We start from the raw sequence: 115,343 nt of genomic DNA on the forward strand, positions 1-115,343 counted from the left end.
CTTCGCTGAGCGCTGAAGGCTGGTTTGACGCCGACATCGTTCGGGCCCGCTGGAAACAGCATCTGAACGGAGGCCGGGACTCTACCCAGGCCCTGTGGGCGATACTGATGTTCCAGGCGTGGGTGCGTGAGGAACGAACAGACGTCGCAGCGGCAGCGTGAGTACAGCACACGATCGAACCGAACATCCCGTAATAAATGCCGTTCGACGAATGTGGGTCCTGTTGCCTACAAACCACATAGACACGGAGGGTTTTTTGTCCGAAGCGAATTAGGGAAACTTTATTTTGGACCAATTGTTTTCCGTCGGGTCTGGACCAGGAGTGTAGTCGATGCGGGCTTTGCGTTCGAGCGGAGTTGTGGGCGTTCTGGTAGCCGGATCGCTCTTCGTCAGTTCAACGGGTGCCGTTGCCGCTACCAATGTCAGCGCTGCACAAATCAATCCTTGGGGGGCCTTGACCGCGCTCAGCGGCGGTGCGCCTGCCGCTGCCCTGTGCGGCGCCGCGGCTGCGGCCGCGGCTGCCCAAGCGGCTCCGGGCTGCGTGCTTCCGGTCAACGATGCGGCGCCTGTCGCCACGCCGCCGCCTCCGACGCCCGTGCCCGTACCTCCGGTCGAGCCGATTGGTGGCGGTTTCGGCATCAATCCGCTTCTTCTGGCGCTTGGTGCGCTAGCAGCCGGCGCCCTGATCTACTTCCTGGTGCACGACAGTAATAACAATAACGACAATAACGTCAGCGCCGCTTGAACGCTGGTTGTTCTGCTCTGATCGAAAGGGAAGAGGCGTCATGAACTCTCGGTTTGTCACAAGGGCGTGTGTTGGAATGGCCGGGATGCTGGCGTTGCCCGGCATTGCGCTCGCGCAGGGGTGGACCCCCGGGTCCGAAATTGTCGGGCAGCCTCTGCAAGTCACCACCAACGGGGTGACGAACACGGTCTATCTCGACGCTGGCGGTAGCGCTCGAATCATCAGCCCGGGAGGCAATGTCGTTCCCGGAACCTGGACCGCTGCCAATGGTCAGCTCTGCTTGAGCACAGGGACTGCGCAGGAGTGCTGGCCCTATGCGGGACCGTTCCAGGCGGGACAACCGCTGACCCTGACTAGCTCGTGCAATCAGAGCTCGACCTGGCTGGCTTCGTCGACCAATGCCGGTCAGCGACCGGGCGGTGAGCGCGGCCGCTAAGCACCACATTTCCGGAGCTCAGGTGGCGGTCGCATCCTCAGATGTGGCCGCCAGCCTTTTGTGCAGAGCCTCGACGGAGCCTTCATGCGTCAGGTCGAGGTGTAGCGGAGTGACGGATACGTAACCGTCGGCAATCGCCTCCAGGTCCGTGAGGTGTCCGGGGGTTTCAACCATCGGGCCGAGCCCGAACCAGTAATAATCATAGCCCCTGGGGTCCGTCCGCTGGACGATTCGGAGCCGCCCGTAATCGCGGAGCCCCTGCCGGCAGACTCGAACCCCGCGGACGTCCTCCGGCGCCATCGCCGGGAAATTGATGTTGATCAGCGTCCGCGGCTCGGTTTCGAACTCGAGCAGCGGCGCGAGCACGCGCTCGGCCCAAGCTTCCGCAGCCGCGAACGGCACCGTGTCTCCCATTCCCTCGCGCGAATAAGCTTGGCTCAGTGCGATGGATCGCACGCCAGCGAGAGCGCCCTCCATCGCCGCCGACACCGTTCCCGAATAGGTGACGTCCTCCGCCAGATTTGCCCCGCGATTGATCCCGGACAGGATTACGTCTGGAGGCGAATCCTTCATCACATGTGCAAGCGCGAGCATCACTGCGTCTGTCGGCGTCCCGGTGACGGAGAAGCGACGCTCCCCGTGCCGTCGCAGTCGGACCGGCTGGGTGAGCGTCAGCGAGTGGCCAGCTCCGGATTGCTCTTCGGTAGGAGCTACGATCCAGATGTCATCGCTGAGCGTTCGTGCGACCGACTCGAGCAGCTTCAGGCCCCTGGCGTTCACGCCATCGTCGTTGGTGAGAAGGATGCGCATGGCTCCGCTATGCCGTTCGTCCCGCAATGGGGCAATCTGGACCGCGCTTGTGACGCTCTTATGCGCCATATCCGCAACAGCCGGGCGATTTCTTCACTTGCCGTACGTAAGTTCTTGTTCAGCCAACCGCGCGTATTTATAGGCGCGTTTGGGGATAAGCGGCTTTCCCATAAGCTACGGGAAAGTCAGTGCTATTTGCCTCCGGCTGCACCGCTTGCCGGCCGCAGCCAGCGGCAGCGTTTTGGACTGTTTCGCAATGTGGGGCGGACCGGTCCAGTGCGGGGGAGGGATTATGGCTACTGCACTTGTCGACCTTTACGGCGGCGACGATTTCGAACCTTTTGATCGGATCATCCTTCCGGAGGCATATCGGCCTTCGGACGAAGACGAATTCATGTCTTCTAAGCATCGCGCTTACTTCCTCCGAAAGCTGAAGGCTTGGAAGGACGCGATCATCGAGGAGTCGCGGGCAACCATGGCTCAGCTTCAGGTCGATTCACTGCGTGAGCCGGATCTGGCCGATCGCGCTTCCAGCGAAACGGATTGGTCGATCGAATTGCGCACTCGCGATCGTCAGCGCAAGCTTATCGCGAAGATCGATTGTGCGATCCGCCGTCTCTACGAAGGCGAATACGGCTATTGCGAAGTCACCGGGGAGCCGATTTCCTTGGCGCGGCTGGAAGCGCGGCCGATTGCGACCATGACGCTTGAGGCGCAGGAGCGGCACGAGCGGATCGAAAAGGTTTCGCGGGACGACTGAGTCCCGCGACTCGCGGGCTAATGGTGCGTGAAGTGGCCGGCGAGCTCGTCTTTCAGTTTTAGCTTTTCTTTCTTGAGGCGGTGGAGAAGGTCTTCGTCGGGGTGGGCGCGGTGCTCTTCCTCTTCGATCATCGCGTGGAGCGCCGCGTGCTTGGACTCCAATTCCTCGACCTGTGCCTTGTCCATCGGTGCCAATCCTTTCGTGAAAGCTGCTGTCACCAGGGCGTAATAAATCACGATTCGATCCCTTTGTCTTGATCCTTCTCTCGTCTGGTCCGGTGCAGCGAGCGGATCGTCGATGTCTCGGCGTCGGTTCCTCCCAGAAGCCTGCTGCGCTAGAATGGCGTTCGATGAACGACGACGAGCCTGGCGCCGATCTGGAAGCGCTGAAGGCAGAACACCGCAGACTTGATGAGCGGATTCGGGCCCTGTCCGCAGAGCACGGACCAGATCAGCTCGAAATTGCGCGCCTTAAGCGCAACAAACTGCGTCTAAAGGATCAGATTCAGCGGATCTCCGCGGGGAATATACCTGATATCATTGCCTGAATTCTGTCTCAGCGCGGGACAGTTGGGCTCAATATGCGCGGCATTCGCCGAGTCGGCGTTTTCATGAGCATGCAACGGTGGCACTCTTCAGGGCCGATGACCGACTCAGAGCCATTCCAGCCTCAGGTGCGAATCACCTCACGGCTCATCGACTCGCTCTACACCGAGGCGATGCTGCTCGCCGACGAGGCGCGCTCCTACTTCGACGATATCGGGCGCGAGGATCGCCGAACCCTGGAGCCGTTCGCGCGGGTTGGCTTTGCCTGCGAGTCGCTCAAGGTCACAACCCGGATCATGCATATCGTCGCCTGGCTGCTCACCCAGCGCGCAATAGAATCCGGTGAAATCCCGTTCCGCAATGGGCATCGGCCGGAACGGCGGCTCGGTCATGCGCAGGACAGCGACGAAGCGGTAGTTGCACAACTCCCCGATGCGGCGCGCAAGCTCATCCAGGCCAGCTCAGATCTCTATGCACGCGTGAGGCGCATCGACGAGGACGGCCTCGAAGCCGAGGAAGCGCCGCAGAGTCCGGCGCGCGCCTTGATGGGCCGGCTCGAACGCGGGCTTGTCGGAGACAGCCCCGCCTGACTATTCCGCGAGGGTGCGCAGCTTCGCTTTCTACCCTGGTCCAACGCTCCTCGCGGGAAGCGAACGACTCCAAGAATTGATCGACCGGCTGCCGGATGGACCCGTCCTCCTGGTGAGCGATCGTTCGCTCGTGCGATTGGGTCTGCTGGACGGGTGCCGCGAGAAGCTTGCAGCGAGCGGTCGCGACCACATCCTGTTTGACGACGTCGAGGCGGACCCTTCGCGAGCGACTCTCATGAACGCGGTTGACCTGGGTCTATCCACCGGGGCCGTATCGGTTATCGGGTTCGGCGGCGGCAGTCCGATGGATGTCGCCAAGCTCGCTGCTTACCTGCTCGGCTCTGGCGACGAGCTGGATACCATCTGGGGCGTGGATATCGCGAAAGGCCGACGGCTCCCGCTCGCGCTCGTGCCGACGACTGCCGGGACGGGGTCGGAAGCAACACCGATATCGGTGATAACCTGTGAGGGCGGGGTGAAGCTCGCGGTGAATGCCCGGCCTCTTATCGCCGACGTCGCATTGCTCGACCCGGAACTCACGGTGGGTCTGCCGCGCCAGGTCACGGCGGCTACCGGCATCGATGCGATCGTCCATGCGGTTGAGGCCTACACTTCGGCACGGCTGAAAAATCCGATATCGGACGCTCTCGCGCGGGAGGCCTTACGGCTGCTGACCGCGAACCTCGTGCAGGCATGCGATCGACCGGACGGCCGCGATGCGCGGAGTGCGATGTTGCTAGGTGCGCACCTCGCCGGCCTCGCATTCTCGAATGCGCCAGTGGCGGGCGTGCATGCGCTGGCATACCCGCTCGGCGGCCTGCACCATTTGCCTCACGGACTCAGCAATGCGCTGATGCTGAGGCCGGTGCTGGAGCATAACGCCGAAGCCGCGCGCGAGCTCTACGCGGAGCTCGCGCCGATCGTGGATCCATCGTGCGAAGCAGCCGGCACGCAGGGTAAGGTTCGAAGCCTGATCGACGGGCTCGAGCAGCTTTGCGAAGCAACCGGTCTCAAGCTTCGCCTGCGCGACCACGGCATCCCCGAGGACGACATGCCAAGGCTTGCACAAGAGGCCATGAAGCAGATTCGACTCCTCGTAAACAATCCGTGCGAGATCAGCGAAGCCGACGCCCAGCGTCTCTACGAGGCGGCATGGTAACGCGCGAAGCGCCCGCCATCTGGCGTAAGTTCACGACCCGTTGGGCAGACAACGATGTCTACGGGCACGTCAACAACACCGTCTTCTACCAGTGGTTCGACACGGCGGTGAACGCGTGGCTGGTGGAGCAAGGCATTCTCGACGTCCGGAACGGCGATCCTATCGCGCTCGTCGTCGAGACGCGCTGTGCCTATTTCGCACCGCTGGCGTTCCCGCAGGACGTTGAGGTTGGCCTGGCGATTGCCGAGCTCGGTCGCTCCAGCATGCGATATCGGATCGGAGTTTTCGCATCTGGCGATGAGCAAGCCGCGGCGCAGGGCGACTTCGTGCACGTGGCGGTAGATCGGGCAAGTCGTAAGCCGGTTGATCTACCTGCAGAGTGGCGAACGAAGCTGGAGGCGATCCGCGCCTAAGCGCAGATCCGCGCTTTCGCGTCCTCATACTGCTTGGCGAGCATGTCGATATATTCTGCTGCCGGACGAACGCGGTCGATCACCCCGATACCTTGTCCCGAACCCCAAATGTCGCGCCAGGCTTTCGCCTTGCTGCCATCGGCTCCAAACTTCATCGTCGACGGGTCGCTCCGTTCCAGATTATCCGGGTCGAGGCCCGCGGCCACGATCGACGGGCGCAGATAATTGCCGTGCACGCCAGTGAAGAGGTCGGTGTATATGATCTCGGAAGCGCTGCCCGCGACAATCCCCTGCTTATACTCATCGCTTGCGCGCGCTTCATCGGTCGCGATGAACGGCGAGCCGATATAGGCCAGATCAGCTCCAGCAACCGTCGCCGCGAGCACGGCGCCACCAGTCGCGATGGCGCCGGACAGGATCAAAGGCCCGTCGAACCACTGCCGGATTTCCTGGATGAGCGCGAATGGGGACCAGCGCCCGGCGTGGCCTCCGGCACCTGCGGCGACGGCGATGACACCATCGGCGCCCTTTTCCACCGCCTTTCGCGCAAACCGGTCATCGATCACGTCATGCAGTGTGATCCCGCCCCATGAGTGGACGGCCTCATTGAGCTCGACGCGCGCTCCCAGCGAGGTGATGACGATCGGCACCTTCCATTTCGAGCAGACATCCATGTCGTGCTCGAAGCGGTCGTTGGACCGATGGACGATCTGGTTGACTGCGAACGGCGCGGCTGGGCTCTCGGGATGGTCGCGGTCCCAATCTGCAAGAGCCTCCGTAATTTCGTGAAGCCATTCGTCGAGCTGGGAAGCGGGCCGGGCGTTGAGCGCCGGGAAGCTGCCCACGATGCCTGCCGTGCATTGTGCGATGACGAGCTTGGGGGTGGAAACGATGAACAAGGGCGCCCCGATCACGGGAATGCGCAAGCTCGAAAGGATTGGCGGAAGGCTCATTCAGATCCGGTGATAGCTGCGAAACCAGTCGATGAAGAGCGGCACGCCTTCGTCCAGCGTCGTCTTCGGCTCGAACCCGTGATCGCGCTCGATCGCGCTGATGTCCGCGAACGTGTCCTTCAAGTCCCCCGGCTGCATGGGTTGTGGATCGATCAGCGCCTTGCGCCCCGTCGCCTGCTCCAGCAATTCCACCACGCGCATGAGGTCTTCGCTGCGGTTGTTTCCAATATTGTAGATCGCGTGCGGCGCTGTGCTCCCACCTGCTTTGGTCTCGCCGTTATCAGCGGGAGGGGCATCGAGGGACGCGAGAATGCCCGCGACGATATCGTCTATGTAGGTGAAGTCGCGACGCATCTCCCCACGATTGTACAGCGGCAGCGGATCGCCCGCGAACAATGCCTTCGCGAAGATCCACATCGCCATGTCAGGCCGGCCCCACGGACCATAGACCGTGAAAAAGCGAAGCCCCGTTTGCGGCAGCCGATAGAGGCTCGCATATGTCTCGCTCATCAGCTCGTCGGCCTTCTTGGTCGCTGCATAGAGCGAGAGCGGATGGTCGACGCGGTCTTCGACGCGAAAGGGCAGGCTCTTGTTGCCTCCATATACCGATGAGGACGAAGCGTAGACGAAGTGGCTGGAAGCTCGCTGGCGCGCCAGTTCGAGCATGTTCGCATGCCCGACCATGTTCGACTGCACATATGCCTCGGGATGCTGAAGGCTGTATCGGACTCCCACCTGGGCGCCCAGATGGATGATGCGGTCGAAGTCCGCCGCTTCGGAAAAACGAGCGAGCGCGCTTGAATCGGAGAAATCCACCAGATCGAGACGGAAGCCTTCCCCGAAGTCCGCGATCAGTCGGTCGACGCGCGCGCGCTTGAGCCCGGGATCGTAATAATCGTTGAGAATGTCGATGCCGATGACCGTGTCGCCGCGTCCCAGCAGCGCACGCGCGGTCGCGGCGCCGATGAAACCTGCAGCTCCGGTGACGAGAACGGCCATGACCCGGCCTTAGGGGGTGCAGAGGCGCGCCGAAAGGCCCTAGAGGCTTTCTGTGAATCGTAGCTGGACCTTTGCAATAGACCGAGGCGGGACCTTCACCGATGTGGTGGCGCGCTCCTCCGACGGGCTGCTGCGTGTCGAGAAGCTCTTGTCGGAAGATCCAGCCCGATACGAAGATGCCGCCCTCGAGGCGATCGGACGAGTGCTCAGCGCAGAAGGCGGGACCGTTCGCGAAGTTCGAATGGGAACGACGGTGGCTACCAACGCCCTGCTGGAGCGGAAAGGCGAGCGCCTCGCTTTGGCGATCACGCGAGGTTTCGGCGACGCGTTAAGGATCGGATACCAGGCGCGCCCGCAGATCTTTGCGCGACACATAGTGCTGCCTTCGATGCTCTACGAGCGCGTGATCGAGATCGAGGAACGCGTCGGCGTCGAGGGAGATGTGCTGCTTGCACTCAACGAGGAGCGCGCGCGAGAATCACTGGCCGAGGTGCTGGCCTCGGGAATAGACGCGATCGCGATCGTGTTGATGCATGGCTGGAAATTCCCGGCGCATGAGGCCCTTCTGGCGGCCATAGCGCGGGACGTCGGGTTCAAGCAGATCTCGGCCAGCCATGAGGTCGCGCCACTCATCAAGCTGATCGGGCGTGGCGACACGACGGTCGTCGATGCTTATCTGTCGCCCGTCCTTCGCCGCTATGTGGATCGCGTGGCTGCGGGGCTTCCGCCCGAATGCGACCTGCATTTCATGCAGTCGAACGGCGGCCTTGCCGAAGCAACGGCATTCCGCGGCAAGGATGCGATCCTGTCCGGCCCGGCCGGCGGTGTCGTGGGCATGGTCGCCGCCTGTCAGGCGCATGATTCCGAGCATCTCATCGGATTCGACATGGGCGGAACGTCGACCGACGTGTCGCACTATGGCGGACAGTTCGAGCTCGCCGACGAAAGTGTCGTTGCGGGCGTTCGAATCCGCGCGCCAATGATGCAGATCCATACGGTCGCCGCCGGCGGAGGCTCGATCTGCCGCTTCGACGGGATGCGCTTCCGTGTCGGGCCGGAATCCGCCGGCGCGCAGCCCGGGCCGGCTTGCTACCGTAATGGCGGACCACTCACGGTAACGGACTGCAATCTGTTTTTGGGCCGCATCGATCCCGGACATTTTCCGGCGGTGTTCGGGCCGACTGGCGACTTGGCGCTCGATCCGGACGCATCGCGCGCCAGGCTTCAGGAAATCGCTGACCAGCTCGGCGGGCAAAAAAGCCCTGAGCAGATCGCCGAGGGGTTTCTCGAGATCGCCGTCGACAACATGGCCGCCGCGATCCGGAAGATCTCGATCGCGCGAGGCCATGACGTCAGCCGTTATTCCCTGGCTTGCTTCGGCGGGGCAGGGGGCCAGCACGCGTGCCGCGTTGCAGATGCGCTGGCCATGGAGCGAATCCTGATCCATCCGCTTGCCGGCGTTCTTTCCGCCTACGGGATCGGTATCGCCGACGTGAAGGCGATCCGCGAGATCAGCTGGATCAGGGCGCTCTCCGAGGATTTCTCCGCCAAACTCACTGAGCTGGAGCAGCTCGCCCGCGAGGTTCTGTTGGAACAGGCCATTCCGACCGAACGCATCGAATTCGTGCGGCGTGCGCGACTGCGCACGGCCGGGAGCGACACCACGCTCGACATCATGATCGGACCTCCCGAGCGGATGCGGCGCGAGTTCCTCGACCTCCACCGCCGGCGCTTCGGCTATTCCGACGACGAGGCTGAGATCATCGTCGATGCCCTCGTCGTCGAGGCAATCGGCCGGTCCGAAGCATCTTGGCAGGGCTTTTCGAAAGATCACCGCGCAGGCGAAGTCGTCGAGGGACCGGCACTGATCTTCGACCCTTCGTCGACCACAATGGTCGAAGCTGGATGGCGCGCCGAACGGATGGAAGACGGCACGCTTATCCTGGATCGCTCAGTTCCACTCGACCGCGCGAAGGCGATCGGCACCGACGTCGACCCGGTGCGCCTTGAGATTTTCAACAACCTCTTCATGGCGATTGCCGAAGAGATGGGCGTTGCACTCCAGTCCACAGCGACGAGCGTAAATATCAAGGAGCGCCTGGATTTTTCGTGCGCGATCTTTGATGCGTCAGGGGCGCTGATCGCCAACGCGCCCCATATTCCCGTGCACCTGGGCTCGATGGGAGAAAGTATTCGCCGCATCATCGACGTGCGAGGGCAGGGGAGGGATGGCCGCGGCATCCGGCGTGGGGACGCTTATGTACTGAACGATCCCTATCGCGGGGGAACGCACCTTCCCGACATCACGGTGATCGTGCCGGTCTTCTACGGCGAACGCGACGCAGAACCTGCGGCCTTCGTCGCTGCACGAGGACATCATGCCGACATCGGTGGGATCGCGCCCGGCTCCATGCCGCCAGACAGCCGCAGCATCGACGACGAGGGTGTGCTGATCGACAATGCGTTGCTCGTCGACGAAGGTCATTTCCGAGAAAAGGAAATCCGCGAACTGCTGGTCTCGGGCGATTGGCCTGCACGCAACCCCGACCGAAACATTTCCGATCTCAAGGCGCAACTTGCCGCCTGCGTGCGCGGCGCCGAAGTGCTCGCGCAGACGGCAGACGAATATGGTGCCGATGTCGTTGCCGCATACATGGGCCACGTCCTGGCGAATGCAGAGGAATCCGTCCGTCGCCTGCTGGATCGCCTGGACGACGGTGAGTTCAACTATGAGATGGACAATGGCGCTCGGGTTCACGTGCGCATCAGAATCGACAAGGCGACCCGCTCGGCAACGTTCGATTTCACCGGTACGAGCGACCAGCTGCCGGACAATTTCAACGCGCCATATTCGATCGTTCGTGCGGCATCGCTTTACGTGATGCGTACCCTGATCGACGATACGATCCCGATGAACGACGGCTGCCTCCGGCCGATCAGCCTAATTGTGCCCGAAGGGTCGATGTTGAACCCCCGCTATCCAGCGGCGGTGGTCGCCGGCAATGTCGAGACCAGCCAGGTCGTGACCGACGCTTTGTTCGCGGCGACGGGCCGGCTTGCGCCTAGCCAGGGGACGATGAACAACTTCACCTTCGGCAACGACAGGCACCAATATTATGAAACGATCGCGGGCGGCTCTGGAGCGGGACCGGATCATGACGGCACCAGTGCCGTGCAGACGCACATGACCAACAGCCGCCTAACCGATCCCGAGGTGCTGGAGACGCGACTCCCGGTCGTATTGGACCGGTTCGCCATCCGCGCCGGTTCCGGCGGAGCGGGTATGCATCATGGGGGAGATGGGGTCGTTCGCGCGGTGACCTTCCTTGAGCCGATGCGCGCAAACATCCTCGCCAACCGGCGGCGGTTGCCGCCGCGGGGGATAGCTGGAGGCGAAGATGCGCAGCCGGGCCGCAACTGGGTCGAGCGGGTGGATGGATCCGTCGAGATGCTGACGGCCACGGATTCGGCGGACATGCAGCCCGGCGACCGTTTCGTGATCGAGACACCCGGCGGCGGCGGGTTCGGAGCGAAATCGTGAACTATTGGCCGCTGCTGGGTATCGCATTGGTGGTTCTCGGCTTCGCGCTGAAGCTAAACCCAATGCTCGTGGTCACCGTCGCCGCAATCGCCACTGGACTGCTCGCCGGGATGGATGTCTTCGAGGTCATCTCGACTTTCGGGAAGGCGTTCAACGACAACCGCATCATTGCGATCGTGTGGATCGTCCTGCCGGTGATCGGCCTCCTGGAACGCTTCGGCCTCCAGCAGCAAGCCGCGTCCCTCATCCAGCGCCTGCGGAACGCGACCGTGGGGCGGCTGCTCGTCCTCTACCTGCTCTACCGCCAGCTGACGGCAGCGATCGGCCTTCATTCGACTGCCGGCCACCCACAGACCGTGCGCCCGCTGGTCGCGCCGATGGCGCTGGCGGCCGCCGAAAAGGAGCATGGTGAGCTCGACGCCAAGCTCACTGAGAAGGTTAAGGCTTATTCCGCGGCGACTGACAACGTCGGCCTCTTCTTCGGAGAGGATATCTTTTTCGCGATTGGCTCGATCGTACTCATCCAGCAAACGCTGGTGACTTACGGTTACAACCTCACTCCGCTCGACCTAGCCGTGTGGGCCATTCCCACAGCCGCCTGCGCCTTCTTCGTTCACGGCGCCAGGTTGCTGCTGTTCGACCGTTGGCTGCGGAGGACGAAGCATTGATCACGCTTCACTGGCTGTACGCGCTCGCCGGCGCGATGTTCGCGGCCATCGCCTTGCTCTCGGCCCTCGATCGATCGAATCGCAAGCGTTTCGGCAACGCGGCTTTCTGGGGACTGATGGCGATGAGCCTCCTTGCCGGCGACCGGATTGGTGATTTCGGCAACGGCCTGCTTGTGCTCGGTCTGGCCGGTCTGGCAGGCTTCGGCTTCATAGGTCGCAGCAGTCCGGCGACGACGAGTGACGAGGAACGGCAGCGTTGGTCCGACAGGCTCGGCAATCGCCTATTCCTCCCCGCGCTCATCATCCCCGCGACCGCTCTCCTCGGCACGCTCCTCTATAACCACACTTCGTTGGGCGGGCTCGGCTGGATCGAACCGAAGCGCGAAACCTACGTATTCCTCGCCCTTGGCGTGCTGCTGGCGCTCGCCACGATCTTCATCTGGTTGCGCCCTCCAGCCGTCGCGCCCTTGCAGGAGGGCCGGCGGCTCATCGATGCGATTGGCTGGGCGGCAGTGCTTCCGCAGATGCTTGCGGCCCTGGGAGTCTTGTTCGCCGCCGCCGGGGTCGGCGAGATTATCGGCTATGGCGCCCAAATGATCATCCCGGGCGGCAGCCTGTTCCTGACGACCGCCGTGTTCGGCATCGGAATGGCCCTTTTCACGATGATCATGGGCAACGCCTTCGCGGCCTTCCCGGTGATGGCTTCAGCGATCGGAGTGCCTTTGCTGATCAGATATCATGGCGGTGATCCAGCGGTGGTCGGCGCAGTTGGAATGCTCGCCGGCTTCTGCGGGACTTTGATGACCCCCATGGCTGCCAACTTTAACCTGGTGCCCGCGGCGCTCCTGGAGCTCAAGGACCAATATGCGGTGATCAAGGCGCAGGTTGCGACAGCGCTGCCGTTGCTGATCATCAACATCGCCATCATCTATTTCGCGGCTTTCCGATGAAGCTCGACCAGGAACTGGGAGGAGCGTTCGCGCGGATTGCCCTGGGGCATGTCGCGAAGGAATATCCGCACAAGCTGGATCATGTGCTGGGCAGCGACGATGACGCGCTTCCGCCGCGCGTGGTGCATCCGATCTTCTTCGGCAGCTTCGACTGGCACAGTTGCGTGCACGGATGGTGGACGCTGCTGACGGTGCAGCGACTGTTTCCGGAGATCGCCGAGGCCGCCGCCATTACCGACTTGGCGGCGAGGTCGTTCACGGCGGAAAAGGTCGGGGCCGAGCTGGCCTACCTCGACCGCCCTTTAAGCCGAGGGTTCGAGCGTCCTTACGGCTGGGCCTGGCTGCTCGCGCTGCATCTCGAGGCGTCCCGGCATTCCGAAGAGTGGAGCGAACAGCTGGTGCCCCTGGCGCGAGCTTTTGCGGAGCGGCTCCGCGATTACCTCCGCATCCTGACTTACCCAATCCGCGTGGGCACCCATTTCAACACCAGCTTCGCGCTCATTCTTTCATTGGAATGGGCCGATGCGAATGACGCCGACCTCGCCGATGCCATCCGTGATCGCGTCTCGAACTGGTTTTCGAACGACCGGGATTGCCAGGCGTGGGAGCCCGGAGGAGACGAATTCCTCTCGCCGGCCCTGATCGAGGCCTTGTGCATGGCTCGCGCTCATCCCGCATCTTTCGCCGACTGGGTGGGAGCCTTTCTTCCCCGATTGTCCGAGCGCCAGCCTGCGACCTTGTTCGAGCCTGCCTTCGTCGGCGACCGAAGCGACGGAAAGATTGCGCATCTCGACGGCTTGAACCTTAGCCGAGCATGGTGCTGGCGCAGCATCGCGCCATTTTTGGCTGAGCCGGAGCGTTCAGTCGCTCAGGCGGCGGCCGAAGATCACCTCGCGGCCGCGATGCCGCACATCGCGGGCGATTATATGGGCGAGCATTGGCTCACGACGTTCGCGCTGCTCGCGCTGCTCTCGGACGGCAGGGGCTGACAGACCGGGGTCGACTGAAGAAGCGCATCACCACCTACCGCTTCGTAAAGGTCGATGAGGGTTTGCGCAGCCACGAGGCGCGCCTGAACCAGCGTGATCTGTGCCAAATAGTAAGATCGTTGGGCGTCCAGGCTGCTGAGGAAGCTGTCGATGCCCTCCCGATAGCGTGCTTCCGTCAGCAAATAAGTATCCGCCGTGGCCGCCTGCTTCCTTTGGTTGGCGGCGACTTCGTCGTTGATGGTTCCGCGCCGTGCGAGTGCGTCGGCGACTTCCCGGAATACCGTCTGTACCGTGCGCTGGTATGTCGCGACGGCCGCGGCCTGCTGGGCTTCGCTGAGCCGGACGTTCGCCCGCGACGCTCCCGCATTGAAGATCGGATAGGTGATGCCGCCGGTCAGGCTTCCACCGAAATTACCGCCCGTGAGCAGCTCGCCGAGCGCCGTGCTCGCCACACCGAGAAGGCCGGTGAGCGTGATGCGCGGGAAGAGGGCGGCACGTGCAGCGCCGATTTGGGCGTTCGCAGCGCGCAGCTGATATTCCGCCTGCACCACGTCAGGGCGGCGAAGAAGGACATAGGAGTCCAATCCGGCCGGCAGTTCCGCGATGCTACCCGCCGCTTCCTCTATCGATGCCGGAAGCAATGCCGGGTCGATCTCTGCGCCTACCAGGAGGCGCAACAGATTGACCGTCTGGGCGCGGCCGGTTCGTTGGCGGGCGAGATCCGCCTGCGCCTGCGCAAGGATCTGTTCGGCCTGCCGCAGATCGGTGCGCGGAGCGACCCCGCCTTCGAGCCTTAGACGAGTGAGGCGAACGCTCTTCTCCGCGCTCGCCGCAGTCTGCTCGGATATGCGGAGGAGGCTGACGTCCGCTCCGGCGTTGATCCACGCGCTGGCGACGTCCGCGACAAGCGCGAGCCGAGTTGCGCGGGCGCCGGCTTCCGTCGCGAAATATCGGTTCCGTTCGACGTTCGTGAGGGAGCGCAGGCGGCCGAAGAGGTCGATCTCGAAATTGGGCACACCGACGCCGGCCGAGAAATCGGCGCTTACACCGGAATCATTTTGTCCGCCGCTGACCGTAGTGCCCGCGCGAGCGTCGACTTCCGGAAACTGCTGCGAACGCTGTATTCGATATTGCTCGCGCGCGGCGGCTATGTTGGCGGCCGCGACCGCGAGGTCGCGATTGTTCGCAAGCGCTTGCGCAATCAAAGTCTGCAGGCGGCGATCCTGGAAGATTTGCTGATAGGTGACCGTTGGAAGCGTGGTTTCCGACTGGCGAAGATAAGGATCGCCTGCGGGCCAGGATGCCGGGATCGACGGGTTGGGCTGAACGTAAGCCGGCTCCATCGACGCGCATCCCGCCGTCAGGAGCGACACGAGGACCGCAGAGCGCTTCATGCCTGGGCCTCGTTTCGGCGCTTCATGCGCTCGCGAATAATCACCAGCCCGTCGCGCACGCCGCGGCGTACGAGAACGAAGAACAGCGGGATGTAGAAGACCGCCAGGATCGTCGCCGTCAGCATTCCGCCGATCACCGCCGTCCCGATCGCAAGGCGGCTGTTGGCGCCTGCGCCGGTCGCAAGCGCAAGCGGAAGGACGCCGAAGATGAATGCGAAGCTCGTCATCAGGATGGGCCGTAGTCGAATGCGAGCTGCTTCGATGGCGGCTTCCAGGACGCGCTTCCCCTGGCGCTCTGCGCGCTCGGCAAATTCGACCATCAGGATCGCGTTCTTCGCGGAAAGGCCCATCGTCGTGATCAGGCCCACCTGCAGGTAAACGTCATTCTGCAGGCCGCGCAACGTGACCGCAAAGATCGCGCCGACGAGGCCGACCGGAATGACCAGGATCACCGCGAGCGGGACGGACCAGCTTTCGTACAATGCCGCGAGGCAGAGGAAGACAACGAGAAGCGAGATTGCGTAGAGGAAAGGAGCCTGTCCTGACGACAAGCGCTCCTCGTAGGACTGGCCGGACCAGGCGACACCGACACCCGGGATTTGCGACGCGAGCTTTTCGATCGTGTTCATCGCGTCGCCCGTGCTCTTCCCGGGAGCGGGCTGCCCCTGGAATTCGTACGACTGCAGGCCCTGGAACCGAGAAAGGCTGATCGGGGCAGTCGACCACGACGTTTGCGCGAAGGAGGAGAAGGGCACCATCTCGCCCTGGTCATTCCGGACCGACCATTGGTCGATATCCTCCGGCTTCGACCGGAAGGGAGCGTCCCCCTGAACATAGACGCGCTTGACGCGTCCGCGATCGATGAAGTCGTTGACGTAGCGACCGCCCCAGGCCGAAGCGAGCGTGTTGTTCACGTCCGCCGTGTTCAATCCGAGCGCTGAGATCCGCTGCTGATCCATGTTCACCTTTAGCGTGGACACGTCCGGCAACTCGGCAAGGCGCACCTGCTGAAGGCTCTGCTCGCCTTGTGCCATTTGCAGTAGCCGGTCCCGAGCCTCCTCGAACTTCTCCTGCGGCATGCCGCTCGTATTCTGGAGCTGAAGGTTGAAGCCGCCGGACTGGCCCAGGCCGCGGATCGCGGGCGGGATCAGCGCGAAGACCTGTGCGTCGCGATAGTCGCTGAAGGCAGTACGCGCGCGCTGGACCAGCGCGTCGGCGTTATTCTGCTTGCCATGGCGATCCTCGAACGGCGCCAGGTTGATGAAGGACTGGCCGGCATTTTGGCCGGTCGCCCCCTGGCCGCCGCCGGCAACGATGAAATAATCCTTGAAGTTCTTCTTGTCGGGCCCGTTCATTAGATAGTTCTCTACCGCGAGCTGCATCTCCTTCGTACGCTCGAGCGTCGCGCCCGCGGGAAGCCGGAATTGAATCTGCATCGCACCCTGGTCCTCGGTGGGCAGGAATCCGGTCGGCAGCCTGAAGAACATGAAAGCAAGCGCGGCGCAGACGAATGCGTATCCGCCAAGGAACAGCCATTTGCGCTCAACCACGAAGGTGACGTTGCTGACGTACCAGTCGCGCAGCCGATCGAAGCCCTCGTTGAAGCGGGTTCGCCCTTTCGACAGCAATCCGGCCGGCCCGGGGAAGCGGCGACCGAAGCTGGTGTCGAGCGGGTCGACGTGCGTCCTCCGCAGCACGCTGGCGGCGATCGCCGGGCTGAGCGTCATTGCGACGAACACCGACAACACCATCGCTGAGACGATGGTCGCCGAGAATTGGCGGTAGATGACGCCGGTAGAGCCGCCGAAGAAGATCATGGGCAGGAACACCGCCGAGAGAATGAGCGCGATCGCGACGAGCGCCATTTGGATCTGGCCCATGGAGACCATGGTGGCTTCCCGGGGCGTGAGCTCGGGATTCTCTTCCATGATCCTCTCGACGTTCTCGACGACGACGATCGCATCGTCGACCAGCAGGCCGACGGCGAGCACCAGTCCGAAAAGCGTCATCGTGTTGATCGAGAAGTCGAGCATGTAGAGCACGCCAAACGTCCCCATCAGCACGACTGGTATCGCGATCGCCGGTACCAAAGTTGCCCGCCAGCTCTGCAAAAAGACAAACATGACGATGATGACCAGGATCATCGCCTCCACCAGCGTCTTGACGACCTCTTCGATCGAAAGCTTGATGAAATCCGTCGTGTCGTAGGCGTAGGCGAAGCGGTAGCCGGGCGGAAAGCTCTTTGAGATCTGCTCAACTCGATCCTTGACGAGGTCGGCAGTCTCCAGAGCGTCTGCGCCGGGAGCGAGGAAGATGGCGATACCCGCGCCGGGCTTGCCGTTCAGCCGCCGATCGGAGCTGTAGTTCTCGGCGCCGAGCTCGACCCGGGCGACGTCCGCGACACGGACCCTTGCGCCCGAAGCGTCGGCTTTGACGATGATGTTGCGGAACTGTTCGGGCGTCTGGAATCGCGACGATGCGGTGACGGTCGCATTCAGCATTTGCCCTGGAAGCGCAGGAGTGCCGCCGACTTCTCCGGCAGCCACCTCCACGTTCTGCGCGCTTATCGCGTTGATGACGTCGCCGGGCATCAGCGAAAAGGACCGGAGCTTCGCCGGATCGAGCCAGATGCGCATCGCATAGGGGGCACCGAACACGTTGACGTCGCCAACGCCGGGGAGCCGGGAGATCGTGTCCTGCATGTTGCTGGAAAGCCAGTCCGACACGTCCATGTCTGTCGTACGCCCGGAATCGTCGTAGACACCGATGATCAACAGGAAGTCGGTCGACGACTTGGTGACGCGGATGCCCTGCTGCTGAACCTGCTGGGGAAGGCGGGATAGGGCCGGCTGCACGGCATTCTGGACCTGGACCTGGGCGATGTCCGGATCGACGCCTTTTTCAAAGGTGACGTTGATCGTCGCCTGCCCGCGCGAGCTCGACGAAGACTGGAAGTACATCAGCCCGTCCAGGCCGGTCAGCTGCTGCTCGAGCACCTGAGTGACGCTGTCCTGGAGGGTCTGGGCAGAAGCGCCCGGATAGGTTGCGCGCACGTTCACCTGCGTAGGCGCGACGTCCGGATATTGGGCGATCGGCAGCTTGTTGATCGCGCCAAGACCCAGCATCGTAATGATGATCGCGATCACCCATGCGAAGATCGGGCGATCGATGAATACTCGGGACATGGAGCCGGACTAGCCGCGGGTACCGGTTGGTGCGGGCGGGCCGGCCGGTCTCGTATTTATCCTTTGCGGGGTGCTCGCCGGAACAGGCTTGATCGGAGCCCCGTCCTTGAGATTCCCGAGACCCTGGGTGATCACTTTTTCGCCCGGCGCCAGCCCCTGCGTGACGATCCAGTATGACCCCTCGGTTCGGTCGGCGACCACGATGCGCTGTACTGCGCGATCGCCCGAGCCGACGACGAACAAAGTAGCAGTGCCCTTGGGATCACGCGCGATCGCCTGCTGAGGAACGTAATAAGCAGTTCGGTCGATCGCTTGCGCGAACTGAGCGTTCACGAACATTCCCGGCAGCAGAAGGGCCTGCGAATTGGGGAAGCGGGCGCGGAGGGTCACCGTGCCTGTGTCCTGGTTGACCAGCACCTGGCTGAATTCCACGGTGCCGGTGAAGCCATAATCGGATCCGTCCGGCAGCTTGAGGCGGACCTGCGCGCTAGTCGGCACCGTGCCGCCGCGCGCAAGCGCATTGCGGAGCGCGAGCAGGTCGGCCGCCGATTGCTGGATGTCGACATAGACCGGGTCCAGACGCGTGATCGTGGTTAGCGCTTCAGGCTGGTTGGCTGTCACCAGCGCGCCTTCAGTGAAATTGGACAGCCCGATGCGCCCGCTGATCGGCGCCGGCACGCGGGTGAAGCGCTGGTTGATCTGCGCGCTCCGAAGCGCGGCATTGCTCTGCGCGACAGCGGCATCCGCCTGCCGCGCCTGAGCCACGGCGTCGGTGTAATCCTGCTTGGAGATCGCCTCCATGTCGGCGAGTGGCTTGTAGCGCGACGCCCTTGTCCGCGCCGCGACCGCGCTGGCCCGCGCGCTCTGGAGGTTAGCCTGAGCCTGAGCGGCCTGCGCGTTATAGATGCTAGGGTCGATCTGGTAGAGCGTTTGTCCCTGCTGAACGACCGATCCCTCGCGGAACAGACGCCGCTGGATGACGCCGGAGACCTGCGGGCGCACTTCGGAGACCTGGAAGGCGGCGACGCGACCCGGGAGCTGCTGCTCGATCGGAGCGCTTCCCGGCTGGACGACGACATAACCGACCTTCGTCGGGCCCTTTGGACCGCCGGCCCCGCCTTTGTCGGCACTGCTGCTGCCGCACGCCGCCAGCATCGCCGCTGCAGCGAGCGTTGCGATAGTGAGCGCGGGGCGCCGGCTAAGTGCCCGCATGTACATGAATTCACGATCTCCGACAGACCAGCAGCAGGCCGGCGCATTTGGACAATTCATTGTCGTTTGCAACCCAAGTGTGAAAAACTGAAGACAGCAGTGAGGTCAGCTTCGACAGAATCGCGCAGTCGCTCGACGAACGTGCCGGTCGTGCCGCCAGTGGACCGAATTGAGGCAGGGGTGCCGTCATCGTCGGCTTGACGCGCCCGCGCGAGCGTAGGAAAATGGCCGCGGAACCGAGCCGACGCCTTTCATGGGGGGCAAAGCGGCCGTGCTATCGATTGCGGGGGTCAGCATCGCGAATGGCGAAAGGATGCGCGCGCGCGTCCAGCGCTGGCGCGTGCCCGTCGTCTTCGCCGCCGCAGCGTCTGCCGCAATCGCCATCTCCAACGCTTATGCCCTGGGGCCGAGCACCTCGAACCAAGCGCAGCTCGCGCCACCGGCATCCGACCCGCAGCCCGTTCAATATCTTGGCGCAGCCCTCGATTCGCCCGTAGCGGTGCAGGCGCAGCCCGATGCCGACGCCCATGCCCAGCGCTTTACCGGGCGGGTCGGCGACGACCTCACCGCATCGCTGCAGAAAGCCGGCGTGCCGGAGCGCCAGGGCCGCGAATATGTGGCCATCCTCCGCCGAGCCATCGACCTCAACAACGGCCTCAGTGTCGACGACAAGTTCGACCTTGTGATCGAGCGCGACGACGAAGGCCAGCTTGCGCGCGTCCTCTACATCGGCCTCGACCGCATCGCCCGGGCCGACGTGGCGCTCCTGAAATGGACCGACGGCAAGCAAGTCATCTGGGTCAATGCCGATGGGGTCGGCGGCGAGAATGACGCCAGCATGCGCATGCCTGTCTCAGGTCAGGTGACCTCGCGCTTCGGCAACCGCTTCCACCCGATCCTTGGCCATGAGCGCTTCCACAAAGGCGTGGACCTGCGCGCGGCCGCGGGCACGCCGATCGTCGCCGCGGCGGACGGCAAGGTGGTCAGCGCCGGCTGGCACGGCGGCTACGGCAACCAAGTCCGCGTAATGCACAATGGCGGGCTCGAGACGACCTACGGCCACATGAGCCGCATCGCCGCCTGGGCAGGGGAGGCCGTCCGCCGCGGCCAAGTCATCGGCTATGTCGGCTCGACCGGCCTCTCGACCGGCCCGCACCTCCACTATGAGGTTCTGAAGAACGGGCGCCCGGTGAACCCGCTTGGGGTGAAGATGGCGAGCGGCCCCGCCCAGCTCGAAGGGGCGAAGCTGCACGCCTTCCATGACGAGCTCAGGAAGCTGCTGCTGCTCCCGAGCGCGGGATGATCTGATGGCGAGTAATGCGTCCCCGGTGCCCCGCTTCCGATTCCTGCCAAGGTCGAACGAGACAGCGAGCGATCTCGACTGGATCGTCCCCGGAATCGTCCTGACGGCGGCGCTCAGCGCGTTCAGCCTGACGTTGATGCCGGACCGCTCCGGCGTCCTTCCGGCGCTCATGCTCCTCCCGCTCTGGACCCTCGCGGCGGTCGGCATGGCGGCCTTCGCGATCATGCTCCTCACGCTGAAGATGATGGTCCAAGGAATAGAAGGGCCGCTGAAGATTTTCCGCGCCTATGCCGTCGAGAACCGCAAGGCTCTCGGCATCGCGTTCGTCGGAATCATCCTCACTGGCCTGAACATGATCGCCTTCATGTGGACCAAGCCGCTGCTCAACCATCTGGTCCCCTTTTGGGCGGACCCGCTGCTGGCGCGCATCGACCATAGCCTGTTCTTCACCGATCCGTGGCGGTTGCTCACCTTCCTCAACACGGACCCTTGGGCGATCTTCTATCATCGCGGCTGGTTCGCGCTGATGATCCTCATCCTGCTGAAGGTGCTGATGAGCCCCGCGTCCTCCGCGAAGACAGCGATACTCCTGACGTATTTCTTTCTGTGGTCGGTCTTCGGTCCAGTGGTGCACAGCCTGTTGCCCGCGGGCGGACCCGTCTTCTTCGGCCCGCTCGGCTACGGTCCCCAGTTCCAGGAGCTGCTGATGACTCCCAAAACGCGCGAAGTGGCCGGCTATCTTTGGGATGCCTACACGGGAACGGGCTTCGGCGCCGGCGCGGGCATTTCCGCCATGCCTTCGCTGCACATCGCGACGACCGCCTGGGTCGTGATCGCCACCGCCGTATTCGCCCGGAATTGGCTCGTCGTGGTGAGCATATTGTCGGCGCTCATCTTCCTACTCTCCGTGGCTCTCGGCTGGCACTATGCGGTCGACGGGCTGGTGGGAGGAGCCGCGGCGCTGGGGATATGGCGCATGAGTTTGTGGTTCGTACGGCCGCCACCCGAAGTGCGGCTCTAAGCATCATGCGCTACCTTTTGATTTTTCAGCTCGTTTTCGTCTTGGCTCTGTCATCGGTGAGCTCACGGCCGATTCCTTTTGAGTTTGCGCGGCCGATCTATGCGGCGGTGACGCTTTGGACGGCCGGTCTGGCGTTTCTTATTACGCGGACGGGATTGGGCTCCTTGTCGCACGAACACCCACTCGCGCGGTTTGGGTCTAGCCTGAAGGAAGAGTCCAAGATCGTAATCCGGGCATTTTGGCTGGCGCTTGTTCTCGGTTTTTCGATCGCCCTGCACGGTTGGGCGAAGTCGATGATCCCATACGTCACAACGTACTGGGCGGACCCGATCTTAGCCGACTTCGACAAATGGGTTTTTGGCCAAGACCCATGGCGGCTCTTTCGCTCCGAGTTGTTGGCGCCGGTCTACGCGACGGTCTACACGTCCTGGTTCGTCATCACTTTCGGTACCCTGGGACTCCTAGCGTTCAGCAAACGGGACCAGTCCCGAGTCTTATTCGCTTACTTCGCGACGCTGATAGTTTGCGGAACTTTAGGCCAATACATCCTGCCATCCGCTGGACCGATGTTTTACGAGCGCATCGGATTCGGGACCCGTTTCAATGAGCTAGTCCAGACGAACGATCCCATTTATACGATGTTCGCCGATTTCCTCTGGGACAATTACGCTGCTCATACCGCTAATATCGGAACAGGAATCAGTGCGATGCCTTCCATGCACGTCGGATTGGCCGCTTGGAGCGCGATCGCGCTGACAACCCTTTGGCGACCCCTGATAATCCCGGCTGTGATTTACGTTTTCCTCATCTGGTGCGCTTCAATCGCATCTGGATGGCATTATTCTTCCGATGGAGTTGTCTCCATTCTCGCGAGCATCCTGATTTGGAAGGTCTCTGACCCGCAGTGGTTTCGCATTGGGATTCCTGCGGCAATTTCTTTTCCGCGTCTTGGTCGAAGAGCAGCATTTGACGCTTTTGAGGATTGCTGAGTTAAGATGTCTGGCGCCGCCAACGCACGATCATCAAAAGCTCAATAAAAGGCACGATCCAGACAATTCGGCTTTGGTAGCGATTTTGAACGTCAGAGAGTGCCCCGGCCATTGCTGCATTCGCGAGCAGACTGATCGTGATCGCCCAGAGTAAGACGATGGCCTCAGCATCTCGCCTGCGATGCGCCAGCCAAAGGAACGGCAATAGCAATAGCAACGCCAGCGTCGTCCCAATTCCGACAACGCTGCCGATGAAAGGCTTGTGAAGCGTATCCCGGAGCTGACGTGAATTGTGGATGTTGTCTGCGACAGCAGGGTTAAACGCAATAAAGTTAGGAACCGAGCAATGGCTTGGGCACTTGTCGTTAAGAACAGCATAACTCACAAGCTGTCGCCCTGTCGCCGCGGCTGCGCTCGAAGCGAACCTCAGCGGATGCTCGCGAATGCTTCCCTTCGTCGCGACGCCGAGCATGTCGATCCACCGCCAATATTCTGCTGATGCGATCTGCTTTTGGATGTGTGGATACAATGGCGAGCGTTTCGACCAGAGGAGTTCCTGGCTGTCCTGGGGCAAGCTGTGCCTGATCGCGCACAGGGGGACGGGCGCGTCCGTGCCGCAATGATCTTCCAGCCAGAGCGGAACCAATCCGTCTTCGTTCAATCGTGCGAAAAGGAACCAAGATCCTGTGGGTGATATGGTCCAGCGGTCGAACATCAGGCCATTCGCAGTGATGTGCGCAGTGATGACCGAAGCAAGCATGACGACGGCCGCGAGCGTCTGCTTTGCAATCTCCTTTGGGGACGCTCCCATTAGTTTGGAGCCAAGGATCGTAGTGACTGCCGCGACTGCCGCAACACCCAGAAAGGTGTAATGCGTCAGCGCCATAAAGGCCGTTGCCAACCAAAGAAGAGCAGTGCCGGGTCGGTCGAAGTCGCGAGATGCCGCCAGCCACGTCAGCAATACTAGCGCACCCGCGAACGCGTCCGGCATGAGCTGTGCTGCATGCCAGGGCAGCGATGTTAGTGCACAGCAGAGAAGGACGATTGAGAATATTGCGAGAGGTGAGGCCCTTGGCGCTAGGCGCCTGGCGGTGGCAATTACAACGGCAGCAATGATCGCGCATTGCATCATCGCTATGACCCAGGGGCCAGCGCGGCCCGGCAGAAGGACCACGAAGGGTTTCATGAACAAGCCGTAGAAAGCCGACCGGTCGAGCGTCCACAAGTGCCCGTAGGCGACCTTCATGTAGGCGTCCGTATCCGGGAAAATGAGTGGAAAGCGATTGTAAATGGCGGGGATCATCAGCAGCATCGTTGCGGCGAAAAAGACCTCCGCTTGCGTCGTCCGGATTGTTCGCAGGTGCTGCATTTACTTTTGGACGCCTGCTTCGGTGATTTTTGGGTCCGAATGAACCAAAAGCACGAGGCAGACGATAGCCGCCAGCGGCACGGTATTCGGCCCTGAGTACCAACCGAAATATGTCGTTATTGGAAGGAAGCAGAGCACCCAAATTCCTGCCAGCGTCATCGGATGCGCTCGATCTGATGCGAGTGTCATCATCGGCAAAGCAAGAAAAAGCGAATCATAAGTAAAAATATATGGCGGTATTAGGAGGGCAGCCGCGGCTAGAATGGCAGCCCGGTTGCTCGACCCTTTTTCCCAGGCTCGCCATACAAGGGCGGCCGCGCAAACGGCGACTATCGTGTGGAGTGCGAGTGCGATGCGTTGATCGATTCCGATCGATCGCATCGCGGCGTAAGGGCTGGCGAGCTCGTTCCACGGCCAACGGCTGTCACCTAGGTAGCTAAGGTAGATAGGAATTATGCTCAGAAAGCCGCGATAAGTATCGAACCCGAGGACGACTGCGGCCAAAGCAAGAAGGCAGACAGCTGAAGCGGCACCCGAAAAGGCAGCTTTCCAATGACGTCCTGCGAGCAAAGCTATCGGTACGAGTATGGCAAGCTGCGGCTTCACGACGAGGAAGCCGAGGACGGCTCCGGCGGTCTTGGGCTTGCGGCGAATCAACGCCGTGCCCGCAAACAATATCGAGGAAGTAAGAAAGCCATTTTGTCCGATGAGGGAATTCGCGGCGATAGCTGGATGCGACGCTGCAAACGCGCACCCGCGCCTGCCGCCGGCCAAAATTGCCGACCCGATGAATGTCCCGAAGGTTAGACCGACCCAAAGAGTGAACGAGGGCGCAAAAGCCAAAAATCCGAATGGCGCGACGATAAGCAGGAAAGGGGGCGGATAAGGAAAGGGCAATACCCCTTCCATAGCGACGACACTGGTCTCCAAAGCGCGATGCGACGCAAGGTCGTACGAAAGAGCCGGAGTGCCTTCCACACTTAGTCGACCCGCCGCCCAAAAGCTCAGAAAGTCGATCGGATTGTGTAGGGTGTAGATGCTGAGGCTGGCAGCAATAGCCAGTAGGGCAAATATGACTGACCAAGCTACGGCGGCCGCGCGCAACCACCTCACAATTCAGGTTCCTGCATCAATTTCCCCAAACCCACGCATAGCGTGAGGTCAGCCTTGTCAAAAGTGGGAATGGAACTGGGGGGCTTCCGATCCATTTACCACGGCGTAAGATATTTTGGGGTAGGGCGTGAGTTAGAAAGGCAAAGCCACCCCGATGTTCGAGCAGCTCAGCAATTCAACGAGGGCCCGCTCCGCTGCTTTGCTGGTGGCCATAAACGGCGGCCTTGGCCGCATCCTTATTTACTGGATCGTTATCGCTGGGCTGGCTGCCGCTGCGCGCATCTCGTTTGCGCCTCATCCAATCACCGTCGCAAACGGAACCTTGGTATCGTACGCATTGCTGATCCTGTCCCCCGTAGCTTCGACCTTACTCGCGCTTCGCTGGTTCGCGGATGGCGATCGACTTGAGCAGCCACTGACGCGGTTGGCGCAGATCGGGTCTTGGCAAAAAGTAACAAGTCGCGAAGCCAAGCGGCATCCCCTTTATGGAGCTGGCGGCATCATGGTGTCTTTGCTCGTCGGCATGATGCTGAACGTGCCGGTCCGGGCTGCGGAATATCTCGCGGCGATGCCGCCGCTGCCCTCCGTCACGCCGTCCTGGTTGTCCGCGCTTCACTTCGCGATGACGCTGGATGTGGTCCTGTTCGGCAGCCTCTACATGATCGCCTTTGTCGCGGCGCTGCGCCGCGTGCCCCTGTTCCCCCGGCTGCTGCTGGCGATCTGGCTTGGCGATCTCGCCATGCAGCTGTTCACTGCGCACCTTGTGACGAGCGCGGGCGGACTGCCGACGGGCGTCGCGTCAGCCCTTCACAGCCTGCTAGAAGGCAATGTGAAGAAGGTGCTGATCAGCATGGCGCTGTGGTTGCCGTACCTGCTGCTTTCGACCCGGGTGAACATCACTTACCGGCACCGCCTGCCGGCCTGACCGGCGGGTCCCCGAGTCGGGATTCATCGCAAAAGCGTAACGAAATCCGCCGCTTGAGGGCGCGATTTGTAGTGTCGACTAGGCGACATCGTGTTCAAAAACGATACATTCCTGTTAACTCATCCCGGTTAACGCAACTTGACGGCGCAGAAAAAATCACAGCTAAATCAATCATTTGCTATTCATTCTTCACCTAACTTTCGTTAACCGTCTGTCAAAATGTTTAGTTGACAATTCGTTAATCGAGTCGCAGCCCTTTAGTCAGCTGAGCGCTCGGGGGGCTTAGCCGCGGTTTCTTTTTCTCGGTTCCAACGGCCGCGGCACGAGTTCAGCTGAACCTTCCTCCGATCGACGCGAAGCGTGAAGCCCATGCCGGGGGATTGGCATGGGTTCCTGAGGGAAGGAAATTAGTTATGAAGACGTTCATTAACATGCTGCGCGACGACGCCGGTGCGTCTGCCGCGGAATATGCGCTCATTCTCGCGATCGTCGGCTCGGCTCTCGCCATTGCCGCCATCGGCCTGGGTAACACCATTGCCGGCGCGATGAACAACGCAGCAAGCAAGATCAATTCCTGCCAGAGCGGTACCTGCTCGTAAGCAATTGATCGGGATGTGTTCGGCGGAGGTTTGATCCCTCCGCCGAGCCTTCTTCTCGGAGGGCGCCGATGCGATTTGTTCGGAACACTCGAGGCGCAACCGCCGCCGAGTATGCTCTCATTCTTGGAATCGTCGGGGCCGCAATCGCCGTCGCATCTCTATCGCTGGGCGGCGCGATTTCGGGCTCCATGAATATGGCAAGCGGCAGGATCCAAAACTGCGGAGGCAGTTGTTAATCAGCCACTTACGCCCGAGTCCAATCTGCGATAATAATACGGCCGGGGGGTCGGAACATGTTGTCACGACAAACGATCATCGCATTGGGGGTTGCAGTCGTCCTCGGGATTTTGGCGGTGTTTCTCGCCAACTCGTATCTGGTCGGCTCGCAGAGGAAGGCTGAGCTGGCCGGAACGACCAAGGTCGCGGTGGCGACTTCGCCGCTGACATACGGTACAGACGTGACGGCGGATAAGGTCCGCTTCGTCGACTATCCAAACACCGCAATTCCGCCGGGCGCATTCACCAATGCCGCCCAGCTGATGCCTGCGGGCAAGAAAAGGGTCGCCCTGATGGCGATCGGCGTAAACGAGCCGATTCTCGCTTCAAAGATCTCCGGGACGGGACAGGGCGCGTCGATCGCGGCCTTGCTGCCCGAAGGCATGCGCGCCGCGAGCGTACGCATCAACGACGTGTCCGGCGTCGCCGGCTTCGTCCAGCCGAACGACAGCGTCGATGTTCTCATCACGCGCGACGTTCCTGGCGGTGACCGCAAGACGCAAATGACGGACGTTCTGCTCCAAAACGTCCGCGTGATCGCTATCGATCAGCGCGCGAAGAATGCGGATGGTTCCGCCAAGGTCGCAAAGACCGCGACGCTGGAAGTCTCTCCGCTCGATGCGCAGAAGCTTGCGCTGGCCCAAGAGGTCGGCAGCCTGAGTCTCGTCCTTCGCAAACCCGGCGAGCAGAACAATCCCGTCGTGGAGACCATCAGCCTCAACGACCTTCGCTACAATATTTACGGCGGTGCCCGATATCCGGCACCCGCGGTGGTCGGCGCTTATGGCGGCGGGCTCGGCGGAGCGATCGCGGGCTCGATGAGCTCGGCGAGCAACCGCATCGCAAGCGCGACGGTCTCGCGGCCGGCTCGCAAGGCTCCGAGCAGGCCCGCCGCGCCTGCTCCAAAGAGCGTCCAGATCTATCGTGGCGTTGAAGGCAACGAAGTGAAGGTGGGGGGAAATGGGGCCTAAGGCATTGAGGGGGGCGGCATTAGCCGCGGCCGCACTCGCGGCCATCGTCGTCGCTCAACCCGCGGCGGCTCAGATCAGCGTTGCATCGGGCGTCAGTGCCGGTGAGCTGAACGTTCCAATCAACAAGAGCCAGGTGATTCGTGCCGACCGCGCTTATTCCAAGGCGCTGATTGGCAATCCGGAAATCGCCGACATCGTGCCGATCAGCGACACGTCGGTCTACGTGCTCGGCAAGAAGTATGGCACCACCAGCCTGACGCTCTACGATCGCGCAAACCGCCTGATCGCCGTGGTCGACGTCGTCGTCGGTCCGGATGTCATGACGCTGAAGCGCCAGCTGTCCGACCTGATGGTTGGGGACCAAGTGTCCGCCCGCATGTCGAACGACAGCGTGATCCTGGAAGGCATGGTGTCCAGCGCCGTCGCCGCGGATCGCGCGGTTCAGATTGCCGAGACTTATGCTCCGGGCAAGGTCGTCAACCTTCTCGGAATCGGCTCTTCGCAGCAGGTGATGCTGGAGGTCCGTTTCGCGGAAGTGAAGCGGTCCGCATTGAAGGAATTGGGTGTCGGCTGGTTCGTCAATGGCGACAAGACCAATGGCGTGATCGGCAACGAAGCCAGTTTGACCCCCGGTCCAGATGTTGATGTGGCTGTGCCACTTCCGGGGGGTGGCACAAGCTCGACGTCAATTCCGGGTCCAGGGAGATTCCGGCTAGGCTCAATCATCGACAGCTTCGCGATCATCTCCCGCACATTCAGGGCGTTTGGCGCGGACTTCAACGTCACGCTCGACGCTCTCGAGCGAAAAGGTGCGATCACGACGCTTGCCGAGCCGACACTGGTCGCACTTTCGGGAGAGACGGCGAGCTTCCTGGCCGGTGGCGAGTTCCCAATCCCCGTTTTGCAGGGCAGTACGACTGGAAATAGCACGAATGGCATCACCATCGAATTCAAGCCGTTTGGCGTCAGCCTTGCCTTCACGCCTACGGTTCTTGCCGATGGCGTAATCAACATGGTCGTCCAGCCGGAGGTCAGCCAGATTGACCCGAGCGCGTCGATCACGGTCAACAACCTCGTGATCCCGGGCCTACAGACCCGGCGCGCCAAGACCGTCGTCGAAATGCGCGACGGCGAATCCTTCGCCATGGCCGGACTCATTCGGAAGGACTTCCAGGACACGGTCAAACAGGTGCCTCTGCTCGGCTCCATTCCGATTATTGGGACGCTGTTCCGGTCGTCGGGCTTCCAGAACGACCAGACGGAACTGGTGATCATCGTGACGCCGCGGCTGGTTGCGCCCGCTCGTGCCGGGACGCTGAAGGATCCGGTCGCTCGGGCTGGCCCGCCTAACGAAGCCGACTTCTTCCTCAATGGCCGGACCGACATGGGCGTGCCACCTGGACCGCGTTCGATGGTTTCGCCGCCACCGCCGCCACCGCCGCCTCCAATCGCGCCGACCACGGGCGGCATGGCGCAGAAGCAGCCGTCAGGCTTCGAGAAGGATTACGGCCATGTCCTATAGGTTGATGCTTCTCGTCGCGACCTCGCTTGCGCTTGGTGGGTGTGCGACCATGTATTCTCACATTGGCGATGAGGATCCGTTGCAGGGCGAAGCGGTGCGCTACAACGCGGCCGTGCAGACTATCAATCCGGACCCGATCTACGCCGAGGGAGGGATGCAGCCCGGTGAGATGGGTGCGAAGGGCGTGGCAGGGGTCAACCGCTACCGCACCGACAAGGTCAACGACCGTCACACCAAGGAAGTGAACGCGGCCAAGGCGAGTACACTCAGCACGACGCAGGGTGTCGGCACGGGTGGCGGCGGCGGCCCACGCTAAGGATGAGGAGTCATGTGGCGCTCGGTTCAAAGGCTATGGAAGCGTACTGACGGCGCCGTCGCGCCTACCGTCGCTCTATCGCTGTTCGGCCTGATCGCCGCCGGTGGGATCGCATTCGATTATGCACGGCTTGCCGGCATGGACACCGAGCTCCAGCAGGCCGCTGACCAGGCCGCGCTCGCCGCAGTTACGCAGCTTGATCGCAGCGACGACGCAATCACGCACGCCGAAGCTTCGATCCAGGACGGGACTGCATCGAACCGCCTGGCACGCAACCTGACCCGCTTCGCGAACGACAGCGACGGCGTGTCTGTCGAGATCGAGAACATCACATTCTGCTCGGACTTCGACGACGGCGTGGCCGATACCGCTACGGCGTGCGATGTGACGACCGATCCCGCCGAAGCCCGCTTCGTATGGGTTCAGACGTCGATGCGAACGGCGAATTATGCGTTCACGCCGATTGTCCAGGCGCTGCGCGGAACATCTCATGCAGAAGCGGTCGCGGGCGTCGAATCTTCGATCTGCAATATCGCTCCGCTTTTCGTTTGCGCGCCGAGCGAGGATTTTCCGACCGAGGACGACATCGGCAAGGGATTGCTGATGAAGACGGGTGCCCAAAACGCCTGGTTCCCCGGAAACTATGGGTTCCTGGATCTCGGACCCGGTAACCCCGGCGTCGTGGACGCATTGCTCGGGCACGGGCTCAACGGCTGCCAGAAGATCGACGAGTCCAATACGGAGCCGGGCAACAAGAACGCGACCGACGCGATCAATACTCGGTTCGACATCTACGCCGGCGTGGGAGCCACCAACAGTCCGTCGATCTGTTCGGATACCGCCGAAGGCTCAGGCTGCCCCGACAAGGACGTCGGCAAGGACCTGTCGATGACCATGACTTATGAGTTCTCGCAGAACAAGAATTTGCCTGCGCCAACGAGCTCCGGAACGTGTGACAGCATAGCGACGGGGAACCAGGGCAATCCCAATCCCAAAATCACTTTCACGCCGTTCGCTCTGAATAGCAATGTCAAGGGAATGCCGCGCGACACGTGCCACTATACGGGCACCTGCGCCGACGGAAACTTCGGGGACAAGGTCTGGAATCGTGACGCATATTTCCTGGCCAATTATGGCTGGAATTCCGCGACCTGGCCAACGAATACCGGCTTGCCGTCGGACGCTACCCGGTACGAAGTGTACCAATGGGAAACCACTGCGTCGCCGTCAAAGCTGGTGTCCTATCAAGTGGGCGCAGATTCGCACCCCGCGACCAACCCCAAGATCACCGGCCAGACGGCAACCTACAGTACGACGCGCACTTGCGCCTATCGGAAGCCCAGGCAAGCCAAGGGCGCGGCCGACGAGGGCCGCCGAATCTTGCCGGTTGTTGCCGCCAATTGTGAGAGCTTGAACGGCAAGGAAACTTTGGATGAATTCCACGCGATCCGCGTGTTCAACGTGTTCCTGACCGAGCCTTCGATGAACCGCGCGGTTCCCGGCGTTACCGACGATAAGGAGATTTACGGCGAGGTCATCGGGCCGGCGGAGACCGTGGCTGGCGGAACAGGCTTCCAATATTATTCCCGTAACCGGCCGTACCTGGTGCGCTGATGCGGGTACTTCGATCCTTCATCCGCAACGATGACGGCGCGGCGGCTGCCGAGATGATGCTCGTCACGCCGATGCTTGTCATCCTGATGTTCGCGTCGGTGGAGATGGGGAACTATTTCCTCACCGAGCATGCGGTGATCAAGCAGGTCCGGGACGGTGCGCGTTATGCTTCGCGCCTGACAGTCGCGGATCCCTACAGCTGCACCGCCGGCTCGGACCTGTCCGGCGTCTTCGCCGACGGCAACGCCAGCACGGATATCATCAACGTCACGAAGACCGGATCGGTCGATGGCACGGCCCCCGGGCGGTTTGGCGATGGGACTTCCGCATTTTGGGCTGCTTGTTCGGGGTCCGCGGCACCGGTCTCAGTATCGGTTCGATGCGTAGACAAGGCCAGCTACGGGGGGATCTACACCACTCTCGACGGAGATATTGCGGTAGTCAAAGTACAGGCAGACGTACGCTATCCATCGTTGTTCGGATCACTCGGCTTCAACGCCGCGGGCCTGTGCATGCACGTTGCGAGCGAATCCGCGGTGTACGGGCTATGAGAAGCGTTCGTCAGCTAGCGGGCTGCCAGCGGGGGGCCAGCGGCGTGGAGTTCGCGCTCGTACTCCCGCTGCTGCTTATACTGCTGTTGGGCACGGTCGACGCGGGACGTTTCCTGTGGGAAGTGAACCGCGCAGAGAAAGCGACCCAGATGGGCGCACGCTACGCGGTGGTCACAAGCCCCGTCTCGACTGGACTCATAAACGCAGACTTTGAAAGCGCCGGACTCTCTGCAGGAGAGCTCATTCCCGCCGACACGATCGGGAAAGTGGAATGCACACGCGCGACGTGCACCTGCACGGATTGCGACGTGACTGTGGGCTCCGGCGTCGACACGACCAGATTCGACGCAATCGTTGCCCGAATGCAGGCAATGGATCCGGCCATCGAAGCTGACAAAGTCAAGGTGACCTATCGCGGCTCGGGCTTTGGCTTCGCTGGCGATAGCGGAGGCGGCGGCAGCGAAACCATGGAGATTTCACCGCTAGTGACGGTCTCCCTGACTGACATGGAATTCCGTCCGATCACGAGCTTGATGCTGGCGAATATTCCGCTGCCTGCTTTTTCGACGACGCTGACCGCTGAGGACGCGTCTGGTGCTTACTCCAACTAGGTAAGGTGATGACGTCCTTGAACCCCAACGAAACCGCGCGCAGCTGGAAGGCGAGCAAGAAGGAGCCCGCAGTGCAGCTGTTTCTGAGCGGCGTCGAAGGCGATGCGGCGTCGCTCGTGGACGCGCGCGTCGCGGGGTTCCCACTGAGCCTAAACATCGTACCTGCGTCGGACTGGATCGATCCGAACGACGTTTTGGATGCTGCGGCCGCGGTCGTGCAGGTCGACCTCGACACGCCGGCCTCGATGAAACGCTTCCAAGAGCTTGCCGACGCGGTGACGACACCGCTGATCGCGGCTGCGTACGAACCGCCGCTTGCTCTCGTCCGGTCGTTAGTTCGCGCCGGTGCGCATGACGTAGTGCCGCTCCCGCTCTCAATGGACGAACTCGAGACGTCCCTGGGTCCGATACGGACTGAGCTGGGGAAGCGCGAACGCGCCGCCGTTGCGAGGAATGCCAAGCTCGTGAGCGTGATAAAAAGTGTTGGCGGCGTGGGCGCCACGGCGTTGATGACGCAGCTGGCTGTCCGTTTCGCGGCGAACGAAAAGAAGCGCGGCCGCGAAGCCTGCCTCATCGACCTGGATGTCCAGTTTGGCGACATCGCGTTCCAGCTGGGCTTGCAGCCGCGCCTTACCCTTGTCGACCTGCTCGAAGCCGGTAAGCGCCTTGATGGCGACCTGTTGCGAGCGACGACCACGGAGCATGCGAGCGGGCTGAAGGTGATCGCAGCGCCGAGCGACATGATGCCGCTGGAAGGACTGTCGGCCGATCACATCCTGCAGATCGTCGACTTCGCGACGCGCGAGTTCGGCACGGTCTTCGTCGACCTTCCTTCGAACTGGACCAACTGGTCATTATCGCTCGTCGCGCGGTCCGACCTCGTCCTCCTGGTAACCGAGCTCACAGTCGCGGGGGTCAACCAAGCCAAGCGCCAGCTCAACCTGCTGAAGTCTCAGGAACTGGACAATGTCGAGGTACGCGTCGTCATCAACCGATACGACAAGGCAATGGCCCGCAGCGTCCGTCCGTCCGACGTTCGCGAGGCGCTCGGCCGCGACATCGCCTACACGATCAGCAACGATTTCACCTTGATGCGCGCCGCGATCGACCGCGGCGTGGCTATCGATGAGATCAAGCGCAAGACCGCGCTTGCAAAGGACCTCGACACCTTGGACGCCGGCGTAGCTGCCGCATTGGGCCTGGAGCGATAAGATGTGGCAGATACGTAAACCCGCGCCGACGCCAGCAGAGGATGCCGCCGAACGCGAACGGGAGCGCGAAGAGCATCGCCTAGTCACGCTCGGGGATGCGGGCGCGTTCAGCAAGCGCGACAAGCACACCGACCTCAAGGTCGAGCTCCACCAGCGCCTGCTGGAGCTGATCAATCTTCAGGCGCTCGAGCAGATGTCGCGCGAGCAGATCGAAGCCGAAGTCGGCGATATCGTCGCCGAGGAGCTGGCGAAGCAGAACCACGCGCTGAACCACGCCGAGCGCAAGCAACTCGTCGGCGATGTGCTGCACGAGCTTCTCGGCCTCGGACCGCTCGAGCCGCTGCTCAAGGACCCGACGATCACCGACATCCTCGTAAACGGATACGACCGCGTGTTCGTGGAGCGCTACGGCGTGCTGGAGATGAGCGCTGTCCGCTTCAAGGACGAGAAGCATCTCTTGCGCATCATCCAGAAGATCGTGTCGGCGGTCGGTCGCAGGATCGACGAATCCTCACCGATGGTGGATGCGCGCCTTGCCGATGGAAGTCGCGTCAACGCAGTGGTCCCGCCGCTGTCGATCGACGGATCGCTACTGTCCATTCGTAAGTTCGCGCGGATCCCGATCAGCCTCGAGCGCCTGATCGAGATCGGCAGCGTCCCCATCCAGGTTGCTGAAGTGCTGAAGGCGATCGTCGGATCACGCAGGAACGTCCTGATTTCAGGGGGCACCGGATCCGGTAAAACGACTTTGCTCAATGCCATGTCCGCTTTCATCGACGGACGTGAGCGTATCGTAACGATCGAGGATTCCGCCGAACTCCAGCTGCAGCAAGATCACGTCGTTCGTCTGGAGACACGCCCGCCAAACATCGAAGGGAAAGGCGAGGTCCCACAGCGAGATCTCGTCAAGAACGCGCTTCGCATGCGTCCCGACCGTATCATCGTGGGCGAGGTACGCGCCGGCGAGGCCTTCGATATGCTCCAGGCCATGAACACCGGTCACGACGGCTCGATGACCACGATCCACGCGAATACGACCCGCGACGCATTGTCTCGCGTAGAGCAGATGATCGGCATGAGCGGGATCGAGATCCCTGCGCGCTCGGCGCGCGCTCAAATCGCTTCCGCGATCAATGTCGTCGTTCAAGTAGCGCGTCTCGCCGATGGCCGCCGCAAGCTCATCAGCATCTCCGAGTTGACCGGAATGGAGGGCGACGTAATCACGATGCAGGAGATCTTCCGCTATCGTCAGACGGGCGTGAGCCAGGACGGCGTCGTGCAGGGGCGGTTCGAGGCCACCGGCATCCGCCCGCGGTTCCTCGACCAGGTCATGGCGCACGGCATTACCCTTTCCGCGGATCTGTTCCGCCCTGACGCGAAGTTCGACGGATGAGCCCGATCTGGATCCGCGCGCTGGTGCTCGCATGCACCTTCGGAGCAGTCGCTCTTGCAGCCGAAGCGCTGTTGCGTTGGTACCTCAGCAACCGCGCCGGCGGTAAAGCGGTCAACCTTCGCCTGCAAATGATCGGCATGGGCAGGACAACCGGCGAGACGATGAACTTGCTGCGCAGACAGAATTCGTCCGTGCCGCAGGGATTGCCCCCGCTCATGGATCGATATGCGCACAAGTTCGAACGCATGCTGATGCAGGCGCAGGTGACCGCGCCGACCGGACGGATAATGCTGACTATTCTGATTGCGCCGGTCGCGATTTTCTTCGTCATGCTGCTGTTGATGGCGACGTGGTGGGGCATTGGCATCAGCTCGGGCCGTATCCTGATCAGCGCGACTTTCGCGCTGCTTCTGGGAGCGATGCTTCCGCTGATGTTCTTCAACTTCAAGGCGACGCGCACTCGCAAGAAGATGGAAGAGCAGTTCCCGGTGGCGCTGGATGTCTTCGTCCGCGGGCTGAGAGCGGGTCACCCGATCGCAGCGGCGCTCGATCTTCTGACCGTTGAGATGCCCGATCCGATCGGTTCGCAATTTGGACTGGCTGTCGACGAAGTGACCTACGGCGCCGAGTTGCGGGATGCCTTGCAGAACATGGCCGAGCGTTGGGACCTGGACGATATGCGAATGTTCGTCGTTTGCCTGTCGGTCCAAAATGAGACCGGTGGAAATCTCGCCGAAATTCTGGAGAATCTTTCGAGAGTTATTCGAGAACGACATTCGATGATGCTCAAGGTTCGGGCGCTTTCAAGCGAAGGACGCATGACCGGTATCATGCTCACGGTACTGCCCGTGCTCACCTTTGTCGGCCTGTTCTTGATGAACTCGCACTTCTTCCTCGATGTCGCAGACGATCCCTGGTTCATTCCCGGCTTCGGGATGCTGATCATATTGTATTTCATTGGGTTCTTCACGATCCGCAAAATGGTGGATTTAAAGGTCTAGGCGATGCTCGAATTGCTAACGGAAAACACGACGCTGAGGATGCTGCTCCTTCTGCTGCTGTTCGCAGCAGTGGCGGTCGTCGCGTACTTTGTCACGGCTGCCGTGGGCGATCAGCAGCATGCGCGCCGCAGGCTCCTTGAGACCGGTTCGGGGACGAGCGGAACCGCCACTCTGGGCTCATTGCGCACGGACCGCGTTCAGAGCGCCTGGTTGAAGCTCGTCAACTCGGTCGAGAAGCACGGGCTCAGCCTCGTGGACACGAAGGATGCCTCGCTTAGGCAGATGCTCGTCGCGGCGGGTTTCACAGCGGATTACGCGCCGCGCGTATACACGCTCGTGCGCCTCGTCTTGGTGATTGTCCTGCCGGTAACGCTGCTGCTCTTTTATTGGGCGACAGGGGCCAGCCCGACCATGTTCAGGCTGTACCTGACGTTGATGATCGCGGCGGCGCTGGGACTTTATATCCCCAATCTGTTCGTGCGGGCGCGCGCAGATCGCCGGCGGCGCGAAATCATCAATGCCTTTCCCGATGCGCTCGACCTGCTCCTAGTTTGCGTAGAGGCGGGGCTGGGACTGGAAGCCGCCTTTGCGCGCGTGGGCATGGAAATGACGACGTCGCACCCGCGGCTTGCCGAGCAGTTCGGCGCCGTGGTCCTGGAGCTTCGGGCCGGTCGAAGCCACGAGGATGCTTTGCGGCGGATGGCGGACAGGGCAGGGGCGGACGAAATCCGCGCCTTTGCGACCCTGCTCATCCAATCGACGAAACTTGGGTCATCGATTGCACAGACGTTGCGGATTTACGCGGCGGAGATGCGCGAGAAGCGCCGCATGCGGGCGGAAGAGAAAGCGCACCGGCTTCCGGTGCTCATCTCGATTCCGCTCGTCGCGTGCATGCTGCCGTGCATGATCGGGGTGCTCATGCTGCCCGCCGCGATTCGCGTCGTTCGAGCGATTCTGCCGGCACTGCAAGGAGGCTGAGGTGCATAGGGGGGGTAAGCTAATCCTGTGTTCGAGCGCGCTGTCGCTGCTGACGGCATGCGTGGCGGACAATGGCCAACTGAACGTCCGCGCCATCGCGGACCCGTTCACCAAGGCCACCAAGAGCGGCAATCCGATGGTCATCGAGGGCCGGAACCTGCTCGCGCTCGGGAGCGTCGGAATCGCGCTGGAGGCCTTTCGGAAGGCCCAGCGCGAACAGCCGGACAATATCGAGGCCATTGCGGGAATTGCCGAATGCTATGAGCGCATGGGCCGCTATGACGTTGCTCGGAGCAAGTATGAGGAGGCGCTCGCGATAGCGCCGAACAATCCGGTGCTCCTGAACACATTTGCGGCATCTCTCGAGCGGCAGGGCCTGCGCGCACAAGCACAGGAATTGCGGGCCGAGGCGAACGAAGCCGAGGCGGCAAGCGTCGCGGCGCTCACGGCCAGCGCAGCTCAGGCCAGCGCGGTTCTTTCACCTCCGCCGCCTCCAAAGCTGGCGAAGGCGATCCCATCGGCTCGGCAGCCGGCCAGCGCAGCGGCTTCGCCGCCGATCGCGAGGGTCGCACAGGTCGCTCCTTCAATGTCGCAACTGGCCACGGCAACTCCGCCACAGGTTGTCGCGAGGGTGGCCCAGGCCGCTCCTCCCATACCGGCAAAGCCAGCTGCTCCGCCGGTGGTCGTGGCGGTCAAGCAGGCCACGCCTGCGGCTCCGAAACCAATAGCTCAGGCGCTGTCCAAAGCCGAGCCGGTTAGCGTGACCACCTGGACGTTCGAACCGTCGCCGGTCTCGATGTCCAGCGCTTCGCCCACTGCCAGGGCACATGCGCTCTCGGCGGACTCAGTGACGATCAAAGTGGCAAGGGATCAGGAACCGACGGCCGTCGCGAAGCCGGTTGCGACCAGCGCCGAGCCCCTTCGCGTTGCGCAGGCGCCGCAGCCTTCGATCACGGCACGGGTGAGGGCGCTTTTGGAAGCAGCACGCGCGGAGCCGCGACTGGAAAGATTGTCGCCGGGCGAGGTGGCGCTGGTCACGAGGGGCGGGCCGATCTGGAGGCCGCAGGTTGTGGCGCAGAGCCGCCAGAGCGTTACCGTGCGTTTCGTTCCGCTTCAGCAGGCTCCCGGTGTTGCGAACATTCGCGTGCTCAATGCTGCGCGGCGCGAAGGCATCGCTGCCCGGACACGGCAAGTCCTTTTGGATCGCGGTTGGCGGAAGATTCAGATCGGCGACGCGCCCGGCGTGCGTGAAAGCAGTCTGGTTCTTTATCCGGCAAATCGTAGGGCGCTGGGCCGCAGTCTCGCAGCGCAATTCGGGTTCCGCAGCGCGGTCAGCAATGAAGCGAAAGAGCTGGTCGTGCTGATCGGGCGGGACGCCGCTGTTGGGTCGAGCGGTCGATCGAAGGCATGATCGCCGCCCTGGTGGCGATCGCGGCAGCGGTCGCCGAGCCTTCTACTCCCGCAGTTCAAGCGCCGCCAAGCCGGCTGGAGGAGGCCTCTCGCGCCCTGGAAGCAGGGAGGCTCGAACAAGCCAGGCTTATGATCCTGCAAGCCGTCGCGAGCGGGCAGAAAGGCGCGGCGATCGATCGGCTTACCGCGGATCTGGCGTTCGCGTCGGGCAAGGACGCGCAGGCGCTCGCCGGCTATGAACAGCTGATCGCTTCCGGCGAGACGCGAGGTCCTATTTTCGAGCGCGCTGGCATAGCCGCGCTGCGCCTTGGCGATGAGCAAAAAGCCCTTCCATTGATTTCGAAGGCCATAGAAGCGCCCAATGCGAGCTGGCGCGCGTGGAATGCGCGTGGGGTCATTGCAGACCGGCAACGGGACTTTGCAGCGGCGGACGATGCTTATCGGCACGCGCTCTCCCTGTCGCCCGATCGCGCTGAGATCGCAAACAACAGGGGCTGGTCGCAGCTGCTCCGTGGCAATTGGAGCGATGCGGTCCAAGATTTTGAGCGAGCCGCGGCAACCATGGGCGGTAGCAACATGCGTGTTGCGAACAATCTCGAGCTGGCTCGGGCCGCTCTCGCAAGCGAACTTCCCCAGCGCCGGCGGAACGAGACTGATTCCGACTGGGCAGCGCGGCTGAACGACGCCGGAGTGGCAGCATCGATCATGGGCGACCAGAAGCGGGCTGTCGCAGCCTTTACGCAGGCACTGGAGGCCAGCGAGCAGTGGTATGTGCGTGCCGCGAATAATCTCGAGGGAATGACAGCCAGCCGATGAACCTAGTTGCGTCGGCCCCCCTGTGGCTTCTCATCATCCTCGCCGCTCTGATCATCGCCGCTGCGGTCGAGGATACGCTGCGCCTTCGTATTTCGAACTTCACCTGTGCCGGGGTCCTAATCCTGGCGATCGTAGCGATGTTCGCTTCGGGGTTCTCCGTTTCGCTTTGGCAAAATGCCGCCGTGTTCGCGGCGCTGCTCATCGTTGGGACTTTAGTGTTCGCCACGGGTCAAATGGGCGGCGGCGACGTAAAGCTTCTGGCCGCACTCGGAGCATGGGTGAACTTGAAGGGCGGCGTGTGGCTGGTGACCACGGTCTTTCTCGCAGGAGGATTGCTCGCTCTCGGCTTCATCGTCGCTCGTGTGATTAGGGGCAAGCCGATCAAGCGCGCTGCGAAGGGCGGTGTTCCTTATGGTCTCGCGATCGCGGCCGGCGCCGGTCTTACTTTCGCCGTCCAGAGGGGCTTACTTTAAGGCCTGAGCCTGCTCGCTCCGGAAGCGCGTTCTATCGCCAATCAGACCAGCTCCACACCGTCGTCCGAAAAGCGGAGCCGCGTAGTCAGCAATGCCCGGAACGCATTGTATCCGCCACTGCCTGGGTGGAAGGCATGGAAGAAGAGTTGCGGATCCCCGTCGAGCCCTTGCGCTACGGAGGCATGACCGGGCGCGGTCCAGTCCTGGGTAGATTTGAGAAGCGGCGCGCCCTGCTTTTGATAGGGACCAAGAACGTGGTCAGCTACGGCTACACCAATCCCGTAGGCGGGCGTTCCGAAGTCATTCCCGGCGTAGAACAGCCAATATTTACCGTTCTGCCTCGTGCAGAACGGTCCCTCGATCAGATGCCCTTCCCAGTCCAGATCGTTGGTCAGCACAACCCTGTCCTTGCCGACGAGCGATCGACCGTCCTGCGCGATCCGCTGCGCTCGTACAGGTGTCGTCATCGCCTCCAGAATGGCGTCGGCGAGGCCATATTCGACAAGCGCACCTTTCAGACGCTGCCAGTTCTCCAGCGAAGCTTCGATTATACCCTGCATGAGGAAGAAGCGTTCCATGGGTCGCCGCGTGTTTGCCCAAGGGACGATGGCTGCGGCAAAAGCGGCGCTGCGTCGGTTTTCTTCCCCTTCGTACAAGCGCTCGATGAGCTGCGGCTGCTCGCGCAACATCATCGCCAGCGGCCTCGGCCAGATACCGTTGCTGTCGTCTTTCCAGAACAAATAGCGACTGCCGTCCGCGTCAGTGAAGATGTGAGAGTCGATCACGCCCCCACTGAGCGCACCATGCGGAACTCCCGTGGTGTTGATTTCCTTGCCGCGAACCAGCGGCTTGCCGTTGTCCGTGAACGGCCCGAACGGCGAAGGTCCCCGCGCGAGCCCGATCGCAAGCGCGTTCGATTTCTGCCGAGCGGTGTAGGCGACCCAATATTCATCGCCGACGCAGGTCATCTCGGGCGCCCAGAAGTCCGCGACATTGCGACCCTTGGCCGTCCATTCGGGTTCCTCACCCCTTGGGAATACAAAGCCCCGGTGCTCCCAATGGATCAGGTCCGTGGAATGAAGGATGGGGAAGGCGTCGGGAGCGTCGTTAGACGTCGCCAGCAGCACATAGCCATCGTCGGTCTTCAGGACTGCGGGATCGCCATAGCCGGCAAGAATCTGAGGGGAGACATTCTCGGTAAGCAGCGGCTGCCAATGCGTGGGAGTGCTGGGGAATTCGGCCGGCGGCGCATAGAAGTGCGGCAGTCGCGTCCCGAAATCCTGATGGAGTTGCCGAAACAGCTCATAATAATGCTCAGCCTCTCGTCCCGGTGTCACATAGGATTTCGATTGGTCGCCCGAGCCGACTGTCATGCGGATGCCCTCGCCTTCGTCCGCAGCGTCGACATCGTAACTTCGTGAGTGAGACCGAAGCATGAGGCTGCGGGATAGGTCGAGCCTCGCTGAGTGGAAACCCTTTTCCCGGCTATTTCAAGATTTTGACGACGCCCTCCAGGGAGTGTGCCGGGGTATTTAGGCTGCGGGACGGCGGAGCGTTCGAACCCTCATCCCCAACTCTTCAGCTCCTAGGCGCGGCGTCTCGCCGTTCGCCGGCTCATGGATATGCATGAGCGAATTCATCAGCGCCTCGTCCGGGCTTGAGCAGACGCCAAGCACTAGCGCTTCGTCGCACTCTTCGGCGGCGACATAGGCATGACCCATCATCGAATCGATGTAGATTGCCTCACCGGCCTTCAGTGTCACCGGATCGTAGAATTCGGTGTGGACGACGATCTCCCCTTCGAGAACGTGGATATATTCTTCGCCTGAGTGCGACACGAGGTCCCCGAACTCGTCGAGGGACTTGGCCCGGATCCGCGTCAGGACCGGAATCATGCGTTTCCGGCGCAGCTCAGTGCAGAGGTAATAATAATCGTAGTTCGGGGTCGTCACGCGAACCGCGTCGTCGACTCGTCCAATGCTCCGGCGCGCAGTGACTGCTTCCGGCGATTCGGTTTCAGCAAACAATTCCGAGATCGGAATATGCAGTTTCTGACTGAGCTGAGCGAGCTTGTCGTAGGTCAGCGTGAGTCGGTCATTTTCGACCTTCGAGAGAGTCGACACCGGAATGCCGCTGCGCTCGCTCATCTCGCGCAGCGTCCAATTCCTGTGACTTCTCAGTTCCTTAAGAATGCGGCCGAGCGTGGGTCGGTCGGTCACTGCACGCGCTCCCGTAATGAATTTGACTTTTTTCCGATCAGGATCATAAGGGCCTCATCCGACACAGATTAGCATGATAAGGCGATTTGGCTCCAATGAGCAAATCGTCTCAAAGGGGAGAGGGAAATGCGTAAACCGGCTGCACTCCTTGCGGCGATTCTTGGGGTGGCGCTTCTGTCTGGCGCTTATGCCCAAAGCGTTCAACCGACGCTTGGGCCGAGCCCGGCTCCGATAGCCGCGCCGGCTTCGGGTGCCGCTCCGGTGGCGCCGATTACAGGCGAGGCGGCGCAGCCGCTCACCGCGGACAACGTCAACGCCTGGCTCGATGGCTACATGCCCATCTCGATCGGCAAGAATGACATTCCGGGTGCGGTCGTAGTGGTCGTCAAGGACGGCCAGATCCTGACCAGCCGTGGCTACGGTTTCGCGGACGTCGCGAAGCGTAAGCCAGTCGATCCGCACACGACTCTCTTCAGGCCTGGGTCCACTTCCAAGCTGTTCACCTGGACGGCGGTCATGCAGCAGGTCGAGCAGGGCAAGCTCAACCTTGACGCAGACGTCAACACGTACCTCGATTTCAAGATTCCGCCGCGCAACGGCAAGCCGATCACGCTCCGCAACATCATGACGCACACGTCGGGGTTCGAAGAGCAGGTGATGGACCTGATCGCACTCGATCAGAAGAAATACGTCCCGTACGACCAGATCCTGAAGCGTTGGGTGCCCAAGCGGGTCTACGATCCGGGCACAACGCCGGCTTACTCCAACTGGGCGACCGCGCTGGCCGGCTACATCGTCAGCCGCGTTTCCGGCGAGCCATTCGAGACTTATATCGAGCGGCACGTCTTTGCTCCGGCCGGCATGAAGCTTGCCACTTTCCGGCAGCCGCTTCCGGCAAATCTCAAGCCTTACATGGCTGAAGGCTATCAGCCCGGTGAGGACAAGCCGTACGGTTACGAATTCGTGGGTGTGGCACCCGCGGGCAGCCTGGCCGCGAGCGGCGACGACATGGGCCGCTTCATGATCGCCCACCTTGCTAATCCGAGTCCGCTGCTGAAGCCCGAGACGAAGGCGCTGATGCATACGACGGCGAACGACCCGATCCCGGGCCTCCAGAAGATGTCCCTCGGTTTCTACCAGACGGACATCAACGGGCATCGCGTGGACTCGCACGGGGGCGATACGGTTGCGTTCCACAGCGACCTTCACTTGTTCCTCAACGACGGCGTTGGCCTCTTCGTGTCGTTCAACAGCGTAGGCAAGGAAGGCGCTGCCCATGCCTTGCGGAACACGCTGTTGGAAGAATTTGCCGACCGCTATTTCCCGGCTCCGGCTGACGCGACGCACAAGCTCGACGCGAAAGAGGCTCGCGCTAACGCAGAGAAGCTGGCCGGCACCTGGTCGACCTCCCGCCGGTCGTTCTCGAGCTTCGTCGGCATCACCGACCTGATCAGCCAGACAAGGGTCGGTGTTGGCGAGGACGGCACGCCGGTGGTTTCGGATGCGCTCTTCAACGGGCTCAATGGCCAGCCGCGCAAATGGGTCGCCGTCGGCCCGATGTTGTGGAAAGACGCCGACAGCCATGAGATGCTCGGCGCCAAGGTCGTGGACGGCCGGGCCGTTCGCTTCAGCCTCGGCAGCGTAGCTCCGATCATCGTGTGGGACCGGACGCCCTGGTACCAGAATTCGTCCTGGCTCCTGCCGCTCCTTTATCTCAGCCTTGCGGTCCTGCTTCTGACGATCGTGTTCTGGCCAGTGCGGGCGATCGTTCGGAAGCGCTACGGCGGAACGCTGGGCCTCGAGGGCCGTGAGCTCAAGGCTTACCGGGCGAGCAGGATCGGCGCCGTTGCGATCCTCGGTACGCTGGTCGCCTGGGCGGTCGCGATCTCGATGATGTTCAGCGACCTCAACCTTCTCAGCAAGGCGTTCCTGCCGGTCGTCATAGTCCTGCAATTGCTCGCCATCGTCTGCTTCATCGGCGGTGCAATCGCGATGCTCTGGTACGCGTCGACCGTCTGGAAACGCGCAGGCGGGTGGAAGGCGACGTGGAAGGCCAAGCTGTGGAGCCTTCTCCTCGTCGTGTCGGCGCTGACGGTCCTTTACGTTGGCGTCATCTACAAGCTCGTAGCGTTCGCGACGAACTACTGATGCTGAAGCTCGACTATCGCGTCGAGACGCATCGTCTCGCTGCGCCCTTCCGCATCTCCGGCTACGTTTTCGAAGAATCCGATGTGGTCGTCGTCGAGTTGGACGACGGCCAGCATCGGGGCCGGGGGGAGGCGGCCGGCGTCTATTATCTCGGCGACGGATCGCCGCAGATCGTCGCCCAGCTGGAATCGAACCGCGCTGCAATCGAAGCGTGCGGGAGCCGGGAGGCGCTCCGGCAGATGCTGCCTCCCGGCGGCGCCCGCAACGCCGTCGACTGCGCGCTGTGGGAGCTGGAGGCGAGCCGCCTCGGCGTTCCGGCACACCGCCTGGCTGGAATTGACGCTCCGCGGCCGCTGGTGACGACGTTCACCCTCGGAGCCGATGAGCCCGAAGTCATGGCTGAGGGCGCGCGGAAGTACGTTCAAGCACGCGCGATCAAGATAAAGCTCACGGGCAGTCTCCAGCTGGACATCGAGCGCGTGCGTGCGGTCCGGACCGCCCGACCCGACGTCTGGATCGGCGTCGATGCGAACCAGGGGTTCGGCATCAACGATTTGCCGGCGCTGGTCCACGCAATGGTTCAGCAGAAGGTCTCGCTGATCGAGCAGCCGCTGCCGCGCGGCAATGAGGCCGACCTGGACGGTTTCAAGAGCGAGATTCCGATCGCCGCCGACGAGAGCGTGCTTGGTCTGAGTGACGTGCCCGGCCTCGTCGGTCGGTTCGATGTCGTGAACATCAAGCTCGACAAGTGCGGCGGCCTGACGGAGGCGCTTCTCATGGCCGCCGAGGGGCGGAGACTGGGTCTCGGCGTCATGGTCGGAAACATGGTCGGGACCAGCTACGCGATGGCGCCGGCTTTCATCCTTGGGCAGCTGTGCGATTTCGTCGATCTCGACGGGCCAACCTTCCTGAAGGAAGATCGCGTACCGGGCGTGGTGTATAAGGACGGGACGATCTTCTGTCCCGACGAGGTCTGGGGCACTTCGGCGGCGGTGGCTGCCGCGTGAGCCAGCCGTCGAACTGGTTCGGTCAGCCGCGCGGACTGACGATCCTGTTCCTCACGAACATGTGGGAGCAATTCTCCTACTTCGGAATGCGGGCGCTGCTCGTCTATTACATGACGACGATGATGTTGTTCGGGCAGGAAAAAGCCTCCAGCATCTACGGCTTCTATACCGCCTTCGCTTATTTCACTCCGATCATCGGCGGGACGATCGCCGACCGTTGGCTCGGCAAGCGCCGTGCGGTCATCATCGGCGCTGCCGTCATGGCGGCAGGCCATTTCATGATGGCCTTTGAGTCGGCCTTCTACTTCGCACTTGCGACCATTGCCCTGGGCAACGGCCTGTTCCTTCCGACGCTGCCGAGCCAGATCAACGATCTCTACAAGGCAGGCGATCCCCGGCGTCCGTGGGCCTACAACGTCTATTATGTCGGCGTGAACGTCGGCGCCTTCCTGGCGCCCCTGGTCTGCGGATATCTCGGCGAAACATACGGCTGGCATTACGGCTTCGGTGCCGCCGGAGTGGGCATGCTCAGCGGATTGCTGATCTATCTCTACGGACAGCGATACTTGCCTGGCGACCAGAGCGCGACCGAGCCGGCGGCTCCAGCGGTTCCCGGCTCGCATCGTGGACGCGACACGTTTCTCCTCCTGCTCGGCATCGGCATTGCCGTGACTATCTTCCGCGGCGCATACGAGCAGATCGGCAACACCTTCGCGCTATGGATGCGCGACGACGTCAATCGCGTGATCGGCGGCGTCGAGATTGGCGCGTCGATGTTCTTCTCGCTGAATCCCTTGCTCGTGATGGTGATGACGCCTCCGCTTCTCGCCATGTGGAAGAGCCAGGCTGAGCGAGGCCGCGAGCTCTCGGTCATGCAGAAAATGGCAACGGGCGCGCTGATCGTCGCGGCGTCCTATCTTCTCGTTGCAGCTGCTGAAGCGGTGAGCGGAGGCGGTCGGGCGCACTGGCTGTGGCTGTTGTCCTATTTCGTGCTGTTTACGCTCGGCGAGCTGTACATCCTGCCGAACGGCCTCGGCATTTTCGCGCGCCTTGCGCCTCCTAAGCTTGGCGCCAGCACCGTGGCGGCCTGGTACCTTGCGATCTTCGCGGGCAGCCTCGCCGCAGGCCAGGTCGGGCGCCTGTGGAGCCGCGTCGGCCACATCCAGTTCTTCATACTGCTCGCCGGCATCGCGAGCGTCGCAGCGGTCCTGCTCTACTGCCTGGACCGGCCGACGAAAAACGTCCTGGCGCGCGCCGCGCCGCAGCCTGACCCAGAGGACCTGACCGACGTCCCGGAAGGGATCGCGAGGCCTCAAAATGTCTGAGCTCCAAACAAATTTCGGCGCCTGCGCGCGCCTCATCCGGCCCGAGGGAAGGGCGGGCCGGTCATCGATCAAAGGGGAGAAGTAATGACGAATATTGCACTTTCATCGCGCACGATCCTGTTCGCGACCGCTGCAACGCTGGCCTTTGGCTTCGCCAGTCCGGCGATCGCTCAGCAGGAGCAGCAGCAGCCGCCGCCGCAAGAAGACCAGAGCGCAACGGATGTGGACCAAAACGCGATCGTGATCACCGCGCAGAAGCGCGAGGAGAAGCAGCAGGACATCCCCATCTCGATCAGCGTTGTAAAAGGCGAGCAGCTGGTCAAAAGTGGCGCGACGCAACTGACGGAGATCGCCGGCTACATTCCCGGCTTCCAAGTCAGCACGCAAGGTGCGCCTGGGCAGGCAATTCTCACCTTGCGCGGAATTCCTCCTCTTGGCGGCAACGCGACCGTTGGCACGTATGTCGATGACGGTCCGGTCGGAGCGAGCACCGCGTATACCGAAAGTGGTGGTTTCACTGTCGACCTCCTGCCGTACGACCTAAACCGCATCGAAGTTCTGCGGGGGCCGCAGGGCACCCTGTACGGTGCCAGCACCCTGGGCGGATTGATCAAATATGTCACCCGTGCGCCTGACCTCGATGAATTCCGGGGCCAGGTGGGAGTCGAAGGCTTCACGATCAACAACGCTGGCGATCTGGGATATGCATTCCAGGGCTTCCTCAACGCGCCGATCGTTATGGATCGCCTTGCGGTCACTGCAAGCTTTGCGCATCGCAGGACGCCCGGTTGGATCGACAACGTGCAGACGGGCGAGAAGGACCAGAACAGCGTCGACCAAACGGGCTATCGCGGAAGCCTGTTGTGGCAGCCGACCGACAACTTCCACATTCGCTTGTCCGCGATGCATCAGAAGATCCATTCTGACAGCAGCGCCATCATCGTCGAGGATGTGGACGGCAATCCAATCGGCAACGGTCATTCCAACTTCAACTTTGTCCCCGAGAGCTTCAAGTCGAAGTTTCTAAATTTGGCCGGAACAGCCGAATATGATTTCGGCTTTGCCGCGCTTTCGTCGACGACCACCTACACCGACACCAAGCGGACGGAAGTGCAGGATGGAACCCGCCTTGTCGGCGTCCTTTTGGGCATTCCGGTAACGCCGTTCCAGAACGTCCTTACGCTGGAGAAGATCACCGAGGAAATCAGGCTGACATCCCCGTCCGGCGAGCGCTTCGAATGGCTGCTCGGCTATTTCTTCACCGATGAGGATGCCGGAAACGATCAAACCCTTCGCAGCTTCGATTCTGACTTGAACCCGCTTCCGGGATTGGATCCGCTTTACGTCGCGGGCCTTCCCTCGACCTATAAGGAGCATGCGCTCTTCGGTAACGCGACCTTCCGCGTCACCGATCAATTCTGGCTAACCGGCGGCCTGCGTTGGGCTCACAATGAACAGACATTCAAGCAGCTCATCACGTCGGACATCATTCCAGATGTGGACGAAGCCGGCACTTCAGATGAAAGCATCGTCACGTATAGCATCAGTCCACAGTTCCACCTGAACGACGACACGATGTTCTACGCACGAGTTGCCACTGGATATCGTCCGGGCGGGCCGAACGTGGCGCTACCGGGAGTTCCGCCAAGCTTCGACCCCGATACGATCACGAACTACGAACTGGGCGCGAAGACGAGCCTTGCCGATCGTACCGTCAACCTCGATGTCGCTCTGTTCCACATGAACTGGAAAGACATCCAGGTTAACAAGGCCTTCGGGGGAACCAGCGGCCTTGCCAACGGCAACGGTGCACGGAGCAACGGCATCGAGGCTGCCGTACTTTGGAGACCGGTGAGTGGGCTCAGCTTTGGTGCAAATGCCGCTTTCACAGACGCCGAATTGACCGACGATGCGCCTGAGATCGGCGGCTTAAAGGGAGATCGGCTGGCCGACGTTCCCAAATTCAGCGGCTCGCTTACGGCGGATTATAATTTCCGCATCGGGGGTCATCTCGCGGAGATTGGTGCGGGTGTCCGGCATACCGGCAAGCGCGTTTCCGATGTCGGCCCTTCCTTCACCGGCGAGCCAGGCGACCCTGCCAACAAGTTGAACATTTCCTCCTACACTGCGCTCGACCTCTTTGGCGCGGTAACCTTCTACGATCGCTTCAAGGTTCGGGCTTATGTCAGGAACCTCACGGACGATGGCGGACCGATTACCCGCGGAGTCGTGAGAAACCTCGCCAATGGACCCGCTTATATCAGCGTTGCTCCGGTGCAGCCGAGAACCGTCGGACTAGCGCTCGACGCCGAGTTCTAGTGGCCGAGATGCTGGGTCTCGGTACAGAGGAGACGTCACGAGATAGGCGGTCGAAAGAAGGCGAGCCGTCTGTCTTGCCTTCGCCCTATCTCCTGTTCCTCGGCGATACGACCGAGCCGGGCTATGCGAAGACTGCTTTCGGTCTTCGCGATTGGGCAAGGGACCGTTGTGTCGGGGAGTTCGTACTCCCCGGCGCGACGGTCACGACCGGCTTGCCTCAACTCACACCTGCGCAGGCGTGGACCGATGGTGCGCGCGCGCTGGTCGTCGGCGTCGCCAATTCGGGCGGTTTCATTGCCGAGAGCTGGATTCCAGCGCTTGAAGAGGCTCTCGAAGCAGGCCTCGACATCATCAGTGGAATGCATGCACGGCTGACGGACATTTCGGCGCTCGTTTACCGTGCCGAGCAGCTGGGGCGGCAGCTGATCGATGTTCGCACGCCACCGCCGGATATTCCAATCGCAAGCGGCCGCAAACGTAGCGGAAAGCGTTTGCTGACGGTCGGAACCGACTGCGCGTTGGGGAAGAAATATTCCGCGCTCGTGATCTCGCGAGCGTTGCGGGAGCGCGGAATCAGCGCGGACTTTCGAGCGACCGGGCAAACCGGGATCATCATTGCTGGGGCAGGCATTCCGATGGATTCGGTGGTGTCCGATTTCGCGGCAGGCGCAGCCGAGATGCTGACGCCTGATGCAGCCGAGGATCATTGGGACGTCATCGAAGGACAGGGATCGCTGCTGCACCCGTCCTACGCCGCCGTATCCCTCGCCCTGCTCCATGGCAGTCAGCCCGACGTGATCGTCGTTTGCCATGAAGCCGGGCGCGAGCGCATCCTTGGCCATGAGGAATTCCGCTTGCCCTCGATTGATGAGACGATCGCAGTGAACTTGTTGCTTGGCAGGAGGACCAATCCCGCGATCCGCTGCGGCGGTGTCTGCCTGAATACGAGCTCACTGAGTGAGGCGGAGGCCAATGCTCTGGTCGCCGCTGAGGAGGCGCGTCTCGGGATCGCTGTCGCCGACCCGATGCGCGGCGGTCCCGCGCTCGACCGTTTGATCGACAGCTGCCTGTCCGCCTGATGGCCGGATCGCGCGAGAGCTGGTTCAAACGGCTGCTCTTGCCGGGCTTAGGTGTCAAAGCCGTCGTAATCGGCGGCGGTTACGCAACGGGCCGCGAGCTTGCGGAGTTCTTCCTGTCTAACGGCCCGTGGGGCGGGCTGTATGCAATCCTGTTTGCCAGCCTCCTGTTCAGCGCCATTTGCGCTCTGACTTTCGTGCTCGCGCGGCGTTTCCAGACATTCGACTACAAAAGCTTCTTCAAGCGCCTGCTCGGGCCGGCCTGGCGCCTTTTCGAATTCGCCTATCTGCTGTTCGTCGTCCTCATTCTCGCCGTTTACGGCGCCGCGGCCGGAGCCATCGGCAACGCGGTCTTCGGGGCACCGGAATGGGCCGGCACCGTCGCGCTGATGGCCGGGATCGCTGCGGTTGTCGCGTTTGGAAACAAGGCTGTCGAACGCCTTTTCCGTGACGTCTCATATTATCTGTACGGGGTGTATGCACTATTCATCGTGCTGGCGCTGTGGAAGTTCGGCGATCGTGTTCCGGGCGGCTTCGAAGCTTTCCCCCAATCATCCGGTTGGGCGCTCTCGGGCCTAACGTACTTCGGATACAATATTGTCGGCGCTGTCGTGATCCTGCCGGTCCTGCGTCATCTGACTAGCGATCGCGACGCTGTGATTGCCGGTGTCATTTCCGGGCCGCTGACCATGCTCCCCGCGCTGCTGTTCTTCGTCCCGATGGTCGCTTTCTATCCGGATGTTCAGAGTGCGACCTTGCCGTCCGACTATCTGCTCGGACGGATCGGCATTCCTGCATTCCATTTGCTGTTCCAGGCCATGATATTTTCCGCTTTGCTCGAAAGCGGGACGAGCTCGGTCCACGCGATCAATGAGCGCATCGATCATGCCTGGAAGGCACGGCGCGGGCACGCTCTGTCGCATCGCGCGCGGCTGGCAATCGCGCTGGTGCTTCTCGTCGGCTGCATGTTCGTCGCCAGTCGCTTCGGGCTCGTTGCGCTGATCGCGAACGGATACCGCGCGCTCGCCTACATCTTGCTTGCGGTCTACGTGGTGCCACTGCTCACCATCGGAGTGTGGCAGCTTCGTCGCCGAGAAGCGACATCATCGTCATCATCATCTGTGGGGGAGTCGGAATGAGCGTTTTCGCAAAATTGCGCCTGGCGGCCGGAGCTTGCCTCCTCACTGTCGCAGCCACGGGCGGATCGGCCGCCGCTGCAGCGGAATATGATGTCGTGGTGAGGGGCGGCACGATCTACGACGGGAGCGGCGGGGCGCCGTACGCTGGGGACGTCGCCATCAAAGGCGATCGAATTGCCTATGTCGGACCCAAGGCTCCGGGAGCCGCCGCCAAATATGTCGATGCAAGCGGGCTGGCTGTCGCGCCCGGCTTCATCAACATGCTGAGCTGGGCCACCGAGTCCTTGATCGTCGATCCACGCGGACAGAGCGACCTGCGGCAAGGGGTCACGCTGGAAGTGATGGGCGAGGGTTGGTCGATGGGCCCCCTAAATGACGAGATGAAGAAGCTCAGCGTCCAGCGGCAAGGGGACATCAAATATCCGATCGAGTGGACGACTCTCGGAGAATATCTGGGCTATCTGGAGAAGAAAGGCATCGCGCTGAACGTCGCATCCTTCGTGGGCGCGACGACCGTCCGGCAGCACGAGCTTGGCGAGCGGGACGTCGATCCAAACGCGGAGCAGCTTCAGCGCATGCGGGCCCTCGTGCACAAAGCCATGGAAGAGGGCGCGTTAGGGGTCGGGACATCGCTCATCTACCCACCTGCCAGCTTCGCAGAGACCGACGAGCTGGTGGCGCTGACGAGCGAAGCAGCGGCGTGTGGTGGGATGTACATCAGCCACATGCGGTCCGAAGGCGATCGCCTGCTCGAGAGCATTGACGAGCTCATCGAGATCTCGCGGCGCTCGGGCGCTCCAGCAGAAATCTATCATCTGAAGCAGGCCGGCAGGGCGAATTGGGACAAGCTCGACCAGGCGATCGCCAAGGTGGAAGCAGCGCGGGCGAGCGGACTTCGCATCACGGCAGACATGTACACTTATACCGCCGGTGGGACGGGCCTCGCAGCGTCGATGCCGCCCTGGGTGCAGGACGGCGGAAACGAAGCCATGCTCGCGCGGCTTCGCGACCCTGAAATTGTCGCTCGAGTGAAGCGCGAGATGCTCCAGCCCGGAAAGGATTGGGAGAATCTCTACCTGCACGCCGGGCCCGAGGGAGTCTTGCTTGCGAATATCACCGAGCCCTCGCTCAAGCCTTTGATCGGGAAAACCGTGGCGGAGGCCGCCAAAATTCGCGGCGTGAGCCCCGAGCAGGCTGTCATCGACATCGTGATGGCCGATGAAGGGCGCACTGGAGCACTCTACTTCCTGATGAAGGAGGACAATGTCCGCAGGCAGACGGCGCTGCCGTGGATGAGCTTCGGCTCCGATGCCGAGGCTGCTGCGCCGGAGGGCGTCTTCCTGAAGTCGAGCACGCATCCACGCGCCTACGGGAACTTCGCACGACTGCTAGGCAAGTACGTCCGTGACGAGAAGACGACCTCATTGGCGGATGCGGTGCGGAGGCTTAGTTCCCTTCCCGCGGGGAACCTCGGTTTGCGCGACCGCGGGCATTTGCAGGCAGGGATGGCTGCGGACGTAGTCCTGTTCGACCCAGGGAAGATTGCGGATCACGCGACTTTCGAGAAGCCGATGCAGTATGCGACGGGTGTGAAGGACGTGTTCGTCAACGGCACGCAGGTGCTGAAGGACGGAGAGCCGACCGGCGCGACGCCGGGCCGTTTCGTGAAAGGACCGGGATGGACTGGCTGGCCCGGTGGCGGCGCATGCCGCAAAGGAGAGCGCGGTTAGCAGGGGGCAAACGCCACCTTGGGCTGTTAATCCCCGAAATCAGGTCAACACCCGATTTCACGCCCGCGTGATTGGACCGACTGCCGTTCATGGAGGCGATCTATGAACGTAGTCACGCGAGAGCCATTCCAGGCAGCCGAAGCCAAGACGCGGACGTCAAAGCCCCTAACGCGAGCGACGAAGGCTAAGGCACTGGCACCGAAGCCGAAAGCGCGCACTGCCAAACCCAGAGCGGCACCTCGGCAAAGGCGCCCGATCGCTACGCGCTCTGAGAAAATGTCCGGCAAGGCCTATGAGAAGAAGCTTCTGAAACTGCAGACAGAGCTATGTTACCTGCAGGATTGGGTGCGCGAAACAGGCGCTCGGATCGTCATTGTGCTCGAAGGCCGCGATACCGCGGGGAAGGGCGGGCTGATCAAGCGAATGACCGAGAGAGTGAGCCCACGCACGTTCCGGGTCGTCGCGTTAACGGCGCCAAACGAGCGCGAGCGCACCAAACTCTACTTGCAGCGCTACATTGAACATTTCCCTGCTGCCGGCGAGATCGTGATCTTCGATCGCAGCTGGTACAATCGCGCGGGCGTCGAGCGAGTGATGGGCTATACCCCGGAGAAGGACGTCGAGAAATTCCTTCAGAACGTTCCAAAGTTCGAGAACTGGCTCGTTGAATCCGGTATAATTCTTATCAAGCTGTGGCTTGAGGTGGGGAAGGACGAGCAGGATCGCCGCTTCCGCCAGCGGGTCGAGGATCCACTGCGGCAGTGGAAGCTCAGCCCCATGGACGTGAAGTCTTATTCGCGCTGGTATGATTACTCGCGAGCCCGCGATGCAATGTTCGAAGCGACCAGCCGCTCGCCCGCATTCTGGTATGTCGTGAATAGCGATGACAAGAAGCGGGCGCGGCTGAATGGGATCAAGCACATCCTGTCCCAAATCCCGTACAAGAAGGTTAAGCGGCCCAAGGTTCACCTGGGTAAGCGATCAAACAAGCATCGTTATGACGACAAGCTGAAAACTCAGAAGGTGAAGTTGGTGCGCGAAGTCTACTGAACTGGCATGACGAGGTAGCAAAGTGCCAGGAAGCGTCGCCGAAGCCGGGCAGGAAAAGCCCTTGGCGCCCACCAACGTCGGCCTGACGCGTCGCGGGCCCTTGGCTGATTGGCTCCCGGGTTTCGGGATGCTGCGGGAATACCAGCTTCCCTGGCTCCGCAATGACATCGTCGCCGGCATCGTGCTTTCGACGATGCTCGTCCCAGTGGGGATCGCTTATGCGGTCGCGTCGGGCGTCCCAGCCATTTATGGGCTGTATGCGACGATAGTTCCGTTGATCGTATACGCGCTTTTCGGACCCAGCCGCATTTTGGTCCTCGGGCCGGACTCCTCACTGGCACCGATCATCCTTGGAGTCGTCCTGCCGTTATCGTCGGGTGATCCGGGGCGAGCGGTGGCCATTGCAAGCGCAATGGCCATCGTCGCGGGCGCCGTGTGCATCGTTGCTGGCATCGCCAAACTCGGCTTCATCACCGAGCTGCTGTCGAAGCCGATCCGGTACGGCTACATGAACGGGATCGCGCTCGCGGTCCTCATCAGCCAGCTTCCCAAGCTCTTCGGTTTCTCTATCGAGAGCAATGGCCCGGTCCGCGACCTCTGGGCAATCGGGAAGGCGGTTGCTGAAGGCGCCGCGAACTGGCCCGGGACGGCCCTGGGCGTGGCGACTTTGGCGCTTATCCTCCTCCTTAAGGCCCATAAACGCATGGGAGCGATCCTCGTCGCGGTCATATTGGCTACGTTGGTGGCCGGGTGGTTCGACCTGTCGCAGCGTTATGGGGTGAAAGTCCTTGGGCCCGTCCCGCAGGGACTACCCAAGTTCGCGCTGCCCTGGCTCCAGACGAGCGACTTGGTTTCGGTCTTGGCTGGTGGGATCGCGGTGGCCATCGTCGCTTTTGCCGATACGAGTGTCTTGTCGCGAACCTTTGCGGCGCGAACAGGAACTCGTGTCGACCCAAACCAGGAGATGGTCGGCCTTGGTGCCGCGAACCTCGCGGCGGGTTTCTTCCAGGGTTTCCCGATCAGCAGCAGCTCATCGCGGACACCTGTCGCCGAAGCGGCCGGAGCGAAGACGCAGATCACGGGCGTCGTTGGGGCGCTGATCGTCGCGCTCGTGATCGTCGCTGCGCCGAATCTGTTCAAGGACCTGCCCTATGCTGCCTTGGCTGCGGTGGTCATCGCGGCGGCGATCGGCCTGTTCGAGTTCGCCGACCTGGGCCGTATTTATCGCATCCAGAACTGGGAGTTCTGGCTGTCGATCGTATGCACCGTGGGGGTCGCCGTCTTCGGAGCCATAACCGGCATCGGCATCGCAATCGTCCTCGCTGTCATCGAATTCCTGTGGGACGGATGGCGTCCGCACTGGGCGGTATTAGGCAAGCCGGATGGTGTTGACGGCTATCACGACATCACTCGCTATCCTGAGGCGGCTACCGTCCCGGGGCTTTTGCTCTTTCGCTGGGATGCCCCTCTGTTCTTCGCCAATGCCGAACTGTTCAACCAGCGGGTTCTGGACGCCATTGCGGCGTCCTCATCGCCCGTGAAACGGATAGTCGTCGCCGCTGAGCCCATCACCAGCGTCGACGTCACGTCCGCCGACTCTCTCACCGAGCTGGACAAGCTTTTGAAGGACGACGGCATCGAGCTTTGCTTTGCCGAGCTCAAGGATCCGGTGAAGGACAAGCTCAAACGCTTTGGGCTTCTGAAAGAGTTCGGCGAGGCCCGGTTCTTCCCGACGAAAGAGTCAGCCGTGGGCAATTATCTCAAGACCAGGCGCGACTGACCCACTTAGGAACCTCAGATACTGGAAAACCCCGATGGCCGAGAATCTGCCGGCGGCACATTCCTCAGCTAGCGTAAGCAGCCTTGCGCGCTGCTCCGCCCGAACTGGTCGAGGAGGAACTCGGTGGCCGCGGAAGGCAAAATCGATCCCATGCATCAGTTCGCGATCGAACCGATCGCGCCTCTTCATATCGGTCCTTACGACATCAGTTTCACGACCAGCGCGGCATGGATGCTCGTCGCTTTGGTCATAGTAGTCGGTTTCATGGCGATCGGGATGCGCCGGGAATTGGTGCCGGGCCGATGGCAAATGGCCGTCGAGGGGCTGACCGGGTTCATCGATAATATGGTTCAGGTGAACATTGGGCCCGAGGGCCGCAAGTTCGTGCCCTACATTTTCTCCTTGTTCACCTTTATCCTCGTCTCGAACCTGATCGGGCTTCTTCCGCTGGCCATCATCCCCGGATTTCACCCGTTCACGACCACCAGCCAATTCTCCCTCACCGGCGTTCTCGCCGTGCTTAGCTTCTCGATGGTGGTGATCGTCGGATTTTGGCGGCACGGCCTGCATTTCCTGTCGCTATTCGTCCCCCACGGCACGCCCAAGCCCATGATCCCGCTGATCGCCGTGATCGAGTTCATCTCCTTCATGGTCCGGCCGTTCAGCCTCGGCCTCCGGCTCTTCGTCGCAATGATCGCCGGTCACATCCTGATGGAGGTCTTCGGGAGCTTTATTGTGAACGGGCTCAATGGCGGCGGCGTCGGCTGGGCCGTTGGTGGGCTGAGCTTCCTTTTCATCGTGTTCGTGGTGGCCCTCGAGCTTCTGATGTGCGTCATCCAGGCCTACGTCTTTGCCCTGCTGACTACCCTTTACCTCAGCGACGCGATCAACCTGCACTGATGCCCCAGATCACCCAACTCGCGACGGTCTTTGCGTCCCAGCTCTTCTGGCTGGCGGTTGTATTCGGGATCATCTTCTTCGTCGTGGGCCGCCGAATGGTCCCGCAAATCCGTTCGACTGTCGCCGTGCGCGAGCAGAAGATCGCGGAGGACGTCGAAAAGGCGAAGGCGGCCCGAGCCGCAGCGGACACGACGGAGGCCGAGTGGCGAGCGCGGATGGACGAGGCGCGGCTCGAGGCTGCTAGGGTCGCGCAGGAGGCGCGACGGCAAATCGCCCTGGAAAACGAAGCGAGGATCAAGGCGGCTCTCGATAAGGTCGACGCAAAGGTCGACAAGGCGAGGCAGAGAATCTGGACATCCGTCCAGGCCGCACGGGCGGAACTTGAGACTGTCGCCTCCGACGCTGCCCAGCAGATGGTCGAACAGCTTACCGGCCTTAAGGTGGGCGGCGATGAAGCCGCACGGGCCGTTGCAGCCGAGCTCCAAATGCTTGGTGGCCAAGGGCAGCCTGATCCAGCTATGTTGGGTAAAGGCAAGTCAAAGCGAGCGGCTTCCAGAGCGAGGTAGGCAATGCAGGACCGTATTTTCGGCGACCGCGAGAAGGCGATGGAGGAAGCTTATTTCCGCCAGGAAGACGCCAAGCTTCTCGACAAGCTTCGCCATCGCGCCAACCTCGATGAGATTGCCCTGGCGCTTCGCGACAAATTGCGGGTCGATGATCCCGATCTTCTTCAGAAAGTGCGGGATTTAGGAATCGACGCTGACAGCGCGTCTGCGTTCTTCGTAGCTCCGCTGCTGCAGGTTGCATGGGCTGAGGGAAAAGTGACCAGGGAAGAGCGGGATACCGTACTTCTGTTGGCCCGGAAGCGTGGAATCGATCCGGAATCGCCGGCCTACGTAAAGCTCGGAGAATGGCTCCACGTACGGCCTTCCGACGAATTCTTCGATACCGCCGGCGAAGTCCTGAACGCGGCCTTCGCAGTGCTCACGCCGGCAGAGCGGGAGGAACGCATCTTGTCGATCGTCCATGCATGCCAGGAAGTAGCCGAAGCGTCAGGCGGTCTCGGGCGGCTGCTGGGGTTGGGAGACGGGGTTTCGAGCATGGAAGCGGCGACGCTCGACAAGATCACTCGGACGCTGCGTAGCCATCACTGAACGGCGGCAGTCGACTACTCGAACCAGTCCCAGATATTCTTGCTTGAGAACGACCATTTGAAGGTCGTCTGCAGGCGCGTGTCCGTGCCTGTGTCGCCGTCATTATCCGTGCGCTTGCCCCACAGGAGCTCGGCGCCGACGAGCACGTTGTCCAGCGGCGTCCAGAGGAGGTTGGCCGAGGCATATTCGCCTTTGTGGAAGGCCGTCGGTTCCTGGAAATTGGTGTTGTCCACCTTGGTGAAGCTGTAACCGATTGCCGAGCTAAGCTGCTTTGACCACTGAAGATCGGCATAGGCGGAAATGCCAAGCAGCTTCACAGCCACCGCTCGCGGCACGATCAGGATGCCATCCGGGCCCTGTTGAATCTCTACAGCAGGGGCCAGATCCATGCCGCCGTCGTTCATATAGGTTGCGATGCCGCGCCCGTAGACGACGCCCAGCCGTGGAGTGACCATGCCCAGCTTGATTGCCGAGGTCGCGTTCAGGCCCCATCCCGTCTCATGCCCCTCCGGCTCATTGCCGTCGGTTCCGCGGGTTTCGAATCCGATCTTGCGAAGGATACCGGCGAGGCGGACATGGCCCCAATCGCCGCCATAACGGACGGCGGCGGTCAGGTCCGGCAGTTCCTCATTGGACTGGATGTTGGCGGCGACATTTTCATCGATCAGGCGGATCCGGCCGGGGTCGATGTCGTCACTCGGATGTTCGAGGGCGACCGCGGCCTCGAAGCCGCCATTATTGACGAAGGTCCAACGCAGCTGCGGGTTGCGCACGAACACCATTCCGGTCGGGCCCCAATAGTCGACGACGTTCGGGAAGATGTCGCCGTCCATGAACAAGGTGTTTGTCTGGCCGGCCAGGAATGGCCCCCATTTGCCGTAGATGTGGCGGACGCGGAACGTGGTCTGGCCGGCATCGACGCCGGTCCCGTAAAGGTCGAACTCGAACTTGGCCTCGTAAGGCTTGCCTGCGACTTCGCCCGTGGCCTTGGCGCCGAGGCGCGACTGGCGGACGCTGAAGATGGACTGGCCGTCGCCCCCGAATTCCCCCTCCTGGGTCGGAATGCGGGAGGGACGTAACGTCGCGTCCCAGTCCGGGTTCACGCGCTTGAAATCCTGGATCGCGTCCAGCTGGACGAATCCATAGAGCTCCAGATTATGATCCTTCATCCGCTTTTCGGCGGGGGGAGTGTACTGGATTGGCGGAGCTTCCGTGGAAACCCCGAGGCGCGTCTCCAGCCGATTGATGCGCGCCCTAAGCTCTTGGAGTTCCTGCACGGCCTGAGTGCGCTCGGCGTCGGTGAGTGGCGGCTGCTGCGCCTCCTCCGCCAGAGCCGGCGTTGCGATGCAGGCAGCGGTTGCAGCCAGAAGAAGCTTACGCATCGGACCCCCAGTCCCGCTTGGTTAGGACGGGGCGATTATGAGGAGGGGTCTACCCTCGGTAACTCAGGGTGAATCCGAACAACAGCCTTAGGAATTACCTAGACGGCGTCGAGCCCGGCTTCGCGGAAAATCGCGATCGCCTTCTCGACGCCATCGCGCGTGGGCGTCTCGGTAGCCGCAAGCTTGTAGTCGAGGTTCAGACGCTCCCATTTGTACTTGCCCATCTGGTGGAACGGCAGAATCTCTGCGCGCTCAACCACGCCGAGTGAGGCCGCGAAATCGGCCACTGCCTCCATCTCTTCCGGGATATCCGTCAGGCCGGGTACCAACACGTAACGAAGCCACATCGGCCGCTTCAGTTCGGCGAGGCGATTGGCAAATTCGAGGACGTCCTCATTGTGCATTCCGCCCGTTACGAGCTCATGCTGCGCTCGGGTGAAGGCTTTCATGTCGAGGATCACCAGGTCGATGTTACGGATGTCATCATCTGACAGTCGGTCGCCAAAATAGCCGTTCGTCTCGATGGCTGTGTGCACGCCCATTTGCTTGACCGCCGACAGGAGGCGCGCTGCGAAGCGATCCTGCATCAGGGGTTCCCCGCCGGAAAGCGTGAAGCCGCCGTGCATCGCCTTGAGGCCGTTCGAATATTTGCGAACCTCATCGATTGCCTTCTCGAGCGTGACCGGAATGCCGTTGCTGAGCGTCCAGGTATCCGGGTTGTGGCAATATTGGCATCTGAACATGCACGCAGTGGTCCACGCCACGAGCCGAATTCCGGGTCCGTCGACAGCCGAGCCGGTAGTAAAACTGTGAAGGAAACCCATGTCGCCCGTCTTGAGCGCCGATCGAACGTCGGTTTCAGGCACATCCTCGCCGAGGTGCACCCGCATCTCAAAGGGAGATTTCGCCTCGAGCGGTGGGCGCTCGATGGCCGTTTCTGTTGCCACCGTCAGTCTCCGTGGAATGTACGGTTGATCACGTCCATTTGCTGCTCACGCGTCAGGCGTACGAAGTTAACGGCATAGCCGGATACGCGGATCGTCAGGCTCGGATACTTCTCCGGATGATCCATCGCGTCGAGCAAAGTGTCGCGGTTCAGGACGTTGATGTTCATGTGATAGCCGGTCGTTCCGAAGAAGCCGTCGAGGATAGACGTCAGGTTCGTGATCCGGTCGTTTTCCGTACGCCCGAGCCCCGTGGGGACCAGAGTCGTCGTCAAGGAGATGCCGTCCTGGGCATCCCTATACGGAATTTTCGCGACTGAAGCAGCGGAGGCGTGGATGCCGTGGCTGTCGCGCCCATGCATCGGATTTGCGCCGGGAGCGAAGGGTTCGCCCTTACGCCGGCCGTCCGGAGTGTTCCCGGTAGCCTTTCCGTAGACGACGTTCGATGTGATGGTCAGCACCGACTGCGTATGCAAAGCGTTCCGGTAAAGCGGGAACTGGCGCAACTTCTTCATGAAGGTGCTCACCAGCCAGGCCGCCATGCCGTCGACACGATTGTCGTTATTCCCGAACAGTGGGAATTCGCCTTCGGTGACGTAATCGGTAATCAGCCCAGTATCGTCGCGAACGACCTTCACCTTGGCATATTTGATGGCCGAGAGGCTGTCCGCCACGACCGACATGCCGGCGATACCAAACGCCATTGTCCTGAGCGGCGCATAATCGTGCAGCGCCATCTCGATGCGCTCATAAGCATATTTGTCGTGCATGTAGTGGATGACGTTCATCGCGCTCGCGTAGGTGCCGGCGAGCCAGTCCATCATCTTGTCGAAGCGATCCACGACATCGTCGAAGTCGAGATAATCGCCTTTCACCGGTTCCGTCGGAGGCGCGATCTGCTTTCCGCTGACTTCGTCGCGGCCGCCGTTGATCGCGTAGAGCATCGCCTTGGCGAGATTGGCCCGGGCGCCGAAGAACTGCATCTGTTTGCCCATCGCCATCGGTGAGACGCAGCAGGCGATGGCGCCGTCGTCGCCCCAAGCCATGCGCATGATTTCGTCGCTCTCGAATTGGATCGAGCTCGTGTCGATCGCCACCTTGGACGAGAAGCGCCGGAAGCCTTCTGGCAGTTGCGGCGTGTACCAGATGGTCAGATTCGGTTCGGGGGCCGGTCCCAGATTGTACAGGGTCTGCAGGAAGCGGAAGCTTGTCTTGGTGACGAGGGGCCGTCCGTCGTCGGCCATGCCCGCAATCGACTCGGTCACCCATGTCGGATCGCCCGCAAAGAGATCGTCATATTCCGGTGTTCGTAGGAAGCGGACGATCCGCAGCTTGATCACGAAATCATCGACGATCTCTTGGGCTTTCTCCTCGGTGAGCGTTCCGTTCTCGAGGTCGCGCTCGAAGTAGATATCGAGGAAGGTCGATACGCGACCAAGCGACATGGCCGCCCCATTCTGCTCCTTCACCGCCGCCAGATATCCGAAATAGAGCCACTGAACGGCTTCCTTGGCCGTGCTCGCCGGTCCGGAAATATCGAAGCCATATTTGGCGGCCATTTCCTTGAGCTCGCCGAGCGCGCGGATTTGCTCCGAAAGCTCCTCGCGGTCGCGAATTATCGCATCGGTTGACCATTGATCGTCGAGCGACAGCTTCTCGGCTTTCTTGACCTCGATGAGCCGGTCAACGCCGTAAAGCGCAACGCGACGGTAATCGCCGATGATACGCCCGCGGCCATAAGCATCGGGAAGCCCGGTTAGGACGTGTGAGCTACGGCAGCGCCGCACATCCTGGGTATAAGCATCGAAGACGCCTTCATTGTGGGTCTTGCGATACTTCGTGAAGATCTCAATGACCTTGGGATCTGGCTTGTAGCCGTAGGCCTCAAGACCATTCGTGACCATCTTGAGCCCGCCGTTCGGCATGATCGCACGCTTCAACGGAGCATCCGTCTGCAGGCCGACGATGATTTCGTTCTTTTTGTCGATATAGCCCGCGTCGTGCGCCGTGATGGAGCTCGGAATCTGCGAGACGTCGAGCACGCCCTTCTTGCGTTCCTCTACAAATAAGTCGGTTAGCTTCTTCCAGATCGCTGTCGTGCGCTTTGTCGGTCCCGCCAGGAAGCTCTCGTCGCCGTAATAAGGTTCGTAATTGTGCTGCATGAAATTGCGGACATTGATCTCCTTCGTCCACAGACCCGGCTTGAACGCACTGCTCTTCTTGGCTGCCGGCTTGTGCTCGGGTTCCATGATCAAGGTCGACATAAAATCCTCCATTGAATCCTATTCGGCCGGCAGCCCCGCGCCGAGCGGGGGGCCACCAACATGCTTGCGAGCTTTTGGCCCGGTTTCGCGCAGCACGAGCGTCAAGCCGATCGCGATCGCGACGCCGATCAGCATCGGCATGAACGTCGCTTGGTAATCGGCAAGGTCACGAACCTCCCCGCCACTGATCCGGGTCAGGCGCGCGGCGAACAAGGGACCGAAGATGGCCGTGAGCGAGAAATTGATGAAGTTGATGACGCCCGTAGCGGTGCCACTGTGCTCCGGCCGGTTTGCTTCCTTGATGACTGTATAGGGGATCATCGCTGCGCCAGACGCGATGCCGGCGACCAGGGCGAGGAAGTATGGAGGGAAGACATTGACCGGTCCGAATAGGCCGAACGTGAGAGTTGCAAGGAGGATGGCGGCGGCGCCTATGATAACCGGCTTGCGCCGACCTATGCGGTCCGAGACCCATCCGAGCAGGGGACAGCCAATAATCCATCCGAAGGGGACCGCTGCCGAGCGAAGAACCGCGACTTCGTAGGGCGCGCCATGAGCTTCCTGCAAAAAACGTACGCCCCAAACCATGTCGAAGATGGTGGTCGGGATAAAAATCAGCCCCGCGATCAAGCCGCATATGATCGACTGAGGGTTGCGGAAGACCGCCCCAAATCCCCCAAGCGCGGCCCTGAGGCCCGGCTTTTCCGCTGCTGCGGATGTCCTGTCCCGGCCGGGAATGAGCACGAACAGCAAGATCGCGATCGGCACGCCGATTATTCCCATGCCGAGCCAGAAGCTGTCCCACGAGACGCCGCTGCCAATGACCGGGCCGACGACGAACTGGCCGGCAGAACCACCTGCCATTCCGAACATCTGCGTTGCGCCGATCATCGTGGCCGCGCGGGAAGCGGGCATGTAACTGCTAACGAGGTAGACTGCGCCGATTAGCGCGAAGACACCCCCGGCCCCCTGCATGAAGCGGCCGATGCTCGCCATCGTTTGGTCGCCGGTGGAAAACAGGATTGCTCCGACCGCCACCGTCGCAGCGCCGAGCGGGACCACCATGCGCGGGCCGACCTGATCCATGGCCACGCCCGCTACGAGACTGAAGGGCGCGTATCCCCAGTAGAAAAGGCCGACGAGCGAGGCCACGCCGACGGCCGTCAGGCCAAATGCGGCAGTCAGGTCGGGCATCATGACTGCGGGAGCCGACCGCATCGAATATTGATAGAAATAGAAGACAGAGGTTACGAGCCACGCCGCCATGACCACGCCATTTGCAGTCGCGCTTTTGGAGGGCTGGCTGGTGGCGGTCACCGCCGCGAACCTGTCAACAAAGCGTTAGGGACACGGCCAAGCCGCCTTCGGACGTCTCCTTGTATTTGGAGTTCATTTCCTTCGCGGTGATCGCCAACGCCTGCACCGTAGAATCGAAATCGACGCGGCGATTGGCCGGGATTTCATTATTGGCGATCAGATAGCCGGTCCACGATTTTACCGCACCGAAAGCACAGCGTTCGATGCACGGAACTTGCACGAAACCCGCGACAGGGTCGCAGGTCATGCCTAGGTGATGTTCCAGCGCCCCTTCCGCAGCATTTGCGACGACTTGCGGCGGAGCATCAAGGGCCTGCGCGATCATTGCGGCGCCCATCGCTGAGGCAACACCGATCTCGGCCTGACAACCGCCCTCCGCTGCCGCGAGGGTAGCGTGGTGCTTGCAGAGATAACCGATCACCGAGGCTGCAAGGAGGCCTTCGCGGAGTTTCTGGTCGGACACCTTGGCTCCGGCAGCGTCGAGCGAATAGAGCACCGCGGGCATCACTCCGGCCGATCCGCCCGTAGGTGCGGTAATGACCAGGTGTCCGCGCGCATTTTCCTCAGAGCCTGCGAGTGCGGCCGCCGAGACCATTCCGATTGCCTTACGTGCCGGGATCGCTTCGTTCATTGCGCTTTTGTAGACATCGCCTGCCTTGGTCTTGAGCTTGATCGGTCCAGGCAAGGTCGATGTCGGCGCGGCTAGCCCCGTCTTAACCGTCGCGCGCATTGCGCCGATGATCTTGTCGAGGAAGGCGTTGACCTCCTGTTCGCTCTTGCCGGAGATTGACGTTTCGTTGGCCATTGCCAGCTGTGCGATCGAGATATTGTCGCGCTTGGTGTAGTTCAGAACCTCCGCGATTGTTTTGTAGGGATATTTGGGCGGATTCTTCTTGGGCGGGGTGTACCCCTTCCATTCGATGAAACCTCCGCCTACCGAATAATATTCCTGCTCCAGCAACACCTTGTCGCCGGCGAGCAGGCTCACCTTCATCGTGTTGGCGTGGGGAAAGTCACCCTTGGTCGCGTCGTAAATGATGTCTTTAAGGGAAGCATTGATCGTCTTCGTCCCGAGCTTGACCGGATAAATCTTTTCCGGCTCGGCAGCCATCTTGTCGAGAACCGCGACCGGGTCGATCGTCGCCGGCTCGTGACCGATGAGGCCAGCGAGGGCGGCCCGCTCCGTACCATGGCCTTTGCCCGTGGCGCTGAGGCTACCGTAAAGGTTGACCTTTAGCGCCGTGGCTTTGTCGAGCTCTGCCTGCGGCAATTTGATGGCTCGTTGATAGAAATCGTAGGTGATGCGCATCGGCCCGATCGTGTGTGACGACGAAGGCCCAGGACCGACTTTGTAGAACTCGTCCACGAGGGTCATGACCGGACCCTTCTCGTCCTTAACAACCTGGAGGTTGGGGTCGAGCTTGACCAGTTGCCCTTCAGCAGGGGCTTGCGCCCACAGCGGATTGGCCGTGCCACCGAGTGCAACGATGGCGCTGGCCATCGCGCTCCGAACCATAAAGGTGCGGCGATCGGAACCTGCAGGAGGCTCGGAATAATCGAGCTCCGGAATCGTGCCTGATGGGAATTCACTGGTCATATTGTCCATTACGAGCCTCCCTCTCATGGCCCGGAACCGGCTGACGCGGAGGCCTTGCGGACACGCTGTCGATCGCCCGCCGATTTCCGTTGGCGAGAATGGTCGAAGGATAAGCCGGCGCGGGTTAGGAGTAATCGGGGGTAACCCCCAAGAACCCCTCAGCCTGTGGCTGATGACTTCTCTGGGGTTTTGATGGCGGTCCCTTGGCGCAAGCGTCCGGACATATCCGGATAGGCCAAAAGTGGCTCTTGCCTATTTTTCGGCGCGGAGCTCGGGCCATTCCCTTGGCCTGCCTGACAAGAAGGAAGAAGCCCATGCCGGTGCTTGAGGCAGAGGCCCCTGTCGGCCGTAATACCCATAAGAAGCTGGACGCCCTGATCTCCCGGGCACGTAAGAACCCCCCGGTGAAAGTGGCGGTTGCCCACCCTTGCGATCAGGTTTCGCTGGAAAGCGTCGTTGCGGCCGCGAAGCTTGGGCTGATGACGCCGATCTTGGTCGGGCCCGAAAAGCGCATTCGCGAGGTTGCCGAGCAGTACGATCTCGACATCAGCGGCTTCGAGATAGTCAATGCGGAATATAGTCATGAATCAGCAGAGAAAGCAGTCGCGCTGGTCCGTGAGGGGCGCGCTGAGGCCTTGATGAAAGGCAGCCTGCACACTGACGAGTTGATGGCAGCAGTCGTCAAGCGCGACACCGGCCTGCGCACTTCACGCCGCATAAGCCATTGTTTCATCATGGACGTGCCCGATCACGACCAGCCGCTCATCATCACCGACGCGGCCGTCAATATTGCGCCGGACCTCACGTCGAAGGTGCACATCGTCCAGAATGCCATCGATCTCGCCCACGCGCTTTCGAACAACGAGCCGCGGGTCGCGATCCTGAGCGCAATGGAGAGCGTCAATCCGGACGTGCCGTCCACGCTCGAAGCGGCCGCTCTCTGCAAGATGGCCGACCGGGGCCAAATTACCGGCGCGGTCCTCGATGGACCGCTGGCTCTTGATAATGCGATCAGTCCCGAAGCGGCCGCTATCAAGAAGATATCGTCGCCCGTGGCGGGTCGTGCGAGCATCCTCGTCGTGCCAGACCTGGAAGCGGGCAACATGCTTGCGAAGAGCCTTTCCTTCCTCGCCGACGCCGACGCTGCCGGTATCGTTCTTGGGGCCAAGGTCCCGATCATCCTGACGAGCCGGGCGGACGAGGAAATGGCGCGGCTTGCATCGTGCGCCGTGGCCCAGTTGCTTGTCGCCGCGCGCCGTGCCGACACCTCTGCCGCCATTCAATAGGCGGGGGGCAAAATGGCTAATCAGATTGCGGTCATCAACGCTGGCTCTTCGAGCATCAAGTTTGCCGTCTTTCATGACGACGCGGGCCAATCCCTCATCTTCCGGGGGCAGGTGGAAAAGATCGGCGTCGCGCCCAGCCTGATGGTTGAGAATTCCGAAGGCGACACGCTCATTGAAAACGAATGGCCAGCGAAGGAGGTGAACCACCAATCGGCAACGAAAATCATCCTCCAGACGGCCATCGCGCTCCTCGGTGGCGAGACAGTCGAAGGGATTGGCCATCGCGTCGTTCATGGAGGGACCAAGTTCACTGCGCCTGTGGAGGTGACCCCCGACGTTGTCATGGCGCTGAAATTACTGACGCCTCTGGCGCCACTGCACCAGCCGCACAATTTATCCCCGATCGAAGCGATCATGTCGGAGGCGCCCCACATCCCGCAAGTCGCGTGTTTCGACACGGCCTTCCATCAGACGCAGCCGCATTTGGCGCAATCCTTCGCCCTGCCGCGAGAGATCAGCGATTCTGGCGTGCGCCGATACGGCTTCCACGGCCTTTCGTACGAATTCGTCAGTGGCCGGCTACAGACGATCGCGCCGGACCACGCGCAGAAGCGCATCATCATTGCGCACCTCGGGAATGGCGCGAGCCTATGTGCGATGCATCGGGGGCGCAGCGTGGCGACGACGATGGGCTTTACTGCGGTCGAAGGCCTGATGATGGGGACGCGGTGCGGCTCGATCGACCCAGGGGTCCTCATCTACCTCATGGACGAAAAGGGTCTCGATGCGCGTGGGCTCGAAAATCTTATCTACAAGAAGTCCGGCCTTCTCGGAGTGTCCGGGATAACGTCCGACATGCGGGCACTGCGTTCCTCGAACGACCCGCGAGCCCGCGAGGCGATCGATCTTTTCATCTACCGCATCGTGCGGGAGATTGGATCGCTCGCCGCGGCGCTGGGAGGTTTGGACGGAATCGTCTTCACCGGCGGGATCGGTCAGCGTGACGCGAAGACGCGCCAGGAAGTCGTTGCGGGCTGCGCATGGCTCGGGGCTGCCATCGACAAGCAAGCCAATGCAATTGGCGAAGGCAGGATCGATGCGCCGCAGTCAACCATCCCAATCTGGGTGGTCTCTACCGACGAGGAGCGCATCATCGCCCGGCACACGGCCGATTTGATCCGATCAGCAGCGACTAGTGAAGCCGATGTCGTAACGGCGGATGTTCCGGGGCCAACGGTTCAAGGCTGACGGAGCGTCGCGTTCGATACCGCTCGGCCAATTCGAAATATTGCACCAAATCCTCAAGCTCACTTTCGAGCTCCGCGCGCCAATGTGGAGGCGTTCCGGGGGACAGCAAAGCTTCCGAAGTCTCCCGGATCGCCAGGAGGATGGTGCGCCTGAAGACCTGGATATTGCGGTCCCAAAAGAGGGTCGGGTCAGTATCCTGATGATCAAGAGTGCGAAGGCCGGTCTCGAGTTGCTCGATGCTAAGTGGGCGCAATTCGCCAGGGATTGCGGGCGGATTTTTCGATCGGGACATCTTCTGGAAGCTAGGTCCGGATGACGGGCCGCACTATCGGGATTCACCCGACCGCGGACGTCAGAACCCCTGTTCGAAGCCGAGGCGGATCGTGCGGGGTCTAAGCGGAGTGATCTGGTCAACGCCGCCGATCGGAGCGCCGAATGCGAACCGATTGCCGACTTCGTCGGTGATGTTGGTGATGTTCAGGGTCCAGGCTCGAGCGCCTTCCGAGAGACGCACCATGAGGCCGGAATCCAAATATTGTCCCTGCTCTTCCCCCAACTGTGGGCCGACGCCCAGACGGGAACTACCGACGTAGCGCCCATAGATGTTCGTGTGCAGCATCCAGTCGCCACCGAGCGCCACGCGCCAATCGATTGCGCCCCTTGCCACGACCTTAGCTATGTTCGGGATATTCATGGTGCCCTCGAGCATGTCCCAGGCGGCGCGATAGGCGTCAGCGGGATGGGTGATCCTGCCGTCATTCCAGGCAATGCCTGCTTCAAAGCGGAGATCGTCTGTAAGCTGCGCGCCCCCGTTTGCCGTGAGCGTCCAGACTCTGCCGTCGCCGATATTGTCGGTGATCGGGAGCCCGGAGCCATCAAGGAAATCGGCCTGGATATTGTGCCAGCTGCTGATCGTGGCACTTCCCTGGAAGTCAAATGGGTCGCGGCCCGGTTTGCCATAGCGGAACCCGAGCTCAGCCGTTCGCAAATGGTCGTTCCGGTAGAGGATCACCGTATCGCCCGCGATCGAAACGCCGCCCGGACGAAAGCCCTCCTGATATCGGCCATAGACGGTGAGATTATCTAGCGGCCTCGCAGAGATGGCGGCCGATGGAAGAAAGCTACGTTCTTTGCGCTCGGCCTCGGCCGGTACAACCGCGACGGGGCTAAGATGCTGCCCGGAACCGGAAAGGTCTGCGATTGTGTACCGTGCGCCTATCGTGGCTTCGATGGAGCGTCCGAGCTCAAGACCGACCTCGCCAAAGATCGTAGATTCACGAACGCGGTTTTCGGTGCCGGCGAGATCCGTCGACTCGCCTTCATTCAATATGTCTCGCGAAACGTCGTACCGATGGGAGATCGCGCTGAACCCGGCGAGCCAGCTGTAATGGTCCTTCATCGGACGCCAGAGCCGCGTCTCATTGCTCAGCGCGCGAGCATTGCTCAGCTGGCGCAACTGGCGTGGATTCGACCCCATCGAGGCATCGAAATTCTCTTCGACCTGGTGATGGCTAGCGGCCATGGTGGACCGGAAGCGAATGACGCCTGTATCCTTCCGAACGACGATGCTCGCGAGGCTGAAGTCCGAGGAGAAGGGCTGATCGACCAGGCTGTTTCGCGAAAGGGAAGGGCCGTTACGGTCGGCATATTGGCTGTCGTTGCCTCTGATCCGCTGGGCCGCTCCGCCCAAATCGACGAGCCAATCTCCGCCGAGCTTGGCTGACAGTGTGGCGCGGGCGCCGGTGACGCGGACATCGTTGATGTCCTTTCCGCCTGTCGCAAGGTTGTCGATGTAGCCGCCTTCGAGCGCACGGTAGCCCACGGCTCGGATGGCTACTGCATCACCGACAGGTAGGTTGAAGACGCCGGACGTATCATGGCCGGGATCGCCCCGTCGGGTGAGGCTTGCACCATTGGAAATCATACCCGATTGCTCGCCGAAGACCGGCATATTAGGCCTGAGGAGCACGATTCCGCCTAAGGCGCCCGAACCGTAGAGCGTGCTCTGCGGGCCCTCCAGGATCTCGACCGACTTGATATCGACGAGCTTCAGATCAGGGTCCGCACCGCTGTATCCTGTGCGCACGTCCCCGAAATATTGGCCGACGGGAGATTGAGTCGGCCCGCTGAAGCTGGAATCGGCGATGCCGCGTATGAAAAGCTTGTTGCGCCCTGATCCAAGGTGCGTGGACGAGAATCCGACGGTGCGGGACTCGATCGCATCAGCTCCGCGGACCCCGAGCGCGGCGAACTCATCGCCTTCGATCCGAGACCACGCACCAGCGAAGCGCCTCGACAATGTGTCGCGCTTGCTCGCCGTTACGACGATGTCCGCAAGTTGCGGCTCCGCTTCCTGGCGTAAGATCGGCCGTGCGATTGGCGCGCCCGTTGGTGCGATACGGCGTAGCTTGGGCTGCGGACGCTCCGCCAACAGGACGTAACTGTTCGATCCGACTTTGCGAACTTGCAGGCCGCTCAACTTGGCCAATTGTACGAGCGCATCGCCTGCACTTTGCTGGCCCCGGATAGCTGGTGCCCGCTTTCGCAGGATGCTGCTGTCCGCAACAGCGACACTGACGCCGGCCTGTCGACCAATAGCAAAGGCGGCCTGGCCGACAGTCCCGGCTGGGATGTCGATCGGCTTGGAAAAGGCAGGGGAGGGAGTGGCGATGATCACAGCCGCGGCAAGCGACGCGCCGACGATCGGGGTCCTAATCGCTAAGCCCTTCCTTGCAGCTTCCACCCTTTGCCCGACGGTTGCAGGGAAACGCCGAGAAGCGGACCTAGCGATCGGGGATCCCGCCTCACTTCAGCGACCGATAAGGTGCCGGTGAAGCGGCGTGCCGTCATAGCTTCGCTGAGACGAATGTCGAGACCCGTGGAACGCCGCAGGTCTGCAATCACATTTGCAATGGGTTCTTCGACATAGGTGAGCTGCCCCCGTTCGAAGGAGCCAACAGACGCGATATCGGCGGGCATTGCTCGAAGCGTCGGCGCACCATCGGACGCGTCCAGCCGCTGGCCGCGGTCCAATTGCAGCCGCGCTCCATCGGGATCCGCCAACACCGCACCCTCGCTGACAAGGACGCGGGTTTGCTGTCCGTCTCGAGACACTTCGAAGGTCGTGCCGACATCGACGAGCTTCAGATCGCCCGACAATACGGCAATGCGGCTCGGGCCCGCCTCGGCCAGCCGAAGCAGCACCTGACCGCTTTCCAGGCGAACTGTGCTCTTGGTGAGCCCGGCGAGCTTGATCCTGGTCTCCCCATTCATGACCAGCTGGTCGCGGCCACCCAGAGAGACTGTTCTCACTTCACCGGGGCCTGTTTGGTACTCCACCGGGAGAATGCGCGGAGTCACGATCACCGCGAGTGCTGCCGCAGCGGCGGTCGCGAGGGATGTAAAGGCGATGCGACCGCGACCGATTTTCCGTGGAGATATTGGCGCGGCTGCCAGCGTGTCCAGGACGGGTGCGAACTCGGCTTCAGCCTGCGCGACAGAATGATAAGCGCGGGCATTGGCTGGGTTTTCTTCAAGCCACGCCGTGAATTCGTCCCACGCGTCGAACTCTGGGTCATTCGTTCGAACGAGCCAGTCGATCGCGGCATCGCGCACGGTCAGTTCGTCACTCATGCCCATCTGTCCCTTTGGACGGAATCAAGGCGCTTATTCCTCATCGAACTTCCTCCTCAGCTCGTCGAGTAAGCGGTAGACAGTCCGAAGATCGCTTTCGACGGTGCTCGAGCTTACTCCCATCGCCGCGGCGATTTCGCGCTGGGTGCGGCCTTCGATGCGGTGGTCGCGGAATATGGAGAGCGCACGAGAGGGAAGCTTCTTGAGTTCCGCTTCGACAATCCTCAGCCTCCGACGGCCTTCCAGATCACGTTCAGGGCCGGGGTCGTTCGCCGGAGAGCCTGGTATACGATCCACCAGGGCCGCCCACTCTACCTCGCGGCGCTCAGCCTGAATTTCGGAGCGACGGCGATCGATCATCAGGTTGGTCGCAGCGCGATAGAGGTAATTGCGCGGCGACGAGATCGGACCCGTCGCCGAAGCCACGAACTTCAGCCACAGCTCCTGCAGGATGTCTTCTGCTGCTTCTCCCGCTCCGTGAGCGCGAAGGTATCGCAGCAGTTGCTCCCGGTGCTCATCAAATATCTGCTGTACGCCCTGGACTTCCATGGTCTCGGCCAACCAAGCGACCGCTATAAAGAGAATTGTCGCGGCGGAAAGACGCGCAAGCCATCCGTCCCACGCGTCATACGTTTGTCAAAAATAATCCAAGGCAATGTCAGTGCGCCTCCGTCTGATCAGATGAACCCTTCGGCCACTCTCCGGCGGGAGGGTTCACCCAATCTGCGACGGACGAGGATTTTCTATGCGTGCTCCTTTGCTTGCCAGCCTTCGACTGACAAATGGAAAGAAGGGTCTAGCAAGAGGACGGCTGCTCGCTGCGAGCGCTTCCGTGCTGGCATTAGGAGTGCTCAGTCCAGCTGAGGCGCTGGCCGCGAGCGAACCGGGTGTGCGCCAGGAGGATACCGGCACGATCGCGATCAACCTGTACGAGGTTGATTCATCCGCTCCCGCTCAGCACTTCGGCGCGACTGTCATCGATGATAATCCCGGCGGCCTTGCTGCCGCGACTGCCTACGTGCTTTGCGCTGGAACCGCGACCTGTTCCTCACCGGGCGCCATCGAGCAGTCTGCCATTGGCAGTCAGTCTGCATCCAACCTGATCGCCATCGGCGGCTCCCAGACGATCCATGCGGAAGCACATGCCGAAGGGAATACGGCCACCGCCGTCGGGTTCATCGACTTAGCAGTCGGTCAGCTCGCCGTTGCTCCCGAGCTTGCGACCAACGAGATCTCAATCGGCGGCCTGCTCGACATCGACGCCGCTGCTGACGCGCAGGGCGACAGCGGGCCAGCGATCGCCGTCGCCGCCGTTGGGACCGGCATTTGGCAGGTCGCTACGGCCGGATCGGCAGAAGGCACTGCCAGCAATCAAATGGGCAATACGGGTGCGGTTACGATCGCCGCAGACGCACATGCGGAATCCGATGGTGGTTATGCAACCGCCGCAGCCTTCATCGAGCTTGGCGTTTACCAGCAGGCGAGGGGCGTAGACCTTGCCGCCAATTCCTTCACCAATGAGGGGGATTTCACAGTCGGCGCCTATGCGAGCGCCGTCGCAGGCGCGGGCGATGCACTGGCGACTGCAAGCGCGGTCGGAATCGTCCAGCTTGCCAGTGCGCGCACGCAAAGCATCGAGAATGCGACGCTGGAATATGGGACGCTGGTCGGCGCATCCAGCGACAATCCGGCCGGAGTGGCTCAATCCACGATCACGAACAACGGCGCGTTCACGGTCGATGTTGCGGCGCATGCGGACGCGGGAGGCCACGCCTATGCGACCGCCGCGCTCACTGGCATCGTTCAGCTTGCTGGCGGAAACGAGGCGCTCGTTTCCTTAGCGAACAATGGAACGATCGACTTCGCCGGTTCCGCCGTGGCCCATGGCGCTGGTATCGTGCGCGGCGACGTACGCATGGCCGGGATCGTGCAGGTCGCAACGGCAATAGCCGCTTCGACGCTGGAAACGATCCATCCAAACGGAACGGCGACATTCCAGGTCAGCACGGTACCGGTTGGTGAAGCGGTCGCATCTTTCGCCAACAGCGGCGATATTTTTGTGGGTGCTGAGGTTCACGTCGCGGCCGACGCACTTTCTTCCGCATATGCTACGGATGCGCTTGGTTATGGGCTGGTAACCGCCGTCAACCAGACTGCAGCCGGGGCGGACGCGTCAGCACATCTCGACAATGATGGCTCGATAATCGTCAGCGCCCTTGTCGACGCCGAATCCGATGGAGCGGCGAGGGCGATTGCGCTCGCGAGCGGTATAGACCAGGTGGCGAGCGCGGTCGGGGCTCACGGCACGGCAATATATACTTATTCAACGACTATTCCGGCCTATGTGACCGGAGGTCCGGAGGCAGTTGGCAAAGCTTCAGCCGAACTCGCGAATTCAGGAACGCTCAGTATCTTCGCGAACGCCCACGCGGCCGGTGAGGAATCGGCACTTGCGGGGGCGACGGCGGTTGGGGTCAATCAGGTCGCGGCAGGCACGAGTGCGAATGCGCAGCTGACGAACGACGGAGACATTAGCGTCATCGGAAAGGCACATGCGGAAGCCACCGGCGTGGCGGGTGCGTTGGCTGGTGCCGTCGGGTTGACCCAATTGGCGAGCGGCACTGCTCAGGCGGGGGTCGCGATGGATAACGAAGGCTCCATACTGGTCGGCGCTTCGGCAATCGCGAACGGCGGCCTAGCAGTTGCGAACGCGACCGCGTTGGGCTTGCTGCAGCGAGTCACGGGACTGGCGACCGCGAGCGCAGGTTTCGTGAACACGGGGTCCGTTGAGGTGATGGCTATCGCGAAGGCAGAAGGCACAAGTTCCGCAGCCGCAGTCATCCATGCAGACGGCCTGCGGCAACTCGTCGCAGGCAGCAACGCGTCAGCGCAATTCACCAACGAAGGTGACTTCGAAGTTGGCGCGCAAGTTCATGCCGTAGCTGATACGAGCGCCATTGCAGGGGCGACGGTGTTCGAAGGTGTGTCGCAATATGCCAGCGGCGGCACGACGGGCGCCGGACATCTGTCGCTCGACAACCAGGGTACGATCGCGGTCGGCATATTAGCCGAAGCGACCGCGGGCGATCACGCATATGCCACCGGCTGGGCGTTGGGCGGCGTTCTTCAGACCGTTCACGGTAACAATGGCGGCTCGATCGCTTTCGACAACAGTGGCGCTATAGAGATAGTTTCCGTTGCGAACGCGGATGCGATGGATGGGCAGGAGACCGATATCGCTTTCGCGAACGCCTTCGCGGTCGGGAATTTCGCTCGAATCTCTCAATTCGATCCGGGCACTGGGACAGGAACCGGCACCTACACCACATTCGACATTCACTTGGCTGCTAACCCCGGTGATGCGGTCATCGACATGTCAAATAGCGGCACGATCCACGTCGACGCGGCAGCGCATGCGTCGGCCGATGGAAATGCTTACGCCTTCGGAAGCGCCGTCTATGGAATGGTGGCGGCTGCCACGCTGCCCGCCGACGGCGATGCCGGCGTATCGCTCGCCAATAGTGGCGACATTCGGCTCGCCGGGAACGCTACGGCCGTTGGCGGCCACGCCGCTACGGCCGCTGCACAGGCGGTTGGGGGCTTGTTGGGCATTGCAAGTGCCGGCGGCAATGGCGACGCCGATGTGGCCGTCGAGAACAGCGGCGCAATTTTGATCCATGCCGATGCGCATGCGGAAGCTTCGACGAACGCATTCGCGGTCGCGCTCGGCCTTACGGCGGTCTGGCAGGTCGCCAATGCCAATGCCGGTGACGCGTCGGTCAGCCTTACGAATAGCGGAACTATCGACCTGATCGCTGAAGCGGCCGCAACGGCCCTGGTCGCCCAAGCGACAGCGCAAGCCGGAAACGGCAGCATCTTTTTTGGCGCCTTGTTCCAGTCAGCATTTGCAGTGAGTGGGGACGCGAACGCCTTCTTCGACAACCAGGGCGACATCTCTATATTCGCCGATGCCTCCGTCCACGGTTCGGTAATCGCATACGCCAACGCTTACGGAGGGCCCGGCATTATGCAGCGGGTCGTCGGGATCGAGGGCACTGCCGAGCTCAAAAACAGCGGGTCACTGAGCATCGTCGCGAACGCCCTCGCTACTTCAACCAACTCGGCTATCGCGAACGCCTCCGACCTCATCGGCATGTTCGCCGCGGCAACCGGTTCGGACCACGGCATTGCATCGCTCGATAATAGTGGAAGTGTGACAGTCGCCGCCATTGCTGAGGCAAACGGCCCGACTTGGGCGACTGCGGACGCGAGCGTCGGTCGCGCGCTTCTTGTCGCGGCGCGAGCAAATTCCGGCGACTCCGTGGGTGAGCTAACCAACTCCGGTGAGGTGACAGTTGGGGCCAGCGCCTTGGCCTCGGGCGAATTCGCGGCCGCGACTGCAAATCTGGAATATGTCGTCGTGGATCAAGCGACTGCCGTTGGTGGTGACGCGAACGCTATCTTTGATAACTCCGGCGAGATCACGATCCTGGCCAATGGCGTTGCGGGGACGTCGACCGAAAACGGCTATGGAACGGCGCTCGCGTACGCGACGATTTTCAATGCGATAGGCCAGCACGCCTCCGGGATCGCATTCACGAGCTCGGGCTTTCACCCGGGTAATGTGTCGGCGGACCTCAACAACGACGGCACGATCGAAATCAGCGCTCATGCCGCGGGCGAAGGAGAGGTCGCGGGCAACGCTTCGGTCATTCTTTCAGGCGGGATCGTCCAGGACCTCCACATGAATCAATTTGGGTCGTCCTATGGCACGGCAACGGACGTGCTTGGATCGGCGACCTTCATAAATGGTGGCGACGTGACTCTGGTGGCCGACGCGGAGGCCGCCGGATCCAGCGCAGTTGCAGTGGCAAATGTCGTAGCTGGAATCAGTCAGTTGGCTGATATCTCTTACGGCAATGGCGCCGCTGGTATCACCAACGACGGCAGCATCGCGATTCATGCGGGTGCCGAAGCCTCAGGGGGCGAATTGTTCAGCCGCGGCAATGCCGTCGTTTATGGCGCCTTCTTCCAGAGCGTTGATGCAGCGACCGGTTCTGCCAACATATCGTTCGAGAACAGCGGCGAATTCGAAGTGACAGCCGGGGCAAAGGCCTCAGGCGAGCAGATTGTTGTCGCGTTCGCGCAGGCGCTGGCCGGAAATCAAGAGGCGCTTGCCGGGGAAGACGATTTGGCGGTCGCGTCCTTCGACAATAGCGGCGACTTCCTGGTCCACGCCGGCGCGCAGGCCACCGTTTCACCGCCGGAAGGCGCGACGGCTTTCACCTTCGCCAACGCTGCTGCGCAGGCGAGCGGGCTATATCAGTTGAGCAACCACGGCTCCGTCGCCTTCACCAATAGCGGCACGTTCGACATTGCCGCTGGAGCCCAGTCCAAGGGTCCGCAGGCGGACGGCTTCGCGATGGCGCTGGGCGTGAACCAGGGAGTCAGCGGTCAGGATGGAGCTATAAGCTTCGACAACGAAGGCAAATTCAACGTCAAAGCCGGTTTCAAGGGCGAGGGCGAGACCGGTACCGGCTTCGTCGTCGCGGTAGGTTATCGCGCGAGCGGCGAGTCATTGTCCGTCGACGCGGATAATGGCGGCGAAATGAACATCGTCGCCACCGCTGACGCCGCAGACGGCGCATCCGCAGGTGCGGTCGGCATGGCAATCCAGGCCGCTGTAGCGACCAGCGCGCCGGGGACAGCGCTTCTCTCTGGAACGCTGGACAACAGCGGCGACCTCGCGGTGCTCGCCTCGGCGATCGGCGGCGTGATGATGACCGGAACCGGCACGACCGCGCATGAAGTGCCGGGAAGCAATGCGACTGCAACCGGCGTCTCCTTGATGTCCGGCGTCAACACGGTGACGCTGAGCAATTCCGGCGCGATCAATGTCGATGCGGTGACCGGCCACGGCGGAAATGCCAATGCTTACGGCATCCGGGTCATTGGGAACGGAACAGGTTCTCCGTCATCGCCCGATGACGTGTTCACGTTCAACAATTCGGGCGACTTGATCGTTCGCGTGTCGAGCGACGAGGGCGAAACCTGGCGGCGCGGGCTCGCAATCGATGCTTCGGGCGCCCCCAACAAGTCTGTGATCAACCTGCTGGGCGGCGGCACGATCTATGGCAACATCGATATCAATGACGGAGACGAGATTGTCATCTCCGAGGGGGAAACGTCCCTTGACGGCACGATCAATCCGGACCTGTTGCCGCCAGAGGATGAAGAGGAGGCGGCTGCGGCGCTCGCCCCGGAGCAGCTCCAAGGCTCGCTTACGGTAGAGGATGAAGCGACTCTGTTCCTGCGCAATTCGAAGTATTCCAACCCGACAGCATATGACGGCCCGTCTTACGTATTCGTCGACGACCTCACCGTCGAAGAGGGCGGGACGATAGCGTTCGAGCTCGCACCGGAAGGGCCCGGCGCACAACCGCTGGGCAGCTACAGCCAGATCTTCGCCGATCAGGCCGATATTCAAGGCACGATCGAAGCCCGGCTTACGTCCGAGAACGGACTGTTCGACGACATGACGTTCGAAGATATCATCGACGCCAATACTCTCACCGGGTTCGACGAAGACCGATGTGTGATTGGCGGAGCCCATGCCGGCTCCCTGTTCCTAGACATCGCATGCGCCGCTGACGACGATGCGAATATCGACGTTGAAGTCACCCGCGTCGCGTTCAACGCGATCGACGGCCTGACGTACAACGCGTCCGAAGCCGCTGAGGGATTGGAGTGTATCTACGATCCTGGATTGACGGGAGGGATTGCGGACCTGTTCGCGGATTTGTTCCTGATCGACGATGCGGCGGACTATAATGTGGCTCTGAACATGCTGGCGGGATCGAGCTACGCCGATTACCTGCAGTCGTTCCCGTCGCTGGGCGTGCGCTACAACGACATCCTCGACAAGGCGACCGCGTGCGAGGTTCCGACGCTTGCGGGCTCGGTGCTGGAATGCCGCGCTTCGGCTCCGCTGCACATGTGGGGCGAGCTCGACTTCCAGAGCCGTAGGGGCGACGGCGACAGCGAGGCGGGATCGTATCGCGCCAAGCGCACGACCGGGGTGATCGGCCTCGACGCCAGCGTCGGCGGCTCGGCGATCCTGGGGATGAGCGTCGGGTTCGTGAACAACCATGTGAACGAGCATCGCTTCAACGACGATATCGACGCCGACGGCTTCCAGGTCGGCGCCTATGGCGTCTACGACCCGGGGGCGTTTTACGTGAAGGCGCTGACCACCTACAGCTGGTACGACGGGGATTCGAAGCGCGACATCGACTTCACCCCGTTTGGCGGGACGTTCGGCGGCACCACGCGCGGCGATCCCGACGTCAAGATGTGGACCTTCGGCCTGCATGGCGGAGCGCGGCTCCCGCTTGGCGAGAACTCGGTGGCGACGCCTTATCTCAACCTCGACTATGTCCATGCCGGCATCGACGAGTTCATCGAGAGCGGGCTCGACGGCGCCAACCTCCATGTCGACGACAGCGGCATCAGCCGGACGTTCGTGACGTTGGGCGCAAAATGGGCGGGCCAGCTCGGCGGCGTAGTGCCGGAAGTGAACCTTGGCTACCGCCATCGCTTCGGCAACAGCCGGGCGCGGGTGACCGAGGCGTTCATGTGCCAGACCGACACCTGTCCGTTCGACATCGTGTCGGCGGCCGAGAAGCGCGGCACCTTCCTGGTCGGGGCGAGCCTCGGCGGCAAGATGGGCCCGGTCGATCTGAGGCTCGGCTACGACGGCGAGTTCAACGGCGACGTCCACAGCCATGCGTTCAACTTGAAGGCCGTGCTGCCGCTCGGCGGGCACAAGCAGGAAGCTGCTCCGCCTCCGCCGCCTCCGCCGCCGCCACCGCCTCCGGTCGTCGAGCAGCCCGCTCCACCGCCACCGCCACCGCCGCCGCCCGTCGAACGCGGCGAAAGGGGAGAGTGATCAGGGGCGGGTTTCTACGTCGACGCGGATGATCGTTCCGTGACCGAAGCCGCGCGCCGCGGCCGCGAGATCTGATGGGCTGACTTGATCGAGCTCGCGAACGAGTTGGTCATGCGGCCGTAAGCCGCCGGTCTCGACGAATTGTTGGGCAAGCTTGGCTGCCAGCTCTTCGTTGCTCTGGGAGGCTGTCAGGTCGCGGCCGAGCAGGTGGTTGCGCGCGGCCCTGGCCTCTGCCGGGCTTGGCGGGCTGCTGACGAGTGCGGCGAGTTGAGCTCGGAGTTCGGCTTCCATGGCATCGGCTTTGCCCGGATCGACCCCGGTGGAGATCGTGACCCAGGACCGTCGCCCGTCTGTCCGTACTTGGCTGTATATATGATAGACGATGCCCTTGTCGCCGATCGCGGAGCGCCCGAGCCGTCCGGAATAATCATGTGTCAGGACATAGAGCAGCATGCGCCATGCAAAGGCGTCGCGACTGGCCGGCGGAGGCCCTTCGACAACGTAGCCTATCGCTCCCTGTGAAAGGGGTCTGGAAATCCGCTCGCTAACGACGCTGAGTCCGTTTGAGCGCGTCGGTGTCGGCGATGCCATTGGCAACTTGGCGGGCCGCGCCTGACCCAGCTGCTTTTCGAGCATGTCCAAGGCCGCGCTGGAAGGGAAGTTGCCGCTAACGATAACTGCCAACGGCATTGGCGCCTTGCGTGGCTGACTATCCATCTGAGCGGCCATAAGCTGTTCGAGCCGAGTAGCGGGATCCTCGCTGGGTGGCTCAGCGATCCTGGGTCCAGTCCGCGCCGCCGCCACCGATTGCGCGACAAGATTCGTCAAATCGTTCGGCCGCCCCGAACGAACGACCGCGTCAAGGCCAGCCAATTGCTCGGGGTGGGCACCCCCTTCAACTGGGCCGGAGAGCAGCAATTCGACGGCGGCGGTGTCCGAAAGAGGATTGAACTGGACGATTGCCGGGAGCCCACCCGTTAGTCGGCGAAGCTGCGGTTCGCTGGCGACGACCGTGGGAGCAACGGTACCGGTACGATCGCCCATTGAGCGAGGGGTTGCGCGCGGGACAGTCCCAGACGGAGGGGCGCCCGGTATCATCCAGCCGGTCGTGAGCCGTTGCGGAACGAGGTAAGCCTGAGCGACGCGACGGACATCGGCCGTCGTCACTGCGCTAATCCGCGCAGGCAGGTCGAGGAGCACATCGAGGGCGCCAATACCTTCGAAGAAAGCAAGCTGGTGCGCAGCATCCTCAGTCGTGAGAACATCCTCCGCGATCGCGCGAATCACCGAAGCTTTCGCCTCGTTCAGCCGTGATTGCGCGACGGGGCGATCGCGAAGGACTGCGATTCGGCTTTCGATCAATCGCTCAGTCTCGGCTTGTTCCGCCTTGGCGCCGATCGATCCGCTGACGGTGAAGAGGAAAGAGTCGCGCGTGGGCGGCAGCCATGTCGCTATGTCCTCGGTGACGCCGAACAGCAGCGAACCTTTTGTTGCCGCAGTGCCCGTCCAGTCGCTTTGCCGAAGGTTCAGCCCAGATCCTCCGGCAAGGATCTCCTGGAGCAGGAGGAGCGGAACGAAATCCGGACTGGAGGCCGCCGGCGATGGATAGGCGAGCTGGAAAAAGCGCCGGTCGACCGGACCGAGCATTTCCGTCCGCCGTTCCCCGCGTTGCGACGGCTCGATGGTAAGGGTCGGCGGTGCGACTGGCCGGGATGGGACATCGGCGAAGCTCTTGGCGATCAATGCCTTCGCTTCTGCCGACTGGAAGTCCCCCACGACTGCCAATACCGCGTTCGCAGGCGCATAATGGCTTGAATAATAGGCGCGCGCGTCGTCGATGGTCAGCCGCTCGACGTCGCTGACGTAGCCAGCCATCGGACTCCCGTAAGGATGCGCCTGGAGCGCGGTGCGCGTAACCGTTTCCAGCAAAACGGACGCGGGATCGTTCTCGTAGCTGTGCAACTCCGTGATGACCGCGCCCTTTTCGGCCTGGATAGCGGCGGGATCGATGACCGTCCGAGCCATGCGATCAGCTTCAATCCGGAGGAGAAGGCCAAGATCTGCCTTCGGCATGGTCGAGAAATAGGTCGTCTGGTCCATCGCCGTATAGCCGTGCCACTCGCCACCGGCGTCGTAGATGAGTTCGGTCGCCTGAGCGTTTGGGAAGTTCTTGCTTCCGCGGAAAGCGAGATGCTCAAGGAAATGGGCGAGGCCGGTCTTGCCCGTCGTCTCAGCCGCCGACCCGCTTTTGTACAACATTTGCACACTGACGACCGGAAAACTGTGATCTTCCAAGACGATGACCGTCAGTCCGTTCGGCAGATGGCTGACATCAGCTCGTGCCAGATCCAGTTCCGCGGAAGCCGGTGCGGAAGCGACCAGTGCGATCGCTGCCAGGATTATCTGCGCTCTTGTCATCCCGCGGCATTGAAGCCGAAGGAACGGACGTTAGTCTAGCGTAATGACTGCTGGGCACGTCTTCCATCGCTCAACTTCGGCGATCCAGCCGGTGGCGACCCGAGGCGAAGGCATCTACCTCTTCGACAGCAGCGGGCGAAGGTACATCGATGCCTGCGGAGGCGCGGCGGTTTCCTGCCTTGGGCACGGAAACCGGGCGGTGATTGCCGCGGTTACCGAACAGGTTGAGCGACTCGAATATATCCACACCGGCTTCTTCACGACGGAGGCCTCCGAGGAGCTTGCTGCTCGGATCGCTGGAATGTCCCCGGGCTCGCTGGATCGCGTCTGGTTCACCGGTAGCGGGTCCGAAGCCATCGAGGCCGCGCTGAAATTGGCGCGGCAATATCATCTCGAACGCGACGATAGCGGCAGGCGTCATGTGATCGCGCGGCGGCTAAGCTATCACGGCAACACTCTCGGAGCGCTCGCTGCTGGTGGAAGCGCCTGGCGACGCAAGCCCTACGATCCTTTGCTGATCGACGTTTCGCTCATCGATCCGTGCTTCCATTACCGTTTCGCCGAATCCGGCGAGTCTCCCGAGGAATATGGCCGGAGGGCAGCGCATGCGCTTGAACAGGAAATCGTTCGCCTCGGCTCGGAGACGGTCATGGCCTTCGTCGCCGAGACGGTCGTGGGCGCGACCGCAGGCGCCGTGCCGCCGGTGCCCGGATATCTCAAGCGCGTTCGAGATATTTGCGACCGCCACGGCGTCCTGATGATTCTGGACGAGGTGATGTGCGGTAGCGGGCGCACCGGCACATTCCTGTCGTGCGAGCAGGACGGAGTCGTTCCCGACATCGTGACGTTGGGTAAAGGGCTCGGTGCCGGATATCAGCCGATCGGTGCGGTGGTCTGCACGAGCCAGGTTTACGACGCCGTGGCGGAGGGTTCAGGCGCTCTCAAGCACGGCCAAACATACAACGCCCATCCGGTGGGCTGTGCCGCTGCGTTGGCAGTGCAGCAGGTGATTAGCGAAGGCGGGCTGCTCGATCGTGTCCAAGATACAGGACAGCAATTGGCTGAAAGATTAGTTGCGCGCTTCGGCGACCATCCGCACGTCGGGGACATACGCGGACGAGGTCTGCTTCAGGCTATGGAACTCGTTGAGGATCGGGCGTCGAAGGCCCCATTCGATTCGGCGCTCAAACTGCACCAGCGTGCCAAGGAGGACGCTTTTAGTCGCGGGTTATTGATCTATCCGAGCGGCGGAACCGTCGATGGCAGATCAGGAGACCACATCCTCCTGGCTCCGCCCTACAATGTGACGGCTGACGAGCTCGGTGCGATCGTCGACCTCCTTGCAGAGACGGTCGATGCGGTACTGCCGTCATGACGCGTGATCCTCGTTACGACATCCTGTTCGAGCCAGTGCAGATCGGGCCGGTCACCGCTCGCAATCGCTTCTACCAAGTCCCGCATTGCACCGGCATCGGGTGGACCCAACCGGAGACGCTCGCACGGCTGCGCGGGATCAAAGCCGAGGGCGGCTGGGCGGTCGTGGCGACGGAAGAAACGGAGATTCACCCAACTGGCGATTGCGAGCCATTCCATGAGGGCCGCCTGTGGGACGATCGCGACGTTCCTGCCATGGCGCTGATGGCCGACGCGGTTCATGAGCATGGGGCATTGGCAGCGATCGAGATCATGCACCACGGCGCCTCCGCGGCGAACTGGGGCACCCGTCTTGCGCCGCTCGCGCCGTCTCATCGTCCGATCATCTATTACTCGCCGGTCCAAGCGCGAGCGATGGACAAGCAGGATATTCGCGACCTGCGGGGCTGGCACCGCGAAGCGGCAGTACGGTCGAAGAAGGCCGGCTTCGACATCGTCTACGTCTACGCGACCCACGACCTTTCGATCGCGCAGCATTTTCTTTCGCGGCGGAAGAACGATCGCATCGACGAATATGGCGGAAGCCTGGAGAATCGCGTCCGCCTCCTGCGAGAGTTGATCGAGGATACGAAGGATGCAGTCGGCGACAAATGCGCCGTGGCCCTTCGTTTCTGCGGCGATGAACTGATCGGCGACGATGGGCTAACATACGACGGCGAGGCGCGGGACGTGGTCGAGATGCTCGCCGAGCTGCCGGATCTCTGGGACGTCAACATCTCAACGTGGCCGAACGACAGCCAGACATCGCGATTCGCAAAGGAAGGGTTCCAAGAGGAATATACGAGCTTCGTGAAGAAGCTCACGACCAAGCCGGTGGTGGGTGTCGGTCGGTTCACGTCTCCGGACACGATGGTGTCGCAGATCCGGCGCGGGCTAATGGATTTCATTGGAGCCGCGAGGCCTTCGATCGCCGACCCGTTCCTTCCGAAAAAGATCGAGGAAGGCCGCATCGACGACATTCGCGAATGCATCGGCTGCAATATGTGTGTGTCGAGCGACTACACGTCTACCAACCTCCGCTGCACGCAGAACCCGACGATGGGAGAGGAGTGGCGGCGTGGGTGGCATCCAGAGATCATCCCGCCAAAGAGGTCGGAAGGGACCGTGCTTGTAGTCGGCGCAGGCCCGGCCGGGCTCGAAGCCGCGCTGGCCGCTGCGCGCCGCGGCTTCGATGTTCACCTCGCCGAAGCCGGATCCGAGCTGGGCGGGCGGGTGATTCGTGAAAGCAGGCTGCCGGGCCTTTCCGAGTGGGCGCGAGTTCGTGACTGGCGGGTCGGACAACTGGAGCGAATGGCGAACGTATCGATCTACCGCGACAGCGCGCTCGAGGCCGAGCACATATTGGAGTTTGGTGCCCGGCACGTAGCGATAGCGACAGGATCGACCTGGAGGCGTGATGGTGTCGGCCGCGACAGCGGCTTCGCCATCCCCGGCTTCGACGGTCCGTCAGTGTACACGCCCGACGACGTGATGACTGGCCGCGACCCCGAAGCTGGGCCAGTCATCATCTGGGACGACGATCATTACTATATGGGCGGCGTCCTCGCCGAGCTGTGCCGTTACGCCGGGCATGAAGTGGTCCTGGTCACGCCCGCGGCGATGGTGTCGGCGTGGACCGTGAATACACTCGAGGCGCTGCCGATCGCCAAGCGCCTGGCGCGAATGGGCATCGAAGTCGTCCCCTATACAAGCGTCGTCGGTTTCGACGGCGCACAGGTTCGACTGCGGAGCGGCTTAACGGGTGAGGAGACGTCGCGCTCCGCCGGGGCGCTGGTCACCGTCACGGCCCGGCTCCCGCTGGACGATTTGCACGAACAGCTACGCGACCGGTGGGAAGGAGCGGGAATCGCTTCGATCGCCCGCATCGGAGACTGCTGGGCGCCCAGCACAATTCAGCAGGCCGTCTATTCGGGACACAAGTGGGCACGCGGTCTCGACGAGGAGCCGGAGCTGCTGATTCCGCGCGAGCTGCCATTCATTGAATCCGGAAGGGTGCAGCAGCGATGAAAACTGTCGCGCTGGTCCTTCTCTTCCTGGCCACGACGCAGGCAGACGCACGGGCACGCGATCTCGGCATTCCATTCGAAGGGACGCCGGGCCCGCTGAATGCAATTACCGACGTTCCCGGCGTCGAGGTTGGTCAGAAGACGCTCATTTCCGGTGAAGGACCCCTCGCAGTGGGCAAAGGGCCGGTCCGATCCGGCGTCACAATCATTTTTCCCCGCGGTCACAAAAATTTGAAGCCGGTCTACGGCGGCTATTTCAACCTCAATGGTAACGGCGAGATGACGGGCCTCGCCTACATGCAGGATTTCGGGATTGTCAGCGGACCTATTGGCATCACTAGCAGCAATGCGATTGGCCATGTCTACGCCGGTATCCAGGAATGGGCCGTCGAGCATGGTGGCGAGGCCGTTTACCCCGTAGTCGCCGAGACCTGGGACGGATGGCAGAGCGACATCAATGGTTTCCACGTTCGGCCGGAAACAGCGAAAGCGGCGCTCGACGCAGCACAGTCCGGGCCAGTGGAAGAAGGTATCGTCGGCGGCGGCACCGGCATGCATTGCTTCAGCTTCAAGGGCGGGATCGGCACCGCTTCCCGGGCGATCGAGGTCACCGGCAAATCTTATACGGTTGGCGTACTCGTCCAGTGCAATACTGGAGATCGCAAGGTTTTGAGGATCGCGGGCGTCCCGGTGGGAAGAGCTTTCGCCAGCAGCTGGTTGCCTTGTTACGATGCGAAACAGTCAAAGCCCGAACAGACGCCCAAATGCGGCGCGGGCGGCAAGGCGCTGCCCGATCGAGGGTCGATCATCATCGTCGTCGGCACCAATACCCCGTTGTCGCCCGAACAGCTCAATCGTGTTGCGAAGCGCGCGGCGCTGGGTCTCGCTCGGCTCGGCTCTTATTCGGGAACCAGCTCGGGCGACCTCATCATGGCATTTTCGACCGTGCCGGACGCGGTGAACGGACCCGATCAGACGGCGCCTTCGCCGATCACTCCCATTGCAGATACGGAAGTGAATGATGTGTTCGAGGCAACTGTCCAGGCCACAGAGGAAGCCGTCGTCAATGCCTTGGTCGCGGCTCACACTTCGATTGGTGCGGATGGCTATACGATGTACGGGCTGCCGCACGACGAGCTTCGCGCGATTTTGAAGCGCTACAACCGGCTGGAGGGCGCCAGCAAATGACCGACCTGCCGCGTGTCACTTACTCGAACACCGGTGAGGACTTTTCAGCTGTTCATGCGCATCTCGACGAGATCATTACGGCGGTCGAGTCGCGGCTGCTCGGCAAGAGCCGACCTGCTTTGATCAGTGGGCGCGACCGCCACGAAGGCCCAGTCGTGGAAGCACGCAGCCCCATCGACCGGGGCGTTGTCCTGGGAGAGTTCCCGCAAGCCGACACGTCGATCGTGGACGCCGCCGTCGAAGCAGCGCGCAAGGCTTTTCCTGCCTGGCGTGACATGGGCTGGGAGCGCCGTGTCGCATTGCTCCGCGCGGGGGTTGACGCGCTCGAATCCTCCAAGTGGGATATCTCCATCGCTTGTCTCATCGAGGTCGGTAAGTCGCGGCTCGAAGCGGTTGGCGAGGTCGAGGAAGCCATCGATCTCGTTCGCCATTACTGCGACGAGATGGAGCGTTCCGACGGCTTCCGCGAGGAAATGCCAGGCGCATCCGCCGCCGAGAAGTGCAGCGTCGTCCTGAGACCCTACGGCGTTTTCGGAGTGATCGCGCCGTTCAATTTTCCTGTCGCGCTTTCGTTGGGGATGATGTCAGCGGCGCTCGTCGCCGGGAATACGGTGGTGTTCAAGCCGAGCGAATCCGCTGGTCTGACGGGGCGGCTCGCAGTTGAAGCATTGGTTGCCGGCGGACTGCCTGACGGCGTCATCAATCTCATTCATGGTTCGGATCAGGCGGGCAAGGCCTTGGCCAGCCACACGGATGTCGATGGCATCGCCTTCACCGGCTCGAACGCCGTGGGAATGACCATATTTCGTCATGCTGCCGCGTCGACTGCAATGCGTCCTGTGCTTGCCGAAATGGGGGGCAAGAATCCCGCCTTTGTGACGGCAAGGGCTGACTTCGACACCGCAGCCTCGGGCGTCGCGCGATCCGCGTTCGGTCTTTCCGGGCAGAAGTGCAGCGCCGCCTCCAAAGCCTATGTGGCGAGAGAGGCGCTGGACCCGTTTCTGGAGGCCTTAGCCTCCGCCACGGACAAGTTGGTGGTCGGCGACCCGCGTCGACGCGAAGTCTTCATGGGTCCGGTTATCGACGCCGCCGCTCTCGGCAGATTCAAAGCCGCTGCGGAGGAGGCGGCGAATGATGGCTCGATCTTTCGAGGCGGCACGACGCTCGCCGGAGGCATTTTCGATCGGGGCCCGTACGTTTCGCCGACCATCGTAACGGGCTTGGCGGCGGATCACCGCCTGAACCGCGAGGAGATATTCCTTCCGTTCATCAGCATCCTGCCGTTCGACGATCTGGATGAGGCGATAGGCGATGCGAACCGGAGCGCGTTCGGGCTGACCGCGGGTATCTACACGCAGGACCAGGCCGAGCTGGATCGCTTCCTAAATACGATAGAGGCCGGGGTACTCTACGCCAATCGGGCCAGCGGTGCGACGACCGGTGCGTGGCCCGGCTTCCAGACTTTTTGCGGGTGGAAAGGGTCTGGAACGTCGGGGAAGGGCGGCCTTGGAAGCTGGTACGTCCCGCAGTTCATGCGGGAGCAGAGCCGCACACTCTTCGAGCCCGCGTGAACAAGATCTTTGAGTCTCCGCGCGCGGCGCTCGAGGGTCTTCTCCGCGATGGAATGACAATCATGTCGGGCGGCTTTGGACTCGTTGGGAATCCAGAAAGCCTCATTCCGGAGATCAAAGCTTCGCGCGTGAAAGATTTAACTGTGATTTCGAACAACGCTGGGGCCGACGGCTTCGGCCTCTGGCAGCTGCTGGAGACGCGCCAGATACGAAAGATGATCTCGTCCTATATCGGCGAAAACAGGCTGTTCGAGCAGCAGTATCTGGCGGGCGAGCTGGAGCTGGAGCTAAATCCGCAGGGCACCCTTGCCGAACGGATAAGGGCGGGTGGGGCAGGCATTCCCGCTTTCTACACTGCGACCGGGGTCGGGACCGTGGTTGCCGAGGGTAAGCCGCAGGAAGAATTCGACGGCAAGCCTTATGTCCGTGAGCGTTGGCTCCGCGCCGACCTGGCGATCATCAAGGCGTGGCGCGCGGACCCCGAGGGTAACCTGCAGTTCCGCAAGACGGCTCGGAATTTCAATCCTATAATGGCAGCTGCTAGCGAGATGACGGTCGTCGAGGTCGAAGAGATCGTCGCGGTGGGAGAGATCCCGACGGACTGTGTTCACACGCCCGGCATTTACGTCGATCGCATCGTCAGGAGCACGATAAACGAGAAACGCGTGGAATTCCGCACGGTACGTGAGCGGCAGATATGATCGTACGGCGCTGTGCCTTATTCATCCTCTTCTCGCTGGCGGCCAACTCAGCCCAAGCCGGTCGCGAGCCGGTGCTCAAGCAGGTCGACCTGCCTCACACATATTACTGGCGCGAGCTTTACATCCCTCAGCTAACGACAGGCCCATCGAGCCTTGCCTTCACACCGGACGGCAAGGCGCTGATCTACAGCATGGGCGGTTCGCTCTGGCGGCAGGCAATTGGCTCAGACGAGGCGATAGAGCTGACGCATTCCACCGGCGCCTACGATTACCAGCCCGATGTCGCCCCCGACGGACAGACAGTCGTGTTCAGCCGATACGCAGGCGACGCAATTGAGCTTTGGCGTCTCGATCTGAAAACGGGCCGCGAGCAGGCCCTGACGACAGGCGGTGCCGTGAATGTCGAACCCAGGGTCTCCCCAGACGGGAAGCGCATCGTATGGGTTTCGACGCAGGGCAGCGGCCACTTCAATCTCTTCATCGCTAATTTAGGCGCCGCAGGACTCCAAAATGCGCAACCGCTAATCGCAGAGCGCCAGAGCAAGATTTCGCGCTATTATTATTCGAGCTGGGACCATTCGCTCAATCCATCCTGGTCTCCGGACGGTAAGCGCGTTCTCTACGTCTCGAATGCGGAAATCGCCTGGGGAACTGGCGACATCTGGTCGGTCGCGGCGGACGATCCCAACGACCGCCACAGGGTGTTGAGCGAGGAGACGAGCTGGGATGCCCGGCCTGAAACTTCGCCGGACGGGAAGCTGGTGCTTTTCACCAGCTACCACGGGCGACAATGGCGGCAGCTATGGGTCACGACGCCGGAGGGATCTGCCCCGCTTCCACTGACCTTCGGGGAGTTCGATAGATCGAACGCGCGATGGTCCCCTGATGGGAAGAGGATTGCCTACGTTAGCAACGAGCGCGGGAATACGAGCCTCTTCGTACGCGACGTGGCGGGCGGGGCAACGACAGCGGTCACTGCCAAATCACGGCGCTATCGAAGCGCCGAAGGGCATTTGACGCTCGACATTCGCGATGAGCAAGGACGCGGCGTCCCAGCGCGCGTGGTAGTGCTTGCGAGTGACGGGAGGGCGGCAGCTCCGGAAGACTCCTGGATACACGCGGACGATGGATTTGATCGCGCCATCCAGAAAAGCGAAACTCACTATTTCCACTGTCCATCGGTCTGCACGCTTGACGCACCAGCAGGCGATACGACCATCTGGGTCCAGCGCGGTTTTCGGTATCTTCCATGGCGACAGAAAATCAGCCTTGCCTCAGGGTCAGAGCGCAACATAGCGGTGAACTTGCAGCGGAACGATTTGCCAGCCGACTTTGGTTCGTGGCGAGGCGCGGATCTCCACGTTCACATGAATTACGGCGGCCACTACCGGAATACGCCGGAGAACCTGGCAAGACAGGCGCGGGCCGAGGACCTGGACGCCGTCTACAATCTCATCGTCAACAAAGAGGAGCGGGTTCCGGACGTCGATTATTTCCGTGCTGATCCCGACCCCGCGAGTGGCGACGGCGTGCTGATCATGCACAGCCAGGAATTCCACACGAGCTACTGGGGCCACCTTGGCCTTCTCAACCTATCGGATCATCTGCTGACGCCGGATTTCTCCGCGTATCAGCACACCGCGCTCGCGAGCCCGTGGCCGCACAATGGCGTCGTTGCGGACCTCGCGCATGCTCAAGGCGCTCTGGTCGGCTACGTGCACCCCTTCGACTGGGATATCGATCCACCCAAGGAGAAGTCGCTTACCAACGAGCTTCCTGCCGACGTCGCCAACGGGAAGGTCGATTACATGGAAATCGTCGGCTTTTCGGATCACAAATCGACCGCGCAGGTCTGGTATCGCCTGCTCAACCTCGGCTTCCGAATCCCCGCCGGAGCGGGGACTGACGCGATGGCGAATTACGCATCGCTGCGTGGTCCCGTCGGGATGAATCGGGTTTTCCTAGAGACAGGCGGTGACCGCAGTCCTGCTGCGCTGAAGGCCGCTTTGAAGCAGGGCCGTACCTTTGCCAGCAATGGTCCGCTTCTAGGGTTTGAGCTGGACGGAAAGCGCCCGGGCGACACGGTAACAAAGCCGACCTCCCGAACGCTGCCTTATCGTGTGGCGATGCGGTCGCCGGTTGCCCTGGACCATCTGGAGCTCGTGCAGAACGGCAAGGTCCTCAAAACATTCAGCCTGACCGGTGACCGGCGTCGGCTGGATGCCTCGGGCGAGATCCCAAAAGATGTCGGTGGCTGGGTGTTGCTCCGGGCCTGGAATGATGAAGCCGACCCCGAAGTCCTCGACATATATCCCTACGCGACGACCAGTCCGATCTATCTCGCTGTCGGTGGCGCACCACCTGCTACCAATGACGCAGCCTACTTCGTGACATGGCTCGATCGCGTGATCGACGATGCGGCAAACCGGTCAGACTACCGCACTGCGGATGAGCGTGAAGCGACTCTGGCTTATCTCCGCAAGGCCCGGGATTATTACGCGAGGCGGGCCGGCCAACGATCTCAATAAGTCTCAGTGCTGCATCTGCAGGTTTGTGAGTGCCGGGTCCGGCATCATGTTCGCATTCATGTGCGCCATGATCCAGATTGTCCCGATCATCACCAGGAAGACGATCAGTACGCCGAACGCCAATGCCAGGACGTTGTTGGTGTTGTCGGGGCCGCTGGTGATGTGAAGGAAGAATACGAGGTGGATGCCGATCTGCGCGATGGCGAGCACCACTAGACCTGTCGCGATTCCCGGGCCCCATAACACGCCTGTCGACGCCACCCAGAAGGACACGCCGGTAAGGATCAGCGCCAGGGCCAAGCCGATGATGTATGCGACGGATTCACTGAGGATGTTGTTGTGCGGCGCGCCGGGGGCAACATCGAGCAGATTGTCTTCGTTTTCGGTCATGCCGGCAGTGTCCCGATTAGGTAGACGATCGTGAAGATGCCCACCCAGATGATGTCCAGCGCGTGCCAGAAGATGCTGAAGCAAAGCAGTCGGCGAATGATGTGCTGCTGGAAGCCCTTGGCCCAGATCTGCGCCATCATCGTCCCAAGCCACAGGAGCCCGCAGGCGACGTGCAGGCCGTGGCATCCGACGAGCGTGAAGAAGGCGGAAAGAAAGGCGCTGCGCTGCGGTCCGGCGCCTTCGCCGACCATGGTCGCAAACTCGTAGAGTTCGATCCCGAGGAACACGGCGCCGAGAATGCCGGTGGCGACCAGCCAGGCTTGCGTCCAAACCATGTTGCCGCGCTTCGCCGTGATCATCGCCAGGCCGCAGACAAAGCTCGACAGGAGCAGCGCGACCGTCTCGACGGCGACCAATCCACGATCGAACAGCTCGTTGGTCGTGGGGCCGCCGTCCGTTGCGTGGACCAACGTCGCGTAGCTGGCGAACAGGGCCGAGAAGAGGACCATGTCCGACAGCACGAACAGCCAGAAGCCGTACGGAACGACGATGCTCTTGGACTCCGGGCCGCGATGGCCGAGGCCCGTATCTTCAGACCCGCCGTGGGTCAGGCCGATGGTTGCTGCTTCGGTGGTCATGTCGACTGGCTTATCGTGTGGAGGTGTTCCATCCGGATGCGGCGGCGCTCGCGCGCATTCTTCCTGACCTCGTCGACCGGGATGATGTGCTCATGCTCGTCCTGCCACGCGTACCAAACGAAGATGGCGAAGGCGCCGATCAGGCCCAGGATGGCGAGCCACCAGATGTACCAGATAATGGCGAACCCGCAGACGGAGGCAAAGAATGCGACGATCACTCCTGTCGGCGTGTTGATCGGCATTTCGATCGGCTGATAGTTCGGTTCGTCGATCAGGCGCTCCTCCTTGATCGCCGTCTGCTTGCGCGTCCAATAAGCCTCTTCGCCATGAACATCGGGAAGGACCGCGAAATTGTAATGCGGAGGCGGTGACAGCGTCAGCCACTCCAGCGTGCGCCCGTCCCAAGGATCGCCGGTAACGTCGCGGCGCTGGTCCCGCGTTTTGATCGAATAGAGCAGCTGCACAACCGTCAGGACGATTCCGATACCGATGATCACCGCGCCGAGGAAAGCGACGTGCAGCCAGGGCGCCCAACTGGGATCGCTGATGTGCTGCATGCGCCTCGTCCCACCCCAGAAGCCGAGCACGTAGAGCGGCATGAAGGCGAGGTGGAATCCGATAAACCAGCACCAGAAGACCGCTTTGCCAAGGCGTTCGTCCAGCGTGAAGCCGAACGCTTTCGGGAACCAGTAGGTGTAACCGGCCATCAGTGCGAACACGACGCCGCCTATGATCACCTGGTGGAAGTGCGCAACCAGGAACAAGCTGTTGTGGACGATGAAATCGACCGGTGGGATCGCCAGCAGCACGCCGGTCAAGCCGCCGATCACAAAGGTCAGCATGAAACCGATCAGATAATAGATCGGCACGGTGAACCGGACCCGGCCTCCATACATGGTGAACAGCCAGTTGTAGATCTTCACGCCCGTCGGGATGCCGATAATCATGCTCGCGATTCCGAACACGGCGTTGATGTCCGCGCCGGCTCCCATCGTGAAGAAATGGTGCAGCCACACGCAGTAGGAGACGATGCAGATGACCATCGTTGCGAAAACCATGGACCGGTAGCCGAACAAAGGCTTGCCCGAGAAGGTCGCCGCGACTTCGGAATAGATTCCGAAAGCCGGCAGGACGAGGATGTAGACCTCCGGATGCCCCCAAACCCAGATCAGGTTCATGTAGAGCATCGAGTTGCCGCCGCCGTCGTTCGTGAAGAAATGGAAGCCGAGGTAACGGTCGAGCATCAGCTGCGCCAAAGCGACGGTCAGCACCGGAAAGGCGGCAAGCATGATCAGGTTGGAAGCCAAGGCGGTCCAGCAGAAGACGGGCATTCGCAAATAGCTCATTCCCGGTGCGCGGATCTTGAGGATGGTCGTGACGAAATTGACGGCTGTTAAGACCGTCCCGACCCCCGATATCTGCAGCGCTACAAGATAATAGTCGACGCCGACTCCGGGCGAGAATGCCTTCTCGCTCAGGGGCGGGAAGGCGAGCCACCCAGTGCGCGCGAATTCGCCCAGGAACAGGCTGAGGTTCACCAGCAGTGCGCCCGACGCGTTCAGCCAGAAGCTGACATTGTTCATCGTCGGGAATGCGACATCCCGAACCCCGAGTTGAAGCGGGACGACGAAATTCATGAACCCGATGACGAACGGCATCGCCACGAAGAAGATCATGATCGTGCCGTGCGCCGAGAAGATCTGATTGTAGTGTTCCGGCGGCAGGTAGCCCTGGGATGCTCCAATCGCGAGCGACTGCTGCGCTCGCATCATGATGGCGTCCGCAAAGCCTCTCACCAGCATCAGCAGTGCGAGCACAATGTACATGACGCCGATACGCTTGTGGTCCGTGGATGTGATGTATTCATTCCACAGATATGGCCACCAGCCCTTCCGCCACACCCAAAAACCAATAGCGCCGACGGCAATCAGAACGACGAGCGACGTGATCAGGGGGATTGGTTCGTGGAAGGGGATCGCATCCCAGGTTAGTCTACCGAACATCCTTCAGGCCCCCGCCGGCGTCGCCGGTTCGTTATGCTGCTGCGCCGGTACCGGGTTGGGCGGAGTGCGGTTGGCGACAACGGCGTCGAACAATCCGGGCGCGACCGACCCATAGATCATCGGCTTCACATAACTGCTGGGCTTTGAAAGTTCGGCATAGCCGCGGCCATCGAGCACTTGGCCTTGGCCGCGAGCGCCTTGCGCCCACATCGCGAACTGATCGGCCGGCATGGACTGCACCTTGAACTGCATCCCTGGGAAGCCGTCCCCGCTGAAGTGCGCCGAAAGGCCGTCAAAGGTGCCGAGCCGGTCGGCTTGGAGATTCAGTCGCGTCGTCATGCGCGGCATGGCGTAGATCATCGTTCCCATCTGCGGGACCCAGAAGACGTTCCACACCGTTGCGGACGTCAGTCGATAACTGACCGGCGTGCCCGCCGGGACGACGAGCTGGTTGACCGTCGCGATCCCCTGGTCAGGGTAGATGAACAGCCATTTCCAATCTAGCGAAACTACCTCGACCTTGAGCGGCGGTTTGTCGGATTTGAGGGGCCGGCTCGGCTCTAGGTCGTGACTGCCGATCCAGGTGATGCCGCCGAGCAGCATGATGGTGAGGATCGGGATTCCCCAGACGACCATCTCGACCGCGCCCGAATATTCCCAGTCCGGGAGATAGGTCGCCTTCTTGTTGCCGCGACGGAACCACCAGGCGATCGCGACGGTCGCGAGCATGGTCGGGATGATGATTGCGAGCATGATCGCCGTCGAGTTGATCATGATCTGCTTTTCGGCCGCCGCGACCGGTCCGATGGGGTCCAGGATACCGCGGTTGCAACCGGCCAAAGTGTAGACCAGGCCGCTTACCGCGACCCGCCGCATCAAATGGCCATGACCACCGCGTGCGTTCACCAGCCCCCCATTGCCTAAGTGCCTGGGACTACCCCAGACGAACAGGAACAGGCCCAAGTTCCATCAGCCCTTAATCGAGCATTCGGCTGTAGTCACGCCGCTTTCAATCAGGGATGTCACGGGTCTCGCCGGGCCTGTCGTTTGAGGGTTCAGTAGGCTTCCGTTTGTCGAGAAATGCGGCGATGCCTTCGGCCGCGTCATGTGAAAGCATGTTCTCCACCATCGTGCGGGACGCATGCTGATAGGCTTCTGCGAGTCCCATGGCCGACTGCTTCTGTACCGCAGCCTTTCCAAGCTTCACCGCCAGCGCCGACTTGGTCGCGATCAAGCTGGCGCATTCGGTCACTACGCTGGTCAGCGACTCAGTTGGAACGACGCGATTCAGCAATCCTATTTCTTTGGCGGTAACGGCGTCGATGGCGTCACCGGTCAGCAACATCTCCATTGCCTGCTTTCGGTTTACGATGCGGGTCAAGGCCACCGCCGGCGTTGTGCAAAACAGTCCGATGTCGAGCCCGTTGACGGCAAATCTGGAGCGCTCCGAGGCGAATGCCAGGTCGCAGGAAGCAACCAACTGGCAGCCGGCGGCCGCAGCGAGGCCATCAACTTCCGCGATCACCGGCTTTGGGTGGTCGACAATTGACTGCATCAATCTCGAGCAAACGGCGAAGACGTCTTCGAAGTATGCTTTGCCGTGATCGGCATCACCACGATGCGAAGTCATTTGCTTGAGGTCGTGTCCCGCGGAAAAGAGCTTCCCGTCTGCCGCGATGACGATCACCCTTATGGTCTCGTCGCTTCGCACGGCGTCCAGCTCGGACTGCAGAAATTCCATGAGTGCGAGGGAAAGGGCATTCGCGGGCGGGTTCTGCAGCGTGAGGCGAAGGATTGGCCCGCGCTGCTCGGCACGAATCAAGGCATTGGCATGAGTCAAAGTCTGACGAACCCGCGCGGCCAGTGGTCCTTGTCGACCATATATTGCTCGATCGTGAAGCCTTCGGGCTCATCCGCAAAGCCGGGAAGCAGACGCGCTCGCTCCTGCGCCTCTTCCGCCAATGCTTTCGACGAATAAAGGCCGATGACCTTTACTCTTCCGGTCTCTGGAAGGCTGTGCAGCAATACGAAGAGCGGATCCATCAATGCGCGGCTCTACGCTCTGCGGCAATGTCCGCAAAGGCTCGAGCCGAAAGAGCGCTTGGAAAATGGTGGACGCACTAGGGCTCGAACCTAGGACCCGCTGATTAAGAGAAATTTTTCTGCGGATTTTCTCGGAATTTCTCGGACTCAAAAAGCTTGCAATTCAGCTGTTTATGATGCCTTGTTCTTCCGGCAAGGTCCCGGGGTATCCAGCTCCAAGCGTTACCTAAGGTAACATTCGCAGGACCCGCTGAGAAGGTATCAGATGGTCGCGAAGGTCGGGCTTACGGACGCGAAGATTAAAGGGTTCAAGCCGCCGCCGACGGGCCAGATCGAATATCTCGACGCGCTCGTCCCAGGCCTCAGGCTGAGGGTTGGGTCGAGCGGTGCAAAGACATTCATCCTGCGAAAGCGGGTAGGGGGTCGTGCCCGCAACCTCACCTTGGATCGGTATAACGAGCGTCGCTTCACGCTGGCGGATGCCCGCAAAAAGGCGAGGGCGCTGATCAGCGACATCGAGGCCGGCGAGGATCCTCAGCCGAGGAGACAACGCGGCCGAGCTGGCCAGACCAGCGGCACGGTCAAGGCGCTGTTCGAAGATTACAAGGTCGCTAAGAAGGCCTTGCGCAGCATCTCGGAAGTGACGCGCATCTTCGACAAGTACGTGATTCCCGAAATCGGTGGTCGTCTCGCGGATAGCATCACGAGGGCGGATATCACGCGATTGATCGACGGCATCGCCGCGCCGACCATGGCTCGGGCCGTTGGAGCGCAGCTCAGCGCCTTCTACTCCTGGGCAATGCCGCGGCTCGATCGCCTCGAGGCAAACCCATGCAGAGACGCTTGGAAGCCGCCCAAACCGCCCTCCCGAGATCGAGTGCTATCTGAGGAGGAAATCAAGGCGCTCTGGAAGTCTTCGCTTGAGGAGCCAGCGCCCTTTGGGCCGGGGATCCGGCTCCTACTTCTGACGCTTCAGAGGCGGGACGAGGTGTTCAGCGCGGACGTCGCGGAATTCGACCTGAAGGGCGCTAGCTGGACGATCCCTGCTGCCCGCGCAAAAAACGGCGTGGCACACATCGTCCCTCTCTCGGCTGCAGCCGTGGCAGAGTTAGAACCGCTCATCGTCGATCGTAAAGAGGGCAAGCTCTTCCCCGCACGCGGCAGAGCCCGAAATGGAGCGAGCGGCTTCTCGAAATCATGGGCGCGCGTACGCAAAGCCGTACAGAAGGACCTCAAGCGCCCGGTCGAGCGGTTCACTATGCACGATCTTCGCAGAACCGGCGCTACCGGCCTCCAGCGCCTCGGTATTCGGCTTGAGGTGACTGAAGCGATCTTGAACCACGTCAGCGGAACCCGCGGCGGTATCGTGGGCGTCTATCAACGGCATCACTTTTCCGAAGAAAAATGTGATGCGCTCAAGGCGTGGGAGGCGGAACTAAAACAAGTTATTTCAGCTAATTACTCGGACGCATCGCCGCGGGTCGAGTCGGGGAATCCGAGTCAACCCGCGGAATAAATGTCGGCACGAATAAAGTAGTAGACCGTCCCAAAAACGTGCGTAGCTTCCGTGACCGTCTTTTGCATACGGAGACGGCCAATGCTCAAATTGCTCCGACTTGTCGCAGTGCGGGAAATCACTGGGCTCTCTCGATCTAGCATCTACGCAGATCCCGGCTTTCCAAAGCCAGTAAAGATTGGACCAAGAGCCGTTGCTTGGGTTGAGGAGGAAATAATCGGCTGGGTGGGTGCGCGCATTCAAGAGCGTGAGGTCATTTGATGCGCATCTTTGGCCACAAGATGTGGGACGGCGGGTTCGCCGCAGAAACCTGCCGTCAACCCGCCGTCAGGGCCGCGCAACCCGCCGTCATTCGTTGGTGTTCCGGCGTCCTCCGATCGCTGGGTCGATCGAATTCGGTCGTATTCAAGCGCCAACGGCGGGTTGACGGCGGGTTGACGGCGGGTTTTGGCGACAACCTGCCGTCGGGTAAGTCTTCAGAATAAAACGGAAAAACAAAAATGACGGCGGGTTAGGCGAGTTGGACACCTATGTGGGCTGATATGTGGCGCGGGCGTGGGCGCGCATACTCATCCAGTTATTTGATAACCCGCCGTCAGATAGAAAGAATCTAAATATAGAAAGAAATCGGGATGTTGAGATCGTTGGACTTGCCCCAGCGCAAGAGCTGGGGGGGGTATTGGAAACTCTAAGCTCTTGATGCCTCCACACCGGCTACCAAAGTTCAAAATTTCGGCGCGATATTTCGCACAATATTTTTTTAGCTAGCGAGCCCCTGCAGCTGCCGGGCGGGCCATGCGACGGTCTAACGAACGTTAGGCTATTCTGGACAACTGGAGGCGCCGATCCTGACCGCCTGTGGCACCCCCATGGGGGATTAGCGGTTGTGATCAGTCACAACTTCCATTGCGGATAAGCATCCCAACATCAGGTCGTAGAGTGCAACGGCACGAACGGCAGGTTTCGACCCATTGCAGACATTGGCTAGGGCTAGATGGAGGCACCTCGAAGTCTGAGCGAGTTACCGATAACTGCCACAGAGCTGAAGGCCATGGCGGCACCTGCAATGATCGGCGAGAGTAGGATGCCAAACGATGGGTAAAGGACCCCCGCTGCGATAGGCACACCGGCAGCATTGAAGATGAATGAGAAGAAGAGGTTCTCGCGGATGTTATGCATAACGGCGCGGCTCAGCTTCCGCGCCCTCACAATGCCCCATAGGTCGCCTTTCACAAGCGTTACGGCCGCGCTCTCCATCGCAACGTCAGTTCCCGTACCCATGGCGATGCCCACGTCAGCAGCGGCGAGGGCTGGAGCGTCATTAATGCCATCGCCGGCCATGGCGACGCGCCGCCCTTGTCCGCGTAGCTCCTCCACCTTTGTCTTCTTCTGATCGGGTAGGACCTCCGCCATTATTTCGTCGATGCCGACGCTGCGGCCGACAGCGGCAGCCGTGCGAGCATTATCTCCCGTCATCATGACAACGTGGATGCCCCGACGTCGCAGCTCGGCAATAGCCTCGACCGCGCTTTCTTTGACTGGGTCAGCAACGATGAGGAGACCGGCGAGATGGCCGTCGATGGCCATAAACATAACCCCACGACCCTCGGTGCGGTGCTTATCGGCCGGGGTCTCGAGCGCCGATGTGTCTACCCCAAGATCGGACAAGAGTGAGCGGTTCCCTAGGGCCACCTGGCGTGTTTCAACTTTGCCGGTGACCCCCTTGCCTGTGATCGATGCGAAGTCGCTTATCTCGGGTATCTCAACGCCTTGGGCCTCCGCCCCTTCCACGATAGCGGCAGCAAGCGGATGTTCACTGCCGCGTTCCAACGAAGCGGCCATGCGCAGGACATCCGTTCGGGTGAAGTCGCTTCGTGGCTCCACGGACATTAGCTTCGGCTTGCCTTCGGTGAGCGTCCCGGTCTTATCGACAACGAGCGTATCCACCTTCTCCGTGATTTCGAGCGCCTCAGCGTTCTTGACCAGCACGCCTGCCATGGCTCCGCGCCCTGTTCCAACCATGATGGACATCGGTGTCGCCAGACCCAGGGCGCAGGGACAGGCGATGATCAGCACTGCAATGGCGTTGACTAGCGCGTGGGCGAGCCGTGGTTCTGGGCCGACCAGGTTCCAAACTACGAAGGCGACCACGGCTACCAGAACCACTGCCGGGACGAACACGGCCGAGACGGTGTCAGCCAGTTTTTGGATGGGCGCTCTGGAACGCTGAGCCTCCGCAACCATGCGCACGATCTGGGCGAGCATCGTATCCCGGCCGACGCGCTCTGCGCGGAAAAGCAGCATCCCGGTTCCGTTGACCGTCGCTCCGATGACCTTCGCTCCGGCCGTCTTCTCCACGGGTACGGGTTCACCGCTGATCATGGCCTCATCAACCGAACTATGGCCCTCCAAGACCTCACCATCGACCGGCACCTTTTCGCCGGGTCGCACGCGCAGAACGTCACCAACGTGAACATCCTCAAGCGGCACGTCTTCTTCGCTACCGTCGCGGTTGACGCGCCGCGCTGTCTTCGGAGCGAGGCCAAGGAGTGCGCGGATTGCTCTGCCCGTTGCGGACCGGGCGTGTAGCTCAAGGACCTGTCCCAACAGGACAAGCGTGGTGATCACTGCGGCTGCCTCGAAATAGACCGGAACTAATCCGCCCATGCTCCGTAGCGAGGCGGGGAAAATGCCGGGAGCAATCGCGGCCACCAGGCTGTAGCCGTAAGCAACCCCGACCCCCAGGCCGATCAGCGTGAACATGTTGAGCTGGCGGCTTTTCAGGCTTGCCAAGAACCGCACGAAGAACGGCCAGCCACCCCAGAGAACGACGGGGGTCGCCAGCGCGAGCTGCACCCAGAGGGACGTGCGCATGGGAAGCAGGTCCCACCCGAGTACCTCGGCTCCGAGTGTCAGTATGATCAGCGGGATAGACAGTGCGGCACTCACCCAGAAACGCCTGCTCATGTCGATCAGCTCGGGGTTGGCTCCCTCTTCAAGAGAAGGTTCCAACGGCTCCAGAGCCATGCCGCAGATTGGACATGCACCCGGCCGGTCGCGCCTGATTTGCGGATGCATCGGGCAGGTCCAGATCGTGCCGGCAGACGCCTCGGGCAACGCACCTGTCGCTGGGTGCATTGCAGCTGGGTCTCTGTTAGGAGGATTGAGATAGACGTCGGGGTCGCGCTCGAACTTTTCGCGACAGCGGGGCGAGCAGAAGAAGTAGATCGCCTCTCCTAGGGCTAAGCGATGCTGGGCAGTGCGCGTGTCCACCTTCATGCCGCACACCGGGTCCGTCACGACGCTGCCATGCGCCCGATCTGTACCAGTCCCGGCTGAATGGTCGTGATGCTGATGCTCGTTCATGCGACCGCTAACATGGGCCGCTGCACCGGGTCACTTCAATGCTTTGGCTGGTCCTGCGTCTTATCCTTAGCCGCGTCGTGGCCGGAGTGAGCCGCCATGCCCTGATGCATTTTCATCATCTCGGCCATCATCTGATGCATTTCGTGCATCTCACGCATCATCTGAGCGCAGTGGTCTTCCCCAGCCTTAGCCTCATGCTGTCCTGCGGCTTGATGTTGCTCATGAGACGAAGGCGGAGTTTGCGCGGCAGCGAGCGTGGCTGCGGACACTAGGACCGGCGCGGCAATCAGTGAGATAGTCTTCATCGTGTGTGCCTCCTTACCTGCGGCCTAGAGGTGCGGTCGCATTGTAGATCAGCGCGAAAGCCGCACTGACGAGCGCGCCGAATAGTAGGGACCAAAGTGTGCCTTCCGCGAGGGCGCGACCGGAACTCATGTCAGCGTTGGTGAATAAGCTTAGGTAGGCGTGCGTGGGACTGGAGAAGGGCACGAACGTTCCCACCCAGCACAGGACAAAAACGACTGCCGCCGTTAAGGCACCCGCGACCAGTAGTCTGGTCACGCTCAACCTGTGGCCACGGTCCGTTTCCGCGAGCGTTGTGGATGATGTGGTAGCCATGATGGCCTCCTTGACGCGCAGATTTTGGGCACGGGTCCAAGGACAGCTCTATCAGTAATGGTGCGTAACCGATTGATTTGGGTCACTGCGTCGCAACCGAAAAACTAGTGTCTGCTTTCCACCCATTCCGGACATTCTAACTCGCTGGGCTTATGCGGGGTCGCGTGACACGGATTTGGAAAGTGCTGGCGATCATAGCGCTTGGCGCGGTCCTCGCGCTGGCACTCTTGAACGGCTGGTATAATGGTTAGGCCATGCTCTACCTCGCCATCAAAGCCGCTCTATCCGGCATCATCATCGCCACGACGAAAGCCTGCCAGAGCATCTGCGGCAGATTAAACGATTGCCCTGACAGGAGCCGCTGTTACATCTGCGCAGTCCAACTGATACACCCACGGCTGAACGAGCCTAATGTTCTCAATAGGTTAAGGGTCCGGCGCCATAGTCCTCTCCTAGGCACCTTCGGGTGATACCTTAGGTTTCAGGCGGCTGCTGCCAAGCACCTCAAAAGAGGCGATTTGTGGAGTTGAGCCCTCTGATTTCCAATCAGGGCGCTTAGAGCGTGCGCAAACACTCCCGGTGCTCGTCAGGTCCCTAATCGCGCGTAAGGCCACTCCGAGTTAGTCCTGCTCCTCTTTCAGCGAGTGCTCGGATCCGAAGGAGCTGTTCCATCTCGTGGTCGCCACACCTGCTCTGCCAGGTCGATCGTCGTATCGATCTGAGCAATGAGCGCGTCGAAGGCGGCCGCAATCGACATCCAGCGTTCGCGGGCTTCATCACTCATGGGGCTCTGGGCGCGTCGTCAGACAAGCGCGGCGATCGTCGCGATGGCGATTGCGAAGCATAGGATGAGAAACGGCAGCGCGAGGATGAGCACGGTCGCGGACGTTGCGTTCGTGCGGCCAGTGGCGGTGTCGATGCCGCGGTCCACGAACTCGTGCCATTTGAGCGCGACGCCACGGCTGTCAGGCGCCATGTTCGGAAACAGGGCCGGAATGGCGAAGAATGCCGCGAGAAACGCGAAGATGACGCCGAAGGAAACGGCCATGTGACCACTGAACGCGACGCTCAGAACGGCGACGAACCCCGTGAACATGATCGCCATGGCGGCATAGACGCCGAACGGCACCTCGAAGCTCTGGTCCTCACAGGCACGCGGGACTGGGCTTTCGACGATCTCGTCAGTGGCAAGAAGCTGGGTCTGATTGACGTGGCGCATGAACTGGGTCTCCTCTGCCTACCGAGGCTATCGCCGGGCTCTCTGGCCGACTTGACCTAGATCAAAAGCTGGCGGCGCAAGTGCGCCCAAATGCGCGCCATCAGAGGAGGCGCAGTTGCAGACCCGGGGCGAACAAATGCTGGCGTTGCGGCGGGCGCGGATGGCGGCGGCGCCGGCCATATTGCGGGGCGGCTTCAGGCCATTCTTTTTCGGCGGCGCCCTGTGGGCGATCATCGCGCTCTCGATCTGGCTGTACGCGCTGGTCAGTGGGATCAGCCTGCCGTCAGCCTTCGATCCCCTGTCCTGGCATCGTCACGAGATGCTGTTCGGCTTCGTCGGCGCAATCATCGCCGGCTTCCTGCTGACTGCAGTCCCCAACTGGACCGGACGGCTGCCGATCGCCGGACCACCGCTTGCGGCCCTGTTCGCGCTGTGGCTTGCCGCGCGTCTGGCGGTACTCTTCTCGGCTTTCACAGGCTTGGCGACGGCCGCAATCCTCGATGTCGGATTTTTCGTGACCCTAGCCGCGCTCGCGGCTCGCGAAGTGTTGGAGTCCGGGAACCGAAACCTGCCTGTGGTAGGCCTTATCTTCCTTTTCGGTGTCGTCGACGCGCTCGACTACGCGGGAATGACCGAAGTCCTCGACCCGGATTATTCTTGGCGATGCGCCGTAGGGCTGGTGATCGTGCTCATCTCGCTGATCGGTGGTCGCATCGTTCCATCCTTCACGCGCAACTGGCTGGTCAAACGAGGGGTTCGTGACGGCTTGCCTGTCCAGCCGACGGCTTTCGACCTGGGCGTGATTGCTGTAACTGCACTTGCGTTCGTCGCCTGGATCACGGGGCCTCATGGCGTGCTCACCGGCGCCATTTTCGTGGCAGCCGCGGCCGGTCAGGCTTCACGTCTCGTCCGCTGGAAGGGATGGAAGACCTTCGCCGACCCCCTCGTGATCATACTCCATGTAGCTTACGCTTGGGTCCCAGTCGGCCTGGCGCTTCTTGCGGCCGTCGAATTGGGTGCCCCAATTCCGCGATCGGCGGCAGTTCACGCGCTGACCGCAGGGGCAATGGCGACCATGATCTTGGCCGTCATGACTCGAGCGACCCTTGGACATACGGGTCGAGAGCTGCGTGCGAATTGGCCAACACAACTCGCATACGTGCTCATCACCGCTGGAGCCCTCTTGCGCGTCGCGGCATCTCTTGGTCTCCTCGACTACCGGCTCGGCCTAGAGGTAGCCGGTGCGGCCTGGATGGGAGCATTCCTCTGCTTCTTGGGTGCTTACGGGCCGATCCTGTTCAGCGCTCGCATCGACGAGAAAATTTGAGCGATCTCAATTGCGATAGATCAAACGCAGTATCTTGCGGTCTGCCACGCTCCCTCCCTCAACATATGGAGGGGGACATGACATTCGACGTCGCGCTGGCAGAGGAAATCTGGACCGCGAAATATCGCTTCAGCCCTAGCGAAGGCAAAGGCGACGATAGTTTCGAACAGACTGCTGCGCGAGTCGCGCGAGCCGTTGCCGTGGCCGAGCTTCCCGAGCATCGATCCCGGTGGGAGGCACGGTTTCGCGATGCCGTCGCGGACTTGCGCTTCATCCCCGCGGGGCGTGTGCTCGCCGGAGCCGGCACAGAGCGAAGCGTTACTCTGTTCAACTGTTTCGTCATGGGGACCATTCCCGACAGCCTGGAAGGGATTTTCGAACATCTGAAGCAAGCCGCTCTGACGATGCAGCAGGGAGGCGGCGTCGGCATGGATTTCTCCACCATCCGCCCGGCGGGAAGCCCGGTGCTTGGGGTGGGAGCTGATGCGTCCGGTCCGCTCACCTTCATGGACTGCTGGGATTCGATGTGCCGTACCGTCCACTCGGCCGGGCAGCGGCGCGGGGCTATGATGGGCTGCCTGAGGATCGACCATCCGGACATTGAGGCGTTCATAGATGCCAAGCGTGATCCGCACCGGTTTCGCAATTTCAACCTCTCGGTGCTGGTGACGGACGGCTTCATGACGGCACTGGGAAGCGACGCCGAGTGGCCGCTCGTCTTTAACGGAAATGTCGTGCGGACGCTTCGCGCTCGCGAACTCTGGGAACGGCTGATGCGCGCGACATATGACGCCGCCGAGCCAGGTGTGATCTTCATCGACCGAGTGAACGCGGCCAACAATCTCGCGTATTGCGAAACGATCAGCGCGAGCAACCCCTGCGGGGAACAGATGCTGCCGCCATATGGAGCGTGCCTCCTCGGCTCGATCAACCTCGCGCGCCTGGTCGATCGACCGTTCGAAGCTGACGCGGCGCTCGACGAAGACCAGCTTGCGGAACTCACGCACACTGCCGTGCGGATGCTCGACAATGTGATCGACATTTCTCGCTACCCGCTGCCCGAGCAGGAAGCGGAGGCGAACGCCAAGCGGCGCATAGGGCTCGGTATCACTGGTCTTGCAGATGCACTTCTATTCTGTGGCGCCGCCTATGGCAGCAGCGATGCCGTAGCGCTCACGCGCCGTTGGCTGGGCATCATCAAGCGCGAGGCGTACCGCGCTTCGGCCCTCCTCGCTTGCGAGAAGGGATCGTTCCCGCTGTATGACGCGGTGATGCAGGATCGGCCCAACCTAGCCGATCTCGACGAGGAGACGCGGGCGCTGATCGCCGAGCATGGGCTTCGCAACGGCTGCCTCACCTCGATCGCGCCGACCGGCACAACGTCATTGCTTGCGGGCAATGTCTCGTCGGGCATCGAGCCGGTGTTCGCTTATTCTTACACGCGCAAGATTCGGCGCCAGGACGGCAGCACACGAGAGGAGCACGTGGAGGATCACGCTCTTCGCGTCTGGCGTCAGCTCAAGGGTGACGCGCAGCCCCCTCCGGGGCTGTTCGTGAGTGCGCAGACGCTCTCGCCAGCAGACCATCTAACGATGCAGGCGGCTGCCCAGGCGCTGATCGACAGCTCCATCTCGAAGACAGTCAATTGCCCGGAGGATATCAACTTCGAAGCGTTCGCCGACATCTATGTCGAAGGCTATCATCTCGGCTGCAAGGGTCTGACGACCTATCGGCCAAATGCCGTCACGGGCTCCGTCCTAAGCGTTGCGGCGCCAAAGGCGGATCCCGTGCCCAGCAAGGGGGATGATGTCCTGTCGCCGCGGGAGGATCAACTTCACGGAACGACCTACAAGCTCAAATGGCCGGAGAGCGCGCACGCAGTCTACGTGACCATCAACGATGTTGATCAGGACGGGGTCCGGCGGCCGTTCGAGATGTTCATCAACTCCAAGAACATGGAGCATTATGCGTGGACGCTGGGTCTCACCCGGATGATCTCAGCGGTATTTCGGAGGAGCTCGGATGTCGCATTCGTTGCCGAAGAACTGAAGGCCGTATTTGACCCACGCGGGGGCGCGTGGATGCAGGGACGATATGTGCCTTCCTTGCTTGCCGCGATCGGTGACATCGTTGACCGGCACCTCGACGGTATTCGTAGCGGCGGTCTGCCGAGACGTGAGGTGGGGTTCTCACACTCGTTCACTCCGACGGCTTGCCCGCAATGCGGGGCATCGGCGATCATCAAGGTCGAAGGCTGCAATAACTGCCTTGAATGCGGCTATTCGAAATGCGGCTAGGTTACACTGCCCGGCTGTGCTGGTCGCCACGTGACAGGTGCGCGTCGAACGCTGCTGCGATCGACCGCACCAGCGGCCGCCCGCGCGTAGTTACTGAAATGCGCGCGCCATTTCGTTCGATGAGGCCATCTGCGATGAGCGGCTCCAGTGCAGCTTCTTCCAGCAGCGTGTTCAAGTCGCCCCCGAACACCCGGCAGACCGCGGGGAAATCTACGCGCTGGTCGCACATCAGGCGCTCGATCACCGCGCCACGAAGCCGGTCGTCACCTGCGAAGCGGTAACCGCGAGCAATCGGCAGTCGGTCTTCGTCAACCAGCCGCTGATATTCCGGGATTCGAACTTCGTTCTGAACGTAGCCTTGGGGTAGCCGGCCGATCGACGAAGCGCCGAGGCCGATCAGTACGTCCGCGTCGTCGGTCGTATAACCCTGGAAGTTGCGGTGGAGCTTGCCGGCCTCGGCCGCCTTCGTGAGCGGATCATCGGGGAGCGCGAAATGGTCCAGTCCGATCTCGACATAGCCTACCTGTATTAGCGCGTCCGCAATCGCGCGTGATTGCAAGAATCGCGCTTCGGAATCAGGAAGATTCCCCTCATCGATTTTTCGCTGGTGAGGTTTGAACGCAGGCACGTGCGCGTAGCCGAATACCGCCAACCGATGCGGCTGGAGCTGGATCGTCTGTTCTACTGTCTCGATGCAGGATCTCACGGTTTGGTGGGGCAGGCCGTAAATGAGGTCGAAATTGAGCCGATCGATGCCGTTGACCCGCAGAATTCGGACCGCAGCCTCCGTATCGGCAAAGCTCTGGACCCTGTTGATCGCCTGCTGGACCTTCGGATCGAAGCTCTGCAAGCCAAGGCTGGCCCGGTTGAATCCGCAACCGCCGAGCGCCTCGGCCATTTCGTCCGTCAAGGTCCGCGGATCGATCTCGATCGCGATCTCGGCGTCATCGGCGATGAAGAACTGATCGGCCAGCCGGCGCATTAGCGACCGCATCTGATCGGGCGCCATCAGCGTGGGAGTGCCGCCGCCAAAGTGGATATGGCTGATTGTCAGGGGGCCGGCGGCCCGCTGGGCAACCTGGTCGATCTCGCGCCCAAGGAAATCCAAGTATCGCGCAACAGGGGCCTCTCGACCGGCGACTGTCGTATGGCACCCGCAATACCAACACATGGCGCGGCAGAAGGGGATGTGCAGATACAAAGACGCCTTGATGGGCGGCAACGACGCGAGCCACGAACGATAATGGGTTTCCCCGATGTCAGGCGAGAAGTGGGGGGCTGTCGGGTAGCTCGTGTAGCGCGGAATTCGCGCGTCACCGTATCGAGCAAGCAGTTCGGCAGAGAGCATATCGGTCATTCTGCTGATTGCTATCTGAGCTCGATCGCTACCACTTGATCCAGATCACCAGCGCTCCGTATTGAACTGCTAGCGGGTACGCATGGAAACACGGATGGGCGTAGGCGAACTCGGCGCTGCCGGAACCAAGGACTTCGTCGACAGCTTCGGTCGGCGGATCACCTATGTACGCCTGTCCGTAACAGACCGATGCGACCTGCGATGCCGCTACTGCATGGCGGAGCGCATGCAGTTCCTGCCGAAGCGCGAGATCCTCACGCTCGAAGAAATGGCGAGCCTCGCCGATATCCTGATTGCCCGCGGCGTTCGGAAGATCCGGCTGACGGGCGGCGAGCCGCTGGTGCGCAAGGGGGTCATGGAACTCGTGCGAGCCCTCGGACAACGGCTGGGCTCAGGTCTCGATCAATTGGTGCTGACGACGAACGGCACCCGTCTCGAGCGCTTTGCCGATGAGCTTAGCGATGCGGGCATCAGGCGCATCAACGTCAGCCTCGATAGCCGACGGCCAGAGCGCTTCGGTCACATCACTCGCGGCGGCGACCTGAACCAGGTGCTGCGCGGTATCGATGCTGCCCTGACTGCCGGCCTGGCGGTCAAGATTAACATGGTCGCGCTCGCCGGCGTCAACGAGGACGAAATCGAGGAAATGCTGCGCTGGTGCGCGGCCATGGCCATCGACCTGACGCTCATCGAGACGATGCCGCTCGGCGAGGTCGAGGAAGATCGTACCGACCATTACCTGCCGCTCGATCTCGTCAAGCGCAGGTTGGAAAAGTGCTTTACCCTGGTCCCATCGACCAAGAGAACCGGAGGGCCGGCGCGCTATTTCGAGGTGACCGAGCTGCAGTCGTGCCTTGGCCTGATCACCCCGCTCACCAACAACTTCTGCGAAGGCTGCAATCGAATCCGTATCGCCGCAACAGGGACCGTCTTCGGCTGTCTTGGGCACGATCAGAAGGTCGAGTTGCGCGACGCGCTCCGGTCCGGTGGACCCCAAGAGGTCAACGGCCTTCTCGATCGGCTTCTCGCCGGCAAGCCGCGGCGGCACGATTTCAGGATCGGCGGCGCACCGGCCGTCGCGAGACACATGAGCGTAACGGGGGGCTGAGCTGCGCTTTCAAATGATTCTGATCAATCGCTTGCCTGAGACTTGCTGCGAGAGCGACCCTCGACACGAATCGCCGATCGCGAGGCAACAGTAATGATTGGGACGAGCGAACAGTCTGCCGCCGGCGCGAGCCAAGCGCTTTGGTCGAGCACGATCGCATTCACGGTCTGTTTCGCCGTGTGGACAATATTCTCGATCATCGGGATCGGAGTGAAGGACCAGCTAGGACTGACCGAAACCGAGTTCGGCTTGCTGGTCGGAACCCCGATCCTGACTGGATCCCTGAGCCGAGTATTGCTGGGCGTTTGGTCCGATCAGCTGGGGGGGCGCCGCGTTTTCGCAATTGTTATGGTCCTGGCTGGAATCGCGACATTCCTGACCTCTTACGCCGATACTTATACGGAGCTGCTGATCGCCGCCCTTGGTGTCGGCATCGCCGGTGGAGCCTTCTCCGTCGGCGTCACATACGTCTCGAAATTCTATCCTAAGGAAAAGCAGGGGCTCGCCCTAGGCATCTTCGGCGCCGGCAACGTCGGCTCTGCCGTAACAAAGTTCCTGGCGCCGTTCGTGATGGTGGCGATGGGATGGCAGGCCGTCGCGCAGGTTTGGGCAGCCGCGATCATCATTGCTGCGGTGCTGTTCCTCCTGTTCACGAAAGAGGACCCAGACCAGCTCGAGCGCGCCAAGTCCGGTCGCAAGGGCGTCCCAATGCGCGACCAGCTTGCGGTCCTGAGGAACGTCCAGGTCTGGCGCTTCGCACTCTACTATTTCTTCGTGTTCGGAGCGTTCGTCGCGCTTGCATTGTGGCTCCCGCGCTACCTGATGGGTGTCTACCACTTAGACGTCAAAACGGCGGGCATGCTCGCTGCATTCTATTCTGTCCCTGCCAGCCTGTTCCGCATCTATGGCGGCAAGTTGTCCGACCGCTACGGGGCGAGGTCGGTCCTTTATGTGACGTTCGGCATCTCGGTGTTCTGCACCTTCATGCTCTCCTATCCGCCGACGACCTACATCATCGAGGGCGTTCGCGGACCGATAACCTTCCGCACCGAGATGGGGCTGATCCCATTCCTCGTCGCCATCTTCGTGCTCGGTTTCTTCATGAGCCTGGGGAAGGCGGCGGTCTTCAAACACATTCCGGTCTATTACCCGAACCACGTGGGCGCGGTGGGCGGGCTGGTCGGCATGATCGGCGGGCTGGGTGGATTTGTGCTGCCACTCGCGTTTGGAGCGCTCAACGATCTTACCGGCGTTTGGACGAGTTGCTTCGTACTTCTGTTCGTCCTGGTTTCGATCGCCCTGACCTGGATGCATTTTGCGGTCCGCCAGATGGAGCGTGCCGCCATGCGCCGGGGCGAAGCCGGGCAGGTGCCGGAGTTGCCCGAAATGCAGGGATTCGGCGAGCCGGGCATCACTGCGCCGCCGCGCCGTGCCGGGCCAATTGCGGACTGGCGTCCTGAAGACGAGGACTTCTGGAAACGCGGCGGACGCGCGGTAGCCAGACGCAATTTGTGGATTTCCACTTACTGCCTGATGTTGTCATTCGCGCTCTGGATGGTGTGGAGCGTAGTCGTCGCGCGCCTGCCTGCCATTGGCTTCGATTTCACCACCGATCAATTGTTTTGGCTTGCCGCGCTGCCCGGCCTGTCCGGCGCGACATTGCGCATCTTTTATGCCTTCCTCGTGCCGATTTTCGGTGGACGGCTGTGGACGACGCTCTCTACTGCCTCGTTGCTGATCCCGGCCTTCGGCATCGGCTATGCCGTTCAATCACCGGAAACGCCGTACCTCATCTTCATCGTGCTGGCGCTCCTGTGTGGGCTCGGCGGAGGCAATTTCGCCTCATCGATGGCCAACATCAGTTTCTTCTTCCCCAAGGCGGAGAAAGGGAATGCGTTGGCCCTCAATGCCGGGCTCGGCAATCTGGGTGTGAGCCTGATGCAGTTCCTCGTGCCGGTCGTGGTCACCATGACCCTGTTCGGAGCTCTCGGCGGTCAATCGCAAGTCGCGGCCGATGGCACTCAATTGTGGATGCAGAACGCAGGATTCGTGTGGATTCCGCTGATCATCCTTGGCTCAGTCGCAGCCTGGTTTGGAATGAACGATATTCTCAGCGCCAAATCTTCCTTCGCGGACCAGGCGGCCATATTCGGACGCCTGCACACTTGGCTGATGTGCTGGCTCTATACCGGCACCTTCGGGACCTTCATCGGCATGTCGGCGGGCTTCCCGCTATTGGCGAAACTGGTCTTCCCGGAAGTGAACGCGCTCAAATATGCCTTTATCGGTCCTCTGATCGGGGCGCTGTCACGCGCTGCGACGGGCTGGGTTGCCGATAAGTACGGTGGCGCTCGGGTCAGTTTCTGCGTCTTCATAGTGCAGATTGCGGCCATCGTCGGAATGATCTCGTTCCTCGACGTTCGCAGCTTCCCCGGCTTCTTTGCAATGGTCTTGCTCCTGTTCCTCGCAAGCGGAGTCGGCAATGCGTCAACCTTCCAAATGGTGCCGGGCATTATGCGGCGCGAGATCGACCGGACGGAGCCGAACCTGCCGGAACAACAGCGGCGCGCGCAGGCGGAGCGCGAGTCTGCTGCGGTGATAGGCTTTACTTCCGCGATCGCCGCCTATGGCGCCTTCTACATCCCGAAGGCCTACGGCTCCTCGATTCAGCTGACAGGCGCCGCCGACGCCGCGCTCTGGGGTTTCCTGCTCTTCTACATCAGCTGCGCGGCACTGACCTGGCTCGCTTACAGCGGCCCGCACGGCGTCCTCTACGCCTTGGAGCGCAAGCCAGCGGTGCCCTCCGCCTCAACCGTGCCCGCCTGAAAAGGACGAAGTTGAATGAGTCATTTTCTCGATCGCCTGACCTACTTTCGCCGGACACGCGATAAGTTTTCGGATGGGCATGGCATCACCACCGACGAGGCGCGTGAATGGGAGGATGCGTATCGCAAACGCTGGGCCGCTGACAAAATCGTGCGCTCGACCCACGGCGTGAACTGCACCGGATCCTGCTCGTGGAAGATCTACGTGAAGGGCGGAATTGTCACGTGGGAAACGCAACAGACGGATTATCCACGCACGCGTCCTGACCTTCCGAACCATGAGCCCCGAGGCTGTCCGCGTGGCGCCAGCTACAGCTGGTATCTCTATTCAGGCACGCGCATCAAATACCCGCTCGTCCGTGCACGGCTGATTCGCCACTGGCGCGAGGCCCGGAAGACCAAGCCTCCGGTCGCGGCCTGGAAGTCTATCGTCGAGGACTCCGAGAAGCGGCGCGACTGGGTGTCGAAGCGCGGTCGCGGCGGTTTCGTCCGCGTTGGCTGGGACGAAGTGACCGAGCTGATCGCCGCGGCCAACGCCTACACGATCAAGGAATATGGACCTGACCGGATCGCGGGCTTCTCTCCGATCCCGGCGATGTCGATGATCTCCTACGCAGCGGGCAGCCGTTACCTCTCTCTGATCGGCGGCAATCTGCTCAGCTTCTACGATTGGTATTGCGACCTGCCGCCGTCGAGTCCGCAAACTTGGGGCGAGCAGACCGACGTTCCGGAAAGCGCCGATTGGTACAACGCGGGCTTCCTGCTCGTCTGGGGCTCGAATATTCCGATGACGCGCGCGCCCGACGCGCACTTCTATTCGGAGGTCCGTTACCGCGGCGCGAAGAGCGTTGTCATCGCGCCCGACTATAACGAGGCCGCGAAATTCTCGGACATGTGGCTGCACCCGAAACAGGGCACCGACGCCGCGCTCGCGCTGGCGCTCGGCCACGTTGTGCTTCGTGAATATTACGTCGACCGGCAGGCGGAATATTTCACCGACTACACGCGCAAATATTCAGACTTCCCGTTGCTCGTGAAGTTGGTCGAGCGGGACGGCCGGCTCGTCCAGGACCGACTGCTCCGCGCGGCAGACATCAGGGGCGCGCTCGGCGAAGATGCCAATCCCGACTGGAAAACGGTCGCCTTCGACGAGACCAGCGGAAAGCTCGTCTGCCCGCTAGGATCGGCGGGCCACCGCTGGGGCGACAAGGGCAAATGGAATCTCGAGGAGAAGGACGGGAAGGGCAAGGACGTCCGCCTCCGCACCACGCTGGCCGACGACCATGACGAGATCGTCCCCGTGGCATTTCCCTACTTCGGCGGCGACGCCCCGCACGACTTCGTCGCGACGGACCACCCCGAAGTTCTGCTACGTAACATCCCCGTCAAAACGCTGAAGCTCGCCGACGGTAGCAAAGCGCAGGTCGCGACCGTGTTCGACCTGTTCTGCGCAAATTACGGCGTCGACCGCGGGTTTGGCGGCGCCAACGTAGCGAAGAGCTTCGATGACGACGTACCGTTCACGCCAGCGTGGGCCGAGAAGGTCACCGGTGTCCCGCGCCAGGCCATCATCCAGGTGGCGCGCGAATTCGCATCGAACGCAGAGATCACGAACGGCCGTTCGATGGTGATCCTCGGGGCCGGCCTGAACCACTGGTACCACATGGACATGAGCTATCGCGGGATCATCGCGCTGCTCGTCATGTGCGGATGCGTCGGCCAGTCGGGCGGCGGCTGGTCGCACTATGTCGGCCAGGAAAAGCTCCGTCCGCAGACCGGCTGGCTGCCGCTCGCGTTCGGGCTCGACTGGAGCCGCCCACCGAGGCAGATGAACGGCACCAGTTTCTTCTACGCGCACACCGACCAGTGGCGGTACGAGAGCCTGCGGATGTCAGAGATCCTGTCTCCGCTCTCTCCGGAAGGCGATTGGTCGGGGAGTTTGCTCGACTACAATGCCAAGGCCGAGCGGATGGGCTGGCTTCCGTCGGCGCCGCAGTTCGACGCCAATCCGATCGAATGGGGCAACCGCATCAAGAGCATTGGCGCCGACCCGGCGACGGTTGTCGTCGACGCCTTGAAAGCCGGGGACCTCAAGCCCGCAAGCCTTGATCCCGACAATCCGGTCAACTGGCCGCGCAACATGTTCTTCTGGCGCTCGAACGTGCTCGGCGCGAGCGGCAAGGGACACGAATATTTCCTGAAGCATCTCGTCGGCTCGATGCACGGAGTGATCGGCACGGACGAAGAATCAGCGGGCCTCGAACGCCCGAAGGACGTGGTGTGGCGAGAAGACGCGCCGGTCGGGAAGCTCGACCTGATGGTCAACATCGACTTCCGCATGTCGACCACCAGCATCTACTCCGACGTCGTCCTTCCGACGGCCACCTGGTACGAGAAGCACGACCTCAACACGTCGGACATGCACCCGTTCATCCACCCGCTTTCGGCGGCGGTGGATCCGGCGTGGGAAACGAAAAGCGACTGGAATATCTTCCGGGAGGTAGCGAAGAAGTTCTCCGACGTCGCGCCGGAGGTTCTCGGGGTCGAGCACGACCTGGTGATGACTCCGATCCTCCATGACACGCCGGCCGAGCTTGCGCAGCCCTATGAACCGAAGGACTGGTTGAAGGGTGAATGCGAGCCGGTTCCCGGCAAGACCATGCCGAACGTGACGATCGTCGAACGCAACTACCCGGAGACGTTCGCTCGCTTCACGTCGATGGGTCCGTTGCTTGAAGAGCTCGGCAATGGCGCCAAGGGTCTCAACTGGGACACCAAGCGCGAGGTCCAGCTACTCGGCGATCTCAACGGCAGGGTCATCGAGGGAACGACCGCCGGGCGCCCGAAGATCGATTCCGACATCGACGCCTGCGAGACGATCCTCATGCTCGCTCCGGAGACCAACGGCGAGGTCGCGGTGAAGGCGTGGGAGTCGCTCGGCAAGATCACCGGCCGCGACCACTCTCATCTCGCCGAAGGCAAGGAAGAGGAGAAGATCCGCTTCCGCGATGTCGCCGCGCAGCCGCGCAAGATCATCTCGTCACCGATCTGGTCGGGGCTCGAAAGCGAGCATGTCTGCTACAACGCCGGCTACACCAATGTGCACGAGCTGATCCCGTGGCGGACGCTGACCGGCCGTCAGCAGCTCTATCAGGACCATCACTGGATGCGGGCGTTCGGCGAGGCGTTCGTTACCTGGCGTCCGCCGATCGACACCAAGACCGTGCGCCAGGTTCTTGGCAAGCTTCCGAACGGAAACCAGGAAATCCTGCTCAACATCCTCACCCCCCACCAGAAGTGGGGCATCCATTCGACCTATACCGAGAACTTGATCATGCTCAGTCTCAACCGGGGCGGGCCGACGGTGTGGATCAGCGAGGACGACGCGAAGGCCGCTGGCATCGTCGATAACGACTGGATCGAGGTGTTCAACGTCAACGGCGCGCTGACCGCCCGGGCGATCGTGTCCCAGCGGATCATGCCGGGCTCCGCAATCATGTACCACGCGCAGGA

89 protein-coding genes (2 of these 89 cut by a window edge) are annotated in these 115,343 nt (G+C 61.7%); 58 read left to right on the forward strand and 31 right to left on the reverse strand.

The features are described from left to right. From asnB to LZ538_RS08850, 3 genes are all read left to right on the forward strand, one after another. Positions 1 to 161, forward strand: the final stretch of a protein-coding gene (gene asnB / locus LZ538_RS08840) for an asparagine synthase (glutamine-hydrolyzing) (RefSeq protein WP_249831658.1). The gene continues 1,933 nt to the left of window position 1, outside the view; 161 of the gene's 2,094 nt are visible here — the last part of the coding sequence; its start codon lies beyond the left edge, outside the window; its stop codon occupies positions 159 to 161. Positions 162 to 331: 170 nt separating this feature from the next. After that, a complete protein-coding gene (locus tag LZ538_RS08845; RefSeq protein ID WP_249831659.1) occupies positions 332 to 745 on the forward strand; it encodes a hypothetical protein in 414 nt (137 codons plus the stop codon). 76 nt (positions 746 to 821) lie between these two features. Next, on the forward strand, positions 822 to 1,181 hold the full coding sequence (locus tag LZ538_RS08850) for a hypothetical protein (protein WP_249831660.1): 360 nt from the start codon (positions 822 to 824) through the stop codon (positions 1,179 to 1,181). 18 nt (positions 1,182 to 1,199) lie between these two features. Here LZ538_RS08850 and surE read toward each other — a convergent pair whose 3' ends face one another. Then, a complete protein-coding gene (gene surE, locus LZ538_RS08855; RefSeq protein ID WP_249831661.1) occupies positions 1,200 to 1,991 on the reverse strand; it encodes a 5'/3'-nucleotidase SurE in 792 nt (263 codons plus the stop codon). A gap of 394 nt (positions 1,992 to 2,385) precedes the next feature. Here surE and dksA point away from each other — a divergent pair, with 394 nt between their 5' ends. Continuing rightward, positions 2,386 to 2,751, forward strand: a complete 366-nt coding sequence (gene dksA / locus LZ538_RS08860) for an RNA polymerase-binding protein DksA (RefSeq protein ID WP_249832194.1) — start codon at positions 2,386 to 2,388, stop codon at positions 2,749 to 2,751. Between the two features lie 17 nt (positions 2,752 to 2,768). On the opposite strand, the gene LZ538_RS08865 is transcribed toward dksA, so the two are convergent. Then, the gene (locus LZ538_RS08865; protein WP_249831662.1) at positions 2,769 to 2,987 is read right to left on the reverse strand and encodes a DUF465 domain-containing protein; all 219 of its coding nucleotides are present in this window, start codon (positions 2,985 to 2,987) and stop codon (positions 2,769 to 2,771) included. Positions 2,988 to 3,100: 113 nt separating this feature from the next. Between LZ538_RS08865 and LZ538_RS08870 the strand changes: the two genes are divergently transcribed. The 4 genes from LZ538_RS08870 (at position 3,101) to LZ538_RS08885 (ending at position 5,458) form a co-directional block, all read left to right on the forward strand. Further along, positions 3,101 to 3,298, forward strand: coding sequence for a YdcH family protein (locus LZ538_RS08870; RefSeq protein ID WP_249831663.1), 198 nt, complete (start codon positions 3,101 to 3,103; stop codon positions 3,296 to 3,298). Between the two features lie 96 nt (positions 3,299 to 3,394). Beyond that, entirely contained in the window at positions 3,395 to 3,886 is a 492-nt protein-coding gene (locus LZ538_RS08875) for a DUF1465 family protein (protein ID WP_249831664.1), read from the forward strand. A 13-nt stretch (positions 3,887 to 3,899) separates the two neighbouring features. Continuing rightward, complete coding sequence (locus tag LZ538_RS08880) at positions 3,900 to 5,045, forward strand: iron-containing alcohol dehydrogenase (RefSeq protein WP_347402769.1); 1,146 nt, start codon at positions 3,900 to 3,902, stop codon at positions 5,043 to 5,045. Further along, positions 5,039 to 5,458 (forward strand): acyl-CoA thioesterase, encoded by a 420-nt coding sequence (locus LZ538_RS08885; RefSeq protein ID WP_249831666.1) that lies wholly within the window; start codon positions 5,039 to 5,041, stop codon positions 5,456 to 5,458. The genes LZ538_RS08880 and LZ538_RS08885 overlap by 7 nt, the downstream gene beginning before the upstream one ends. Here the strand turns inward: LZ538_RS08885 and LZ538_RS08890 are convergent. Further along, a complete protein-coding gene (locus tag LZ538_RS08890) occupies positions 5,455 to 6,411 on the reverse strand; it encodes an NAD(P)H-dependent flavin oxidoreductase (protein ID WP_249831667.1) in 957 nt (318 codons plus the stop codon). The two genes, LZ538_RS08885 and LZ538_RS08890, sit on opposite strands and share 4 nt — an antisense overlap. Continuing rightward, positions 6,412 to 7,410 carry a GDP-mannose 4,6-dehydratase gene (locus LZ538_RS08895; RefSeq protein ID WP_249831668.1) on the reverse strand — a complete coding sequence of 333 codons (999 nt, stop codon included), beginning with the start codon at positions 7,408 to 7,410 and terminating at the stop codon, positions 6,412 to 6,414. 52 nt (positions 7,411 to 7,462) lie between these two features. Between LZ538_RS08895 and LZ538_RS08900 the strand changes: the two genes are divergently transcribed. From LZ538_RS08900 to LZ538_RS08915, 4 genes are read left to right on the forward strand one after another with little or no spacing between them, the layout of a single operon-like run. Then, positions 7,463 to 10,951 (forward strand): hydantoinase B/oxoprolinase family protein, encoded by a 3,489-nt coding sequence (locus LZ538_RS08900; RefSeq protein ID WP_249831669.1) that lies wholly within the window; start codon positions 7,463 to 7,465, stop codon positions 10,949 to 10,951. Beyond that, positions 10,948 to 11,619 (forward strand): DUF969 domain-containing protein, encoded by a 672-nt coding sequence (locus tag LZ538_RS08905; RefSeq protein ID WP_249831670.1) that lies wholly within the window; start codon positions 10,948 to 10,950, stop codon positions 11,617 to 11,619. Before LZ538_RS08900 ends, LZ538_RS08905 begins: the two co-directional genes overlap by 4 nt. Further along, the gene (locus LZ538_RS08910; RefSeq protein ID WP_249831671.1) at positions 11,616 to 12,569 is read left to right on the forward strand and encodes a DUF979 domain-containing protein; all 954 of its coding nucleotides are present in this window, start codon (positions 11,616 to 11,618) and stop codon (positions 12,567 to 12,569) included. Before LZ538_RS08905 ends, LZ538_RS08910 begins: the two co-directional genes overlap by 4 nt. Then, a complete protein-coding gene (locus LZ538_RS08915; RefSeq protein WP_249831672.1) occupies positions 12,566 to 13,558 on the forward strand; it encodes a DUF2891 domain-containing protein in 993 nt (330 codons plus the stop codon). The genes LZ538_RS08910 and LZ538_RS08915 overlap by 4 nt, the downstream gene beginning before the upstream one ends. Here the strand turns inward: LZ538_RS08915 and LZ538_RS08920 are convergent. Genes LZ538_RS08920 through LZ538_RS08930 form a run of 3 tightly spaced genes read right to left on the reverse strand, consistent with a single transcriptional unit; the run spans position 13,492 to position 19,349 of the window. Further along, positions 13,492 to 14,952 carry an efflux transporter outer membrane subunit gene (locus LZ538_RS08920; RefSeq protein ID WP_249831673.1) on the reverse strand — a complete coding sequence of 487 codons (1,461 nt, stop codon included), beginning with the start codon at positions 14,950 to 14,952 and terminating at the stop codon, positions 13,492 to 13,494. The genes LZ538_RS08915 and LZ538_RS08920 overlap by 67 nt on opposite strands. Continuing rightward, positions 14,949 to 18,137 carry an efflux RND transporter permease subunit gene (locus LZ538_RS08925; RefSeq protein WP_249831674.1) on the reverse strand — a complete coding sequence of 1,063 codons (3,189 nt, stop codon included), beginning with the start codon at positions 18,135 to 18,137 and terminating at the stop codon, positions 14,949 to 14,951. Before LZ538_RS08925 ends, LZ538_RS08920 begins: the two co-directional genes overlap by 4 nt. A gap of 9 nt (positions 18,138 to 18,146) precedes the next feature. Then, a complete protein-coding gene (locus LZ538_RS08930) occupies positions 18,147 to 19,349 on the reverse strand; it encodes an efflux RND transporter periplasmic adaptor subunit (RefSeq protein WP_249832195.1) in 1,203 nt (400 codons plus the stop codon). 253 nt (positions 19,350 to 19,602) lie between these two features. Here LZ538_RS08930 and LZ538_RS08935 point away from each other — a divergent pair, with 253 nt between their 5' ends. Genes LZ538_RS08935 through LZ538_RS08945 form a run of 3 tightly spaced genes read left to right on the forward strand, consistent with a single transcriptional unit; the run spans position 19,603 to position 22,662 of the window. Then, the gene (locus LZ538_RS08935) at positions 19,603 to 20,652 is read left to right on the forward strand and encodes a M23 family metallopeptidase (protein WP_249831675.1); all 1,050 of its coding nucleotides are present in this window, start codon (positions 19,603 to 19,605) and stop codon (positions 20,650 to 20,652) included. Positions 20,653 to 20,677: 25 nt separating this feature from the next. Then, entirely contained in the window at positions 20,678 to 21,673 is a 996-nt protein-coding gene (locus tag LZ538_RS08940; protein ID WP_249831676.1) for a phosphatase PAP2 family protein, read from the forward strand. A gap of 5 nt (positions 21,674 to 21,678) precedes the next feature. After that, complete coding sequence (locus tag LZ538_RS08945) at positions 21,679 to 22,662, forward strand: phosphatase PAP2 family protein (protein WP_249831677.1); 984 nt, start codon at positions 21,679 to 21,681, stop codon at positions 22,660 to 22,662. Between the two features lies 1 nt (position 22,663). On the opposite strand, the gene LZ538_RS08950 is transcribed toward LZ538_RS08945, so the two are convergent. Both LZ538_RS08950 and LZ538_RS08955 read right to left on the reverse strand, forming a co-directional pair. Further along, positions 22,664 to 23,653 carry a hypothetical protein gene (locus tag LZ538_RS08950; protein ID WP_249831678.1) on the reverse strand — a complete coding sequence of 330 codons (990 nt, stop codon included), beginning with the start codon at positions 23,651 to 23,653 and terminating at the stop codon, positions 22,664 to 22,666. 378 nt (positions 23,654 to 24,031) lie between these two features. Continuing rightward, positions 24,032 to 25,135 (reverse strand): glycosyltransferase family 87 protein, encoded by a 1,104-nt coding sequence (locus LZ538_RS08955; protein ID WP_249831679.1) that lies wholly within the window; start codon positions 25,133 to 25,135, stop codon positions 24,032 to 24,034. 163 nt (positions 25,136 to 25,298) lie between these two features. Between LZ538_RS08955 and LZ538_RS08960 the strand changes: the two genes are divergently transcribed. From LZ538_RS08960 to LZ538_RS09035, 15 genes are all read left to right on the forward strand, one after another. Continuing rightward, entirely contained in the window at positions 25,299 to 26,069 is a 771-nt protein-coding gene (locus tag LZ538_RS08960) for a DUF2569 domain-containing protein (protein WP_249831680.1), read from the forward strand. Positions 26,070 to 26,482: 413 nt separating this feature from the next. Beyond that, positions 26,483 to 26,668: a Flp family type IVb pilin gene (locus LZ538_RS08965; protein ID WP_249831681.1), complete on the forward strand. Its 186-nt coding sequence runs from the start codon at positions 26,483 to 26,485 to the stop codon at positions 26,666 to 26,668. A gap of 293 nt (positions 26,669 to 26,961) precedes the next feature. Then, a complete protein-coding gene (gene cpaB, locus LZ538_RS08975) occupies positions 26,962 to 27,915 on the forward strand; it encodes a Flp pilus assembly protein CpaB (protein ID WP_249831683.1) in 954 nt (317 codons plus the stop codon). Further along, the gene (locus LZ538_RS08980; RefSeq protein WP_249831684.1) at positions 27,905 to 29,437 is read left to right on the forward strand and encodes a type II and III secretion system protein family protein; all 1,533 of its coding nucleotides are present in this window, start codon (positions 27,905 to 27,907) and stop codon (positions 29,435 to 29,437) included. The genes cpaB and LZ538_RS08980 overlap by 11 nt, the downstream gene beginning before the upstream one ends. Beyond that, on the forward strand, positions 29,427 to 29,753 hold the full coding sequence (locus LZ538_RS08985) for a hypothetical protein (protein WP_249831685.1): 327 nt from the start codon (positions 29,427 to 29,429) through the stop codon (positions 29,751 to 29,753). The genes LZ538_RS08980 and LZ538_RS08985 overlap by 11 nt, the downstream gene beginning before the upstream one ends. Before the next feature lie 12 nt (positions 29,754 to 29,765). Next, positions 29,766 to 31,367: a pilus assembly protein TadG-related protein gene (locus tag LZ538_RS08990; protein ID WP_249831686.1), complete on the forward strand. Its 1,602-nt coding sequence runs from the start codon at positions 29,766 to 29,768 to the stop codon at positions 31,365 to 31,367. Beyond that, positions 31,367 to 31,918, forward strand: a complete 552-nt coding sequence (locus LZ538_RS08995; RefSeq protein ID WP_249831687.1) for a TadE/TadG family type IV pilus assembly protein — start codon at positions 31,367 to 31,369, stop codon at positions 31,916 to 31,918. Before LZ538_RS08990 ends, LZ538_RS08995 begins: the two co-directional genes overlap by 1 nt. A gap of 44 nt (positions 31,919 to 31,962) precedes the next feature. Then, positions 31,963 to 32,529 (forward strand): TadE/TadG family type IV pilus assembly protein, encoded by a 567-nt coding sequence (locus LZ538_RS09000; RefSeq protein WP_249831688.1) that lies wholly within the window; start codon positions 31,963 to 31,965, stop codon positions 32,527 to 32,529. A 71-nt stretch (positions 32,530 to 32,600) separates the two neighbouring features. Further along, positions 32,601 to 33,740: a CpaE/TadZ family protein gene (locus tag LZ538_RS09005; protein WP_249831689.1), complete on the forward strand. Its 1,140-nt coding sequence runs from the start codon at positions 32,601 to 32,603 to the stop codon at positions 33,738 to 33,740. Between the two features lies 1 nt (position 33,741). Beyond that, positions 33,742 to 35,133, forward strand: coding sequence for a TadA family conjugal transfer-associated ATPase (locus tag LZ538_RS09010; RefSeq protein WP_249831690.1), 1,392 nt, complete (start codon positions 33,742 to 33,744; stop codon positions 35,131 to 35,133). Next, the gene (locus LZ538_RS09015; RefSeq protein WP_249831691.1) at positions 35,130 to 36,134 is read left to right on the forward strand and encodes a type II secretion system F family protein; all 1,005 of its coding nucleotides are present in this window, start codon (positions 35,130 to 35,132) and stop codon (positions 36,132 to 36,134) included. Before LZ538_RS09010 ends, LZ538_RS09015 begins: the two co-directional genes overlap by 4 nt. 3 nt (positions 36,135 to 36,137) lie before the next feature. After that, positions 36,138 to 37,112: a type II secretion system F family protein gene (locus LZ538_RS09020; RefSeq protein ID WP_249831692.1), complete on the forward strand. Its 975-nt coding sequence runs from the start codon at positions 36,138 to 36,140 to the stop codon at positions 37,110 to 37,112. A gap of 1 nt (position 37,113) precedes the next feature. After that, positions 37,114 to 38,523, forward strand: a complete 1,410-nt coding sequence (locus tag LZ538_RS09025) for a LytR C-terminal domain-containing protein (RefSeq protein ID WP_249831693.1) — start codon at positions 37,114 to 37,116, stop codon at positions 38,521 to 38,523. Then, entirely contained in the window at positions 38,520 to 39,338 is an 819-nt protein-coding gene (locus LZ538_RS09030) for a tetratricopeptide repeat protein (RefSeq protein WP_249831694.1), read from the forward strand. Before LZ538_RS09025 ends, LZ538_RS09030 begins: the two co-directional genes overlap by 4 nt. Continuing rightward, complete coding sequence (locus LZ538_RS09035) at positions 39,335 to 39,811, forward strand: A24 family peptidase (protein ID WP_249831695.1); 477 nt, start codon at positions 39,335 to 39,337, stop codon at positions 39,809 to 39,811. The genes LZ538_RS09030 and LZ538_RS09035 overlap by 4 nt, the downstream gene beginning before the upstream one ends. 41 nt (positions 39,812 to 39,852) lie before the next feature. Here the strand turns inward: LZ538_RS09035 and LZ538_RS09040 are convergent, their stop codons facing one another. Together LZ538_RS09040 and LZ538_RS09045 are read right to left on the reverse strand one after the other, a co-directional pair. Then, positions 39,853 to 41,184 carry a glycoside hydrolase family 43 protein gene (locus LZ538_RS09040; protein WP_249831696.1) on the reverse strand — a complete coding sequence of 444 codons (1,332 nt, stop codon included), beginning with the start codon at positions 41,182 to 41,184 and terminating at the stop codon, positions 39,853 to 39,855. A 159-nt stretch (positions 41,185 to 41,343) separates the two neighbouring features. Then, entirely contained in the window at positions 41,344 to 41,958 is a 615-nt protein-coding gene (locus LZ538_RS09045) for a helix-turn-helix domain-containing protein (protein ID WP_283937775.1), read from the reverse strand. A 198-nt stretch (positions 41,959 to 42,156) separates the two neighbouring features. On the opposite strand from LZ538_RS09045, the gene LZ538_RS09050 reads away from it, so the two are divergent. The 12 genes from LZ538_RS09050 (at position 42,157) to LZ538_RS09105 (ending at position 57,658) form a co-directional block, all read left to right on the forward strand. Then, positions 42,157 to 44,178, forward strand: coding sequence for a serine hydrolase domain-containing protein (locus LZ538_RS09050; protein ID WP_249831698.1), 2,022 nt, complete (start codon positions 42,157 to 42,159; stop codon positions 44,176 to 44,178). Beyond that, the gene (locus LZ538_RS09055) at positions 44,178 to 45,185 is read left to right on the forward strand and encodes a dipeptide epimerase (RefSeq protein WP_249831699.1); all 1,008 of its coding nucleotides are present in this window, start codon (positions 44,178 to 44,180) and stop codon (positions 45,183 to 45,185) included. Before LZ538_RS09050 ends, LZ538_RS09055 begins: the two co-directional genes overlap by 1 nt. Beyond that, positions 45,182 to 46,510 carry a peptide MFS transporter gene (locus LZ538_RS09060; protein WP_249831700.1) on the forward strand — a complete coding sequence of 443 codons (1,329 nt, stop codon included), beginning with the start codon at positions 45,182 to 45,184 and terminating at the stop codon, positions 46,508 to 46,510. Before LZ538_RS09055 ends, LZ538_RS09060 begins: the two co-directional genes overlap by 4 nt. An 84-nt stretch (positions 46,511 to 46,594) precedes the next feature. Further along, positions 46,595 to 48,829: a TonB-dependent receptor gene (locus tag LZ538_RS09065; protein WP_249831701.1), complete on the forward strand. Its 2,235-nt coding sequence runs from the start codon at positions 46,595 to 46,597 to the stop codon at positions 48,827 to 48,829. A gap of 74 nt (positions 48,830 to 48,903) precedes the next feature. Next, complete coding sequence (locus tag LZ538_RS09070; RefSeq protein ID WP_249831702.1) at positions 48,904 to 49,908, forward strand: N-acetyltransferase DgcN family protein; 1,005 nt, start codon at positions 48,904 to 48,906, stop codon at positions 49,906 to 49,908. Positions 49,909 to 49,946: 38 nt separating this feature from the next. Further along, positions 49,947 to 51,044 carry a YkvI family membrane protein gene (locus LZ538_RS09075; RefSeq protein ID WP_347402760.1) on the forward strand — a complete coding sequence of 366 codons (1,098 nt, stop codon included), beginning with the start codon at positions 49,947 to 49,949 and terminating at the stop codon, positions 51,042 to 51,044. Beyond that, complete coding sequence (locus tag LZ538_RS09080; protein WP_249831704.1) at positions 51,041 to 52,774, forward strand: N-acyl-D-amino-acid deacylase family protein; 1,734 nt, start codon at positions 51,041 to 51,043, stop codon at positions 52,772 to 52,774. Before LZ538_RS09075 ends, LZ538_RS09080 begins: the two co-directional genes overlap by 4 nt. Positions 52,775 to 53,050: 276 nt before the next feature. Next, positions 53,051 to 53,824, forward strand: coding sequence for a polyphosphate kinase 2 (gene ppk2 / locus LZ538_RS09085; protein WP_249831705.1), 774 nt, complete (start codon positions 53,051 to 53,053; stop codon positions 53,822 to 53,824). Positions 53,825 to 53,846: 22 nt separating this feature from the next. Continuing rightward, the gene (locus tag LZ538_RS09090) at positions 53,847 to 55,604 is read left to right on the forward strand and encodes a SulP family inorganic anion transporter (protein ID WP_249831706.1); all 1,758 of its coding nucleotides are present in this window, start codon (positions 53,847 to 53,849) and stop codon (positions 55,602 to 55,604) included. A 123-nt stretch (positions 55,605 to 55,727) separates the two neighbouring features. Further along, complete coding sequence (locus tag LZ538_RS09095) at positions 55,728 to 56,504, forward strand: F0F1 ATP synthase subunit A (protein ID WP_249831707.1); 777 nt, start codon at positions 55,728 to 55,730, stop codon at positions 56,502 to 56,504. Next, complete coding sequence (locus LZ538_RS09100; protein WP_249831708.1) at positions 56,504 to 57,070, forward strand: F0F1 ATP synthase subunit B family protein; 567 nt, start codon at positions 56,504 to 56,506, stop codon at positions 57,068 to 57,070. The genes LZ538_RS09095 and LZ538_RS09100 overlap by 1 nt, the downstream gene beginning before the upstream one ends. 3 nt (positions 57,071 to 57,073) lie before the next feature. After that, the gene (locus LZ538_RS09105; protein ID WP_249831709.1) at positions 57,074 to 57,658 is read left to right on the forward strand and encodes a hypothetical protein; all 585 of its coding nucleotides are present in this window, start codon (positions 57,074 to 57,076) and stop codon (positions 57,656 to 57,658) included. Between the two features lie 14 nt (positions 57,659 to 57,672). On the opposite strand, the gene LZ538_RS09110 is transcribed toward LZ538_RS09105, so the two are convergent. From LZ538_RS09110 to LZ538_RS09130, 5 genes are all read right to left on the reverse strand, one after another. Next, a complete protein-coding gene (locus LZ538_RS09110; protein WP_249831710.1) occupies positions 57,673 to 59,040 on the reverse strand; it encodes a DcaP family trimeric outer membrane transporter in 1,368 nt (455 codons plus the stop codon). Positions 59,041 to 59,138: 98 nt separating this feature from the next. Next, positions 59,139 to 59,987, reverse strand: coding sequence for a pyruvate formate-lyase-activating protein (gene pflA / locus LZ538_RS09115; RefSeq protein ID WP_249831711.1), 849 nt, complete (start codon positions 59,985 to 59,987; stop codon positions 59,139 to 59,141). 2 nt (positions 59,988 to 59,989) lie between these two features. Then, positions 59,990 to 62,248 carry a formate C-acetyltransferase gene (pflB, locus tag LZ538_RS09120; RefSeq protein ID WP_430741967.1) on the reverse strand — a complete coding sequence of 753 codons (2,259 nt, stop codon included), beginning with the start codon at positions 62,246 to 62,248 and terminating at the stop codon, positions 59,990 to 59,992. A gap of 18 nt (positions 62,249 to 62,266) precedes the next feature. Then, positions 62,267 to 63,565 (reverse strand): MFS transporter, encoded by a 1,299-nt coding sequence (locus LZ538_RS09125; protein ID WP_249831712.1) that lies wholly within the window; start codon positions 63,563 to 63,565, stop codon positions 62,267 to 62,269. A 13-nt stretch (positions 63,566 to 63,578) separates the two neighbouring features. After that, on the reverse strand, positions 63,579 to 65,171 hold the full coding sequence (locus tag LZ538_RS09130) for an L-serine ammonia-lyase (protein WP_249831713.1): 1,593 nt from the start codon (positions 65,169 to 65,171) through the stop codon (positions 63,579 to 63,581). Between the two features lie 305 nt (positions 65,172 to 65,476). Between LZ538_RS09130 and LZ538_RS09135 the strand changes: the two genes are divergently transcribed. Beyond that, positions 65,477 to 66,448, forward strand: a complete 972-nt coding sequence (locus LZ538_RS09135) for a phosphate acetyltransferase (protein WP_249831714.1) — start codon at positions 65,477 to 65,479, stop codon at positions 66,446 to 66,448. Positions 66,449 to 66,460: 12 nt separating this feature from the next. Then, positions 66,461 to 67,696, forward strand: coding sequence for an acetate/propionate family kinase (locus LZ538_RS09140; RefSeq protein WP_249831715.1), 1,236 nt, complete (start codon positions 66,461 to 66,463; stop codon positions 67,694 to 67,696). 352 nt (positions 67,697 to 68,048) lie between these two features. Here LZ538_RS09140 and LZ538_RS09145 read toward each other — a convergent pair whose 3' ends face one another. From LZ538_RS09145 to LZ538_RS09155, 3 genes are all read right to left on the reverse strand, one after another. Beyond that, positions 68,049 to 70,184, reverse strand: coding sequence for a TonB-dependent receptor (locus LZ538_RS09145; RefSeq protein ID WP_249831716.1), 2,136 nt, complete (start codon positions 70,182 to 70,184; stop codon positions 68,049 to 68,051). Between the two features lie 230 nt (positions 70,185 to 70,414). After that, positions 70,415 to 71,329, reverse strand: a complete 915-nt coding sequence (locus tag LZ538_RS09150) for a FecR family protein (protein WP_249831717.1) — start codon at positions 71,327 to 71,329, stop codon at positions 70,415 to 70,417. Positions 71,330 to 71,362: 33 nt separating this feature from the next. Beyond that, positions 71,363 to 71,890 (reverse strand): RNA polymerase sigma factor, encoded by a 528-nt coding sequence (locus LZ538_RS09155; RefSeq protein WP_249831718.1) that lies wholly within the window; start codon positions 71,888 to 71,890, stop codon positions 71,363 to 71,365. Positions 71,891 to 72,176: 286 nt separating this feature from the next. On the opposite strand from LZ538_RS09155, the gene LZ538_RS09160 reads away from it, so the two are divergent. Further along, positions 72,177 to 79,277 carry an autotransporter domain-containing protein gene (locus tag LZ538_RS09160; RefSeq protein ID WP_249831719.1) on the forward strand — a complete coding sequence of 2,367 codons (7,101 nt, stop codon included), beginning with the start codon at positions 72,177 to 72,179 and terminating at the stop codon, positions 79,275 to 79,277. Here LZ538_RS09160 and LZ538_RS09165 read toward each other — a convergent pair whose 3' ends face one another. After that, positions 79,278 to 81,695, reverse strand: coding sequence for a M16 family metallopeptidase (locus tag LZ538_RS09165; protein ID WP_249831720.1), 2,418 nt, complete (start codon positions 81,693 to 81,695; stop codon positions 79,278 to 79,280). A gap of 43 nt (positions 81,696 to 81,738) precedes the next feature. Here LZ538_RS09165 and LZ538_RS09170 point away from each other — a divergent pair, with 43 nt between their 5' ends. The 6 genes from LZ538_RS09170 to LZ538_RS09195 are packed head-to-tail and all read left to right on the forward strand — an operon-like array spanning position 81,739 to position 91,123. After that, entirely contained in the window at positions 81,739 to 83,070 is a 1,332-nt protein-coding gene (locus tag LZ538_RS09170) for an aspartate aminotransferase family protein (protein ID WP_249831721.1), read from the forward strand. Further along, a complete protein-coding gene (locus tag LZ538_RS09175) occupies positions 83,067 to 85,136 on the forward strand; it encodes an oxidoreductase (RefSeq protein ID WP_249831722.1) in 2,070 nt (689 codons plus the stop codon). The genes LZ538_RS09170 and LZ538_RS09175 overlap by 4 nt, the downstream gene beginning before the upstream one ends. Beyond that, complete coding sequence (locus tag LZ538_RS09180) at positions 85,133 to 86,323, forward strand: DmpA family aminopeptidase (RefSeq protein WP_249831723.1); 1,191 nt, start codon at positions 85,133 to 85,135, stop codon at positions 86,321 to 86,323. The genes LZ538_RS09175 and LZ538_RS09180 overlap by 4 nt, the downstream gene beginning before the upstream one ends. Next, positions 86,320 to 87,894, forward strand: a complete 1,575-nt coding sequence (locus LZ538_RS09185) for an aldehyde dehydrogenase family protein (protein ID WP_249831724.1) — start codon at positions 86,320 to 86,322, stop codon at positions 87,892 to 87,894. The genes LZ538_RS09180 and LZ538_RS09185 overlap by 4 nt, the downstream gene beginning before the upstream one ends. Then, on the forward strand, positions 87,891 to 88,595 hold the full coding sequence (locus tag LZ538_RS09190) for a CoA transferase subunit A (RefSeq protein ID WP_249831725.1): 705 nt from the start codon (positions 87,891 to 87,893) through the stop codon (positions 88,593 to 88,595). Before LZ538_RS09185 ends, LZ538_RS09190 begins: the two co-directional genes overlap by 4 nt. After that, a complete protein-coding gene (locus LZ538_RS09195) occupies positions 88,592 to 91,123 on the forward strand; it encodes a CehA/McbA family metallohydrolase (protein ID WP_249831726.1) in 2,532 nt (843 codons plus the stop codon). Before LZ538_RS09190 ends, LZ538_RS09195 begins: the two co-directional genes overlap by 4 nt. Positions 91,124 to 91,126: 3 nt before the next feature. On the opposite strand, the gene cyoD is transcribed toward LZ538_RS09195, so the two are convergent. The 6 genes from cyoD to LZ538_RS09225 form a co-directional block, all read right to left on the reverse strand. After that, the gene (gene cyoD / locus LZ538_RS09200) at positions 91,127 to 91,513 is read right to left on the reverse strand and encodes a cytochrome o ubiquinol oxidase subunit IV (protein ID WP_249831727.1); all 387 of its coding nucleotides are present in this window, start codon (positions 91,511 to 91,513) and stop codon (positions 91,127 to 91,129) included. Further along, on the reverse strand, positions 91,510 to 92,151 hold the full coding sequence (gene cyoC, locus LZ538_RS09205) for a cytochrome o ubiquinol oxidase subunit III (protein WP_249831728.1): 642 nt from the start codon (positions 92,149 to 92,151) through the stop codon (positions 91,510 to 91,512). The genes cyoD and cyoC overlap by 4 nt, the downstream gene beginning before the upstream one ends. Then, the gene (cyoB, locus tag LZ538_RS09210) at positions 92,148 to 94,154 is read right to left on the reverse strand and encodes a cytochrome o ubiquinol oxidase subunit I (protein ID WP_249831729.1); all 2,007 of its coding nucleotides are present in this window, start codon (positions 94,152 to 94,154) and stop codon (positions 92,148 to 92,150) included. Before cyoB ends, cyoC begins: the two co-directional genes overlap by 4 nt. A 3-nt stretch (positions 94,155 to 94,157) precedes the next feature. Then, a complete protein-coding gene (gene cyoA, locus LZ538_RS09215) occupies positions 94,158 to 95,060 on the reverse strand; it encodes a ubiquinol oxidase subunit II (protein WP_249831730.1) in 903 nt (300 codons plus the stop codon). A 103-nt stretch (positions 95,061 to 95,163) separates the two neighbouring features. Further along, positions 95,164 to 95,994, reverse strand: a complete 831-nt coding sequence (locus tag LZ538_RS09220; protein ID WP_283937748.1) for an enoyl-CoA hydratase — start codon at positions 95,992 to 95,994, stop codon at positions 95,164 to 95,166. Continuing rightward, on the reverse strand, positions 95,991 to 96,197 hold the full coding sequence (locus LZ538_RS09225) for a hypothetical protein (protein ID WP_249831732.1): 207 nt from the start codon (positions 96,195 to 96,197) through the stop codon (positions 95,991 to 95,993). The genes LZ538_RS09220 and LZ538_RS09225 overlap by 4 nt, the downstream gene beginning before the upstream one ends. A gap of 265 nt (positions 96,198 to 96,462) precedes the next feature. On the opposite strand from LZ538_RS09225, the gene LZ538_RS09230 reads away from it, so the two are divergent. After that, positions 96,463 to 97,713 carry a tyrosine-type recombinase/integrase gene (locus tag LZ538_RS09230; RefSeq protein ID WP_249831733.1) on the forward strand — a complete coding sequence of 417 codons (1,251 nt, stop codon included), beginning with the start codon at positions 96,463 to 96,465 and terminating at the stop codon, positions 97,711 to 97,713. Positions 97,714 to 97,794: 81 nt separating this feature from the next. Further along, positions 97,795 to 97,974: a helix-turn-helix transcriptional regulator gene (locus LZ538_RS09235; RefSeq protein ID WP_249831734.1), complete on the forward strand. Its 180-nt coding sequence runs from the start codon at positions 97,795 to 97,797 to the stop codon at positions 97,972 to 97,974. Between the two features lie 729 nt (positions 97,975 to 98,703). Here the strand turns inward: LZ538_RS09235 and LZ538_RS09240 are convergent. From LZ538_RS09240 to LZ538_RS09255, 4 genes are all read right to left on the reverse strand, one after another. Then, complete coding sequence (locus LZ538_RS09240) at positions 98,704 to 101,079, reverse strand: heavy metal translocating P-type ATPase (protein WP_249831735.1); 2,376 nt, start codon at positions 101,077 to 101,079, stop codon at positions 98,704 to 98,706. A gap of 35 nt (positions 101,080 to 101,114) precedes the next feature. Further along, a complete protein-coding gene (locus tag LZ538_RS09245) occupies positions 101,115 to 101,384 on the reverse strand; it encodes a hypothetical protein (protein ID WP_249831736.1) in 270 nt (89 codons plus the stop codon). Between the two features lie 950 nt (positions 101,385 to 102,334). Beyond that, on the reverse strand, positions 102,335 to 102,481 hold the full coding sequence (locus LZ538_RS09250; protein WP_249831737.1) for a hypothetical protein: 147 nt from the start codon (positions 102,479 to 102,481) through the stop codon (positions 102,335 to 102,337). A gap of 18 nt (positions 102,482 to 102,499) precedes the next feature. Then, complete coding sequence (locus tag LZ538_RS09255; RefSeq protein WP_249831738.1) at positions 102,500 to 102,916, reverse strand: hypothetical protein; 417 nt, start codon at positions 102,914 to 102,916, stop codon at positions 102,500 to 102,502. Positions 102,917 to 103,031: 115 nt separating this feature from the next. Between LZ538_RS09255 and LZ538_RS09260 the strand changes: the two genes are divergently transcribed. Both LZ538_RS09260 and LZ538_RS09265 read left to right on the forward strand, forming a co-directional pair. Further along, entirely contained in the window at positions 103,032 to 104,243 is a 1,212-nt protein-coding gene (locus tag LZ538_RS09260; protein WP_249831739.1) for an NnrS family protein, read from the forward strand. Positions 104,244 to 104,320: 77 nt separating this feature from the next. Beyond that, positions 104,321 to 106,540, forward strand: a complete 2,220-nt coding sequence (locus LZ538_RS09265; protein WP_249831740.1) for an adenosylcobalamin-dependent ribonucleoside-diphosphate reductase — start codon at positions 104,321 to 104,323, stop codon at positions 106,538 to 106,540. Between the two features lies 1 nt (position 106,541). Here the strand turns inward: LZ538_RS09265 and hemN are convergent, their stop codons facing one another. After that, entirely contained in the window at positions 106,542 to 107,897 is a 1,356-nt protein-coding gene (gene hemN / locus LZ538_RS09270; protein WP_249831741.1) for an oxygen-independent coproporphyrinogen III oxidase, read from the reverse strand. A gap of 82 nt (positions 107,898 to 107,979) precedes the next feature. On the opposite strand from hemN, the gene moaA reads away from it, so the two are divergent. From moaA to LZ538_RS09285, 3 genes are all read left to right on the forward strand, one after another. Next, positions 107,980 to 109,005 (forward strand): GTP 3',8-cyclase MoaA, encoded by a 1,026-nt coding sequence (gene moaA, locus LZ538_RS09275; RefSeq protein ID WP_430741968.1) that lies wholly within the window; start codon positions 107,980 to 107,982, stop codon positions 109,003 to 109,005. 93 nt (positions 109,006 to 109,098) lie between these two features. Continuing rightward, complete coding sequence (locus tag LZ538_RS09280; protein WP_249831742.1) at positions 109,099 to 111,831, forward strand: nitrate/nitrite transporter; 2,733 nt, start codon at positions 109,099 to 109,101, stop codon at positions 111,829 to 111,831. A gap of 15 nt (positions 111,832 to 111,846) precedes the next feature. Continuing rightward, positions 111,847 to 115,343, forward strand: partial view of a nitrate reductase subunit alpha gene (locus LZ538_RS09285; protein WP_283937749.1) — the 5' portion only. The gene runs 304 nt beyond the window's last position; the window shows 3,497 of its 3,801 coding nt (coding positions 1–3,497); it begins with the start codon at positions 111,847 to 111,849; its stop codon lies off the right edge, out of view.

The organism is Sphingomonas hankyongi (genome assembly GCF_023516575.1).
Classification (GTDB): Bacteria; Pseudomonadota; Alphaproteobacteria; order Sphingomonadales; family Sphingomonadaceae; genus Sphingomicrobium; species Sphingomicrobium hankyongi.

Bases quoted from the DNA above. Each gene is read 5' to 3' on its own strand.
- LZ538_RS08885 (WP_249831666.1), top strand. From the start codon at position 5,039: ATGGTAACGCGCGAAGCGCCCGCCATCTGGCGTAAGTTCACGACCCGT.
- LZ538_RS09020 (WP_249831692.1), top strand. From the start codon at position 36,138: ATGCTCGAATTGCTAACGGAAAACACGACGCTGAGGATGCTGCTCCTT.
- LZ538_RS09040 (WP_249831696.1), bottom strand. From the start codon at position 41,184: ATGACAGTCGGCTCGGGCGACCAATCGAAATCCTATGTGACACCGGGA.
- LZ538_RS09140 (WP_249831715.1), top strand. From the start codon at position 66,461: ATGGCTAATCAGATTGCGGTCATCAACGCTGGCTCTTCGAGCATCAAG.
- LZ538_RS09135 (WP_249831714.1), top strand. From the start codon at position 65,477: ATGCCGGTGCTTGAGGCAGAGGCCCCTGTCGGCCGTAATACCCATAAG.
- LZ538_RS09100 (WP_249831708.1), top strand. From the start codon at position 56,504: ATGCCCCAGATCACCCAACTCGCGACGGTCTTTGCGTCCCAGCTCTTC.
- LZ538_RS09050 (WP_249831698.1), top strand. From the start codon at position 42,157: ATGCGTAAACCGGCTGCACTCCTTGCGGCGATTCTTGGGGTGGCGCTT.
- LZ538_RS08935 (WP_249831675.1), top strand. From the start codon at position 19,603: ATGGGGGGCAAAGCGGCCGTGCTATCGATTGCGGGGGTCAGCATCGCG.
- LZ538_RS09030 (WP_249831694.1), top strand. From the start codon at position 38,520: ATGATCGCCGCCCTGGTGGCGATCGCGGCAGCGGTCGCCGAGCCTTCT.
- LZ538_RS09280 (WP_249831742.1), top strand. From the start codon at position 109,099: ATGATTGGGACGAGCGAACAGTCTGCCGCCGGCGCGAGCCAAGCGCTT.
- LZ538_RS09045 (WP_283937775.1), bottom strand. From the start codon at position 41,958: ATGAGCGAGCGCAGCGGCATTCCGGTGTCGACTCTCTCGAAGGTCGAA.
- LZ538_RS08845 (WP_249831659.1), top strand. From the start codon at position 332: ATGCGGGCTTTGCGTTCGAGCGGAGTTGTGGGCGTTCTGGTAGCCGGA.
- LZ538_RS09165 (WP_249831720.1), bottom strand. From the start codon at position 81,695: ATGACAAGAGCGCAGATAATCCTGGCAGCGATCGCACTGGTCGCTTCC.
- LZ538_RS08960 (WP_249831680.1), top strand. From the start codon at position 25,299: ATGTTCGAGCAGCTCAGCAATTCAACGAGGGCCCGCTCCGCTGCTTTG.
- LZ538_RS08850 (WP_249831660.1), top strand. From the start codon at position 822: ATGGCCGGGATGCTGGCGTTGCCCGGCATTGCGCTCGCGCAGGGGTGG.
- pflB (WP_430741967.1), bottom strand. From the start codon at position 62,248: ATGTCGACCTTGATCATGGAACCCGAGCACAAGCCGGCAGCCAAGAAG.
- cpaB (WP_249831683.1), top strand. From the start codon at position 26,962: ATGTTGTCACGACAAACGATCATCGCATTGGGGGTTGCAGTCGTCCTC.
- cyoC (WP_249831728.1), bottom strand. From the start codon at position 92,151: ATGACCACCGAAGCAGCAACCATCGGCCTGACCCACGGCGGGTCTGAA.
- LZ538_RS09230 (WP_249831733.1), top strand. From the start codon at position 96,463: ATGGTCGCGAAGGTCGGGCTTACGGACGCGAAGATTAAAGGGTTCAAG.
- LZ538_RS08985 (WP_249831685.1), top strand. From the start codon at position 29,427: ATGTCCTATAGGTTGATGCTTCTCGTCGCGACCTCGCTTGCGCTTGGT.
- LZ538_RS08875 (WP_249831664.1), top strand. From the start codon at position 3,395: ATGACCGACTCAGAGCCATTCCAGCCTCAGGTGCGAATCACCTCACGG.
- LZ538_RS08965 (WP_249831681.1), top strand. From the start codon at position 26,483: ATGAAGACGTTCATTAACATGCTGCGCGACGACGCCGGTGCGTCTGCC.
- cyoD (WP_249831727.1), bottom strand. From the start codon at position 91,513: ATGACCGAAAACGAAGACAATCTGCTCGATGTTGCCCCCGGCGCGCCG.
- LZ538_RS09235 (WP_249831734.1), top strand. From the start codon at position 97,795: ATGCTCAAATTGCTCCGACTTGTCGCAGTGCGGGAAATCACTGGGCTC.
- LZ538_RS08920 (WP_249831673.1), bottom strand. From the start codon at position 14,952: ATGAAGCGCTCTGCGGTCCTCGTGTCGCTCCTGACGGCGGGATGCGCG.
- LZ538_RS09250 (WP_249831737.1), bottom strand. From the start codon at position 102,481: ATGAGTGATGAAGCCCGCGAACGCTGGATGTCGATTGCGGCCGCCTTC.
- LZ538_RS09170 (WP_249831721.1), top strand. From the start codon at position 81,739: ATGACTGCTGGGCACGTCTTCCATCGCTCAACTTCGGCGATCCAGCCG.
- moaA (WP_430741968.1), top strand. From the start codon at position 107,980: ATGGAAACACGGATGGGCGTAGGCGAACTCGGCGCTGCCGGAACCAAG.
- hemN (WP_249831741.1), bottom strand. From the start codon at position 107,897: ATGACCGATATGCTCTCTGCCGAACTGCTTGCTCGATACGGTGACGCG.
- ppk2 (WP_249831705.1), top strand. From the start codon at position 53,051: ATGTCCGGCAAGGCCTATGAGAAGAAGCTTCTGAAACTGCAGACAGAG.
- LZ538_RS08925 (WP_249831674.1), bottom strand. From the start codon at position 18,137: ATGTCCCGAGTATTCATCGATCGCCCGATCTTCGCATGGGTGATCGCG.
- LZ538_RS09055 (WP_249831699.1), top strand. From the start codon at position 44,178: ATGCTGAAGCTCGACTATCGCGTCGAGACGCATCGTCTCGCTGCGCCC.
- LZ538_RS09185 (WP_249831724.1), top strand. From the start codon at position 86,320: ATGACCGACCTGCCGCGTGTCACTTACTCGAACACCGGTGAGGACTTT.
- LZ538_RS08930 (WP_249832195.1), bottom strand. From the start codon at position 19,349: ATGCGGGCACTTAGCCGGCGCCCCGCGCTCACTATCGCAACGCTCGCT.
- LZ538_RS08990 (WP_249831686.1), top strand. From the start codon at position 29,766: ATGTGGCGCTCGGTTCAAAGGCTATGGAAGCGTACTGACGGCGCCGTC.
- LZ538_RS09150 (WP_249831717.1), bottom strand. From the start codon at position 71,329: ATGAGTGACGAACTGACCGTGCGCGATGCCGCGATCGACTGGCTCGTT.
- dksA (WP_249832194.1), top strand. From the start codon at position 2,386: ATGTCTTCTAAGCATCGCGCTTACTTCCTCCGAAAGCTGAAGGCTTGG.
- LZ538_RS09245 (WP_249831736.1), bottom strand. From the start codon at position 101,384: ATGAAGACTATCTCACTGATTGCCGCGCCGGTCCTAGTGTCCGCAGCC.
- LZ538_RS09130 (WP_249831713.1), bottom strand. From the start codon at position 65,171: ATGGACAATATGACCAGTGAATTCCCATCAGGCACGATTCCGGAGCTC.
- LZ538_RS09065 (WP_249831701.1), top strand. From the start codon at position 46,595: ATGACGAATATTGCACTTTCATCGCGCACGATCCTGTTCGCGACCGCT.
- LZ538_RS08950 (WP_249831678.1), bottom strand. From the start codon at position 23,653: ATGCCGGACGCGTTCGCGGGTGCGCTAGTATTGCTGACGTGGCTGGCG.
- LZ538_RS09265 (WP_249831740.1), top strand. From the start codon at position 104,321: ATGACATTCGACGTCGCGCTGGCAGAGGAAATCTGGACCGCGAAATAT.
- LZ538_RS09180 (WP_249831723.1), top strand. From the start codon at position 85,133: ATGAAAACTGTCGCGCTGGTCCTTCTCTTCCTGGCCACGACGCAGGCA.
- LZ538_RS09080 (WP_249831704.1), top strand. From the start codon at position 51,041: ATGAGCGTTTTCGCAAAATTGCGCCTGGCGGCCGGAGCTTGCCTCCTC.
- LZ538_RS09105 (WP_249831709.1), top strand. From the start codon at position 57,074: ATGCAGGACCGTATTTTCGGCGACCGCGAGAAGGCGATGGAGGAAGCT.
- cyoB (WP_249831729.1), bottom strand. From the start codon at position 94,154: ATGTTCGGTAGACTAACCTGGGATGCGATCCCCTTCCACGAACCAATC.
- LZ538_RS09255 (WP_249831738.1), bottom strand. From the start codon at position 102,916: ATGCGCCACGTCAATCAGACCCAGCTTCTTGCCACTGACGAGATCGTC.
- LZ538_RS09035 (WP_249831695.1), top strand. From the start codon at position 39,335: ATGAACCTAGTTGCGTCGGCCCCCCTGTGGCTTCTCATCATCCTCGCC.
- LZ538_RS09010 (WP_249831690.1), top strand. From the start codon at position 33,742: ATGTGGCAGATACGTAAACCCGCGCCGACGCCAGCAGAGGATGCCGCC.
- LZ538_RS08980 (WP_249831684.1), top strand. From the start codon at position 27,905: ATGGGGCCTAAGGCATTGAGGGGGGCGGCATTAGCCGCGGCCGCACTC.
- LZ538_RS08890 (WP_249831667.1), bottom strand. From the start codon at position 6,411: ATGAGCCTTCCGCCAATCCTTTCGAGCTTGCGCATTCCCGTGATCGGG.
- surE (WP_249831661.1), bottom strand. From the start codon at position 1,991: ATGCGCATCCTTCTCACCAACGACGATGGCGTGAACGCCAGGGGCCTG.
- LZ538_RS09175 (WP_249831722.1), top strand. From the start codon at position 83,067: ATGACGCGTGATCCTCGTTACGACATCCTGTTCGAGCCAGTGCAGATC.
- LZ538_RS09240 (WP_249831735.1), bottom strand. From the start codon at position 101,079: ATGAACGAGCATCAGCATCACGACCATTCAGCCGGGACTGGTACAGAT.
- LZ538_RS09225 (WP_249831732.1), bottom strand. From the start codon at position 96,197: ATGGATCCGCTCTTCGTATTGCTGCACAGCCTTCCAGAGACCGGAAGA.
- LZ538_RS09195 (WP_249831726.1), top strand. From the start codon at position 88,592: ATGATCGTACGGCGCTGTGCCTTATTCATCCTCTTCTCGCTGGCGGCC.
- LZ538_RS09015 (WP_249831691.1), top strand. From the start codon at position 35,130: ATGAGCCCGATCTGGATCCGCGCGCTGGTGCTCGCATGCACCTTCGGA.
- LZ538_RS08945 (WP_249831677.1), top strand. From the start codon at position 21,679: ATGCGCTACCTTTTGATTTTTCAGCTCGTTTTCGTCTTGGCTCTGTCA.
- LZ538_RS08895 (WP_249831668.1), bottom strand. From the start codon at position 7,410: ATGGCCGTTCTCGTCACCGGAGCTGCAGGTTTCATCGGCGCCGCGACC.
- LZ538_RS08870 (WP_249831663.1), top strand. From the start codon at position 3,101: ATGAACGACGACGAGCCTGGCGCCGATCTGGAAGCGCTGAAGGCAGAA.
- LZ538_RS08915 (WP_249831672.1), top strand. From the start codon at position 12,566: ATGAAGCTCGACCAGGAACTGGGAGGAGCGTTCGCGCGGATTGCCCTG.
- LZ538_RS08995 (WP_249831687.1), top strand. From the start codon at position 31,367: ATGCGGGTACTTCGATCCTTCATCCGCAACGATGACGGCGCGGCGGCT.
- LZ538_RS09110 (WP_249831710.1), bottom strand. From the start codon at position 59,040: ATGCGTAAGCTTCTTCTGGCTGCAACCGCTGCCTGCATCGCAACGCCG.